The organism is Mesorhizobium sp. M1396, from assembly GCF_040317725.1.
In the GTDB taxonomy this organism is placed as follows: domain Bacteria; phylum Pseudomonadota; class Alphaproteobacteria; order Rhizobiales; family Rhizobiaceae; genus Mesorhizobium.
Genome location: NZ_JAMYLA010000003.1, coordinates 1 through 110,431, shown reverse-complemented (window position 1 = coordinate 110,431; position 110,431 = coordinate 1). Strand labels below are relative to the sequence as shown.

Annotated in this window: 119 protein-coding genes, 2 tRNA genes and 5 pseudogenes (1 of these 126 cut by a window edge); 75 read left to right on the top strand and 51 right to left on the bottom strand. The window is 61.4% G+C overall.

All coding sequences use genetic code 11. The features are described 5' to 3' along the window. From NKH02_RS03120 to NKH02_RS03105, 4 genes and pseudogenes are all read right to left on the bottom strand, one after another. Positions 1–561: pseudogene (locus NKH02_RS03120) on the bottom strand (DNA polymerase III subunit delta') (it extends 495 nt beyond the left edge of the window). Further along, a complete protein-coding gene (tmk, locus tag NKH02_RS03115; protein WP_352868486.1) occupies positions 558–1,232 on the bottom strand; it encodes a dTMP kinase in 675 nt (224 codons plus the stop codon). Before tmk ends, NKH02_RS03120 begins: the two are co-directional and overlap by 4 nt. Positions 1,233–1,373: 141 nt before the next feature. Further along, positions 1,374–2,540 (bottom strand): D-alanyl-D-alanine carboxypeptidase family protein, encoded by a 1,167-nt coding sequence (locus NKH02_RS03110; RefSeq protein WP_352876412.1) that lies wholly within the window; start codon positions 2,538–2,540, stop codon positions 1,374–1,376. A gap of 103 nt (positions 2,541–2,643) precedes the next feature. Continuing rightward, the gene (locus NKH02_RS03105; RefSeq protein ID WP_352876286.1) at positions 2,644–3,864 is read right to left on the bottom strand and encodes a septal ring lytic transglycosylase RlpA family protein; all 1,221 of its coding nucleotides are present in this window, start codon (positions 3,862–3,864) and stop codon (positions 2,644–2,646) included. Positions 3,865–4,333: 469 nt separating this feature from the next. Here NKH02_RS03105 and NKH02_RS03100 point away from each other — a divergent pair, with 469 nt between their 5' ends. After that, positions 4,334–4,540, top strand: coding sequence for a hypothetical protein (locus NKH02_RS03100; RefSeq protein ID WP_352868490.1), 207 nt, complete (start codon positions 4,334–4,336; stop codon positions 4,538–4,540). A 515-nt stretch (positions 4,541–5,055) separates the two neighbouring features. Here the strand turns inward: NKH02_RS03100 and NKH02_RS03095 are convergent. Continuing rightward, positions 5,056–5,220 carry a hypothetical protein gene (locus NKH02_RS03095; RefSeq protein WP_352868493.1) on the bottom strand — a complete coding sequence of 55 codons (165 nt, stop codon included), beginning with the start codon at positions 5,218–5,220 and terminating at the stop codon, positions 5,056–5,058. A gap of 500 nt (positions 5,221–5,720) precedes the next feature. On the opposite strand from NKH02_RS03095, the gene NKH02_RS03090 reads away from it, so the two are divergent. The 7 genes and pseudogenes from NKH02_RS03090 to NKH02_RS03060 all read left to right on the top strand — a co-directional run bounded on the left by NKH02_RS03090 (position 5,721) and on the right by NKH02_RS03060 (position 10,981). Next, positions 5,721–5,810 (top strand) — tRNA-Ser (locus NKH02_RS03090). Positions 5,811–5,911: 101 nt separating this feature from the next. Then, positions 5,912–6,229 (top strand): annotated as a pseudogene (locus NKH02_RS03085) (sterol desaturase family protein); the annotation flags it as partial. Positions 6,230–6,309: 80 nt separating this feature from the next. Continuing rightward, positions 6,310–7,008 carry a DUF2161 domain-containing phosphodiesterase gene (locus NKH02_RS03080; protein ID WP_352876283.1) on the top strand — a complete coding sequence of 233 codons (699 nt, stop codon included), beginning with the start codon at positions 6,310–6,312 and terminating at the stop codon, positions 7,006–7,008. A 56-nt stretch (positions 7,009–7,064) separates the two neighbouring features. Then, positions 7,065–7,472 (top strand): DUF930 domain-containing protein, encoded by a 408-nt coding sequence (locus tag NKH02_RS03075; RefSeq protein ID WP_352876280.1) that lies wholly within the window; start codon positions 7,065–7,067, stop codon positions 7,470–7,472. Positions 7,473–7,655: 183 nt separating this feature from the next. Then, on the top strand, positions 7,656–8,315 hold the full coding sequence (locus NKH02_RS03070; protein ID WP_352876277.1) for a TerC family protein: 660 nt from the start codon (positions 7,656–7,658) through the stop codon (positions 8,313–8,315). A 136-nt stretch (positions 8,316–8,451) separates the two neighbouring features. After that, a complete protein-coding gene (gene rimO / locus NKH02_RS03065) occupies positions 8,452–9,765 on the top strand; it encodes a 30S ribosomal protein S12 methylthiotransferase RimO (RefSeq protein WP_352876274.1) in 1,314 nt (437 codons plus the stop codon). A gap of 109 nt (positions 9,766–9,874) precedes the next feature. Further along, on the top strand, positions 9,875–10,981 hold the full coding sequence (locus NKH02_RS03060) for an acyltransferase family protein (RefSeq protein WP_352876271.1): 1,107 nt from the start codon (positions 9,875–9,877) through the stop codon (positions 10,979–10,981). 47 nt (positions 10,982–11,028) lie between these two features. On the opposite strand, the gene NKH02_RS03055 is transcribed toward NKH02_RS03060, so the two are convergent. From NKH02_RS03055 to NKH02_RS03020, 8 genes are all read right to left on the bottom strand, one after another. Then, complete coding sequence (locus tag NKH02_RS03055; protein ID WP_352876269.1) at positions 11,029–12,096, bottom strand: BMP family ABC transporter substrate-binding protein; 1,068 nt, start codon at positions 12,094–12,096, stop codon at positions 11,029–11,031. Positions 12,097–12,146: 50 nt separating this feature from the next. Beyond that, entirely contained in the window at positions 12,147–13,067 is a 921-nt protein-coding gene (locus tag NKH02_RS03050) for an ABC transporter permease (protein ID WP_352876265.1), read from the bottom strand. Continuing rightward, the gene (locus NKH02_RS03045) at positions 13,067–14,197 is read right to left on the bottom strand and encodes an ABC transporter permease (protein WP_352876262.1); all 1,131 of its coding nucleotides are present in this window, start codon (positions 14,195–14,197) and stop codon (positions 13,067–13,069) included. Before NKH02_RS03045 ends, NKH02_RS03050 begins: the two co-directional genes overlap by 1 nt. Further along, entirely contained in the window at positions 14,194–15,771 is a 1,578-nt protein-coding gene (locus tag NKH02_RS03040) for an ABC transporter ATP-binding protein (protein WP_352876259.1), read from the bottom strand. Before NKH02_RS03040 ends, NKH02_RS03045 begins: the two co-directional genes overlap by 4 nt. Before the next feature lie 178 nt (positions 15,772–15,949). Then, positions 15,950–16,927, bottom strand: a complete 978-nt coding sequence (locus NKH02_RS03035; RefSeq protein WP_352876257.1) for a quinone oxidoreductase family protein — start codon at positions 16,925–16,927, stop codon at positions 15,950–15,952. A gap of 22 nt (positions 16,928–16,949) precedes the next feature. Continuing rightward, positions 16,950–17,768, bottom strand: a complete 819-nt coding sequence (gene pcsA, locus NKH02_RS03030; RefSeq protein ID WP_352876254.1) for a phosphatidylcholine synthase — start codon at positions 17,766–17,768, stop codon at positions 16,950–16,952. Next, on the bottom strand, positions 17,765–18,379 hold the full coding sequence (locus NKH02_RS03025; RefSeq protein WP_352876252.1) for a DUF1326 domain-containing protein: 615 nt from the start codon (positions 18,377–18,379) through the stop codon (positions 17,765–17,767). Before NKH02_RS03025 ends, pcsA begins: the two co-directional genes overlap by 4 nt. A 14-nt stretch (positions 18,380–18,393) precedes the next feature. After that, positions 18,394–19,290 carry a DUF2182 domain-containing protein gene (locus NKH02_RS03020; protein ID WP_352876249.1) on the bottom strand — a complete coding sequence of 299 codons (897 nt, stop codon included), beginning with the start codon at positions 19,288–19,290 and terminating at the stop codon, positions 18,394–18,396. Positions 19,291–19,401: 111 nt separating this feature from the next. Here NKH02_RS03020 and NKH02_RS03015 point away from each other — a divergent pair, with 111 nt between their 5' ends. Together NKH02_RS03015 and hspQ are read left to right on the top strand one after the other, a co-directional pair. Then, positions 19,402–20,610, top strand: a complete 1,209-nt coding sequence (locus NKH02_RS03015) for a UbiH/UbiF family hydroxylase (RefSeq protein WP_352876411.1) — start codon at positions 19,402–19,404, stop codon at positions 20,608–20,610. Positions 20,611–20,773: 163 nt separating this feature from the next. Next, positions 20,774–21,097: a heat shock protein HspQ gene (gene hspQ / locus NKH02_RS03010; RefSeq protein WP_056587784.1), complete on the top strand. Its 324-nt coding sequence runs from the start codon at positions 20,774–20,776 to the stop codon at positions 21,095–21,097. Between the two features lie 83 nt (positions 21,098–21,180). On the opposite strand, the gene NKH02_RS03005 is transcribed toward hspQ, so the two are convergent. After that, positions 21,181–21,810 (bottom strand): invasion associated locus B family protein, encoded by a 630-nt coding sequence (locus tag NKH02_RS03005; protein WP_352868532.1) that lies wholly within the window; start codon positions 21,808–21,810, stop codon positions 21,181–21,183. A 232-nt stretch (positions 21,811–22,042) separates the two neighbouring features. Here NKH02_RS03005 and NKH02_RS03000 point away from each other — a divergent pair, with 232 nt between their 5' ends. Together NKH02_RS03000 and NKH02_RS02995 are read left to right on the top strand one after the other, a co-directional pair. Next, a complete protein-coding gene (locus NKH02_RS03000; protein ID WP_352876247.1) occupies positions 22,043–23,863 on the top strand; it encodes an extracellular solute-binding protein in 1,821 nt (606 codons plus the stop codon). Between the two features lie 17 nt (positions 23,864–23,880). Continuing rightward, positions 23,881–24,564 carry a DsbA family oxidoreductase gene (locus NKH02_RS02995; RefSeq protein WP_352876244.1) on the top strand — a complete coding sequence of 228 codons (684 nt, stop codon included), beginning with the start codon at positions 23,881–23,883 and terminating at the stop codon, positions 24,562–24,564. 37 nt (positions 24,565–24,601) lie between these two features. Here the strand turns inward: NKH02_RS02995 and NKH02_RS02990 are convergent, their stop codons facing one another. Then, positions 24,602–25,048, bottom strand: a complete 447-nt coding sequence (locus NKH02_RS02990; protein WP_352876241.1) for a hypothetical protein — start codon at positions 25,046–25,048, stop codon at positions 24,602–24,604. Between the two features lie 598 nt (positions 25,049–25,646). Here NKH02_RS02990 and NKH02_RS02985 point away from each other — a divergent pair. Continuing rightward, complete coding sequence (locus NKH02_RS02985; protein WP_352868541.1) at positions 25,647–27,533, top strand: ABC transporter ATP-binding protein/permease; 1,887 nt, start codon at positions 25,647–25,649, stop codon at positions 27,531–27,533. Positions 27,534–27,586: 53 nt separating this feature from the next. After that, positions 27,587–27,808, top strand: a pseudogene (locus NKH02_RS02980) (magnesium transporter); the annotation flags it as partial. A 240-nt stretch (positions 27,809–28,048) separates the two neighbouring features. Here the strand turns inward: NKH02_RS02980 and gor are convergent. From gor to rpiA, 3 genes are all read right to left on the bottom strand, one after another. Beyond that, a complete protein-coding gene (gene gor / locus NKH02_RS02975) occupies positions 28,049–29,440 on the bottom strand; it encodes a glutathione-disulfide reductase (RefSeq protein ID WP_352868543.1) in 1,392 nt (463 codons plus the stop codon). A gap of 114 nt (positions 29,441–29,554) precedes the next feature. Continuing rightward, a complete protein-coding gene (locus NKH02_RS02970; protein ID WP_352868545.1) occupies positions 29,555–30,118 on the bottom strand; it encodes a DUF2059 domain-containing protein in 564 nt (187 codons plus the stop codon). After that, a complete protein-coding gene (gene rpiA / locus NKH02_RS02965) occupies positions 30,105–30,836 on the bottom strand; it encodes a ribose-5-phosphate isomerase RpiA (RefSeq protein WP_352876239.1) in 732 nt (243 codons plus the stop codon). The genes NKH02_RS02970 and rpiA overlap by 14 nt, the downstream gene beginning before the upstream one ends. 385 nt (positions 30,837–31,221) lie before the next feature. On the opposite strand from rpiA, the gene NKH02_RS02960 reads away from it, so the two are divergent. Then, a complete protein-coding gene (locus NKH02_RS02960; RefSeq protein ID WP_352876236.1) occupies positions 31,222–31,905 on the top strand; it encodes a phosphoglycolate phosphatase in 684 nt (227 codons plus the stop codon). Positions 31,906–32,275: 370 nt separating this feature from the next. Further along, positions 32,276–32,350: transfer RNA gene (locus NKH02_RS02955), tRNA-Val, on the top strand. Positions 32,351–32,622: 272 nt separating this feature from the next. On the opposite strand, the gene NKH02_RS02950 is transcribed toward NKH02_RS02955, so the two are convergent. Beyond that, positions 32,623–32,976 carry a hypothetical protein gene (locus tag NKH02_RS02950; protein WP_352876234.1) on the bottom strand — a complete coding sequence of 118 codons (354 nt, stop codon included), beginning with the start codon at positions 32,974–32,976 and terminating at the stop codon, positions 32,623–32,625. Positions 32,977–33,333: 357 nt separating this feature from the next. On the opposite strand from NKH02_RS02950, the gene NKH02_RS02945 reads away from it, so the two are divergent. The 6 genes from NKH02_RS02945 (at position 33,334) to NKH02_RS02920 (ending at position 36,928) form a co-directional block, all read left to right on the top strand. Then, positions 33,334–33,627, top strand: coding sequence for a type II toxin-antitoxin system RelE/ParE family toxin (locus NKH02_RS02945; RefSeq protein WP_352442436.1), 294 nt, complete (start codon positions 33,334–33,336; stop codon positions 33,625–33,627). Continuing rightward, the gene (locus tag NKH02_RS02940; protein WP_352876232.1) at positions 33,624–34,232 is read left to right on the top strand and encodes an addiction module antidote protein; all 609 of its coding nucleotides are present in this window, start codon (positions 33,624–33,626) and stop codon (positions 34,230–34,232) included. The genes NKH02_RS02945 and NKH02_RS02940 overlap by 4 nt, the downstream gene beginning before the upstream one ends. A gap of 286 nt (positions 34,233–34,518) precedes the next feature. Then, positions 34,519–34,752, top strand: a complete 234-nt coding sequence (locus NKH02_RS02935; protein ID WP_352873050.1) for a GcrA family cell cycle regulator — start codon at positions 34,519–34,521, stop codon at positions 34,750–34,752. A 124-nt stretch (positions 34,753–34,876) separates the two neighbouring features. Beyond that, positions 34,877–35,134 (top strand): PepSY domain-containing protein, encoded by a 258-nt coding sequence (locus tag NKH02_RS02930; RefSeq protein WP_352873051.1) that lies wholly within the window; start codon positions 34,877–34,879, stop codon positions 35,132–35,134. Between the two features lie 333 nt (positions 35,135–35,467). Next, a protein-coding gene (locus NKH02_RS02925; protein WP_352876229.1) for an IS630 family transposase occupies positions 35,468–36,414 on the top strand; the annotation gives its coding sequence in 2 pieces (ribosomal slippage) (positions 35,468–35,806 and positions 35,809–36,414; 945 coding nt in all). A 31-nt stretch (positions 36,415–36,445) separates the two neighbouring features. Then, a complete protein-coding gene (locus NKH02_RS02920; protein ID WP_352876227.1) occupies positions 36,446–36,928 on the top strand; it encodes a hypothetical protein in 483 nt (160 codons plus the stop codon). A 63-nt stretch (positions 36,929–36,991) separates the two neighbouring features. Here the strand turns inward: NKH02_RS02920 and NKH02_RS02915 are convergent, their stop codons facing one another. Continuing rightward, positions 36,992–38,872: a L,D-transpeptidase family protein gene (locus tag NKH02_RS02915; protein WP_352876224.1), complete on the bottom strand. Its 1,881-nt coding sequence runs from the start codon at positions 38,870–38,872 to the stop codon at positions 36,992–36,994. A 262-nt stretch (positions 38,873–39,134) separates the two neighbouring features. On the opposite strand from NKH02_RS02915, the gene NKH02_RS02910 reads away from it, so the two are divergent. After that, positions 39,135–39,530, top strand: a complete 396-nt coding sequence (locus NKH02_RS02910; RefSeq protein ID WP_352876222.1) for a rhodanese-like domain-containing protein — start codon at positions 39,135–39,137, stop codon at positions 39,528–39,530. Between the two features lie 13 nt (positions 39,531–39,543). Here NKH02_RS02910 and NKH02_RS02905 read toward each other — a convergent pair whose 3' ends face one another. Then, positions 39,544–40,452, bottom strand: a complete 909-nt coding sequence (locus NKH02_RS02905; protein ID WP_352876219.1) for an alpha/beta hydrolase — start codon at positions 40,450–40,452, stop codon at positions 39,544–39,546. Positions 40,453–40,499: 47 nt separating this feature from the next. On the opposite strand from NKH02_RS02905, the gene NKH02_RS02900 reads away from it, so the two are divergent. Next, a complete protein-coding gene (locus NKH02_RS02900) occupies positions 40,500–40,952 on the top strand; it encodes a MarR family winged helix-turn-helix transcriptional regulator (protein WP_352876217.1) in 453 nt (150 codons plus the stop codon). Between the two features lie 19 nt (positions 40,953–40,971). On the opposite strand, the gene NKH02_RS02895 is transcribed toward NKH02_RS02900, so the two are convergent. Further along, a complete protein-coding gene (locus NKH02_RS02895; RefSeq protein ID WP_352876214.1) occupies positions 40,972–41,583 on the bottom strand; it encodes a pyridoxamine 5'-phosphate oxidase family protein in 612 nt (203 codons plus the stop codon). Positions 41,584–41,655: 72 nt separating this feature from the next. Next, on the bottom strand, positions 41,656–42,009 hold the full coding sequence (locus tag NKH02_RS02890; protein ID WP_352873064.1) for a gamma-butyrobetaine hydroxylase family protein: 354 nt from the start codon (positions 42,007–42,009) through the stop codon (positions 41,656–41,658). A gap of 200 nt (positions 42,010–42,209) precedes the next feature. Here NKH02_RS02890 and moaA point away from each other — a divergent pair, with 200 nt between their 5' ends. The 12 genes and pseudogenes from moaA to NKH02_RS02830 all read left to right on the top strand — a co-directional run bounded on the left by moaA (position 42,210) and on the right by NKH02_RS02830 (position 51,284). Next, positions 42,210–43,205, top strand: coding sequence for a GTP 3',8-cyclase MoaA (gene moaA / locus NKH02_RS02885; RefSeq protein WP_352876212.1), 996 nt, complete (start codon positions 42,210–42,212; stop codon positions 43,203–43,205). Between the two features lie 57 nt (positions 43,206–43,262). Further along, positions 43,263–43,736, top strand: coding sequence for a hypothetical protein (locus tag NKH02_RS02880; protein ID WP_352873067.1), 474 nt, complete (start codon positions 43,263–43,265; stop codon positions 43,734–43,736). A 152-nt stretch (positions 43,737–43,888) separates the two neighbouring features. Further along, entirely contained in the window at positions 43,889–44,248 is a 360-nt protein-coding gene (locus NKH02_RS02875; protein WP_352876210.1) for a hypothetical protein, read from the top strand. 121 nt (positions 44,249–44,369) lie between these two features. Continuing rightward, positions 44,370–45,290: pseudogene (locus NKH02_RS02870) on the top strand (DMT family transporter). 56 nt (positions 45,291–45,346) lie between these two features. After that, positions 45,347–45,964, top strand: a pseudogene (gene mobA, locus NKH02_RS02865) (molybdenum cofactor guanylyltransferase MobA); the annotation flags it as partial. Between the two features lie 9 nt (positions 45,965–45,973). After that, the gene (gene mobB, locus NKH02_RS02860) at positions 45,974–46,483 is read left to right on the top strand and encodes a molybdopterin-guanine dinucleotide biosynthesis protein B (protein ID WP_352873092.1); all 510 of its coding nucleotides are present in this window, start codon (positions 45,974–45,976) and stop codon (positions 46,481–46,483) included. 157 nt (positions 46,484–46,640) lie between these two features. Continuing rightward, positions 46,641–47,426, top strand: a complete 786-nt coding sequence (locus tag NKH02_RS02855; protein ID WP_023759175.1) for an ABC transporter substrate-binding protein — start codon at positions 46,641–46,643, stop codon at positions 47,424–47,426. A gap of 80 nt (positions 47,427–47,506) precedes the next feature. Further along, positions 47,507–48,226, top strand: a complete 720-nt coding sequence (locus NKH02_RS02850; RefSeq protein WP_352873070.1) for an ABC transporter permease — start codon at positions 47,507–47,509, stop codon at positions 48,224–48,226. Further along, positions 48,223–49,044, top strand: a complete 822-nt coding sequence (locus NKH02_RS02845) for an ABC transporter permease (protein ID WP_352876208.1) — start codon at positions 48,223–48,225, stop codon at positions 49,042–49,044. The genes NKH02_RS02850 and NKH02_RS02845 overlap by 4 nt, the downstream gene beginning before the upstream one ends. A gap of 112 nt (positions 49,045–49,156) precedes the next feature. Next, positions 49,157–50,026, top strand: coding sequence for an NAD(P)-dependent oxidoreductase (locus NKH02_RS02840; protein WP_352876207.1), 870 nt, complete (start codon positions 49,157–49,159; stop codon positions 50,024–50,026). A gap of 12 nt (positions 50,027–50,038) precedes the next feature. Continuing rightward, the gene (locus NKH02_RS02835; protein ID WP_352876409.1) at positions 50,039–50,743 is read left to right on the top strand and encodes a DNA alkylation repair protein; all 705 of its coding nucleotides are present in this window, start codon (positions 50,039–50,041) and stop codon (positions 50,741–50,743) included. Beyond that, positions 50,703–51,284: a GNAT family N-acetyltransferase gene (locus NKH02_RS02830; protein ID WP_352876204.1), complete on the top strand. Its 582-nt coding sequence runs from the start codon at positions 50,703–50,705 to the stop codon at positions 51,282–51,284. Before NKH02_RS02835 ends, NKH02_RS02830 begins: the two co-directional genes overlap by 41 nt. Before the next feature lie 39 nt (positions 51,285–51,323). Here the strand turns inward: NKH02_RS02830 and NKH02_RS02825 are convergent, their stop codons facing one another. Further along, complete coding sequence (locus tag NKH02_RS02825; protein WP_352876202.1) at positions 51,324–52,676, bottom strand: DUF7986 domain-containing protein; 1,353 nt, start codon at positions 52,674–52,676, stop codon at positions 51,324–51,326. Positions 52,677–52,986: 310 nt separating this feature from the next. Here NKH02_RS02825 and NKH02_RS02820 point away from each other — a divergent pair, with 310 nt between their 5' ends. Continuing rightward, positions 52,987–53,553, top strand: a complete 567-nt coding sequence (locus tag NKH02_RS02820) for a DUF3299 domain-containing protein (RefSeq protein ID WP_352876200.1) — start codon at positions 52,987–52,989, stop codon at positions 53,551–53,553. A gap of 27 nt (positions 53,554–53,580) precedes the next feature. Here the strand turns inward: NKH02_RS02820 and NKH02_RS02815 are convergent, their stop codons facing one another. The 4 genes from NKH02_RS02815 to NKH02_RS02800 form a co-directional block, all read right to left on the bottom strand. After that, positions 53,581–54,072 (bottom strand): Lrp/AsnC family transcriptional regulator, encoded by a 492-nt coding sequence (locus NKH02_RS02815; protein WP_006205209.1) that lies wholly within the window; start codon positions 54,070–54,072, stop codon positions 53,581–53,583. A 205-nt stretch (positions 54,073–54,277) separates the two neighbouring features. Continuing rightward, on the bottom strand, positions 54,278–54,958 hold the full coding sequence (locus NKH02_RS02810) for a uracil-DNA glycosylase family protein (protein ID WP_352876197.1): 681 nt from the start codon (positions 54,956–54,958) through the stop codon (positions 54,278–54,280). After that, positions 54,898–55,509, bottom strand: a complete 612-nt coding sequence (locus NKH02_RS02805) for a glutathione S-transferase (protein WP_352876196.1) — start codon at positions 55,507–55,509, stop codon at positions 54,898–54,900. Before NKH02_RS02805 ends, NKH02_RS02810 begins: the two co-directional genes overlap by 61 nt. A 44-nt stretch (positions 55,510–55,553) precedes the next feature. After that, positions 55,554–56,174, bottom strand: a complete 621-nt coding sequence (locus NKH02_RS02800; protein WP_352876193.1) for a thermonuclease family protein — start codon at positions 56,172–56,174, stop codon at positions 55,554–55,556. Between the two features lie 74 nt (positions 56,175–56,248). Between NKH02_RS02800 and NKH02_RS02795 the strand changes: the two genes are divergently transcribed. Further along, positions 56,249–57,772, top strand: coding sequence for a sensor histidine kinase (locus NKH02_RS02795; protein ID WP_352873081.1), 1,524 nt, complete (start codon positions 56,249–56,251; stop codon positions 57,770–57,772). Between the two features lie 34 nt (positions 57,773–57,806). Here the strand turns inward: NKH02_RS02795 and NKH02_RS02790 are convergent, their stop codons facing one another. Then, a complete protein-coding gene (locus NKH02_RS02790) occupies positions 57,807–58,805 on the bottom strand; it encodes a nicotinate-nucleotide--dimethylbenzimidazole phosphoribosyltransferase (RefSeq protein WP_352876407.1) in 999 nt (332 codons plus the stop codon). 196 nt (positions 58,806–59,001) lie between these two features. On the opposite strand from NKH02_RS02790, the gene NKH02_RS02785 reads away from it, so the two are divergent. Together NKH02_RS02785 and NKH02_RS02780 are read left to right on the top strand one after the other, a co-directional pair. Next, positions 59,002–59,235, top strand: coding sequence for a DUF1289 domain-containing protein (locus NKH02_RS02785; protein ID WP_352876191.1), 234 nt, complete (start codon positions 59,002–59,004; stop codon positions 59,233–59,235). Positions 59,236–59,242: 7 nt separating this feature from the next. After that, a complete protein-coding gene (locus NKH02_RS02780; RefSeq protein ID WP_352876188.1) occupies positions 59,243–59,947 on the top strand; it encodes a TIGR02281 family clan AA aspartic protease in 705 nt (234 codons plus the stop codon). Positions 59,948–59,963: 16 nt separating this feature from the next. Here NKH02_RS02780 and dusA read toward each other — a convergent pair whose 3' ends face one another. Together dusA and NKH02_RS02770 are read right to left on the bottom strand one after the other, a co-directional pair. Next, positions 59,964–60,962 carry a tRNA dihydrouridine(20/20a) synthase DusA gene (gene dusA, locus NKH02_RS02775; RefSeq protein ID WP_352876186.1) on the bottom strand — a complete coding sequence of 333 codons (999 nt, stop codon included), beginning with the start codon at positions 60,960–60,962 and terminating at the stop codon, positions 59,964–59,966. A gap of 47 nt (positions 60,963–61,009) precedes the next feature. Next, entirely contained in the window at positions 61,010–61,213 is a 204-nt protein-coding gene (locus NKH02_RS02770) for a hypothetical protein (RefSeq protein WP_352876183.1), read from the bottom strand. Between the two features lie 103 nt (positions 61,214–61,316). On the opposite strand from NKH02_RS02770, the gene NKH02_RS02765 reads away from it, so the two are divergent. The 8 genes from NKH02_RS02765 to hemN (NKH02_RS02730) all read left to right on the top strand — a co-directional run bounded on the left by NKH02_RS02765 (position 61,317) and on the right by hemN (NKH02_RS02730) (position 71,117). After that, positions 61,317–62,057: an ATP-binding cassette domain-containing protein gene (locus NKH02_RS02765; protein ID WP_352876180.1), complete on the top strand. Its 741-nt coding sequence runs from the start codon at positions 61,317–61,319 to the stop codon at positions 62,055–62,057. A gap of 55 nt (positions 62,058–62,112) precedes the next feature. Continuing rightward, on the top strand, positions 62,113–63,174 hold the full coding sequence (locus NKH02_RS02760) for an ABC transporter permease (protein ID WP_352873088.1): 1,062 nt from the start codon (positions 62,113–62,115) through the stop codon (positions 63,172–63,174). Between the two features lie 56 nt (positions 63,175–63,230). Continuing rightward, complete coding sequence (locus tag NKH02_RS02755) at positions 63,231–64,235, top strand: sugar-binding protein (protein ID WP_352876178.1); 1,005 nt, start codon at positions 63,231–63,233, stop codon at positions 64,233–64,235. 93 nt (positions 64,236–64,328) lie between these two features. Beyond that, positions 64,329–65,078: an SDR family NAD(P)-dependent oxidoreductase gene (locus tag NKH02_RS02750; RefSeq protein ID WP_352876176.1), complete on the top strand. Its 750-nt coding sequence runs from the start codon at positions 64,329–64,331 to the stop codon at positions 65,076–65,078. Between the two features lie 1,482 nt (positions 65,079–66,560). After that, positions 66,561–67,529 carry a GAF domain-containing protein gene (locus tag NKH02_RS02745; RefSeq protein WP_352876173.1) on the top strand — a complete coding sequence of 323 codons (969 nt, stop codon included), beginning with the start codon at positions 66,561–66,563 and terminating at the stop codon, positions 67,527–67,529. 146 nt (positions 67,530–67,675) lie between these two features. After that, positions 67,676–69,193: an aldehyde dehydrogenase gene (gene adh / locus NKH02_RS02740; RefSeq protein ID WP_352876170.1), complete on the top strand. Its 1,518-nt coding sequence runs from the start codon at positions 67,676–67,678 to the stop codon at positions 69,191–69,193. A gap of 67 nt (positions 69,194–69,260) precedes the next feature. Further along, a complete protein-coding gene (locus NKH02_RS02735; RefSeq protein WP_352876167.1) occupies positions 69,261–69,605 on the top strand; it encodes a DUF779 domain-containing protein in 345 nt (114 codons plus the stop codon). 159 nt (positions 69,606–69,764) lie between these two features. After that, positions 69,765–71,117 (top strand): oxygen-independent coproporphyrinogen III oxidase, encoded by a 1,353-nt coding sequence (hemN, locus tag NKH02_RS02730; protein WP_352876164.1) that lies wholly within the window; start codon positions 69,765–69,767, stop codon positions 71,115–71,117. A gap of 73 nt (positions 71,118–71,190) precedes the next feature. Here hemN (NKH02_RS02730) and NKH02_RS02725 read toward each other — a convergent pair whose 3' ends face one another. The 6 genes from NKH02_RS02725 to NKH02_RS02700 all read right to left on the bottom strand — a co-directional run bounded on the left by NKH02_RS02725 (position 71,191) and on the right by NKH02_RS02700 (position 76,781). Beyond that, entirely contained in the window at positions 71,191–73,092 is a 1,902-nt protein-coding gene (locus NKH02_RS02725) for a nitric oxide reductase activation protein NorD (RefSeq protein WP_352876161.1), read from the bottom strand. 9 nt (positions 73,093–73,101) lie between these two features. After that, a complete protein-coding gene (locus tag NKH02_RS02720; RefSeq protein ID WP_352876158.1) occupies positions 73,102–73,911 on the bottom strand; it encodes a CbbQ/NirQ/NorQ/GpvN family protein in 810 nt (269 codons plus the stop codon). A 73-nt stretch (positions 73,912–73,984) separates the two neighbouring features. After that, positions 73,985–75,331 carry a cbb3-type cytochrome c oxidase subunit I gene (locus NKH02_RS02715; protein WP_352876155.1) on the bottom strand — a complete coding sequence of 449 codons (1,347 nt, stop codon included), beginning with the start codon at positions 75,329–75,331 and terminating at the stop codon, positions 73,985–73,987. A 19-nt stretch (positions 75,332–75,350) separates the two neighbouring features. After that, entirely contained in the window at positions 75,351–75,803 is a 453-nt protein-coding gene (locus NKH02_RS02710) for a c-type cytochrome (protein ID WP_352876153.1), read from the bottom strand. 145 nt (positions 75,804–75,948) lie between these two features. Then, positions 75,949–76,221: a cytochrome C oxidase subunit IV family protein gene (locus tag NKH02_RS02705; RefSeq protein WP_352876150.1), complete on the bottom strand. Its 273-nt coding sequence runs from the start codon at positions 76,219–76,221 to the stop codon at positions 75,949–75,951. Positions 76,222–76,226: 5 nt separating this feature from the next. After that, a complete protein-coding gene (locus NKH02_RS02700) occupies positions 76,227–76,781 on the bottom strand; it encodes a cytochrome c oxidase subunit 3 (RefSeq protein WP_352876147.1) in 555 nt (184 codons plus the stop codon). Positions 76,782–76,888: 107 nt separating this feature from the next. Between NKH02_RS02700 and NKH02_RS02695 the strand changes: the two genes are divergently transcribed. From NKH02_RS02695 to NKH02_RS02675, 5 genes are all read left to right on the top strand, one after another. Then, complete coding sequence (locus NKH02_RS02695; protein WP_352876145.1) at positions 76,889–77,044, top strand: hypothetical protein; 156 nt, start codon at positions 76,889–76,891, stop codon at positions 77,042–77,044. A gap of 1,352 nt (positions 77,045–78,396) precedes the next feature. Beyond that, positions 78,397–78,942, top strand: coding sequence for an iron transporter (locus tag NKH02_RS02690; protein WP_352876142.1), 546 nt, complete (start codon positions 78,397–78,399; stop codon positions 78,940–78,942). A gap of 104 nt (positions 78,943–79,046) precedes the next feature. Then, entirely contained in the window at positions 79,047–79,406 is a 360-nt protein-coding gene (locus NKH02_RS02685) for a cupredoxin domain-containing protein (protein ID WP_352876139.1), read from the top strand. Then, the gene (locus NKH02_RS02680; RefSeq protein ID WP_352876138.1) at positions 79,403–80,251 is read left to right on the top strand and encodes an FTR1 family iron permease; all 849 of its coding nucleotides are present in this window, start codon (positions 79,403–79,405) and stop codon (positions 80,249–80,251) included. The genes NKH02_RS02685 and NKH02_RS02680 overlap by 4 nt, the downstream gene beginning before the upstream one ends. 2 nt (positions 80,252–80,253) lie before the next feature. Continuing rightward, entirely contained in the window at positions 80,254–81,663 is a 1,410-nt protein-coding gene (locus tag NKH02_RS02675) for a 4Fe-4S binding protein (RefSeq protein ID WP_352876405.1), read from the top strand. Positions 81,664–81,674: 11 nt separating this feature from the next. On the opposite strand, the gene NKH02_RS02670 is transcribed toward NKH02_RS02675, so the two are convergent. Next, positions 81,675–82,790 (bottom strand): NnrS family protein, encoded by a 1,116-nt coding sequence (locus NKH02_RS02670; protein WP_352876135.1) that lies wholly within the window; start codon positions 82,788–82,790, stop codon positions 81,675–81,677. Between the two features lie 89 nt (positions 82,791–82,879). Between NKH02_RS02670 and NKH02_RS02665 the strand changes: the two genes are divergently transcribed. Next, the gene (locus NKH02_RS02665) at positions 82,880–83,536 is read left to right on the top strand and encodes a hypothetical protein (protein WP_352876133.1); all 657 of its coding nucleotides are present in this window, start codon (positions 82,880–82,882) and stop codon (positions 83,534–83,536) included. A 151-nt stretch (positions 83,537–83,687) separates the two neighbouring features. Then, positions 83,688–84,164 (top strand): cupredoxin domain-containing protein, encoded by a 477-nt coding sequence (locus tag NKH02_RS02660; protein WP_352876402.1) that lies wholly within the window; start codon positions 83,688–83,690, stop codon positions 84,162–84,164. A gap of 17 nt (positions 84,165–84,181) precedes the next feature. On the opposite strand, the gene NKH02_RS02655 is transcribed toward NKH02_RS02660, so the two are convergent. Genes NKH02_RS02655 through NKH02_RS02645 form a run of 3 tightly spaced genes read right to left on the bottom strand, consistent with a single transcriptional unit; the run spans position 84,182 to position 86,622 of the window. Continuing rightward, positions 84,182–84,475 (bottom strand): DUF2249 domain-containing protein, encoded by a 294-nt coding sequence (locus NKH02_RS02655; RefSeq protein WP_352876131.1) that lies wholly within the window; start codon positions 84,473–84,475, stop codon positions 84,182–84,184. A gap of 24 nt (positions 84,476–84,499) precedes the next feature. Next, complete coding sequence (locus tag NKH02_RS02650) at positions 84,500–85,084, bottom strand: UbiX family flavin prenyltransferase (protein ID WP_352876130.1); 585 nt, start codon at positions 85,082–85,084, stop codon at positions 84,500–84,502. Next, on the bottom strand, positions 85,081–86,622 hold the full coding sequence (locus NKH02_RS02645) for a UbiD family decarboxylase (protein ID WP_352876127.1): 1,542 nt from the start codon (positions 86,620–86,622) through the stop codon (positions 85,081–85,083). The genes NKH02_RS02650 and NKH02_RS02645 overlap by 4 nt, the downstream gene beginning before the upstream one ends. Positions 86,623–86,746: 124 nt before the next feature. On the opposite strand from NKH02_RS02645, the gene NKH02_RS02640 reads away from it, so the two are divergent. The 6 genes from NKH02_RS02640 (at position 86,747) to NKH02_RS02615 (ending at position 91,088) form a co-directional block, all read left to right on the top strand. Beyond that, positions 86,747–87,163 carry a hypothetical protein gene (locus tag NKH02_RS02640; RefSeq protein WP_352876124.1) on the top strand — a complete coding sequence of 139 codons (417 nt, stop codon included), beginning with the start codon at positions 86,747–86,749 and terminating at the stop codon, positions 87,161–87,163. Between the two features lie 50 nt (positions 87,164–87,213). Next, complete coding sequence (ubiT, locus tag NKH02_RS34500; protein ID WP_502913766.1) at positions 87,214–87,762, top strand: ubiquinone anaerobic biosynthesis accessory factor UbiT; 549 nt, start codon at positions 87,214–87,216, stop codon at positions 87,760–87,762. Positions 87,763–87,773: 11 nt separating this feature from the next. Next, the gene (gene ubiU, locus NKH02_RS02630) at positions 87,774–88,757 is read left to right on the top strand and encodes a ubiquinone anaerobic biosynthesis protein UbiU (RefSeq protein WP_352876121.1); all 984 of its coding nucleotides are present in this window, start codon (positions 87,774–87,776) and stop codon (positions 88,755–88,757) included. Between the two features lie 4 nt (positions 88,758–88,761). Next, the gene (gene ubiV / locus NKH02_RS02625; protein ID WP_352876119.1) at positions 88,762–89,661 is read left to right on the top strand and encodes a ubiquinone anaerobic biosynthesis protein UbiV; all 900 of its coding nucleotides are present in this window, start codon (positions 88,762–88,764) and stop codon (positions 89,659–89,661) included. Next, positions 89,658–90,170, top strand: a complete 513-nt coding sequence (gene mog / locus NKH02_RS02620; RefSeq protein WP_352876118.1) for a molybdopterin adenylyltransferase — start codon at positions 89,658–89,660, stop codon at positions 90,168–90,170. Before ubiV ends, mog begins: the two co-directional genes overlap by 4 nt. Positions 90,171–90,518: 348 nt before the next feature. Then, positions 90,519–91,088 (top strand): hypothetical protein, encoded by a 570-nt coding sequence (locus tag NKH02_RS02615; protein WP_352876116.1) that lies wholly within the window; start codon positions 90,519–90,521, stop codon positions 91,086–91,088. Positions 91,089–91,144: 56 nt separating this feature from the next. Here the strand turns inward: NKH02_RS02615 and NKH02_RS02610 are convergent, their stop codons facing one another. Both NKH02_RS02610 and NKH02_RS02605 read right to left on the bottom strand, forming a co-directional pair. Then, positions 91,145–92,350: an NnrS family protein gene (locus NKH02_RS02610; RefSeq protein WP_352876114.1), complete on the bottom strand. Its 1,206-nt coding sequence runs from the start codon at positions 92,348–92,350 to the stop codon at positions 91,145–91,147. A gap of 86 nt (positions 92,351–92,436) precedes the next feature. Further along, on the bottom strand, positions 92,437–92,877 hold the full coding sequence (locus NKH02_RS02605) for a pseudoazurin (protein ID WP_352873339.1): 441 nt from the start codon (positions 92,875–92,877) through the stop codon (positions 92,437–92,439). 220 nt (positions 92,878–93,097) lie between these two features. Here NKH02_RS02605 and NKH02_RS02600 point away from each other — a divergent pair, with 220 nt between their 5' ends. After that, a complete protein-coding gene (locus NKH02_RS02600) occupies positions 93,098–93,802 on the top strand; it encodes a Crp/Fnr family transcriptional regulator (protein WP_352876401.1) in 705 nt (234 codons plus the stop codon). Here the strand turns inward: NKH02_RS02600 and NKH02_RS02595 are convergent. From NKH02_RS02595 to NKH02_RS02570, 6 genes are all read right to left on the bottom strand, one after another. Next, positions 93,799–94,014 carry a DUF1858 domain-containing protein gene (locus NKH02_RS02595; protein ID WP_352876112.1) on the bottom strand — a complete coding sequence of 72 codons (216 nt, stop codon included), beginning with the start codon at positions 94,012–94,014 and terminating at the stop codon, positions 93,799–93,801. The genes NKH02_RS02600 and NKH02_RS02595 overlap by 4 nt on opposite strands. A gap of 444 nt (positions 94,015–94,458) precedes the next feature. After that, positions 94,459–94,728 (bottom strand): group III truncated hemoglobin, encoded by a 270-nt coding sequence (locus tag NKH02_RS02590; protein WP_352876111.1) that lies wholly within the window; start codon positions 94,726–94,728, stop codon positions 94,459–94,461. Then, on the bottom strand, positions 94,725–95,063 hold the full coding sequence (locus NKH02_RS02585; protein WP_352876109.1) for a metal-sulfur cluster assembly factor: 339 nt from the start codon (positions 95,061–95,063) through the stop codon (positions 94,725–94,727). Before NKH02_RS02585 ends, NKH02_RS02590 begins: the two co-directional genes overlap by 4 nt. Beyond that, complete coding sequence (locus tag NKH02_RS02580) at positions 95,060–95,599, bottom strand: DUF2249 domain-containing protein (RefSeq protein WP_352876107.1); 540 nt, start codon at positions 95,597–95,599, stop codon at positions 95,060–95,062. The genes NKH02_RS02585 and NKH02_RS02580 overlap by 4 nt, the downstream gene beginning before the upstream one ends. A gap of 20 nt (positions 95,600–95,619) precedes the next feature. Beyond that, positions 95,620–96,972, bottom strand: a complete 1,353-nt coding sequence (locus NKH02_RS02575; protein ID WP_352876104.1) for a hypothetical protein — start codon at positions 96,970–96,972, stop codon at positions 95,620–95,622. A gap of 245 nt (positions 96,973–97,217) precedes the next feature. Next, positions 97,218–97,418 (bottom strand): hypothetical protein, encoded by a 201-nt coding sequence (locus NKH02_RS02570; protein ID WP_352876103.1) that lies wholly within the window; start codon positions 97,416–97,418, stop codon positions 97,218–97,220. Positions 97,419–97,704: 286 nt separating this feature from the next. Here NKH02_RS02570 and NKH02_RS02565 point away from each other — a divergent pair, with 286 nt between their 5' ends. From NKH02_RS02565 to NKH02_RS02545, 5 genes are all read left to right on the top strand, one after another. Further along, entirely contained in the window at positions 97,705–97,836 is a 132-nt protein-coding gene (locus tag NKH02_RS02565; protein ID WP_352876101.1) for a hypothetical protein, read from the top strand. Between the two features lie 335 nt (positions 97,837–98,171). Next, complete coding sequence (gene nirK, locus NKH02_RS02560) at positions 98,172–99,275, top strand: copper-containing nitrite reductase (RefSeq protein WP_352873337.1); 1,104 nt, start codon at positions 98,172–98,174, stop codon at positions 99,273–99,275. Positions 99,276–99,346: 71 nt separating this feature from the next. Then, the gene (locus tag NKH02_RS02555; protein WP_352873335.1) at positions 99,347–100,219 is read left to right on the top strand and encodes an SUMF1/EgtB/PvdO family nonheme iron enzyme; all 873 of its coding nucleotides are present in this window, start codon (positions 99,347–99,349) and stop codon (positions 100,217–100,219) included. A 21-nt stretch (positions 100,220–100,240) separates the two neighbouring features. After that, entirely contained in the window at positions 100,241–100,690 is a 450-nt protein-coding gene (locus NKH02_RS02550; RefSeq protein ID WP_352873344.1) for a group III truncated hemoglobin, read from the top strand. A 95-nt stretch (positions 100,691–100,785) separates the two neighbouring features. Further along, positions 100,786–101,217 (top strand): potassium channel family protein, encoded by a 432-nt coding sequence (locus NKH02_RS02545; protein WP_352873333.1) that lies wholly within the window; start codon positions 100,786–100,788, stop codon positions 101,215–101,217. 13 nt (positions 101,218–101,230) lie between these two features. Here the strand turns inward: NKH02_RS02545 and hemN (NKH02_RS02540) are convergent, their stop codons facing one another. Beyond that, complete coding sequence (hemN, locus tag NKH02_RS02540; protein ID WP_352876099.1) at positions 101,231–102,604, bottom strand: oxygen-independent coproporphyrinogen III oxidase; 1,374 nt, start codon at positions 102,602–102,604, stop codon at positions 101,231–101,233. A 137-nt stretch (positions 102,605–102,741) separates the two neighbouring features. Here hemN (NKH02_RS02540) and NKH02_RS02535 point away from each other — a divergent pair, with 137 nt between their 5' ends. Next, positions 102,742–103,470, top strand: coding sequence for a Crp/Fnr family transcriptional regulator (locus NKH02_RS02535; protein ID WP_352873329.1), 729 nt, complete (start codon positions 102,742–102,744; stop codon positions 103,468–103,470). On the opposite strand, the gene NKH02_RS02530 is transcribed toward NKH02_RS02535, so the two are convergent. After that, a complete protein-coding gene (locus NKH02_RS02530) occupies positions 103,467–103,883 on the bottom strand; it encodes a hemerythrin domain-containing protein (RefSeq protein WP_352876399.1) in 417 nt (138 codons plus the stop codon). The genes NKH02_RS02535 and NKH02_RS02530 overlap by 4 nt on opposite strands. Positions 103,884–104,130: 247 nt before the next feature. On the opposite strand from NKH02_RS02530, the gene ccoN reads away from it, so the two are divergent. The 7 genes from ccoN to NKH02_RS02495 form a co-directional block, all read left to right on the top strand. After that, complete coding sequence (gene ccoN / locus NKH02_RS02525) at positions 104,131–105,741, top strand: cytochrome-c oxidase, cbb3-type subunit I (RefSeq protein ID WP_352873327.1); 1,611 nt, start codon at positions 104,131–104,133, stop codon at positions 105,739–105,741. An 11-nt stretch (positions 105,742–105,752) separates the two neighbouring features. Continuing rightward, complete coding sequence (gene ccoO, locus NKH02_RS02520) at positions 105,753–106,484, top strand: cytochrome-c oxidase, cbb3-type subunit II (protein ID WP_352876097.1); 732 nt, start codon at positions 105,753–105,755, stop codon at positions 106,482–106,484. A gap of 12 nt (positions 106,485–106,496) precedes the next feature. Continuing rightward, positions 106,497–106,646 (top strand): CcoQ/FixQ family Cbb3-type cytochrome c oxidase assembly chaperone, encoded by a 150-nt coding sequence (locus tag NKH02_RS02515; protein ID WP_023759205.1) that lies wholly within the window; start codon positions 106,497–106,499, stop codon positions 106,644–106,646. A 2-nt stretch (positions 106,647–106,648) separates the two neighbouring features. After that, entirely contained in the window at positions 106,649–107,512 is an 864-nt protein-coding gene (ccoP, locus tag NKH02_RS02510) for a cytochrome-c oxidase, cbb3-type subunit III (RefSeq protein ID WP_352876094.1), read from the top strand. A gap of 181 nt (positions 107,513–107,693) precedes the next feature. Next, on the top strand, positions 107,694–109,259 hold the full coding sequence (gene ccoG / locus NKH02_RS02505; RefSeq protein ID WP_502913770.1) for a cytochrome c oxidase accessory protein CcoG: 1,566 nt from the start codon (positions 107,694–107,696) through the stop codon (positions 109,257–109,259). Further along, positions 109,256–109,753 carry a FixH family protein gene (locus NKH02_RS02500; protein WP_352873321.1) on the top strand — a complete coding sequence of 166 codons (498 nt, stop codon included), beginning with the start codon at positions 109,256–109,258 and terminating at the stop codon, positions 109,751–109,753. Before ccoG ends, NKH02_RS02500 begins: the two co-directional genes overlap by 4 nt. Next, positions 109,750–110,431: heavy-metal-associated domain-containing protein (locus tag NKH02_RS02495; RefSeq protein WP_352876090.1), on the top strand; the 682-nt coding region annotated here is incomplete at its 3' end. The genes NKH02_RS02500 and NKH02_RS02495, both read left to right, overlap by 4 nt.

Genomic DNA, 110,431 nt, shown 5'->3' with positions numbered 1-110,431 from the left:
CGGCAACAGGCTGCCCGGAGCATGGACAACCAGGATGAACAGCGTTCGTGCCGGCGGCTCCTCAAGATTCTTCAGTAAGGCATTGGCGGCATTGGTGTTCATGTCATCGGCCGGGTCGACGATGACGACCCGGTAGCTACCGTCATGCGAGGTCAGCGACAGGAAGCGGTTGACCTTGCGGATTTCATCGACGGTGACGACGGTCTTGAAGCTCTTGGTCTTGTCGTTCAGCGGCCGGGTCAGATGCAGCACGCCAGGATGCGCCCCGGTGGCGATCTGGCGAAACAGCGACGAGGCCGGATCGGGAATGGCAAGGCTTTCCGGCGCCTGCGCGAAATCCGGGTGCTTCAAGAGATGATGCGCAAGGTGGAAGGCGAGCGTCGCCTTGCCGATGCCGACCGGTCCGGAGAAGATCAGCGCATGCGGCAGCTTTCCCGCACGGTAAGCGGCGGTGAGCATATCAGCGGCCTGCCGGTGTCCGACTAGGCGCGGCGTTTCGGATGGCTCGGGCACGCCGTCCAGCGTGTCGTGCTGCTCGGGTGCGATGCGTTCGAAGATCATGCCGGTGTCGCCTGCCTGCTGCGCGCCGGCGTTCTCGCTTCGAGCGCCGCGAACACGGCGGCGGTGACGACATTCTCGACCGCATCCGGCTCGGCGGCCGCGTCGACCACGATACAGCGCTCCGGCTCGGCCGCGGCGATCGCCAGAAATGCCTCGCGGCGAGCCTGATGGATCGCCAGCGTCTCCTTTTCGAAGCGGTCGGCGTCTGCGTCGGTACCGCGCCGCAGCGTTGCGCGCCTGAGGCCTTCCGCCGGATCGATGTCGAAGATCAGGGTCATGTCGGGCATCATGCCGTTGACGGCGACCTGCTCCAGCGCATCCATGAACGCCGGATCGATGCCACCGGTGACCCCCTGGTAGACGCGCGAGGAATCCAGGAAGCGGTCGCAAAGCACGATGGAGCCACGCTCGACCGCCGGCCGGATGACCTGCTCGACATGGTCGGAACGCGCGGCGGCGAAAAGCAGCGCTTCCATCTTCGGCCCGAACGGTTCGGCGGCGCCCGAAAGCAGCACATGCCTGACCGCTTCGGCGCCCGGCGAGCCGCCCGGTTCACGGGTAAGGAGGACATCGTATTTCTTGGCGCGCATCTTCCTGGCCAGCCGCTCGATCTGCGTCGACTTGCCTGCTCCTTCGCCGCCTTCGAAGGTGATGAAAAATCCGCGTGCCAACCGAGAGGCCTTCTTGTCCATGCCTGAATGGGATTGTAGCGCTCTAGATAGTCCGCGTTCGACGAAACGTCCATGCCGTCAATCTTTGCTTTTATGCATGTCGTTTCCCCAAAAACCGGGACTACTTTTGAGCGACATGTATTAGCGCAGCCAGCCGACCGCCAGTTCCTTGACAGCGTCGAGCGCGCGCTGCGGCAGTGTGCCGACGCTGATCGACTCGGCGGCGAAAAGCGGTGTCTCCTGGCTCAGCGTGTCGCCGATCCAGACGCGCAGCGCGCCCACCGGCTGCCCCTCCTCCACCGGTGCCGCGACCGGGCCGTTGTAGACGATCCTGGCCGTCAGCTTGTCGCGGTTGGTGATCGGCAGGAAGATGTCGATCGGGCCCTTGGCCTTCAGCGCCACCCCGGATTTCGCGCCGCCGAAAACCTGGGCTTCTCCAACCACTTCGTCCTTGGCGAAGATTTCGGTCTTCTCGAAGGAGCGAACGGACCAGTCGAGCAGCTTTCGCGCCTCCTCGGCGCGCTCCTTGTCGGAGGCCAGGCCGCTCATCGCCGCGATCACCCGCCTGCCATTATGGCTGACTGAACCGACGATGCCGAAGCCAGACGCCTCGCTCGCACCAACCGCCAGGCCATCGGCGCCGATATCCATCGCCAGCAGCGGATTGCGGTTCCTCTGTGAGATCTTGTTCCAGGTGAAATCCTTCTGGCCGTAGTAGCGATAGAAATCCGGATAGTCGCGCCACAGGTGCACGGCCAGCTGCGCCAGTTCACGCACAGTCGTCTGCTGGCCATCCGCCGGCAGGCCGGTCGAATTGACGAAAGTCGATGTCTTGAGGCCGATCTGGCGGGCGCGTTCGGTCATCTGCGCGGCAAAATTGTCCTCGGACCCGGACATGCCTTCGGCGATGACGATGCAGCCATCATTGGCCGCCTGCACGATCACGCCCTGAATCAGGTCCTCGAGCCGGATCGCCGACTTGAGCTTGGCAAACATCGTCGATGTTCCCGAAGGCGCGCCACCCTTGCGCCAGGCGTTTTCGCTGACCACGAACGTATCGTCGAGCTTCAGGCGGCCGGACTTGATGGCGTTGAACACCACTTCCATGGTCATCAGCTTGGCCAACGAAGCCGGCGGTATCGGCTTGTCGGCATCCTTCGAAAACAGCACCGTCCCGGTCTCGGCATCGATCATGAAGACCTGCGTAGCCTTGGTCTCGAACAGCTGCGCACGGGCTGGAGCCTGGGAAAACAGCAGCAGGCCAAAAACCAGAAGCCCGGCGAGAGGCTGGAGCAAGCGCAATTGCATGATGTTCGACCCATTGGCCGGCACGGCCGGCAAGCCCGCGAAAACTATCAGGCTTTTTGCGCGGCGGATCAACCGCGCAGCGGAAATCCGAACCGGCTTGCGCTCAGTTGCGCACAGCCAGCGCATCCGGCGCGCCATGCGACCATGCTGCCTGCAGCAAATCGTCCAGATTGCGTTGGCCATCGGGATAGAGATTGACCGAATACCAGTCCTGGCCATCGAGTTCCGAGCGCTGGATCTCGATCTTGCCGAATGCGGCAAGCTGAGCGGCAATGCGCTTGGCCTGCGCTGCATCCTCGAACGAGCCGGCAGCGACGTAGTCGGTAGCCGAACCTGGCGGCTGTCGCTTCCATGATTGAAGGACATCGGCCGGCGACATGCCCTCGCCACCCAGCGCGGCGAAGGCGTTGGAGGCGCGTTCCACCCGCTCGTCCGCGTAGGACAGCGAAGCCACCGCAAACGGTGATTGCCGCGGCAGGCTGATCTCCGGGCGTTCCGGCACGATCGGTCCGAAATCGGGCAGCGCCAGATCGCCAAAGGCCGGTGACCGCGCCGACATGACCGGCTGGCCGGAATCGGTCAACTGACCCGGAAACGGCACGGCGGCAGTGCCGGCAGGCAGGCTTGGCGACGGCCCGTTCATGGCCACCATGACGCCGCTCGGCAGTCCGTCCGACGGATCAGGCGCCCTGTTGCCGGGGTGGTAGGAGGCCATCAGATACTGGTCGTCATCGCCTTCGAGCGGTGCACGGCCGACATACTCGACCTTCACTTGAGCGGTGCCGATATTGGCATAATCAAGCATCTGGGCGGCGCGCTCCGACACATCGATGATGCGGCCTTCGTGATACGGGCCGCGATCGTTGACGCGAACGATGACCGAACTGCCGGTCTTGAGATTGGTGACACGGGCGTAGCTTGGCAGCGGCATGGTCGGATGCGCCGCCGTCAGGTGGGTCATGTCGTAGACTTCGCCATTGGCGGTAAGCCGGCCATGGAAGGCATCGCCATACCAGGAGGCCAGGCCGACCTTGGCGTAGCGCTTGTCTTCCTTCGGGTAATACCACTTGCCGCGGACCTGGTAGGGCTTGCCGAGCTGATCCCTGCCGCCGCCGCGTTGCATGCGCCCGTTCTGGGAGAACACACGCGGGCTTGCCTTCACGCCATATTCGGATTCGGAGAAATATTCCTTGGAGCGGGTCTTCTTGTAGACCATCGCTTTGGACTCAGGCTGCGACGCGCAAGCCGCCAGCAAGGCGGCCGACATGGCAAACAACGCGACCGTGGCAGCGCGACGAAGACGCGGGTGCGTCACAGCCTGCATTTTCCTGATGTCCCCTTCAGTCTCGACCTAAGACGCCGCGTTCAAGCATCAGAGGAGCCAAAACACTCACTCGACAAATACCGACGACGCCTTGAACCCCGGTCCTTTGTGCGCAGGAATTGTTTATCACGATATTAACCGATTGTGGCCGGAACCGGGCAAGATTGTGACGCCATCACCGTGCCGAGCACCGTGAAAGGTCACGGCCTTTGCCTCGCTGCGTACGCAGCCCACAATGTCGACATAACGAATGGCGAAGGCACCGGCGCCAGGTTGCGGAAGCCGCCCAAAGTGACCACCTCCTGGCCCGACGGCGAGGCCGGCATTATCGACGACAACAAAATGCAGTCGGTTCGGAGTTATATCGTTTTACACAATCCCTAGTTGCTAGACTCGCGCGACACGCCGGCTGTTAATTTTGCCTCAGGGCGAGGAGGGAAAAGGTACCGAACTGGGAGGATGTAGTCGCATGAATTACGATTTCGGCCTCGGCCATCTATCTGAAGACAATCAGCCTTACGAAGTCACCTCTTTCGCCAAAAAACATGGCTTAACGATACGAGCCGCGGACGCCGTTCTTTTCGCCAAAGGCCCATCTCGGACGGCCTGCGATGCCGCCGCATTGGCTTTCCTCTGTGCGGTCGCCGCACACGCCAAGAAACAATCGGCGCGCTAGCCTTCCGCGATCACGACTCGGGTCGATTCGCTGGGCCGGCGCCTTCGGGAAACTCTGCAACCCGAGTAGGTTGCCGGCCATTCTCCTCTTGCTGAAGTCGTCAAGCCGCTCCCTTCGGGGAGCCGGCTTGCGTTTATCCGCGGCCGGCGCGGTCTGGCGTTTCAGGCACGCGATATGGTCGGCATGTATGCGCCATATCGACGAGACCGCTTAAGCGAAGGCCCGCCGCCTCATTTGCGAAGCGACAGGCCCTTCCCCTACCCACAATCGTCTCAACGCAATTCCAGTGCCAAATTGATTGACCCATTACGGGTCACTAACCGCACCGGTGCTCGGGCTCCGCTTCCGCGATCACACCATAGGCTAACGCGATCACGCGGTTCACAATACAACTACAAGCGGTCGATTCCTTAGGGATGTAGCCACTCCAAAAGCCCGCCGCGGGTCGCTCTCGTGGCGGGTTTTTCATCGGCTGGGGTTTCAGGCTTCCCCTTGCATCGCCTAACGGGCCGGCCCTAACGCTTCTTCGGCTTCGGCGTAATTTCTTCAACCCGCACCTTGTCGCCGATCTCTTTGGCCATCGCCAGGGCTTTGGTCTTGTCCTTGGTGGTCAGTATGGTCCGCCAATGCGGCTTCTCGAATACGCTCACGACGTAGGTTGTCGCCGGGATATCCGTCATCCTATCCCTCCCCAGGGCCCGAGGCCCGCGCCACTTGCGGAGGCGCGGGCCGATCGGGGCGGTGCGTATCCCGATCAGCGGCGATGGGGTGAGCATCGCCTGCCGCAACCACAACAGTTAGAGATCGCTAATGTTCCGTCAAGGCGATTTGGTCCGATCGAATGTCAGCTTCCAGTCGCGATTGTGCCATGCGCGGCCCTCGCCCGTTTTCAAAGGAATTCGCTCGGGAGGCAGGAGCCGCTGGCGTGCCGCAGGACGCAGCTGCCTCGGGGCGTCTCTGCCAGGGCCGGCCAAGCCAATCCGTCGGTCACGCTGAATATTTATGCGCACATGCTGCCCAGGCGGCAGGAAGGTGCCGCAGCAGTGGTTGACGCAGCCCTCAACGCCGCACTACAGGAATGAAGCGCGAACCGTTCGGGAACGCCTTCGGTGCCCAATCAGGTGCCAACAGGTCAAAACCAGCCGACAGCGTAGCGTTTAAGTGATTGAAAAGTCACGATGGAGGAATGGCCGAGCGGTTTAAGGCACCGGTCTTGAAAACCGGCGTGGGTGCAAGCTCACCGTGGGTTCGAATCCCACTTCCTCCGCCAAAAACCGAAGAAAATTTAATAAAATCAAACAGTTTGATAGTTTCTGTCTTAGCGCCCGCTGCAGGTTGCGGAAATCATCCTGATCTCCGACATCGGCGTATATCATTTACCTCGGGCACACGCTGCTTGTTCATTCAAACGTGCGGATTCCGTTCGGCCCTTTGAAATGGCTGATCGCCAGCCCGCAGTTCCATCGCTGGCACCATGCCAACCAGCGCGAAGCCTACGACAAGAACTTCGCCGGGCAGTTGCCTTTCCTCGATGTCATGTTCGGTACCTACAATATCACCGCTGACAAGGTGCCGGAGAAGTACGGCGTCGACGATCCGATCCCCTCCACCTACTTCGGTCAGATCGCCTATCCGCTCCTGTCCCGCGGGAAGCCATTGAATCGAGCCGCGCCGAGCACCGAAGCCTGACATCGACGGGTTTCGGGCGTGCCGTAAGAGGCCGCACCCGCGGGAGGCTTTTCGCGTCGAATCGGCTAAACCTTCGAAGCATGAACGAGACCTCACTCTATGCGCCGGTGAAGCGGTTCCTCGAAAGCCTCGACTTCGTCGTCAAAGGCGAGATCGGCGGCTGCGACATCGTCGCGCTGCGCGAAGGTGAGCCGCCCGTCGTCGTCATCTGCGAACTGAAGCTGCAGTTCAATCTCGAACTGGTGCTGCAAGGTGTCGATCGCGCCGCGGCCTGCGACGAGGTTTGGTTGGCCGCGCGCATGTCGGCCCGGGGCAAGGGCCGCGAAAGCGATGCACGGTTTCGCAATCTCTGCCGCCGCCTTGGCTTCGGCCTGCTTGGCGTGACCGCGACCGACCGGGTCGAGGTGCTTCTCAGCCCGATCGCGCTGGCGCCGCGCAAGAATGCGCGCCGGCGCTCCCGCCTGGTCGACGAGCACCAGCGCCGGCGCGGCGATCCTGTTGCGGGAGGAGGATCACGCAATCCGATCATGACGGCCTATCGGCAAAGCGCCCTCGCCTGCGCCGCCGCGATGGTGGACGGACCCAGGCGGCCGCGCGATCTGAAGGCGGTGACGCCGATCGCGCCGAAAATCCTGCAGCACAATGTCTATGGATGGTTCGCGCGTGTCGACCGAGGCCTCTACGATCTCACGGATGCCGGCCGTGCGTCGCTGGTCCGTTGGCCGCAGGCATCGCACTCTGAATCCCGACACGCAATTTTGAACGCATCGACCATTTGATTGATGATGCCTGCGGGGTCCGAGGCGGTCCCCTTGGTTGATTTCTCCGACAAAATATGGTGCTTGTCCCGCCCATGAAGAAGTTCTGCATGACCGCCTTGGCGTCTGTGACACTAAGTTTTCCAGCCAGCGCAATGGACAGTGCATTGCGCGCCGGCCTGATGAAACTCGATCCCCAAACCCGCCTTGAACAGCGTTGTGACGCCGAAGTGCTCGACCGGATCACTCACGACGATCGCAAGTTCAAGGCCGATCGCGTCGTCGCCTACGCCTTCGCGACGCCAGAGATGGGCGCTGATGCAATCAAAAGCCCGGGCGCTGCGTTTCGCAGCAAGGGGCAATGGTACCGGCTGAAATTCAAGTGCCAGACGGCGCCCGACCATATGGAAGTTTTGCAGTTCCGCTACCGGATCGGCGACGAGATTCCGGAAGCCGATTGGGCAAAGTATAATCTCTACGATTGATCTTCGATCGGCCATGGTTTTGCCCTGCTGTCGATGAGCGCCGCAGGGCCTCTGATCCAGATTTGACGTAACGGCGCTTCAGTGATGTCGCCACGAGTGGTCCCTTGACGCCAAGGGACCACCAAGTTAGGGCCGTCTGGATAATCGACGAACACTCGGCAAATCAGCAAGGGCTTCCGGTCGATGGACATTTTCAGCGCTGCCAGTCTGACCGCCCTGCTCCAGGTCATCGCCATCGACCTCGTGCTTGCCGGCGACAACGCGATCGTCATCGGCCTTGCCGCTGCCGGCCTGCCGGCCGAACAACGCAAGAAGGCGATCCTCATCGGCGTGCTGGCGGCAACGGTGCTGCGCATCGGTTTTGCCGCGGTCACCGTCAAGCTGCTGGCGATCGTCGGCCTGCTGCTGGCCGGCGGCATCTTGCTGCTGTGGGTCTGCTGGAAGATGTACCGCGAGCTGCGCACGTCGCATGCCGATGAGCTGGAAGCGACCGAGGCGCTGTCGAACTCCGATCTCAACAGCGACAAAAAGGTGGCCGGCAAGGCGAAGCGCAAGACGCTCGGCCAGGCGGCCTTGCAGATCGTCGTCGCCGACGTGTCGATGTCGCTCGACAACGTGCTGGCGGTCGCGGGTGCCGCGCGCGATCATTTTCCGGTGTTGGTCATCGGCCTCGTGCTGTCGATCGCGCTGATGGGCCTCGCCGCGACTTTCATCGCAAAACTGCTGCAGCGCCACCGCTGGATCGCCTATGTCGGTCTGTTGATCATTCTCTATGTCGCGGTGGACATGGTCTATCGCGGTGCGGTGGAAGTCTGGCCGCATGTAAACGGCGCGGTCAGCTGAGGCGGCTGTCCGCCGCGTCTTCGATCCGGAAAAGCATATTCGCAGTGCGTTTTGCCGCATCGCAGGCGTGCCCATACCAATGCCGTAATAAGTGTGGTACTGGCCCGGCAATCCTGAAAAGCCCGGAAAACCTTATATGTCCGCTCCCCGCGTGAGTTTTGTCAGTCTTGGATGCCCGAAGGCCCTTGTGGATTCGGAGCGCATCATCACGCGCCTGCGCGCCGAAGGCTACGAGATCGCACGCAAGCATGACGGTGCCGACCTTGTCGTCGTCAACACCTGCGGCTTCCTCGATTCCGCCCGCGACGAGTCGCTCAATGCCATCGGCTCCGCGCTTTCGGAGAATGGCCGGGTCATTGTTACCGGCTGCCTCGGCGCCGAGCCGGATGTCATTCGCGAGAGGCACCCCAACGTGCTGGCGATAACCGGACCGCAGGCCTATGAGAGCTTGATGGCAGCCGTGCATGAGGCCGCACCGCCTTCGCACGACCCCTATATCGATCTCTTGCCGCCGCAAGGCGTCAAGCTGACGCCGCGCCACTACGCCTATCTCAAGATTTCCGAAGGCTGCAATAACCGCTGCACCTTCTGCATCATTCCCGCGCTGCGTGGCGACCTCGTCTCGCGGCCGGCGGCCGATGTGCTGCGCGAGGCCGAGAAATTGGCCAAGGCCGGCGTCAAGGAACTCCTGGTCATCTCGCAGGACACCAGCGCCTACGGCATCGACATCAAGTACCAGACCAGCATGTTCGGCGACCGCGAAGTGCGGGCGAAGTTCCTCGACCTTTCCGAGGAACTGGGCAAGCTCGGCATCTGGGTGCGCATGCACTATGTCTACCCCTACCCGCATGTCGCCGACGTCATCCCGCTGATGGCCGAGGGCAAGATCCTTCCCTATCTCGATATCCCGTTCCAGCACGCCTCCCCCCAAGTGCTGAAGAACATGCGGCGCCCGGCACATGGCGAAAAGACCCTCGAGCGCATTCGCGGCTGGCGCGAGATTTGCCCGGATCTCGCCATCCGCTCCACCTTCATCGTCGGTTTCCCCGGCGAGACGGACGACGATTTCGAGATGCTGCTCGACTGGCTCGATGAGGCCAGGATCGACCGCGCCGGCTGCTTCAAATACGAGCCGGTCCGGGGCGCCCGCTCCAACGATCTCGGTCTCGACCAGGTTCCGCAGGAGATCAAGGAGGCGCGCTGGCACCGCTTCATGCAGCGCCAGCAGAAGATTTCGGCGACGCAGCTGGCCAAGAAAGTCGGCAAGCGCTTGCCGGTGCTGATCGACGAGGCGCACGGCACATCGGCAAAGGGCCGCACCAAATACGACGCGCCCGAGATCGATGGCGCAGTCCACATCCAGTCGCGGCGCCCGCTGCGTCAAGGTGACATTGTCACCGTCAAGATCGACCGCGCCGATGCCTATGACCTCTACGGTTCGGCGGTCTGACGGGATCGGTACGCCGTCTATTTACTACATCTGGCGATAATTCAGGCCGCTTAACCCGCTCAGCCGCGATCCGCTCTATGGTTTCCGGATCGTGGATGCGGCAATCCGGATGGACATCAGACCTCCCAGGCAAGACTACATCGCGACGCTGGATCTGCTCAGGCTGGCGGCAGCACTTGCCGTTGTGTTCTTTCACTATTTCTTCCGCGGCGCGGCCGCCGAAGGCTTTCTCGCCGAGGGTTATCCGCTCGCCGCGCCGCTCGCCCTCTACGGCTATCTCGGCGTCAATCTGTTCTTTCTGATCAGCGGGTTCGTCATTGCCTGGTCGGCGGAAAATCGCAGCTGGGACCAGTTCGCGATCGCACGTTTCGTTCGCCTATATCCCGGCTTCCTGCTCTGCATGACGATCACCTTCGCGATCGTCTTTCTGGCTGGCTCACCGCTGCTTCCGGCCTCTTTCAGCCAGTATGCCGCCAATCTGTCTATGTTCGCACCGGCCTTCGGCCAACCCTTCATGGACGGCGTCTATTGGTCGATCGTGCTTGAACTGGTGTTCTACGGATGGGTGACGCTGGCCCTCCTCACCGGGCTGTTCCAGAAACGCAAGCTGAAGCTGATCTTCATCTGGCTGGCCATCTCGGCCTTGAACGAGTTCTTCATCGGCAGCGGCGTGGCAAGGCTGCTGTTCATAACCGAGTTCGGACCTTTCTTCGCCGCCGGCGTGGTGCTCCACCACATCCATGCACACGGCCGTTCACTACCGGCTTTGCTGCTGCTTGCCGCATCGTTCCTGATCTCCTGCGGCACGCTGTCCGTGACGCAGCACTGGATGCAGGGCCACTACGGCATCGCGGTTTCTTCGGCCGATCTCGTCGTCATCAATGTCGTCATGCACGCGGCCTTGATCGGCGCGGTGCTGTTGCGCAACCGCGTGAGGCCGTCGGCACTCACCCTTGCGCTGGGTGGCCTGACCTATCCGCTCTATCTCCTGCATCAGAACATCGGCTATCTCGCCATCAATGCCGCGGCACCCCTGGTCGGCAAATGGTTTGCCGCCCTCGGCTGCGTGGCGCTCATGCTGGTTGTTTCGTGGGCGATCTGGCGCAACTGCGAACGACCGGCTCAGCGGCTGCTCAGGACATGGCTCGGCCGCGCGGTTGATACTGGGCTGGCGCGATTTCGCCGCGTCTTTGCCGGGGCACAGCCCGCCGAATGAAAAAGGGCGCCGCGCGGCGCCCTCCTCACTTTGATATCTCGCGCCGCTTATTGCGGCAGCTTGTCGTCGACACCCTTCACATAAAAGTTCATGCCGAGCAGCGTGCCGTCGTCGGCGACTTCGCCGTCCTTCAGCCAGGGCGTGCCGTCCTGCTTGGCGATCGGCCCGGTGAAGGGGTTCCAGCCGTCGGCGATCTTCTTTTCGGTGGCTTCGGCCATCGCCTTCACGTCGTCGGGCATGTTGGTGAAGGGGGCGAGCTTGACCGCGCCGTCCTTGATGCCGAGCCAGACATTGTCCGGCTTCCAGGTGCCGTCGAGGGCTGCCTGGACGCGGCTGATATAGTACGGACCCCATTCGTCGGTGAGCGAGGTCAGCTGCGCGTGCGGCGCGAACTTGATCATGTCCGAGGACTGGCCGAAGCCGTGCAGCTTGCGCTCCTCGGCCACCTGCAGGGCAGCGGTCGAATCGGTGTGCTGGACGATGATGTCGGCGCCCTGGTCGAACAGCGCCTTGGCGGCATCGGCTTCCTTGCCCGGGTCGAACCACGAGTTCACCCAGACGATCTTGGCCTTGAAGTTCGGGTTGATCGACTGCGCGCCGAGCATGAAGGAATTGATGCCCATCACCACTTCGGGGATCGGAAAGGAAACGATGTAGCCGGCAACGCCCGCCTTCGATTGCTTGGCGGCGATCTGGCCGAGCACATAGCGGCCTTCATAGAAACGCGCATTGTAGATGCCGAGATTGTCACCGGTCTTGTAGCCGGTTGCGTGCTCGAACATCACCTTGGGAAATTTCTTGGCGATCTTCACTTCCGGATCCATGAAGCCGAAGGACGTGCCGAAGATGATCTTGCAGCCTTCGCGCGCCAGGCGCTCGAAAGCACGGTCGGCGTCGGGGCCTTCCGAGACGTTTTCGAGATAGGCGGTCTCGACCTTGTCGCCCAGCGCCTTCTCCACCTCGAGACGGCCCTGGTCGTGCTGGTAGGAATAGCCGAAGTCGCCGATCGGACCGGTATAGACCCAGCATGCCTTCAGCTTGTCCGCGGCCTCGGCGGTCGCCGCCAGCGATAGGGCGGCGGTCGTGGTCATCAGGGCAATAAGCAGTTTTTTCATTGTGTTACCTCTCTGAGTTAAGCCTTGGAGCTTCCCGTTTGTTTTTGTTGTCAACGATCCGGAACGAATGGCTGCCCCAAGGAAGCCGGCGTGTTCATCATCGTCAGACGCTTGTTGCGCGAGATTAGAACGAGAACCACGACGGTTGCCAGATAGGGCAGCGAAGAAAGGAACTGCGAGGGCACTGGAATGCCAAAAGCCTGTGCATGAAGCTGGCCGATCCACACCGCGCCGAAGATGTAGGCGCCGGCCAGCACCCGCCATGGCCGCCACGAGGCGAACACCACCAGCGCCAGCGCGATCCAGCCGCGGCCGGCGCTCATGTTCTCAACCCATTGCGGCGTGTAGACCAGCGACAGGTGGCCGCCGGCGAGACCGGCGCAGGCGCCACCGAAGATCACCGCGAGATAGCGGTAGCGGATGACGTGGATACCAAGCGCATGAGCGGACGTGTGGCTGTCGCCGATCGAGCGCAGCGTCAGTCCGGTCCGGGTCTTGAACAGGAACCACATGACGGCGGCGGTGAGCGCAATCGAGATGTAAAAGATCGGGTCCTGGCCGAACAGCAATCGGCCGATCACCGGGATCGAGGTCAGGCCGGGAATGTCGAGATTGGGCAGCCGTTCGCCGGGCTGACCGACGAAGCTCGTCCCTATCATGCCGGAGAGGCCAAGGCCGAGCAGCGTCAGCGACAGGCCGGTCGCCACCTGGTTGGTGGCCAGCGACAGCGTCATGACGGCAAACAGCAGCGAGAACACGGCGCCCAGGGCTATTGCCGCCAGGAGGCCGATCCAGGGTGATCCCGTGAGATGACCGACGCCAAAGCCGCCAACGGCGCCCATGATCATCATGCCTTCGACGCCCAGATTGAGCACGCCGGAGCGCTCGACCACCAGTTCGCCGATCGCCGCGATCAGCAGCGGCGTTGCCGCCGTGGCGATGGTCAGAAGGATGTTTACGGTGATGTCCATCAACGGGCTTCCTTCAGCTTTGGCGCCGATTCGAGTTTCGCGGCACCCTCCGGTTTTGTCAGCGCCAGGCCGACCAGCCGGATGCGGTAGTGGATCAGCGTGTCGCAGCCGAGCACGAAGAACAAAAGCATGCCCTGGAACACCCGCGCCACCTTGTCGGAAATGCCGAGTGCGCTCTGGACCGCTTCACCGCCGAGATAGGTCAGTGCCAGCACCAGGCCAGCGGCAACGATGCCGAGCGGGTTGAGGCGGCCGAGGAACGCCACGATGATGGCGGTGAAGCCGTAGCCGGGCGAAATGACCGGCTGCAGTTGGCCGATCGCGCCCGAGACTTCCGAGATGCCGGCAAGCCCTGCCAACGCACCCGACAGCAGGAAGGCGAAGAACACCATGCGGTTGAGGCCGAAGCCGGCGAAACGCCCTGCGCGCGGGCTTGAGCCCAGCACGCGCACCTCGAAACCCTTCAGCATGCGGCTCATCAGGATCCAAATCAGCACCGCGGCGACCAACGCGAAGACGAAACCCCAGTTCGCCCGCCCCGCGTCCGGCATCAACTCCGGCAACACGGCGGAGTCGCCGAACTGGATCGTCTGCGGAAAACCATGGCCTTGCGGATCGCGCCACGGCCCGCGCACCAGCCAGTCGAGGAAGAGCTGGGCGACATAGACCAGCATCAGGCTGGTCAGGATTTCGTTGGTGCCGAAGCGCGTTTTGAGCAGGGCCGGGATTGCCGCATAGGCCGCTCCGCCGACCATGCCGAGCAGAAGCATCAGCGGCAGCACCAATGGGCCTTCGAACCGCGGAAACAACACCGGAATGATCGAGCCGACGATGCCGCCGAGGATGAACTGTCCTTCGGCACCAATGTTCCAGACATTGGCCTTGTAGCAGACCGACAGGCCGACAGCGATCAGGATGAGGGGAGCGGCCTTGATCGCCAGTTCATGCAGCTGCCAGAGCTGGCTGACCGGCTCGATGAAATAGACGCGGAAAGCGGTCAACGGATTGACGCCGAGCAGCGCGAACATGATGGCGCCGGCGATGATCGTCAGCGCAAAGGCGATGAATGGCGACAGGGCCGAAAACAGCTGAGAGCGCTGTGGGCGTTTGACGAGTTCGAGGCGCATCATGCCGTCTCCAGCGTGTGTTCGGCGTGACCGGGTTCGGCGCCGCCCATCAGCAAGCCGACCTTCTCGAAGGTCGCTTCGGCGATCGGCAGCGGCTTGGACAGCGCGCCATTGTGCATGACCGCGATCGCATCCGATATCTCGAACAGTTCATCGAGATCCTGGCTGATCACCAGCACCGCCGATCCGCTGCGCGACAGCTCGATCAGGGCCTGGCGGATGTGGGCGGCAGCACCTGCGTCGACGCCCCAGGTCGGCTGGTTGACCACCATGACGCTTGGCCGGCGGTCGAGTTCGCGGCCGACGATGAATTTCTGCAGATTGCCGCCCGAAAGTGCCGCAGCCTCCGGATCCGGCGCGCTCTTGCGCACGTCCATTGCCTCGATGATGCGTTGGGCGGCGGCTTGGATGGCGGCGCTGTTGACCATTCCGCCGCCGCTGACAAAGGCCTTTCCGTCGGTGGCATGGCGCGACAGCAGCAGGTTCTCGGAAAGCTTCATGCGCGGCGCGGCACCGTGGCCGAGCCGCTCTTCCGGCACGAAGGCGGCGCCCAGCAGGCGGCGTCCGGTGATGGTGAGGCCGCCCGCATCCTTGCCGCGGATGCGCACCGAGGCGGCATCCTGCTGCAACACCTCGCCGGAGACGGATTCGAAGAACTCGCCCTGGCCGTTGCCGGCGACGCCGGCTATGCCGATCACCTCGCCGGCGCGGACGTTCAGGCTGATGTTCTTGAGCGGTATCGAGAACGGCGTCGCCGGCTTGCGGCTGAGGTTACGGATTTCGAGCAGCGATTGCGCCGTGGCGATGCCTTCGACCGGTGCGCGCACCACGGCCTGCACCTCATTGCCAACCATCATGCGAGCCAGCGACGAAGCGGTTTCCTCGCGCGGGTTGCAGTGGCCGACGACCTTGCCATGCCGCAGCACGGTGGCGCGGTCGCAGATGCGCTTGACCTCTTCGAGCCGGTGCGAAATGTAGAGGATGGATTTGCCTTCCGAACGCAAACGCTCCAGCGTCTCGAACAGCTTGTCGGCTTCCTGCGGCGTCAGCACCGAGGTCGGCTCGTCCAGGATGATAAGCTGCGGCGTCTGCAGCAGGCAGCGGATGATCTCGATACGCTGGCGCTCGCCCACCGACAGGTCGCCGACCAGCGATTCAGGATCGAGCGGCAGGCCATAGCTGAAGGAAAGCGCTCTCGCCTTGGCCGCGATGCTGCTGATCGGCGAGCCGTCGTCCAACGACAGCGCGATGTTTTCGGCCGCGGTCAGCGCCTCGAACAGCGAAAAATGCTGGAACACCATTCCGATGCCGAGTTTTTTCGCGACGCCGGGGCTGGAAATCCTGACCGCCTGGCCGTTCCAGAAAATCTCGCCGGAATTGGGCTCCAGCGAGCCGAACAGCATCTTGACCAGCGTCGACTTGCCAGCGCCATTTTCGCCGAGCAAAGCGTGGATTTCACCCCTGGCGATGTCGAGATCGATATGATCGCACGCCGTCAGCGTGCCGAATATCTTGGTGAGACCACGGACCTCGAGCAGGTTCGTGCCGTCCTGATTTGCACTCACAGTGCCTCCCATCTGGTTAGCCAGACATGTTCTGTGTTCCCGCAAGCATGGTAGGCGCGGCCGGCTCTTATCGGAAAGCGGCACGCGTCTTGAAAGAGCTTCAAGAATTTCAGCGGAAATTCAAGGGATAGCAAGCAAGAACGGACCAAGAGACTGTTTTGGCCGCCAGAGCAGAGTTTCCAACCAGTCTCTAAGGGATGAGAATGGTCGTCCCTGTTGTCCTGCGGCCCTCGAGGTCGGAATGCGCCCTGCCCGCGTCCTTGAGCGCGTAACGCTGGTTGATCTTGATCTTGACGGCGCCACTGAGCACAACCTCGAACAAGGCCGCGGCGGAGGCTTCGAGGTCCTCGCGCTTTGCATTGTAGACGAACAGCGTCGGCCGGGTTGCGAACAACGAGCCCTTCTGCGCCAGCAAGGATATGCTGAATGGCGGGATCGGCCCCGAGGACTGGCCGAAGCTGACGAACATGCCGAGCGGCCTCAGGCAGTCGAGTGAAGCCGGAAACGTGTCGTTGCCGACCGAATCGTAGACGACGTCGCATTTCCTACCGTCGGTGATGGCGGCGACGCCGGCGACGAAATCCTGGTCCTTGTAGTTGATGACGTGGTCGAAGCCGTGCGCCTTGGCGAGTTCGATCTTGTCGGACGAACTGGCGGTGCCGATGACGGTCGCGCCGAGATGTTTGGCCCATTGGCCGAGGATCAATCCGACACCGCCTGCCGCGGCATGGAACAGGATCGTGTCACCCGCCTTCACCTTGAACGTCCGGCGCAGCAGATACTCGGCGGTCATGCCTTTCAGCATCATCGCGGCGGCCTGTTCGTCGCTGATGCCATCCGGCACCTTGACGACGCGGCTGGCGTCGATGACGCGCTCTTGCGCGTAGGCTCCCGTCGTCACGGCATAGGCGATGCGATCGCCAGGCTTCAGCCACTCGACGCCCTCGCCGACCTCCAGCACGACGCCGGCGGCTTCGCCGCCAGGGACAAGCGGGAACCCGCCGGGCGGCGGATAAAGGCCCGAGCGATGATAGACATCGATGAAATTAAGGCCGATCGCCGTGTGCCGGATCAGGATCTGCCCTGCTCCCGGCTGGCCGGGATCGGCGTCCTCATAGGTCAGGACTTCAGGGCCACCATGGGCGTGGATGCGGATCGCTTTGGACATAGGCTAGGCTTCCTCCGGCTGATCAGGTCTTCTTGGCACCGAGATTGGGAAAGAACTGCATGATGCCACCAATGCTAGCGAGGTAAAGCCCCGTGATGGTGATGCCGATCTTGGTGAAGGTGCTGACTTGTTCTCCCAGCACGCCGATCTGATCGTAGAAGGCGGCGAGTGCCGCCTGTGCAAGGGCAAGTGCGCCAAAAGCGCACCACAAAAGGGTCATCGCAAGATTGATACGCCGCAACCGCACCACCCGCACCGGATGGATGAAGTTGATCGGGACGAATGTCAGAATGCCGGCCACCACCACCACAGCGAACGAAACCCATTGTCCGGGCTCGATCACGAACAGCGTGAACACCACCATGTTCCAGACCACGGGGAATCCCTTGAAGAAATTCTCCTTCGTCTTCATGCCGGTGTCGGCATAATAGATGGCGCTGGAGACGACGATGATCGCCGCCGACAGGAATGACAGGCCCTCGCCCATGAAGCCGCGCTGGTAAAGCGCGAAGGCGGGGATCAGGACGTAGGTTACGTAGTCGATGATGTTGTCGAGCAGTTCGCCCGACCATGTCGGCAGGATCTCCTTCACCTCGAGCTTTCGCGCGATCGGCCCATCGATGCCGTCGACGAACAGCGCCAGCCCGAGCCACCAGAACATCGCCGTCCAGCGCTGTTCGCTTGCCGCCACCAGCGACAGGAAGGCCAGGAACGAGCCCGACGCGGTCAGCAGATGGACGGAGAACGCCCTCGCCTGCGGCCAGGTGACTTTCTTCTTCGGCCGCGGAATCCGGTCCGTGATCTTTTTGGCGGCTTTCCGGGCGGTTGTGTTCTTGCTCACGGGCCCCGCCAATCCAGTTTGCAGATCTCGGCCGAACGGCCGGCAAAATTCCAGTTGCGGCCGAAAGCCCGCATCTTGCTCTTGTCTGACCTGGCGACGATGATCTCGGGCGCGATCCAGTATTCCGAATTGCTGATCACCGTATCCTTATCACGATCCTTGCCGGGGATGGGTGTCACCGCCCCGTCGATGATCTTGGGTATCTGGAAGATACGTGTCCTGTCACGCGTCTCATAGGTGATCGGCACTTGCTCGACGCCGAGGAATTTGCCGACGAGGATTGAGAGCAGCGATGTGGTTCCGCCTGCCTTGCCGGTGAAGATCTTCGTCAGCGCCTTGGCCGCGTAGACCGAGGCTCGCTTGTCGACGAACAGCCCGGCGGTCCAGTTGCCGCGGCTCATGTACCCGGGGATTTCCATGATCAGCCCGAGATTGAGGCCGGACAGATCGACGTCGCCGAAATGGCCGGCGTCGATGCGGAACCCAGCCCAGGTCTGGCAATAGCCTTCGGTCGGCGGATGATTGCCGAGCGACAGCACGCAAGGACAAAAAACCGTGCAATTGCAGGAGAGTACGAGCTCTCCTTTCATTGCCCAGCTCTGATCTGCCATCGATTTTCCCCCACTCATAGCGAGACTACTAGCAGCGCGGCTGCCCAGACAAGCAGTATCGCACCGGCCAGCCGGGTTGGAACCCTGCTCGCCGTTTGTTTTTCGATCAGGGTGAACAGCCCGATCAACGCCATCCAGAAGATGTTCATGACGCCGACGGCGAACATCACCATCATCAGCGCCCAGCAGCAGCCGAGGCACCACAGGCCTTGCGCGACCCCAAGCCGGAAGATGCGGACCGGCCTTGCGCTCCAGTTCGCGAAAAGGATCGAAAACGGGTTCTTGCACTTTGTCAGACAGGCTTCCTTCAAGCCGCTGAACTGGTAGAGGCCGGCAATCAGAAGCGCCAGCGCGCCGGCAATGCCGACGACCGGGTCGAGCATCCCACCGGGCGAGCCGAATGCGTGGGCGGCCAAGGTCATTGCGGCAAACGTCACCGAGGCGCCGAGCCAGACGCTGAGGTAGCCGGCGACCAGCACCAGCGGATGGACGGCCGGCTCGCCCTTGATGCGCGCCGTATCGGCGATCTCGCAGTAAGTGCGGATCATCGGCGCGGCTGAAGGCAGCATCGTCGCGATCGCCATCAGGAACCACATCGAAACGAGCGCACCGGCCTGCAGTCCGAGGCTTGCGTCCAGCGGCGCCGGCGACAGGCAGAGCGTGAAGAACCGTTCCAGGAGATCGGGCAGCGGCGGTTGCGGCAGCTTGCGCAGGATCGCGTCGCCGGGAGTACTGACGCCTGCGGTCCGCCCTTCGGCGGCACGGATTGCCATCGCGGCAAGGGATAGCCAGGCAAGCAGGATACAAGCGCCGACGACGACGTTTACCGTCAGGCGAGGATTGCGCGCGATGGTGGCCATGGCGCGGCCGGCGCGATCGAGATGGCTGAAGTCGTCCTGCTGGCCGGTCATGTCACCCGAATGGGCCGAATCGCCGCGTTGATCAAGCGGCGTGATCTGCCCTATATGCTCATCGACGGGACGGCCGAGTGGCCGCCTCGCATTGCAAACCGGAAGCCGATCTTGGAGCATGAGCAAACCGCGCGGATACTGGTTGCTGGCACGGGGCCGGCAGGACTGATCGCGGCGCTCGGTTTTGCCGCTGCCGGTTTCCCGGTGACGCTGGTCGGGCCGGAGGCCTCTGCCCCCGATGGCCGCACGACGGCCCTGATGAACCCTGCCTTGAAAGTGCTTGAGCGGCTGGGCGTGCTCGATGGCATCAAGCCCGAGGCGGCGCCGCTGAAAGTCATGCGCATCGTCGACGCAACCAGCCGGTTGATCCGCAGTCCGGTCGTCACCTTCCGCGCCAGCGAGATCGACGAGGACCAGTTCGGCCTGAACCTGCCCAACAGTGTCCTCAATCCGGCACTCGCCAACGCCGTTGCCATGCGTGACGGCATCGAATGGCGACGGTCCATGGTGGCGAACTGGCATCTTGATGCCCAGCACGCCCGAGCCGTCCTGGCCGACGGCAGCACGGTGGACGCATCGCTGGCGGTCGCAGCAGACGGACGCTTGTCGCCGGCGCGCCAGGCCGCCGGCATCTCGACCTCGGCTCGCTCCTATCCGCAGGCAGCCCTTGTCCTCAATTTCCGCCACAGCCGCGACCACGCCTTCACCTCGACGGAATTCCACACCGAGACCGGTCCGTTCACGCAGGTCCCGCTGCCCGGCGATCGCTCGAGTCTGGTCTGGGTGGTGAAACCCGAGACAGCGACCGAACTCGCGGCTTTGGACGATGCAACGCTTTCGATGCGGATCGAACAGCAGATGCAGTCGATGCTGGGCCGGGTGACGGTCGAGCCGGGCCGGCAGATCTACCCGCTTTCGGCTGTGACGCCGCTGCGTTTTGCGCGAAACCGGATGGCGTTGGTCGGCGAAGCCGCCCACGTGTTTCCCCCGATCGGCGCGCAAGGCCTCAATCTCGGCATCAGGGATGTCGACGATCTGATTGGAATCGCTTGTGAAAATCGTAACGATCCGGGAGCCGCCAAGGCCTTGGCAGCTTACGATTTCAAGCGCCGGCCCGATATTGTGGCGCGCAGCAGCGCGGTCAATCTGCTCAACATGTCGCTGCTTTCCGACATGCTGCCGGCCCAGATGGCCCGTGTGGCCGGGCTCGGCGTGCTCGGTGGCTTCGCGCCGCTTCGTGCTTTTTTCATGCGTGAAGGACTTCGTCCCGGCAGCGGCATCGCGGCGCTGGCCGGCGGCCTGCGAAGGCCGGCGCGCTGACAGCTTCCGACAATCCGCGTTATCGACGGTCATCGACTTCGCCGCATGCGGCAAACCCTTTGCGTCGCGTCCTGCGTAGCTTCGGGGCGCGCTCAAACGCTTCGGGATTGAATTGAGGCGCGGTCTGCGCCAAATAAAGCCAAGGAATTCAGTGGTGAGTACGATGAAAACAGCCAAATTCGCAATCGGACAGGTGGTTCGCCACCGGCTGTTTCCATTCAGGGGGATTATTTTCGACGTCGATCCGCAATTCGCCAACACCGACGAATGGTACGAAGCCATCCCCGCCGACGTGCGGCCGCGCAAGGATCAGCCGTTCTACCATCTGCTCGCCGAGAATTCGGAGACCGAGTACATCGCCTATGTCTCCGAGCAGAATCTGCTCGAGGATCAGTCGGGGGAGCCGGTCCGGCATCCGCAGATCAAGGAGATGTTCGACAAAAAGCCGGATGGGGGCTACCAGCCGAAACGGCAGTCCAGGCACTGACCGATCGAGCGACGGTCACAAAAAAAGCGGGGCATGACCCTGGGCATGACCCCGCTTTTTGTTGATCCGACGATATCGGCCGATCAGTTGGCGGTCTTCGCCTTATCCTGCTCTTCCTTGAGCTTCTTGGCGAAATCCTGGTTGTTCTTGGCGACGAAATCCTGAAGCTTCTTCTGCCGGTCCTCGATATCCGACTGCTGCAGCGCCGGGCCGTCATAGGCGCCGCTGAAGCCCTGCAGGGCGATCTTGATCGGATTGGGCTGATTCTGGAAATTGACCGAGGTGAGCGTGATCGCCTGGCCTTTCTTGAACGCGGCGACGAGCTGATCGGTCAGCGGCACTTCCGCCACGCAACGATCCGGAAAGCAGATGACATAGTCGAGCTTCTGCGCCTTGCCGGTATCGATCTGCAGGCCGATGCCGGGAGGCACCAGACGACCGGTCGGGACCGTCACCTGGAACACCTTGCGGTTTATCTTGCCCTTCAGCTCGATCAGGCTGACGCCGGTGACCAGCTGGCCGTTGCCGGCGGTGGTGATGTTCTGGACATTGCAGATGTCGACGTCTTCCTGCTTGGTGCAGGCCTTGAACCAGCCTTGCGGAATCTGCTGTTGCTGCTGTGCGGAAGCAGCGGGAAGTCCTGCGCCCAGAAAGCCGATCACGCCAGCGGCCATGACCGACAGGCGGTACGCGTTGCTGTTCAGGCTCGTCATGTCGTGCACTTCCTCTCAAATGATCCCGGGACCGGCTTCTTCGTGCCGTGTGGTCCAGCTACCTGTTGCCGAAATGAGGCAACAGAATGACTTCGGAGGGCGTGTTACACTGCAAGCGGTGTCGAATCCAGCCCGATGTCAGCAATTGTTGAAAGCACGATTGGCCGGCGCGCAGCGACGTCATGCTAGGGTGCGCACCGAATCATCAAGCCGACCCATTAAGGAGACGGTCATGGGCCGCGTTCTTGTTTGGCTGATCACAGCGACATCGTTTCTCGCACTTTCGCATCAGCCGGCCGCATCCGAGCCGAAGCACGCGATCGCCATGCAGGGCGAACCGGCGCTGCCGCCCGACTACACGCATTTCAACTACGTCAATCCCGACGCGCCGAAGGGTGGCTCGATCACGTATTGTGTCGTCGGCAGTTTTGACAATCTCAACCCTTTCATCCTCAAAAGCCTGCGCACGACGGCGCGCGGCATGATGGACACGATCTTCGGCAATCTGGTCTTCGAGCCGTTGATGCAGCGCAATGCCGACGAGGCTTTCACGCTCTACGGGCTGCTGGCCGATAGCGCCGACATGGACCAGGAGCGCAAAAGTATCGAGTTCCACCTCAACCCGAAGGCCAAATGGTCCGATGGTGAGCCGGTGACGCCCGAGGACGTGCTGTTCAGCTATGACGTCTTTACGGAGAAAGGCCGACCGCCCTACAGCGACCGCATGGCCAGGGTCGCAAAGCTCGAAAAGACCGGCGACCACGGCGTCCGTTTCACCTTCAACGACAAGGCCGATCGCGAATTCCCGCTGATCATCGCGCTGACGCCGATCATCCCGAAGCACGCCTTCGACAAGGAAACCTTCGACAAGACGACGCTGAAGCCAGTGATCGGCAGTGGTCCCTATACGATCGCGCAGGTACAGCCCGGCCAGCGCATCGTCTTCAAGCGCAACCGGGATTATTGGGGCAAGGATGTCCCGGCCAAGCGCGGTTTCGACAATTACGACCAGATCACCATAGAGTATTTCCTCAACGCCAACGCCAAGCTCGAAGCGTTCAAGAAAGGGCTTTGCGCCATCGACGACGATGGCGATCCGGTAAAGCGCGAGCGCGATCTCGATTTTCCCGCGTTCCACAAGGGCGACGTGGTCGCCGAAACCTTCGACACCGGCATTCCGCCCGTGGTGACCGGTTTCCTGTTCAACACGAGGCTGCGGAAATTCGCCAACCCGGTCGTGCGGCGCGCGCTCGGCATGCTCTACGACTTCGAATGGGCCAACAAGAACCTGTTCGGCGGCAAATACACGCGCACGATGAGTTACTGGCAGAATTCGGAGCTTTCCGCGCTCGGCCATCCGGCCGACGACAGGGAGAAGGCGCTTCTGGCGCCCTACCCCGGCCGCGTGCCGGCCGATGTCATGGACGGCTCTTACCGCCCACCGGTGACCGACGGATCCGGCCAGGACCGCCGGGTGCTTAAGGCGGCCTTCGGTCTCTTGAAAAGCGCCGGTTATCACGTTCAGGACGGGACAATGCTCGATGCCGACGGAAAACCTTTCGGTTTCGAGATCCTGACCGCCTCGCAGGACGAGGAGCGCCTTGCCGGCATCTACCAGCGCACGCTGGAGAAGATTGGCATCAATGTCACCATTCGCAGCCTCGATGGCGATCAGATCCAGTCGCGCAAACAGCGCTTCGATTTCGAGGTCCTGGTCGGATCGAGCGGCTTCAACAACTCGCTGTCGCCCGGCATCGAACAGACCGGGCGTTGGAGCTCGGCCGCTGCCAGGACGGAAGGCTCCTTCAATCTTGCCGGCGTCGCCGATCCGGCGGTGGACGCGACAATCGAGGCGATGCTGCGCGCCCGCTCGAAGGAGGATTATGTCGCCGCCGTTCGCGTTCTCGACCGGCTCCTGATCTCCGGCAACTACATGGTGCCGATGCAGCACAACACGCAGCAATGGATCGCCTACTGGAACTACCTGGAACATCCGCGAAAGACGCCCATATTTGGGTATCAACTGCCGACCTGGTGGCGCAAGCCGAACTGAAAAGTCAGGAGAACGAGATGAGCGAACCGAACGCCATCACCGTCGATGTGGTGTCCGACGTCGTCTGCCCATGGTGCTTCATCGGTCAGAAGCGGCTCGACAAGGCAGTCGCCGCCGTCGGCGGCGATGTCGACGTGAATATTCGCTGGCGGCCGTTCCAGCTCGATCCGACCATTCCGCCGCAAGGCAAGGATCGCCACGAATACATGCTGGCCAAATTCGGCAGCGACGACCGTATCCGCGACATTCATGCCCGCATCGAGCCGCTCGGCGAAGCCGAAGGCATCTCCTTCGCCTTCGACGCCATCAAGGTGGCGCCGAACACATTGGATGCGCACCGCCTGATCCGCTGGGCCGGTGCCGCCGGCGAGGCTGTGCAGAACAGGCTTGTACGCCGGCTGTTCCAGCTGAATTTCGAGGAAGGCGCCAACATCGGCGACCATGCCGTGTTGACCGAAGCCGCGCGTGAGGCTGGCATGGACGCGTCCGTTGTTGCCGCGCTTTTGCCAACCGAGGCCGATGTCGAGGCGGTTCGCACGGAGATCGCCACCGCGTCGCGCATGGGCATATCTGGCGTGCCGTGTTTTCTGCTCGAAGACAAATACGCGGTCATGGGCGCGCAGGATGCCGATACCCTGGCCGATGCCATTCGTCAGGTGGCGGCTGCCAAGGCGCGTGGCGAATTGGAAAAGGTCGGCTGAGGCGCGCCGCCCTCTCCTTTCCCGACAAGAGCAAGTCTTACTTCACCGTCACCTTGGCCTTGCTGATAAAAAAGCCATGGCCGTTCGTGGCCGTGCAGGTCAGTCCCTTGGCTGACGATTGGCACGAGAACGGCCCCGCGCTCCAGCTGTTGCCGTAGCCAAGCTTGGTGACAACGCCGCAGCAACCCTGCTCGCCCGGGTTCTTGATCAGCGTGGCCGGCCCGTGCGGACCGAGGATGATGGTGACATAGCTCGGCTCGACTCGCGAGCAGCTCAGTTCCGGGCCGCCATCCTGCGGCTGATAGGTGCTGGTGCCGCCTTTCGCCGTGTAGATGCAGCCGATGTTGCCGGACGGCGTGTTGAACTCGATCTGGCCTTCGGCGCTTGCCGGGATGCTCTGCGAGGCGGCATGAGCCAAAGGTAGCCAGGCAAAAAGAGGCAGCCAGGCCAAGAGGGACAGGATTGCGGCCGCGCGTGCAAGCATTGGAACTTCCTTGTCGGAGAACGGGGCATGCATGAGTGTCGACAATGCCCGGCAAGGTTCAATCCCGAACGGAGGAATTGTCAAACGCAGGTCCAGCTGACTCGACAAGACGGATCGCGCCTCTCAGACGATTCCGGTCACTTCCTGCCTCCGGCAGGGACGATGACCGCATGCCCGGCGAGATCACCAGCGGCAAATTTTCGGGTGCTCGGGTCAGCCCGCGGTGAGAAAATCGATCGCTCCGTATGATTTCGAGTTCACAAAACCGTGTGAATGGCTTCCCTAGGGGAAGCTGCGCCAATGGCATGACTCTGTAGATCAAGCATTTGAAATTAATAACGATATCCTGATTTTTGCCGGCCGGTGCCGCCATATTTCCGCATGTAATCTGTTGCCTCATGGCAACGGCTGGCGAGGCAATCTGGTCGGCCGGGTTTTAAATTAATGGAAAATGATCAATTGGTGTTACCATCCGTAACAAAAGAAAAAAGGTTTGGGCGGGATCGTGATTCGGGTCGGTAGACCATCGCAAGAGTCAGTACCGGAAAAAACACCTCGCGATGCCGCAGGGCAATCGCTTCTGACGCCGGTATCGTCGATGCGCAGCTTCTGGGGCCTGATGCGGGCCTACTGGGTCTCGGACCGCTGGAAGGAAGCCTGGACCCTGACGCTGGTGATCGCGCTGCTCACGGCGCTGTCCAGCAAGGCCGGTGTCTGGTTTGCAGAAGCCTCCGGCGAGCTGGTCAACTCGATCGCCTTCTTCCACGACGCCGCCAACACCACGCCGCTTCGCTCGCTGCTGGTCAATGCCGGCATCCTGGTGTTGCTGGTCGTGCTCAAGGATGCGGGTTTCACCGGCATACGCAGCCTCGTCTCAGCGACGTTGCATCGCAAATGGCGCGGCTGGCTGGACAGCCGCTTCAACGAAGCGCTGCTCGACACCAATCATACGCATTTCCACGCCCAGCATGGTTCGTCCGGCAATGCCGCTCCCGACAACATCGATCAGCGCGTCCAGGAATCGATCAAGGACATGACCGGCGGCGCCATTGGCCTTGCCATGGGCGTCCTGGGTGTTGCCACATCGCTTTATTTCGTCGGCCAGAAATTGCTTGAAAACTCGGCGGAGGTGAAAGGGCTGGAATTCCTCGGCAGCTACGGCAGCGCGGTTCTGGCCTTCCTGGCGGTCGCCACCTACGTGCCGCTTAACACTTGGATCGCGGTCAAACTGGGTCGTCTGCTGGAACGGCTCAATGTCAGGATGCAGCAATCCGAAGGCAGCTATCGTGGCGAGCTGACCACTTTCCTGCGTCGCAGCTTTCATGTCGCGGCCTCGCAAGGCGAGGATGTGCAGAAGACGATGCACAGTCGACTTTATGTCGACATCGACCGCACTTGGGCGCGGCTGAATATCGTCAACACAGGCTACAATTCGTTCGAGCTGATCTACAATTTCATTGGTGCCCGCATTGTCGCCTATGGACCTGGCCTGGTGCCGTTCATCCACAACGGTTTCGATCTCAAGGGCTACATAACCGGCTCCGAGCTGGTCAATTCGCTGATCAGTCAATGCTCCTGGTTCATCCACGTAATGCCGAACATCGCCACGTTGCGCGCCAACAGCCAGCGTGTCACCGAGCTGGCGAATGCGATCGAGAACGTCCAGCATCCGCAGGAGTTCTACAGCCAGACCGGTCGCTCCGACTTCAACTATGCCAGCCAGAACCCGGTGTTCGGCCTTACCATCCAGAAACTCGAACTGGCGCATCAGGGCGAGGATGCGACGCCCTTCCTCAGCGCCGCCAATTTGCGCTTCCGGCGCGGCGAATGGACGTTCCTGAAAGGCGAATCCGGTTGCGGCAAGACCTCGCTGATCAAGGCGATCAACGGCCTGTGGCCCTACGGCCGCGGCACCATCGTCTTCCCGGAAGGCGTCAAGAGTTTCTTTGCCGCCCAGGAGGTCAAGTTACAGCCGGTGTCGCTGAAACAGCTGGTCTGCCTGCCCGGCTCGGAGCACGACCATGGTGATGCGCAGGTCGCGTCGGCGCTGCACAAGGCCGGCCTTGGCGACTTTATCGAGCACATGACCGACGAAAGCCGCGAAGGCAAAAGCTGGGATCAGGTCCTGTCGGGCGGCCAGAAACAGAAGCTGGTGGTGGCCCGCATCGTGCTGCAGCAGCCGGGGCTGCTGTTCCTCGACGAAGCCACCGGCGCGCTCGACCCCGATGGCAAGGTTGCATTCCACCAGGCCATCAAGGACAACTGCCCCGATGTCACGGTGATCAGCGTCATGCACGAGGCGGTGGCGCCGCGGTCGATGACCGGCAGCGAATTCTATCACAGCATCGTCGCCATCGCCGACGGCGTCGCCACCAAGAAGCCGCTGGTTCCGACCCTGCCCGTCGAACTCACCACCATTCTCGCGCAGCCGAGGCCAGTCGAGGACAAATGGCTGCGTTTCTCGCGCCGGCTGAAGCAGAAGTAACGACGCTGCGACCCGCAGCCGGCCGTGATTTGCCGCTGCCGTCGATCACAGATGGCCCGCATTGGCCGCTGATCGCCACCATGGTCGGCACGGCACTGGTCGGTATCGTCACCTTCGGCTCGCTGTCGGGATCGATGCTGCCGTTCGCCTTGAAGCGCATCGGCTTCGATCCGGCCAGCGCATCGGCTCCGTTCGTCGCCACGCTGGTCGATGTCACCGGGCTGGTGATCTATTTCTCGGTGGCGCTGGTGATCCTGCGCGGCACGCTGCTGTAGCAGCCAGTGTTGGACAACGACAATCGCACAAGGATTGTTGCGGAGAGGACCCCCACCCTAACCCTCCCCACAAGGGGGAGGGAACGCTGCCGCGCTCTCTTGAAGCTGAGACGCAAGCGACATGCCAAGGATCGGCACCTACGGAAGTCTCCCTCCCCCTTGTGGGGAGGGTTAGGGGTGGGGGTATTCGTAGGGCGCCAGCATGGCGTTCCTAAATGCGACTGCTGCGGGTTTTGCCCGTCAATCCACCCGCTCGCCGTCCTTCACGCGATAGGTCGGCTTGTACATGGTGACCAGTTCTTCCGCCGCTGTCGGGTGCACCGCCATCGTGCGGTCGAAATCATCCTTGGTCAGGCCGGCCTTCAGCGGGATGGCGAGAAGCTGCGCCATCTCGCCGGCATCCGGCCCCAATATGTGGGCGCCGAGCACTTTCTTCGACGCGCCATCGACCACCAGCTTCATCAGCATCTTCTCGTCGCGTCCGGACAGCGTGTGCCGCATCGGCCGGAACGTGGCGCGGTAGATTTCGATGTCGGGGAAGCGTTTGACGGCATCGTCCTCCGACAGGCCGACGGTGCCGATCTCCGGCTGCGAAAAGACCGCCGTGGCGATCGTCTCATGGTCGGGCGCGGTCGGATTTCCCTTGAAGGCGGTCTCGATGAAACACATCGCCTCGTGGATCGCCACCGGCGTCAGTTGTACGCGGTTGGTGACGTCGCCGATCGCCCAGATGTTGTCGATGTTGGTGCGCGAGTATTTGTCTACGGCGATCGCGCCGGTCTTGGTCATCTCCATGCCGATGCCTTCCAGGCCCATATTCTCGGTGTTGGGGACGCGGCCGATGGCCAGCATCACCTGGTCGACCGTCAGCACCTTGCCGCTGATGAGAACTGCGTCGAGCCGGCCGTCCGGCCGCTTGCGCACCAATTCGGACACGGAATGGCAGAGGATTTTTATCCCCTTCTTTTCCATCGTCTCGTGCAGCATGCGCCGCAGGTCCATGTCGAAACGGCTGAGGATCTCCTTGCCGCGATAGACCAGCGTGGTGTCGACGCCGAGACCGTGGAAGATGTTGGCGAACTCGACGGCGATGTAGCCGCCGCCCTCGATCATGATCGCCTTGGGCAGCTCCTTGAGGTCGAAGGCCTCATTGGAAAAGATGCAATGTTCGTGGCCGGGCAGCGCCGGATGCGGCGCCGGTCGGCCGCCGGTCGCGATCAGGATCTGGTCGGCGGTGACGGTGCGATCCTCGCCGAGAAGATGCACAACATGCGGATCGACTATCATGGCGCGCGAGTGAAAGGCGTCACCGCCGGCGCCCTCGACGTTTCTCTGGTAGATCGCCTCCAGCCGGCTGATCTCGCGATCCTTGTTGGCGACCAGCGTCTGCCAGTCGAAACTGGCTTCCGGCACCGTCCAGCCATAGCCGGCCGCGTCGGCGAAATGCTCCGGAAATTGCGAGGCATAGACGTAGAGCTTTTTCGGCACGCAGCCCCTGATAACGCAGGTGCCGCCATAGCGGTATTCCTCGGCGATGCCGACGCGCTTGCCGAGTGCGGCCGCCACGCGCGCCGCCCGCACCCCGCCGGAGCCGCCGCCGATGACGAAAAGATCGTAGTCATAACCGGCCATGACGGCTCCTTGAGCTTCAGAAAATTGAGAGACAGGTAGGCTGCAAAGCGTCAAAAGAAAAGCCCGGACAAGCCGGGCTTCGGGATGGCCGCAAGGCCGTTTTGAAATGCGGGATCAGTTGTTGTCCGCGGGCGCGGCGCCATCCGCCGGGGCGGCTGGCGCTGCCGGTGCCTTTGCCTTGGCGGCGGCGGCCAGCGTTTCGCCGACCTGCTGCGCGAGATCGCGGCCGAGGCCGTTCTGCCAGATGTCGGCGGCCTTGACCAGGTCGCGGGTCACCGTCGGGCCGCTGTCGAGCAGCTTCTTGCCCGAATCGGAATTGTAGAAGGCGGCGATATCGGTCAGTTCCTTTTCGGAGAACACTTTTGCGTAGGCGAGCGCTGCTTCCTTCTCGAGGTCGGCGCGGCGCGAAGCCAGCGCCAGCGCCTTCTCGCTGATGGTCTTGCCGATCAGCTCCTGCATGTCCGGGTTCTTCTGGATGAGCTGCGACTCGAGCGCGGCTGCCGCCTGCGGCAGGATGTTGTCGAACGGGTCGGTCGCGTGGATCGCCGCCACCGCCGCGCGGGCGGCCTTCAGGTGCGATTCCGTGACATCCTGGGAAAACGCCGGCGAAGAGAAGGCGAAAACGGCGGCGGCGGCCAGAAGGACGGAAAGGCTGCGAACCCGGTTATGCAACGTCATGATCGGTAGAACTCCCTGGTTTTCGGGCGGCATGGACAGTTTCGATACCGTCGCCGCCGGCGATGATGGCCGCTGACGCCAGCCCGATGAAAAGACCGTGCTCGACCACGCCCGGAATGGCGTGGAGAGCATTCGAAAGCGCTCTTGTATCCGGAATGCGGCCAAAAGATGCATCGAGGATAAAATGGCCGCCGTCTGTAACAAAAGCCTGCCCCCCCGTCATCCTCAATGTGACCGGTCCGGAAAGGCCGAGCTTTTCAGCCGCCGCGCCAATCGCGATTTCGGTTGCGCGCAGCCCGAACGGGTTGACTTCGATCGGCAGGGGAAAACGGCCGAGCGTGGCGACCATCTTCGACCGGTCCGCGATGACGATCATGCGCTGGGACGCCGCGGCGACGATCTTCTCGCGCAGCAGTGCACCACCGCCACCCTTGATCAGTGTCAGCTCCGGGTCGACCTCGTCGGCGCCATCGATGGTGAGATCGAGCTCGGGCGTTTCCTCCAGCGTCGACAGCGGCACGCCGAGTTCGCGGCAGAGCAACGCGGTGCGCTCCGAAGTCGGCACGCCGATGACGGTCATGCCGGTGGCGACCTTGTCGGCAAGCAGCCGCACGAACTCTTCGGCCGTGGTGCCGGTGCCGATGCCGAGCCGCATGCCGTCCGTGACATGGGCAAGTGCCGCCCGTGCGGCTTCGACCTTCAATTGCCTTGCATCCATGCCGCTTGCTGCCCCGAAACCTGACGTTTCGGGCTCGTAGCATCTTTGCCGGTCTGGTCAAAGCCCCTGGCCGCTGCGTCCCCCGGTGACGCGCGGCATCCCATCGATGTTGTGAATGCGCGGCCAACGGGCGACGCACGGGTGACACGCAATAGGAATTATTTCCTCTGTCTCGTTGACCCGGTGACGGCAGGCGTGCTACATATTTGCCCATGGTGCTGATTTGCGCCGACAACCCGCCGCCGTGGCGGGTTTTCCATTTCTGGCGCGCCTCGTATGCCCAGCCCGATGGGGCTGCCTGAACGAGCTGGCCCGGGTGACCTTGCCTTGACGCGCCGCAGCCGCTATCGCCTGCCCATTGCACAAACTTGGCCCAGGACAGACCATGACCCGCCCGATCATCGTGTTCGACCTCGACGGTACGCTGATCGATACGGCGCCGGACCTGCTCGACAGCCTGAACCACAGCCTTGCCGCCAGCGATATCGCGGCGGTCGACGAAGCCGGCTTCAGGCGCTTTGTCGGTCACGGCGGCCGGGTGATGATCGAACGCGCTCATGCTGCCCATCAGCGATCGCTTGCTGTCGAGGAGCACGACCGGCTGCTGAAACTCTTCCTCGACCACTACACGATCAACATCCCCGGCAAGTCGCGCCCCTATCCCGGTGTCGTCGAGGCGATCGCGCGCTTCGAGAACGCCGGCTATCTCCTGGCCATCTGCACCAACAAATACGAGGCCAACTCGCTGGCGCTGATCGAGGCGCTCGGCCTGACCAGGCATTTCGCGGCGATCGCCGGACAGGACACGTTCGCCTTCCGCAAGCCCGACCCGCGTCATTTGATCGAGACCATCAAGCTCGCCGGCGGCGACCCGCATCGCGCGCTGATGGTCGGCGATTCGCAAACCGATATCGACACCGCAAAAGCAGCCGGCATTCCGGTGGTGGCGGTCGATTTCGGCTACACCGACCGCCATGTGCGCGAATTCGAGCCCTCGGCGGTGATCTCGCATTTCGACGCGCTGACGCTTGATCTGGCGCAGAGGCTGATTGCCGCCGCCGGACAGTGAGGGGGGAAGCGGCCAAGGCAATCGCAAAGGGGCAAAGGCGTGCGCCCTACGAATACCCCCACCCCTAACCCCTCCCCACAAGGGGGAGGGAGATCCCGTCGGCGCTGATCTCAGCAAAATTGCCGACGTTTTGACCGCAAAGATGAAGAGCGCGCGGCAGCTTCCCTCCCCCTTGTGGGGAGGGTTAGGGCGGGGGTCCTTCTTCGCAAGAATCCATACGCAATTGCCCTCGGGGAAGCGACCGGCGTCGTGTCGGAGACAGGGCCGAGGGGGCCATAAATCGATCCTCACCGGAATGCCCGACACTCGCCTTGACTTCCCGCACCTGCCTCCCTTATATCGCGGCTCGCTTGGCCTTTAGGCAACGAGCGGGCGATTAGCTCAGCGGGAGAGCACACCCTTCACACGGGTGGGGTCGCAGGTTCAATCCCTGCATCGCCCACCAAAATCCGTACGGCAGTCGATTTGCGGCCGCAGTGAACGCTGCCTCATTGATCAGGTTATCTTCCTCAAATACCGCTCTAATTCAGATTTGGGGATTAACGTGCGGGCCCCCGGATTTGCTCGCACGCAGTTTGCCTTCGCCAAACAATGTTCATCAGTTTGGCCCAGGCCTTCCGATCAAGATATCGATAACATAACGGCGTGCCCGACCCGCTTGTCGCCATGGTGACAAAGTCGGCGATGTCTGGTTGGAGATGCGCGGTCGAGCCGCGATCAGCGCTTCATCGAGTGCAGGATGGCCTGCATGTGCTCTTCCAGGTCGAGTTCACCCCGAGCCTCGGCGGTCAACAGGTAATCGGCCTTGGCCCGGCGGTCGCCTCGGCTGATCGCAGGATAGGAGCAGATGGCCAGCAATGCTTCCTGTTCGATCCGGTCTGCCCTCTTGCGTTCGTGGCTGCTACTGCCCGCTTGATGAACAACCCTGAGAAGCCCGACATAGGTGGCTTCATGGGCTCCGATCAGCGCCCGCAATTCGGGTGAGACACCTTCCCCTTCAGCAAACGACGGTTCAATGACCGAGGCCACGGCGGTGAACGCAAGAAGTGTACGGCGGGTGACTTCGGGCATGCCTCATATCCCTGCTGTCTGATCATGCAGGCACACCATAGCACCGGCGCAACGGTTCGGAGAGATGCTCTGGGACGCGACCACACTGTCTGCTGACAAAAGTTGTATCCGCTCCCGCGGCTCGCCCTCCTAGAACTGGCCGGTTGAGGGCCCTGAAAGCCAACGGTCGCGCACGGATGCGGGACCCCACATGACGGCCCCCAAGGGCCAACCGATAACCCGGGGGCACCCGCCGGACTCTTCAACCGCCGTCTGCGGTGCCGGCGCAGTGGCTGCGGCTAAGCAAGGCACTTGCAGGTAACCCTTGCGCGTTTTCTAGCGTGCCTATATTGTGGCCTATAGGCGACAGGGCAATGAATGGAAATCCGCCAGACCAAGGTCTATGCCAAATGGTATGGTGACTTGCCAAATGCCGCGCGCGGTCGCATCGACGCCCGCATTTTTCGTGTCCAGCATACCGGCCATTTTGGCGATGCGAAGCCGGTGGGCGAGAGCGTTAGTGAAATGCGCGTCGATCACGGGCCAGGCTATCGCATCTACTTCGCCTGCCACGGCGATGCTGTGGTGCTGTTGCTGTGCGGTGGCGACAAGGGCAGTCAAAGGCGCGATATCGCAAGGGCGAAGAAACTCGCGCAGGAGTATTTTGAATGACAGTTGAAACGACAGCTTGGGATGTCAGCAAGAACCTCGATAACGAGGAAACCATTGCGCATTTCCTCGACGAGATTTTCGCCGATGGCGATCCCGCGCTGATGGCGGCGGCACTCGGCGAGATCGCCCGTGCGCGCGGTATGACGCAGATCGCCAAGGCTGCCGGGCTATCCCGCGAAAGCCTCTACCGGGCACTCGACAGCAAGGGCCGTCCCGAATTTGCGACTGTTATCAAGGTGGTTCACGCGATGGGTCTGCGCTTGAGCATCGAGGCCGTCGAGCCGCCTGCATCGGAGACCGGATCACGCTGGTCGACTGCGGACTCCGCTTCTGTGCGTTCCAAGGTTTACCACAAGCGGGACGTGGCGGGTGCCGCCGCAAAAAAACATACTGCCGCCAAAGCAATGCCGCGTGCTTTTGCCAACCCGGCAAGGCCTGTGGCCGCCTCTGTTCTCACTGCCCGCGCTGCGAAGCCTGCCATTGCAAAGGCTCCAGCCGCCAAAGCAGCGACGAAGTTGAAAGCTCCGAAAGCTGCCGCCAAAGCGGCGACGAAGCTCGGCGCGGCCAGAAGCGGCAGCCGACCAATCGCGAAGCGCAAGGCCTGAAGGGGGGCCCCACAAGCCACCCCTCACCCCGCCTGCCAATTAACCCGGGGGCGGAGCGATCTGTGGACGACAACATCGCCCGCCGGATGCCTTCGTGCACCCCAGCGGCAAGTGTGGCCTTAAGTCGCAACAATTGGCTTCCGAAAGCAGGGCCACGGGCTTCATTCACGCTGCGACCAACACCATATGGTGATCCACAGCCCTCCAAAACGAGAGAAGCTCGCCCTGACGCGGTCGCACCGCGGCCGTCAGCGGGCAATGGCTATGAACTAGGAACCTGAAAATCATGCCTGAAAATATCAGACCAACTTCGAGAGACGTCCCACTCATTCAACTGGGCGTCTATCAGTGCCGCTTCCCGGTGAGCGAAGACCGGTCAGTACCCGGCGGTTATCGTTTTTGTGCTGGGCCAACTTCGCCGGATCGCGTCTATTGCGATCACCACCACGGCATCGTGACCGCCGTCGACCCTCGTCGAACCCGTTCAGGTCTCCACCCCGCTCAACGACGCGCCGCGTAAGTTAGGCGGGCGGCAGCCCCTCGAACAGGTACCAAGCCGGTCGGCTGAGATGGCCCGGCATGCCACCCGCGGAACAAACCGGCATGGCAGCGAGTTTCTGTCCCAGGAAAGTTGAGGGAAAACCATGTCCAGATTGCTCCTGGCGACCAGCGTCGCCGTTCTTCTCGCCGGCGGGCCGGCCTTTGCCGCGGACGATGCTCCGCTGCCGCCGTCCAATGCCAAGAAACTGTCTGACATTCTCGCCAAGGTCGAGAAGCGCGACGGCTTTCTCTATGTGAAGGAGGTCGACTGGGATAGCGGCGCCTACACCGTCACCTACTACACGTCGGACAAGGCCAAGGTTGAGATCAATTATGATCCCGTGACGGGCGAGCCAAAATAAGGGTCGTCGTCGGAGGCCGTTCGGACGCGAATCATTGGCCACTCCCAGCCGTTGCCATCGGTCTTTCCGGGCGCTGGCGCCGCCCCTCACCTGCCTGCCGGCATCCTCTCCCCGTATAGCGACGGGGAGAGGGACGCTCGCCGCCGATTTCGCCAATCGTCAGCGCTGTAGAAAGGCTCCGGCGCCGCGGCCATCCTCTTTCCCTTGCGCCAGTCTAGCTTTGATGGCTGACTGTCGTGCTAGAGCGGAATGAATTGAGGCTGAATCGGCGGGGATTCCCTTGGGCTTGCAAATCTGATTCAACCTGCTGGCTGGGTCAGGAGGCCAGTATGGATGGGCAAGCCTTATTCGATGGATCTTCGCGAACGGGTTGTTGCGTCAGTTGAGCAGGGTGGCCTGTCGCGGCGGCAGGCGGCAGTACGCTTTGAGGTTGGGATCAGCACCGTCATCAGATGGGTAAGCCGCTTGCGCGAGACGAGCAGTCTTGCGCCCGGCAAGATGGGTGGGCACAGACCGAAGAAGATTGCCGGAGAGCATCGGGAGTGGCTGCTGCTGCGCTGCCGGGCCGCGGACTTCACGCTGCGCGGTCTTGTGGCCGAACTTGGCGATCGCGGCCTGAAGGTCGATTACCGCTCGGTGTGGGAGTTCGTCCACGCCGAGAAGCTCAGTCACAAAAAAAGACGCTGATCGCGGCCGAGCAGGATCGCCCGGATGTGGCACGCCGGCGGGCACAATGGGCAAAGTATCAGGATCGCATCGATGCTTCTCGTCTGGTGTTCATCGACGAGACCTGGACCAAAACCAACATGGCGCCGCTCAGGGGATGGGCGCCGCGCGGCGAGAGGATCAAAGCCAAGGTGCCGCATGGCCATTGGAAGACCATGACCTTCCTAGCGGCGCTGCGCCACGACCGTGTCGAAGCACCATGGCTGATCGACGGACCGATCAACGGCGAGCGCTTCCAGCTCTATGTCGATGAGGTTCTTGTCCCAACCCTCAAGCCCGGCGACATCGTCATCATGGACAATCTCGGCTCGCACAAGGGTAAGGCCGTGCGCCGCGCCATCCGCTCGGCCGGCGCCAGGCTGTTCTTGCTGCCCAAATACTCGCCCGACCTGAACCCCATCGAGAAGCTCTTCGCCAAGCTCAAGCATTGGCTGCGCAAGGCTGCAAGGCGAACAGTTGAGACCGTCTGTGACGCCATCGGCCAAATCCTCGGCACCGTCACTTCAACCGAATGCAGAAATTACTTCACAGAGGCCGGCTATGCCCCAACCTAAATTCATCCCGCTCTAGGCGCCGCATTGGGGGATGGGCATGGCGACCGCGAAACACGTGATGAAGCGCATATTGATGATGCTGGCCGGCTATTTCGTGTCGGTTCTGGTCGGCCTGATCGCCATCGCGGCGATCTATGCCGTGCTCAGTTCCTTGCCCAACTCGCCCGGCTATTTCGACTTCATGGGCGTCTCGCCGATCGCGGTCCTGCTGGTCCCGCCACTCGGCATGTTCGTCTATTTCCTGACGATTGTCGTGACCGCGCTGCAGACGCTGATCTTCGCGCTGATCGCCGAGTTCTTCTCGCTGCGCAATGTGCTGCTGCACATGCTCTTCGGCGCCGCCGCCGCGGTTGGCGGTTTCGCCCTGACCTGGCCGAGTGCGCCGGAGGACATGGACCCGGAGCGCTGGGTCGACATCGGCATCATCGCCGCCGCCGGCCTTGTCGCCGGGTTGCTCTATTGGTTGATCGCCGGGCGGGACGCCGGCTTCCGGCGGCCGCTGTCAGAGCGCTAATGCATGTCGCCCAAAAGTGGGCAGCGGTTTTGGGACAACGACATGCATAAAGAAATTTTTCATTCAACTCGTCGGTGAGCGCACTGCCTCAGTGACGTCCAGGGCCTGCTTCAGCCGCGAGTCGCGGTCGTAGACGTCGCCGAAATATTCGACCTTGCCGGACAGATCAGGCCAGGCGGTGAAATAGGCGACATAGACCGGAATCGTGCGTGTCACGTTCTCGGTCGCGTGGCCGTGCTTCAGCTTCTCGGCGATATAGTCGACCGAGGTACCGAGCACCGCCGCCGCCATGCCGCGTGGATCCTGCAGCCGCACGCAGCCATGGCTGAGCGCGCGCATGTCACGCTCAAAGAAGGATTTCTGCGGCGTGTCGTGCATGTAGATCGCGTGCTTGTTGGGGAACAGGATCTTCAGTTCGCCCAGCGCATTGGCCTCGCTCGGCTGCTGGCGCACGCTGTAGGGGATGTTCGAGCCATAGGCGCCCCAGTCGACCGCCGACGAAGGAATACGCTTGCCGCGCGAATCCGTCACCTCGTAGCCGGCCCGGTCGAGATAGCCGGGATCGTTGCGCAGCCTGGGCAGCATTTCGTTGACGATGATCGACTGCGGCACGCCCCAATAGGGATGGAAATCGACCTGCTTGATCTGGTCGTAGAAGAAGGCGGTCTGGTTGGTGGTCCGGCCGACGACGACACGCGTCTTCAGCTTTTCCTCGCCATTGTCGATATAGCTCGCGGTGAAGGCCGGTTGGTTGATGAAGACCCGCGGGCTGCCGAGATCGGAAGGCAGCCAGCGCAGTTCCTCCAGCGCCACTTCCACCTTCAGCAGCTTGTCGGCCTTGGAAGTTCCGGCCAGCGACGCAACGGTGCGCGGACCGATGACGCCATCGCCCTTCATGCCTGCCTTTTGCTGCACGGCCTTGATGATCGGAATGAGTTCCGGGTCGTAGACTTCGCTGGTCGCCAGCCTGGACAGGATCTCGCCATAGGCGCCGCCCATCTCGTCATCGAGATTGCGCGCGATCAAGGTCAGAAGCTTCGGCAGTTCGGGGCTGGTTTCGCCCGGCTTCAGCAACAGCTTGGGGTCGACGACGATTTCGTTTTCCGCACTTGCCTGCAGCGATTCCAGTTCGACGCGCAACGCCTGGTATTCCGCGTTCTGCGGATGCCGCGACTCGAGATAGGTGCGCACCTCCTGGGTATGCGCCAGCGTTTTCAGCACGCCTTGCAAGTCGAGCGGCTTGGCCGGGAAATCGTAGTAGCCTGTCATGCGGTTGGGCTCGACGCGGCCGTTCTGGGCGTCGTGGGCATAGCGCAGCACGCGCGCCGACAGCGCCATCTCGAAACGGACGAGTTCTTTCAGCTGCGCATTGGGGTCGGCCGTCGATGCACCGGCGGCGGGCACTTCGACCGTGTAGTCGGCGGGCGTGAGACCATAGCTTGAAGCCTCGCCAAGAACGCGCACCGCATCCTGAGCACGGCTGTTGAGGCTGGTTCCCGTCACCCAGATGAAATCCGGATTGGCCGAGTAGTAGGCGATCAGCGCCTTGGCGATGTCGGGCTCGGCATAGAGTTCGTAATCACCCAAGCCGGCAATGGCCTCACGAAACGCAGCAACGGTCACCGACGGCACGAAAGCCGCATCCTGCGGCACCGCCGGCTCTGGCGTCGCCGCCAGCGCCGAGAAGTCGACGCGAACCAGACGATCGGCCTTGTAGGTGTAATAGGACGGGCCGCTGATTCTCACGCTGCCACCGCCGCCCGGCGCTTTCGGCTTGTTCTTCGGTGGCGGGGGCGGAAACTCGCCTTGCGGCGCGTGCTTGACGCCGCCGCCGAAAAGCATGTCGAACAGCCCCTGCGCGCCTGCTTGCGGCGCACCGAAAGCGAGCGTTGCCGTGATCGCCATCAGCGGCATCACGGCCGCCTTGTTTCCGAGGAATTTCATGGATCACCCGCTCCCGGCCGCAGCCGGTTCCCGTTCCGCACGCTAGATCGTCCCGCTCACCGCATGGCGGATGTAAGGCGCGACTATACTGATTCATACCGATTTCGTTAAGCTTTCATAAATTTTGGAACGTCTGTTGCAGAACGGTTTCACAACATCGTGACGGCTGGAGCGAGGGTGCTTGCGCTCCGGCACCGATGCGGCGTGACAAACGCCGGCCGGTGTGCTCGAAATTCGCCAGCAAGCCGGGAGGGATGAAAGCGTGAAAAAGGGTTATCGCGAACTGCTGGACGAGGCGAACGCCGAGATCGAGGTGGTTTCTCCTGAGGAAGCAGCCGGGCTGCTCGACGAGGAAGACACAATCTTCGTCGATCTGCGCGACCCTCGCGAGGTGGAACGCGACGGCCGGATTCCCGGCGCCAAACATGTCACGCGCGGCATGCTGGAATTCTGGATCGATCCCGAAAGCCCGTACCACAAGCCGTTCTTCGCCTCGGGAAAGAGCTTCGTCTTCTTCTGCGCCGGCGGCTGGCGTTCGGCGCTGGCCACCAAGACAGCGCAGGACATGGGGCTTGCGCCGGTCAAGCACATCCTTGGCGGCTACACCGCCTGGAAGGCGGCCGGACTGCCGGTCGAACCCGGCGAGAAGAAGAAATAATTTCGATCGACGCTCAGTGCAGCAGCGTCGGCTCGCGATGCGTCACGAAGCCGACCGCGCGTTCGACCACACCCTTGTCCGCAAGGATACGGCGGTGGCCGAGCCCGTCGGCCCAGTAGAGCCGCACATGGCCGCCTGCGCCGGCGTAGCGCCTTGCATGATCGGCCGAAACTTCGCGGTCGTCCTGCGCATGGATGACCAGGGTCGGCACCGGCGCCTGGGCGAGCTGGCGGTCGCCGGTGAATTCGTGCAGCGGCCGGCCGGAAAGATGCTCGACCCGGTCCGCCATGGCGGCTTGCGAGCGCGGGCCGACATTGAGCATGCGGCTGAAGTCGGCAAAGATCGCCGGCAGAGAGCTTGGCGCCGCAATCAGCACTAGGCGTCCGGCCGCCAGCGGCGGGATGTTCTTGACCGAGCCGGCGATGGCATTGGCGGCGACCGCGCCGCCGAAAGAATGACCGACCGCCGCCACGAAGGGGCCGAACCATTCGCCGGCAACCCGCACCGCATCGACGGCATTGACCATGTTCAGCCGCCTGCCCTGCGACTGGCCGTGGCCGGGCAGATCGAGCGAAACGACCCTATGGCCGGCGGCGCGATAGCCTTCGATCAACGCGCGCATATATTCGGTGCGCGAGCGCCAGCCATGGACGACAAGCACCGTGCCGGCGGCCGCCCTGCCCGGCTCCGGCCGGAACTCGTGCGCCATGACGCAGCCGGTCGCGGTCTTCAGCCGGTGATGACGCGCCTCGGTCATGAACTCGGCAGCGCGGTCGATGGCGCGCCGTTCACCGTCGCTGAGCGCCTTGACGTTCGGCGTGCGACAGAACAATTCGAACGCCGCGCGTCCGGTGAGCCGCGGCGCGACACGCTCGGCCGCACCGAACACGCCCCGGATGACCTTCAGCCCGAATGATGCCATAGTGAGAATCCATCCATACGTTCAAGCATGAACATAATAGTTCAAAGATGAACAATAAACAAGAGCTACCTTGGGACAACCCGCGTTTTCGCAACTGGGTCGCGGTGGCGCGCGCCTGTCATGTGCTTGAACGCACGCTGGCGGTGAAGCTGGGGCCGCTCGACCTGAAGCCGGCGCAGCTCGACGTGCTGATGAACCTCTATCGTCACCCCGGCATGTCGCAGCACGACCTTGCCCGCAAGCTGCTCGTCGGCCGCTCCAACATCACCATGCTTTTGCCGCAGTTGGAGGCGCGCGGCCTGTTGCGCCGCGAAGGCGACGACAAGGACAAGCGCATCCTGCGGCTCGCGCTCACCGAGGCCGGCGAGGCGCTGCTGATGCAGGCGCTGAAAGTGCATATGGCGCTGATCGAGAAGGCGATGAGCCAGTCGACAGCGGAACAGTGCGACATGATCGGCGATCAGATGCGCAAGATCTATGAGGTGCTGAAGGAGGCGTAGCGGCTCCTTCAGCCCAGACTTACCACATCGTCTTCTTCGCCCGCTCAGGCCATTCCTTGTCGTAGGTCTCGCCGTCGATGTTCTTGCGGCTGGTGATTTCCAGGATCTGTCCGGGCGTCGGCAACGACTTCGGGTCGACATGCCTCGCCGGATTCCAGAGCTCGGAGCGGACGATGGCACGGGCGCATTGGAAGTAGACCGAATCGATGTCGACGACGGTTACCGATCGCGCCGCCCTGCCTTCGACCGTGAATGACGCGCATAGCGTTGTATCCGTGGTGATATGAGCGCGACCATTGACGCGCAGCGTCGTGCCCGATCCCGGCACCAGGAACAGCAGGCCGACGCGCGGGTCGCGGATGATGTTTCGAAGCGAATCGGCACGGTTGTTGCCGCGACGGTCCGGCATCATCAGGGTTTTCGGATCGCGGATGCGCACGAAGCCGGCGAGATCGCCGCGCGGCGAACAGTCCAGACCCTCCGGGCCACTGGTCGCCAGCGCGACAAAGGGCGAGGCTTCGATGAAGGCGGCATATTCCGGGATGACGTGGTCGAGTTCCTTGACCAGCGAGGCCTCGCCTGGAACGCCATAGAGCGCCTCGAGCTGCTCGACCGTGGTGATGACGGACATCTTTTTCGTCTCCAAACCTTCGCTGGCGCTACCCCACTTCGATGACGCTTTGACGACAATGGCGGCGCCAGCCTAGCGGTCCCGGCTCAAGCCCTTTTCCGCAAGCTCGGCGAGATAGGCGTTCCAGCGCGCATCCTTCTCGTGGCCGAGCGTGTGCAGGTAATTCCAGGTGAAGATGCCGGTGTCGTGGAAATCGTCGAAGGTGATACGCACGGCATAGTTGCCGACCGGCTCGATCTTCAGGATAGCGACATTGCGCTTGCCGGGAACCGTCACCCGCTGTTCGGGCGAATGGCCCTGCACCTCGGCCGATGGCGAGGCGACGCGCAGCAGCTCCGCCGGCAGTTCGAAGGGCTGGTGATCGGGAAAGGTGACGGACAGCAGTTTGCGGTCCTTCGAGACCCGGAGTTCCTTCGGCGCGGTCATGCTGTTCGATCCCGTGTCATTCACCCCTTCCCTACGCCGCTTCGTCAAACGGGAAAAGGTCTGATAAAGCCGACCGACATGCTATGTCGGCGCAGGGATGTTGCCAAAGATCTACAGCCGCTATCTTGAATGAACGGCTGGATCGTATCACATAGCGGTATATAACGACGCCGTTCACGGCCACGGGAAGCGTTTGAAGCATGGACATGATCGACCCTTTCGGTCGCACGATCAGCTATCTCCGGGTGTCGGTCACCGACCGCTGCGATTTTCGCTGCACCTATTGCATGGCCGAGGACATGGCCTTCCTGCCGAAGAAGGACCTGCTGTCGCTGGAAGAACTCGACCGGCTCTGCGGTGTCTTCATCGAAAAGGGCGTCAGGAAATTGCGCCTCACCGGCGGTGAGCCGCTGGTGCGCAAGAACATCATGCATCTGGTGCGCCAGCTGTCGCGGCATCTCGAAAGCGGCGCGCTGGAAGAACTGACGTTGACCACCAACGGCTCGCAACTGTCGCGCTTTGCCGCCGAACTCGCCGATTGCGGCGTCAAGCGCATCAACGTCTCGCTCGATACGCTCGATCCCGACAAGTTCCACAAGATCACCCGCTGGGGTCATCTCGACAAGGTAATGCAAGGCATCGATGCCGCGCAGGCGGCCGGGTTGAAGGTCAAGCTCAACGCGGTGGCGCTGAAGGATTTCAACGACGCCGAGCTGCCCGGGATGATGCGCTGGGCGCATGGCCGCGGCATGGATTTGACGGTCATCGAGACCATGCCGATGGGCGAGATCGATGCCGACCGCACGGACCAGTATTTGCCGCTGTCGCTGCTGCGCGCGTCGCTGGAACGCCAGTTCACGCTGACCGACATCCCCTTCAAGACCGGCGGCCCGGCCCGCTATGTCCATGTCGCCGAGACCGGCGGACGCCTTGGCTTCATCACGCCGATGACGCATAATTTCTGCGAGAGCTGCAACCGCGTCCGGCTGACCTGCACCGGCACGCTGTACATGTGCCTCGGCCAGGAAGACGCCGCCGACCTGCGCGCGCCCTTGCGGGCCTCCGAAGGCAACGAACTGGTCGCCGAGGCCATCGACGAAGCGATCGGCCGCAAGCCGAAAGGCCACGACTTCATCATCGACCGCCGCACCAGCCGCCCATCGGTGTCGCGGCATATGAGTGTGACGGGCGGCTGATTCTTTACTGAATTCGTGCAAGATTGCCTTCCTGGTCATTTGGCTTGGAGGCGAGACATGCGGCGACGTTCTTCATCCCTGGCGTTTGTCACAGCAATTGCAGCGACCAGTGCGGTCGCCGCGCCGTTCACCTATGTGAACGAGCGCTTCGGCACCGTCTGCACGTTCCCCGATGAGATCTTCACCGATCGCCAGCCCGAGCCGGATAATGGCGACGGACAGGAATGGCTGAGTGCCGATGGCGCCAGCCTGATCTGCTCGGGCATCCTCAACATCGACGACGATACGCCGAAGGGTTTTGTGGCAGCCGAGAAGGCCAGCGACGAAGCCGGCTACATGGTCACCTACAGCAAGTCCGGCAAGGATTGGGCGGTGTTGTCTGGGTTGAAGGGCGGAAAGATCTTTTACGAGCGGCGCCTGTTCGGCAGGGATGGCGTCATCCGCACGGTCCGGATCGACTACCCGCCAGCCCTCAAGTCGAAATACGACCCGCTTGTCGGCGCCATCGCCGGCAGTCTCAAGGAGCCATGAGAGTTTGGGGGACCATGAGCGTTTCGGGACCGTGAGCATTTCGGCCACACCGCGAACAAATCCTTATCCGCGAATGCTCCGCTGATTTACCGTTGGTCCGTTCCGGCCTAGCCTTCCGCTTGGGACGGTTTCATCCAACGGGGGAATACATCATGCGCAAACTCGTTCTTTCTCTTGCACTGCTTGGCCTCGCTTCCGTGCCAGCGGCCGCCCAGTCGATCGGCGGAACCTATACGGTCGCCGGCACCAACTTCGACGGCTCCGCCTATGGCGGCGAGGCAACCATCGCGCTGACCAGCGGAACGACCTGCACGATCCACTGGGAGACGGGCGGCTCATCTTCCGACGGCATCTGCATGCGCAACGATGACGCCTTCTCCGCCGGCTATGTCATGGACAAGGATATCGGCCTCGTCGTCTACAAGGTGATAGACGACGGCTCGCTGCACGGCCTATGGACGATCGCCGGCAAGGAAGGCAATGGCACCGAGGTGCTGACGCCGAAAAAGTAGGTTCCGCCGCCATCGCAGGCGATCTCCTGGGCCACAAACAGGGCTGTGGCCCAGCCCTTTGCTGTTGCTGTTTCATGCCCGGCTGTTACAGGCTTGCCGCAAAGCAGAACCGGTAGTCGTCTTGCCCCTGTCTCCAAATCTTCGCGGCGCGTTGTTCATGATGGTGGCGATGGCCGGCTTCACGCTCAACGACGCCATCACCAAATACTCGTCGCAATCGATGAACATGGCGCAAGTCATGCTGATCCGTGGAGCTTTCGCTTCGCTTTTCGTCGGCCTCCTCGCCTGGCAGCGCGGCGCGCTCGCTCGCCCGGGCTCGATGCTGCAGCCGCTGGTGGCCATGCGCGTGATCGGCGAGGCCGGCGCAACGGTGAGTTTTCTCGTCGCCCTCGCCCATTTGCCGATCGCCAATGTTTCGGCGGTGCTGCAGGCGCTGCCGCTGGCGGTGACGATGGGGGCGGCACTTGTCTTCGGCGAGGCTGTCGGCTGGCGGCGCTGGCTGGCGATCGCCATCGGATTTGCCGGCGTGCTGATCATCGTGCGGCCTGGCTTCGAAGGGTTCAGCATCTACTCGCTGTCGGCGCTGGCCAGCGTCGCTTGTTGTGCGGTGCGCGATCTCAGCACCAAGCGCATTCCCAAGGCTATTCCGACCCTCCTGGTTTCGACCGCCACCGCGCTTGCCATGACCATGGTCGGCGCGGCGCTCTTGTCGCCGATGGGCGGCTGGACACCGATGACGGGCAACAGCACGGCTTTGTTGGCCTTGGCCGCGGTGCTGGTGCTCATCGGCTACCAGTTCATCATCATGGCGATGCGCTCGGGCGACATCTCCTTCATCGCGCCGTTCCGCTACACGGCCCTGATCTGATCGATCCTGCTTGGCCTGTTCATTTTCGCCGATATTCCCGATCTGCCGATGATCGTCGGTGCCACGATCATCATCGGCTCCGGCCTCTATGCGCTTTACCGCGAGCGAGTGGTCGGCCGGCGAAAGATCGTCGCCGAAAGCACCGGACCGTCGATGGTTCCGGACGGGATCTAGCCTGTTCATTTGAAGGTTCTTGCGATTCCCAGCGGCTGGCGTACAGGCTCCATGGCATGAAACGAGATGTTGCGGGGATCATTCTGGCCGGCGGTCAGTCGAGACGGATGGGCGGTGGCGACAAGACCCTGTTGCCGCTCGGCAGCGGCCGCGTGCTCGACCAGGTCGTTTCGCGCTTTGGCCCGCAGATCGGCCCTCTCGCGCTTAGCGCCAACGGCGATCCGGCGCGGTTCTCGCGCTTTGGACTGCCGGTGCTTGCCGACACGGTGACCGGCTTTGCCGGGCCGCTTGCCGGAATCCTCACCGGCCTCGAATGGGCCGTTGCCAACACGGCTTGCGAGGCGATCGTCACAGCCGCCGGCGACACGCCCTTCCTGCCGCTGGATCTTGTCGAGCGACTGGCGGTCGCCACCGATCAAAATCCAGGTTCGATTGCTGTCGCTTGCTCGGGCGGCAAGCGGCACCCGACCTTCGCGCTCTGGCCTACAGACTGTCGCGACGGCCTGCGGCAGTTTCTCGTCGATGAGGACAACAGGCGGGTTTCGGCTTTCATCGACCGGCACGGTTTTGTCGAAGTGGAATTCCCGCTTCTTCCATCGGCGGGCCACCCGGTCGACCCCTTTTTCAACATCAACCAGCCTGATGATCTTGTCGCTGCCGAAGGTCTGTTGCAGCATGAAATCATGAACAGACGTGTCTTCGGCATCACCGGTTGGAAAAACTCCGGCAAGACGACATTGACCGAAAAGCTGGTCACCGAACTTGTCCGGCGCGGCTGGAAAGTATCGACGGTGAAACACGCTCACCACGATTTCGACATCGACAAGCCGGGTGCCGACAGCTACCGCCATAGGCAGGCCGGCGCCACGGAAGTCGCGATTGTGTCGGGAACCCGCTGGGCGCTGATGCACGAACTGCGCGGTGAGGATGAGCCGACGCTGGAGGTGATTCTATCACGGCTCGCGCCTTGCGACCTGGTGCTGGTCGAGGGCTACAAGCGCGAGGCCCACCGCAAGATCGAAACCCGCCGGCTGGACGCGAAAGACCGCACGCCGCTTTCGGCAAGTGATCCCAATATCGTCGCCGTCGCCGCCGATTTCGCGGCTGAAGGCGGTTCCCTGCCGGTGTTCGATCTCGACGATACAAAGTCGATAGCCGACTTCATCGAGCGCACCACGGGGCTCGCTGGCTGAGCGCTGACGCAGCGGCGGAATAGCCTTCTCCATCTTTGTGGTTTTGCAGTTGCTTTTTTCTTGGAAAGAATGGGAGTATCGCGCCAGCGGGCGGCCAAAAGCACCGCCCCACAGAGCCGTTTGGAACGACGGCCGGGACCACAAAGAGAGGATTATCATGCGTATAGCACTGCGTATCGCGCTCGCCGCTTCGGCCGCGCTGTTGACGCTCGGCGTAGCCCAGGCCCAGGAAAAGACCCTGAGGATCGGCACCGAAGGCGCCTACCCGCCATTCAACAACCTCACCGCCGATGGCCAGCTCGTCGGCTTCGACATCGACATCGCAAAGGCGCTTTGTGATGAAATGAAGGTCAAGTGCACCTTCGTCGCCCAGGATTGGGACGGCATCATTCCCGCCCTTCAGGCCGGCAAGTTCGATGCCATCGTCGCCTCGATGTCGATCACCCCAGAGCGGCTGGAGAAGGTCGACTTCTCGCACAAATACTACAACACGCCGTCAGCGCTCGCCGTGCCGAAGGACAGCACGCTGAAAGGCGTGACCAAGGAAGATCTCGCCGGCAAGACCATCGGCGTGGCCACCACCACCACGCATTTCAACTATGCCTCGAAAACCTACACCGACAGCACCGTCAAGGGCTATCCGAGCAGCCCCGAGGAGCAGGCAGATCTTGCCAATGGTCGTCTCGACGCCATCGAGGACGATATCGTCGTTCTGCAGCAGTGGCTGGATTCGCCCGATGGCGCCTGCTGCAAGATCCTCGGCCAGCCGTCGCCGCAACCAGTCGAGATCTTCGGGCCAGGCGCCGGCATTGCCGTGCGCAAGGGCGAGACCGACCTGGTCAACAAGCTCAACACGGCCATCGACGCCATCCGCGCCAATGGAAAATACAAGGAAATCAACGACAAGTACTTCAAGTTCGACGTCTACGGCGCCGAGTCCTGATAAATTAGGGTGAGGACGGCGGGGAACTCTCCGCCGTCTTTCTATTCGTCTCGGGAACGCCGTGGAGATAAGACCTGTCGATGCCAGCCCAGAGCATATGGACACTTCTCAGTTGGGGACCCGATGGCTGGCTTGACGATATCGCCTATGGCGCACTGATTACCGTTGCGCTTGCGCTTGCCACGCTGCCCATCGGATTGACGATCGGCTTTTTCATTGCACTCGCCAAGCAGTCCGAAGAGCCTTCGCTGCGCCTTGCCGCCAATATCTACACCACGGTGTTTCGCGGCCTGCCGGAGTTGGTAACGCTTTTCCTGTTCTTCTTCGGCATGCCGATACTGCTGCAGCATCTCGTCAGGTATTTCTGGCCGGACGCCACCATCGACGTCAACAGCTTCGTCGCCGGCATGATCGTGCTCGCGCTGATCTTCTCGTCCTATGCCAGCGAGGTTTTCCTTTCGGCCTTCCGCGCCATACCGAAGGGCCAGTACGAGGGGGGCTACGCCATCGGGCTTTCCAACTGGCTGACCATGCGCAAGGTGATCGTGCCGCAGCTGCTGCGCATCGCGTTTCCCGGACTGGAGAATTGCTGGCTCAGCCTGCTCAAGGACACGTCCCTGGTATCGGTCGTCGGCCTCGCCGAGACGCTGCGCAATGCCAGCATTGCCGCCCGCGTCACCAAGCACGCTTTTCTGTTCTTCGGCGTGGCCTCCCTGGTCTTTCTTGGCCTTGCCGTCGTGTCGTCCTTCGCCACCGGCGCAATTCTGCGCTCGCTTGGCCGGCGGGAGGCGCAGCGATGAGCGCCACAGCCGCCATGGTCGAACGGCCGCCGCCCCAGGCGCGGGGTTGGCCGCGCAGGCGTATCGCCGGTTATGCGCTGGTCTGCCTGTGGATTCTATTCGGCGCAGGCATCGTCAGCTATCTGGTCGTTGCCTGGAACGCCGATTTCTTCGCCAAATATGCGCCGGCCTATTTGCAAGGGCTTGGGGTAACGCTCTCGCTGGTTTCCATATCGATGGTGCTCGGCGCGATACTTTCGGTGCCTGTCGCTTATGGGCGCATGTCCAGCAACCGGATCCTGTCCGGCCTCGCCTATTGCTATGTCTATTTCTTCCGCGGCACGCCGCTGCTGGTTCAGACCTACCTAGTCTACTATGGATTGGGCTCGTTCAGGGTCGAACTCCAGTCGGTCGGCCTCTGGGACTTTTTCAAGGACGCGTTCAATTGCGGCGTCTTTGCCTTTGCGCTCAACACCGCCGCCTACCAGGCCGAGATTCTACGCGGCGCCATCGAGAGCGTGCCTCGCGGGCAATGGGAAGGGGCAGCATCGCTCGGCCTGCACAAACTGCAGACATTGCGCAAGATCATCCTGCCGCAAGCCTTGATCGTCGCCTTGCGGCCCTATGGCAATGAACTGATCCTGATGGTCAAGGCGTCCGCCATCGTCGCCATCATCACGGTCTATGATCTGATGGGCAACGCAAAGCTCGCCTTCGCCAACTCGTTCGACATTCAGGCCTATATCTGGGTCGCTCTCGTCTATCTTGTGATGGTCGAGGTCCTGCGCCATGGCGTTGAATGGATCGAGCGCCGGATCACCGTTCACCTGAAACGCTGACCATTTTCAAATTGGCTGCACCAGTCGATCTGGTCACACGCGTCTTGACGAATTGAGCGCAGAGCCTAGAGCTTTCGCGGCAAATTCCGTTTCCATTCTGAAGGGCAAGCTCATGGCATCTGTGGCATTTCTCGGTCTTGGCGTGATGGGCTATCCGATGGCCGGGCACTTGAGGAACAAGGGTGGCCACGACGTCACGGTCTACAACCGCACCAAGGCCAAGGCAGAGCAGTGGGTCGGCCAGCATGGCGGCAGCCTCGCGGCGACGCCGGCGCAAGCAGCCGAGGGCAAGGATTTTGTCTTCTCCTGCGTTGGCAATGACGACGATTTGCGCTCGGTGACGACGGGTCCCGAAGGCGCCTTCACATCGATGAAGAAGGGTTCGGTCTTCATCGACAACACCACGGCCTCGGCCGAGGTCGCACGCGAGCTGGCGGCGGAGGCGCAAGCGCGCGGCTTTTCGTTCCTTGATGCACCGGTCTCCGGCGGCCAGGCCGGCGCCGAGAATGGCGTGCTGACCGTCATGGTCGGTGGTGAGCAGGATGCTTTCGACAGGACCAGGCCTGTCATCGACGCTTTTGCCCGCATGGTTGGCCTGATGGGGTCGGCCGGTGCTGGTCAGCTCACCAAGATGATCAACCAGATCACCATCGCCGGCCTCGTGCAGGGGCTGGCCGAAGGCATCCATTTCGGCAAGAAGGCCGGGCTCGACATCGAGAAGGTGATCGAGGTCATCTCCAAGGGCGCGGCCGGTTCCTGGCAGATGGAGAACCGCCACAAGACGATGAATGCCGGCAAGTATGATTTCGGCTTCGCCGTCGATTGGATGCGCAAGGACCTTGGCATCTGCCTGGCGGAAGCCGACCGCAACGGTGCCAAATTGCCGGTGACCGCGCTTGTCGATCAGTTTTACAAGGACGTGCAGGCAATGGGCGGTAAGCGCTGGGATACGTCCTCGCTGCTGGCGCGGCTGGAAAAATAGGCTTTTATGGCGATGCCCCTGCCCGATCCAGACTGGACCGCGGATGAGATCGTCGCCCACCTCAGGGCAATCGGCACCGCGGAGAATCGAGCCGGCTTGGCGCGGTTCGGCATCAACATCGCGACGGCGCTCGGCGTCGGCAATTCGGACCTGCGGCCGCTCGCCCGCAAGCTGAAGCGCAACAACGAACGGGGTCTGATGCTGTGGGACACCGGTATTCGCGAGGCGCGGCTTGTGGCGGCGTTCACCGGCGAGCCGAAAAAGATCACCATCGAACAGTGCCGCCGCTGGGCTGGCGACTTCGATTCTTGGGAGGTCGTCGACACTGTCTCGGACCTGTTCGCTGATACGCCGTTCTGGCGCCAGCTGATTGAAGAGTTCGCCCATGACGAGCGCGAATTCGTCCGTCGGACCGCCTTCGCCATGCTGGCATGGGCAGCGGTGCATTTGAAGAAGGAACCGGACGAGACGTTCCTGTCCTATCTGCCGCTGATCGAGGCCCATGCAAGTGATCCTCGCAACTTCGTCAGGAAGGCGGTCAACTGGGCGCTGCGGCAAATCGGCAAGCGATCGGTGAGCTTGCATGCTCCTGCTCTTGCCGTGGCGCGGAAGCTTGCCATGTCAACCGACAAGACCGCGCGCTGGATCGGCAAGGATGCTGTGAAGGAACTATCGGATGCCAGGACGATCGAGCGCCTCGCCGCCAGGAAGAGCTGAAGGACGCAAAATCAGCTTCACGGAAGTGACGCGCTCGACACGCGCCGATTTCGAAAACCTGTTCGAACAGCCGGGCGCGCCGAAATATTGCTGGTGCATGGCCTGGCGCCATCTGCCCAGCCGCGAGCATGTCCAGAACGACAAGAAGAAACGGGCCATGATGGCGCTTGTCGGTGCCGGCACGCCGGTCGGCATTCTCGCCCATATTGACGGCAAGACCGTCGGTTGGTGCTCGGTCGCGCCACGCCAGACCTATCGCAGGCTTTCCCGGCAGCAAGACGATAGCGAGACGGATATCTGGTCGATCGTCTGCTTTTACGTGCCAAGGGCTATGCGCGGCGGCGGGCTGGCTGCCGCACTGCTCGACGCGGCCATAGATCACGCCTTTGCCAAGGGTGCCAGCACGATCGAGGCTTATCCGGTCGATCAGGCGTCGCCGAGCTACAGCTTCATGGGCTTTCGCGACATGTTTGCGGCGCGCGGTTTCAACGAGACCGGGATGGCCGGATCTCGCAGACATGTAATGCGGCTCAAGCGTTGACGCTGGAATGAGATGCGTTCGAATTGAAAGCGCATCGGGCTATCGACGCAGGTCGTGAACGCCGAGTTCTTTCCAAACCCATTCGAAATTGTAGGTGGCCATGGGATCGGTTGGGTCCGGCTGCTTGACGGTTTGGTTTTCCATGTATTTGAGCCACTCGACGACCTTCTGGCGACCAGCGGCGGTTTTGACGGCCTGACGCGGTGTTTTATTTCCCAGCATTGCGACCGGCAGGTCCAGCGTTTCAAGATAGTGCCGATCCAAGAACTCATGAACGCCTTGTTTGATGACTTCGGGCGGCAGACTCGATTGCTTTTCGGTATGATTGCCCGGCCGCGCGGCCGTCATCTGCTCGACAGTACGGATATCGGTAAGAGGCGTCTGGACAAGATCGCCAAGGGCCTGCCGGATCAGGGCCGTCCCCTTTGTTGCTCGCGCAGCGGAATTGGTGGACAGTTTCAGGAAAGGACCCGTCAGCTCGACATTGCCCAACACGCTCAAACCGTCGTCCATCGTGGCGTCGAGAGTAGCTGCGTTCCCCCTCTTTGGGTTGTCCCTGTTTCCCGGCGTCTCTTCCAGCCAGTTCCAGAATTTCACATTTTCCTGCCACATCCCCGGAATGCTGTTCAACCGGGCAGCGATATCCCGCTGTATCGCCCCGGATGCCAGGGGAAAACAGACATCGTGGAAAACGATGTCGTCGCCATGATTGTTTCGCAGCAATGGCCTGGTCATTGCCCTGTTGAGGGTGTCGTACAACCAGGACAGAGTGAACATGGACGCTGCCGCCTGCAGCTCTTCATTCTTCAAGGCAGGTAGTTTTTTTGCATTTTTTTTGCCGAACGTGCCCCGCAGCACATCGAACAGCGTCTCCGTGGCTTGCGGGGTGAACGGCAAAACGCCGCCCGCAAGAACGTTCTTCCCCATGACAGGTACGACCCGCGCAGCAATCCTGTCCCACTGTTTCAACGTCTTCGTGGCTGTGCCCTCGCTAACTGTGATGGGTTCACCTCCGCGGATAAGGTCACGCGCCGCAAGAGATTGTCCAGGCACGACGTTGCTTACTTCGTATAGGCTCATGACGGAGGTCCGTAACGCCATCATATAAGCCTTGGATCGGGCGTTTTGCTTCCAGCCTCGACGCTTGACATAGTCATCGACCATGTTGCCGGGTTCACCCTCGAAGTCTTGGGTCAGAAAGTCCTCGAAGGCGCAGCCCCAAACGGTCATTGCCCAGACCTCGCCGAGGATTTCGGTGAGGTCTTCGAAATCCATGTCGCAGGCATCGAGGACGGGGCCGAGATGATCGTCAAGCACCTCTTCGAAACATCCGCGCCATTCCACACGGGTAAGGAATTTCATCAGCCCTTTGAGATCATCGCTGGTTGGCATGGTACTTCTCCATGTTCTGGCGAGGTCGTGGACGAACGTATGCGGCCGGCTATGGCCGCTCTATTTTTTGCTCCGCTGTCGCGACCGGGCAAGGCACTTTCGGCGCTTTCCCAAGCATTTATTCGTGTCATGCTCCCCGCGAGGTCGCTGCGAGACCCCGATAGCGCACCACCCTCACAGCGGCGCTCGAATTGCGCGCAAGAGCGAAAGTGTGGATTGAGGTACAGTGCGATCCGGCATCTGCAAAAATGCTCTCGAATCACGACGGTTTGACTCGATCCGGGCAGCAGGTTGGCGAAGAATGGAGCCCATGAACAATCGCTTGAAATCAGGTGTGATCCTGGCTGCCGCATTTGGCGTTTCCATCGGCCAGGCCTCGGCCGAGACCGCGCATATATTCTGGAAGGATCTGCGCCCGGCTGCGCAAGCAGCCGCCGAAAATGTCGGGCTGCCGATGATCGCGGCAAAATTGCCGGACCACGGCGAGACGCTGTCCCTCGATCTGCAGGACAAAAGCATTCAGTTGGCCGGCTATGCATTGCCCGTCGATCGCGACGGCGACCTTGTCTATCAGTTCCTGCTGGTGCCGTGGACGGGTGCCTGCAGCCACATGCCGACGCCGCCGCCCAACCAGATCGTATTGGTCACGCCTGCTCGCCCCTACAAGATGTCGGAAGCTTATCAGCCGGTCGCGGTCACCGGTGCGCTGAAGCCGGAGATGGAGAAGAGCCAGCTGTTCATTCTCGACGGCGTCAGCGTCGTCCAGTCGGGCTACAGCGTCCGCAAGGCAGAGGTCGTCGCTGCCGACAGCGTGTCGGACACCGTCACGCTGCCAGTAAATTCGCCCTGGAGTTTCCTCAACAAAAAGAAAGATTAAGCGGGAGAACCTTGCGCAAGGGTCAGCTCAGGCGGCGTTGGCGCCCGACTCCTTGTCCAGCACCATGTAGTCAAGCGGGATTTCGGTGGTGTACTTGATCTGCTCCATGGCGAAGGACGACGACACGTCACGGATTTCGATCTTGGCGATCAGCCGCTTGTAGAACGCATCATAGGCGGCGATGTCCGGCACCACGACGCGCAGGAGATAGTCGACGTCGCCGCTCATGCGGTAGAACTCGACCACCTCGGGAAACTCCTGGATGACTTCCGAGAAGCGCCTCAGCCACTCATGACTATGCGAATTGGTGCGGATCGACACGAAGACGGTGACGCGCACATTGACCTTTTCATGGTCGAGAATGGCGACACGCCGCTTGATGACGCCCTCTTCCTCGAGCTTCTGGATGCGCCGCCAGCAAGGCGTCGTCGACAGCCCGACTTTCTTGGCGACATCGGCGACCGCGAGTGTCGCGTCCTCCTGCAACAGGCGGAGAATTTTTCTATCGAGGCGATCCATCGAGTGCTCCCTGGTGCATGTCGCCCAAAAGTGCGTAGCGGTTTTGGGATAACGACATGCGTAAAACAAAAATTCAAAGCGCGTCGCGTGCCCTCGGGCGCGACGCGCTTGGGAATAGATTGGCTATATTCCCCCCTATTTCGACCTTTCACAAGAAAGAAATTCTGCCAATAGGGCGAAAAACGAGTGATTTCTTGCCGAAAGGTCAACCAAGGCGATAGTGGATTTCCGACCGCAGGAAAGGCAGCAAATCCATTTCAAACCAGGGATTCTTCTTTAGCCAGCCGGTGTTGCGCCATGACGGATGCGGCAGCGGCAGCACTTTCGGGCCGATGGAATTCTCCCAGAGGGCCCGCCAGTCCATCACCGTTTGCGTCAACGAGGGCCGGCGCTCGGCACCCATGTGCCAAGACTGTGCATAGATGCCGATCGTCAGCACCAAGTCGATCCGTGGCATCAGAGCCATCAAGGGCGCGCGCCAGGCCGGCGCGCATTCACGCCTCGGCGGCAGGTCTCCGCCCTTGGCATCCTGGCCGGGAAAGCAGAAACCCATCGGCACGATGGCGAACTTTTCGATGTCGTAGAATTCGTCGCTTGTCACGCCCAGCCAACTGCGCAAGCGGTCGCCGGAGGCATCGGTGAACGGCATGCCCGACAGATGCACCTTGGTCCCCGGCGCCTGGCTGGCGATCAGGATACGGGCGCTGGACGAGGGTCGCAGCACCGGCCGAGGTTCGTGCGGCAACGGCTTGCCGACTGGGTTTTCCACGCAGATGCGGCAAGCGCGAATCTGGGCGGTGAGGCAGTCGAGTTCGACAGTCATTTTCAGGCCGATGCGCTCGGACGGCTGGAGACGGCCTGGTGCCAGCGCAGCACATTGGTGCATTCATCCGGTACCCTGATGCGTGCCGGCTTCATGAAATCGACGGCGATAAGCCCGGTGATGTCGGCGATCGAATAGCTGTCACCGGCGATGAATTCTCGATTGCCCAACTCAACGTCCAACAATTTAAGGAACTGCACGGCCTTCGGCTTGTTGGCCTCGCCCCATTCGGGGATCTGCGGGATTTCCCATTCCTTCATGGCCGGATGGATGTGGCGAAACGCCTGCGCGACGCAGCTGAGCAGATTGAACTCCATCCGTCGCTGCCACATCTCGACCTGCGCCTTGCCGAGTGCGCCACGACCGAATAGGGCTGGCTCGGGATGCAGTTCCTCGAAATAGCGGCAGATGGCGACGGATTCGGTGATGATGGTGCCGTCGTCGAGCTCCAGCACCGGCAGGCGTTGCAAAGGGTTGCGAGAGCTGATCGCCTGTTGTCTGTGCTCGAGAGCACCCATGTCGACGGCTACCTGCGGAACCATAATGCCTTTCTCGGTCAGGAAAACGCGGACCCGTCGTGGATTGGGCGCCCGGCCACCGTCGAAGAGCTTCATCTCCATCCTCCCATTTCGTTCGCGGTCCAGTTACAGGATGCGGATCACCAGAAGCGAAAAATCTCGCGCGCGGCGTCGCCGATTGACGCCAGCGTACCATGTTTCCTCTCGACGACTTCGCCGTGATGGCTGTCGCGCCAGTCCTGCGGCTGGTCGAACGTTCCCGCCCAGATGCCTGCCTTTCCTGCGCGCGCGATGGCTTCCTCGCTCTCGAAGTCGCCATAGGCAACCGCCCAGCCCGCTTCCACCTGCGCCCGGTTGAGGTCCTTGCCGCCGGCGGTGCAGTTGCCGAGCAGCCGGCCATAGCGGTCACGCTGCCAGCCGGTACAGGAGACTGGCTTGCCGGCGATCAGGCGCACCAGCGACTGGCGCGCAAGCGTGCCGCAGGGATAGTCGGCGCCGTTCCTGCGGCAGGTCTGCGTATATTCCGGAGCGTCGATGCCGCGCATGCGGATGCGCTCGGCACCAAGCGTGATCGAATCGCCGTCATTGATGATAGCCGCACCTTCCGTCTTGCGGGTTTCCACGCGGTCGAGGCGGGCCGCCAGCAGGATCAGCAGCCCGAGAATGATGGCGGTAAGCCCGTAATCCAACAGCCGGCGCCACAGGCTTCGGGGTCGCGCAAAGTATGGTCGGCGCCGCCTTGGCGACCACGGACGGCTCATATGGCAAACGGTTGGTTAATCATTCGAACGTAGCTTAACACTTGGAAACCGCTGCTCGCATAATTGAAGTTTTGATGCCCTTGCAACGCTCGAACACAGCGGACAAGTTCATTGTGGACCGCAGGAAACCTCATCGCAACAGCGATGTGGCACGCGCGGTACGCAAGACGCGTGACCGTCTTTCGCAGCAGGCCGGCAATCCCGATTTCGATCGCGAACTTCTGAAACTCCACGCCCGGGCGATGACCAGCGGCGCAATCGCCGTCCCGCTTCTCGTTCTGGTGATCGCGGCGGGTGGCCGGCTGGCCGGCGTCGGCAACGAGATCGGCCTCTGGGCGCTGTTCACGCTGACCTGCTACACCATCGTCGCCTTCATGGCGCGGCGCATCGAGCGTACTGAAGCTTCCGAGCTCAACCCTTTGCAAACACGACGAGAATTCCTGATTGGCCATTTCTTGTGCGGTCTAGGCTGGGCATGGTTCGTCTGGCTTGGCTGCAACGTCTGCGAGGTCGACCCGCTCCACATCGTCAAGGCCGTGGTGCTGCTGTTCGCCATGGCGGCGACCGCGGTGATGACCTCGTCCCTGCGCGGAGCGCTGTTGGCGACGTTTGCCGTTCCGGTGGCGCTCTACGCCTATGGCGGCGTCAAGCTGTGGATGCCGATTGAGGTGATCATGGCCGGGCTGCTGGTCGTGTCGCTGCCCTTCTTCGCCTATGTCGCCCGTCACCTCAACCGCTCGTCCCTCATGATGCTGTCGTTCCGCTCCGAAAAGGATGCGTTGGTCGCCGAACTGGAGACAGCGAAATCGATGTCGGACGAGGCGCGACGCCGGGCGGAAGACGCCAATCTGGCGAAATCGCGGTTCCTTGCTTCGATGAGCCACGAACTGCGCACACCGCTCAATGCCATTCTCGGTTTTTCCGAGGTGATGTCGAACGAGGTGCTGGGACCGATGAGCAACCCCACCTATCGTGACTACGCCCACGACGTGCACGAATCCGGCCAGCATCTGCTCGACCTGATCAATGAGATCCTCGACCTGTCGCGCATCGAGGCTGGCCGCTACCAGCTCAATGAAGAGCCCTTGATGCTGCTCGGTATCGTCGAGGATTGCTGCCACATGATGGAGCTGAGGGCGCGCAATAAGGATATACGCGTCATCCAGGATTTCGAGCATGAATTGCCACGCTTGTTCGCCGATGAGCGGGCGGTGCGGCAGATCACGCTCAACCTACTGTCGAATGCCATCAAGTTCACCGCCACCGGTGGCGAAATTCGTGTCCGCGTCGGCTGGACGGCGGGCGGCGGGCAGTACATTTCGATCAAGGACAATGGGCCCGGCATACCGGAAGACGAGATTCCGATTGTGCTTTCCGCCTTCGGCCAAGGCTCGATCGCCATCAAGAGCGCCGAGCAAGGAACCGGCCTTGGCCTGCCGATCGTGCAAGGGCTGCTCGCCATGCATGGCGGCGAGTTCGAACTTCATTCCAAGCTGCGCGAAGGGACAGAGGCGATCGCCATATTCCCGCTGAGCCGGGTAATGGAGGAATTGCCGGCGCTGCCGACCGCGACGGTAGCAGCAGCTCGGCGGCGATAAGTCGAAAGCTGTCGAGATGCAATGTGCCGGTTTCTTAGCTGCGCACCGCAGCCGCCATGCCCGAGCTGGTCAGCGCGGCGGCCTTGACCAGACCCGCGGCAAGGGCGGCCCCTGCCCCTTCGCCATGGCTGATGCCAAAATCAAGCAACGGGCGCAGGCCGAGGCGTTGAGCAGCCCGGGCGTGTGCGGGCTCTGGCGACAGACTGGCCAGCAGGCAATGGTCGAGCGCGGCGGAATTGGCGGCTTGCAGCACCGCCGCGGCGGCCGTCGCCGCGAGCCCGTCGAGCAGCACCGGGATCTTCTGCATGCGCGCGGCAAGGATGGCGCCGGCAATCGCCGCGAACTCACGACCGCCGACCCGGCGCAGCACCTCGAGCGGGTCGCCGAGGTGGCCGGCGTGAAAGGCCAGCGCCGCATCGACCACGTCTGCCTTGCGTGCCTGCATCGTCGCATCGGCGCCCGACCCCGGGCCGACCCAGTTGACGCCCTTGCCCCCGAACAGCGCCGCAAACAGAGCAGCAGCGACCGTGGAGTTGCCGACGCCGAGATCGCCTAGGCAAAGCAGATCGGTACCGCCGGCGATCGCTTCCATGCCGAAGGCCATGGTGGCGGCGCAGCCGCGCTCGTCGAGCGCGGCATGACAGGTGATGTCGGCGGTCGGAATGTGCAGGGCAAGATCGAAGACCTTCAGCCCGAGATCGTTGGCAATGCAGATCTGATTGATCGCAGCACCTCCGGCCGCGCAAAGTTCGACCGCGTTGGCGGTCGCCGCCACCGGGCGCGGCGAAATGCCGTGGCGTGTGGCGCCATGGTTGCCGGCAAAGACCGCCATCAGCGGTCTTGTCACGGCTGGCGGAGTTCGCCCGCTCCAGGCCGCCAGCCACGCGGCGATGTCCTCGATGCGGCCGAGCGAATTGCCTGATTTGTCGGCCTTGGCGAACAGCGTGCGCACGCGGGCCTCGGCTGTCGTGTCGGCCGCCGGCAGATTGGCCAGCAGGTTGCGGAAATCGTCGAAAGGCAGCGCGCTGGTCATCTCGTTGGCGATCATTCCCTGGAGTAGGTGAGCGGCATAGCCGCCTTGCGTCGTCGGCACAACCTCCTGGATCATGGTCCTGAAATTGCCGCAAAGCTGGCCGCGAAGGGCGCAATCGCGAGGGCTTGCATTGGCTCCGCGGTTGCACCATGTGGAGATGGAGCGAGGATTCCGGACGGAACCTCAAGAGAAAGTCATGACGGCCATCGAATCCCCGTGCATCCTGGTCTGTTCGATCGACATGAAAACCGGCTTTTGTTTCGGGTGCGGTCGCACGCGTGAGGAAATCGGCGCCTGGATCGGGATGACGCCGGAAACGCGCCGCAGCGTCATGGCCGAATTGCCGGCCCGGCTGGAAACGATCGAGCGCCGGCCGCGCCGGGAAACGCGCCGCAACCGGATGGCGCGCGAGCGCGACGCGCTTTCGTGAGGTGCTAATGAGCCGGCTGTTCTGGATCCTGATGGCTGCGATCGGGGTGGGAGCAGTCCTGCTCATGCTCAACGATTCCGCCGGCAGCACGCTCGGTGTCGAGAATTACGATTTCAGCCGGCTGATCTGGCTCGGCGCCTTTGGCGCCCTGATCGGCGCCGGCCTGCTTCGCTCGGGCCGGCCATTGGGCGCCATGGCCCGCAACCTCAGCGCCTGGGCGGCCATCGTGCTCGCGCTGATCGCCGGCTATCAATACCGCTATGAACTGCAGGATGTCGCCAGCCGCGTGACGGCAGGCCTGGTTCCCGGCAGCCCGCTGGCGCTCGGCGTCGAAGACGGTCACGCCACGGTGACGCTCGACAAGGCGGACAACGGCCATTTCGAAGCGCGTATCCTGATCAATGGCAACCCGGTTCGAGCCATTGTCGATACCGGCGCGACCAGCACCGTCCTGACGTCCGAAGACGCGCAGGCCGCCGGATTCAATCCAGCGGCGCTCCACTACACCATTTCGGTTTCGACCGCCAACGGCGTGGCACGCGCGGCGGCCGTGAAAACCGATCAGATTGCGATCGGCGGCATCATGCGCAGGGACATGCCGGTGATGATCGCCGCACCCGGTATGCTCAGCCAAAGCCTGCTTGGCATGAATTTCATCGGCTCGCTGTCGGGCTTCGATGTGCGCGGCGACCGCATGATCCTCAGGGATTGAGCTCCGGCTCCCAGACTCAGGCCGCTTCGGCCGCCACTCCACTGAGTTCGACCGCCGCGAAAGCCGTCTTCAGCACATCTTGTCCGGCGCCGGGCCGGGTCGCGTCGGTGGACAGGATCTGGCGGTAGCGGCGCGCACCGGGCAGTCCGTGGAACAGCCCGACCATATGGCGGGTGACGTGGCCAAGCCGCCCGCCCTGCTCGATATGACGTGCCGCATAGTCCGCCATGATATCGATCAGCGCCGCGAAATCGAACGCCCCGGGCTTGGCGCCGTAGAAGGCGGCATCGACGTCGGCCAGAATGCCGGGCGTGTGGTAGGCGGCGCGGCCAAGCATGGCGCCGTCGACATGATCGAGATGCTCCCGCGCCTCTTCGATCGATTGAATGCCGCCATTGATGCCGATGAATTCGTTGCGTTTTCTGGCCTTCAGCCGATAGACGCGGCCATAGTCGAGCGGCGGGATGTCACGGTTTTCCTTGGGACTCAGCCCTTCCAGCCACGCCTTGCGCGCATGCACCCACAGCGCGTCGGCGCCGGCATCGAAAACACCATCCGCCAGCGCATCGAGGGCCGGCTCCGGATCCTGCTCGTCGACGCCGATGCGGCATTTGACGGTGACGGGAATTGTCACCGCCGCTTTCATAGCCGCGACACAGGCGGCGACGAGGTCGGGCGCCTTCATCAGGCAGGCGCCGAACGTACCCGACTGAACACGGTCCGACGGACAGCCGACATTGAGATTGATCTCGTCATAGCCAAAGGCCTCGCCGATGCGCGCCGCTTCGACAAGCTTGCGTGGATCCGAACCGCCGAGCTGCAGGGCAACCGGGTGTTCCGTCTCATCGAAGCCGAGAAGTCGCTCACGCGCACCATGGATGACGGCGTCGGCCACCACCATCTCGGTGTAGAGCAGCGCATGGCTCGTCAACTGGCGATGGAAGAACCGGCAATGCCGGTCAGTCCAATCCATCATGGGTGCCACGGCCACTCTATGCTCTTGATTTATCGCCATTTTTTCTTAAACATCAAATCGTTATAACCTGCCGAGTGCACACGAATTTACGCCAGAATACGACCCTTTTCGCAGCGTCCCGTATAGCGCGCCTGAAAATCTTCGGCGAACTCATCGACCTTCATATCGACGACATGTGCGATGTAGGCAAGTCCCCTCGCCGCTCCAAGGCCGCAGCCCTCGATATGCTCCAAAGACATCTGGGGAAGTGCAACATCGCGGCCCTTCGTGCAGCAGAGGGAGATTGCCATCCGATAACGCCGATCTAATAATCATTGTGTTGAATGCGTTTCGCTGATTAGCTGCCTTGCATTAACACCGGACAAAATTGGCAATTGTCCGGGGAGGACCGCGATGCCGGTGCTTGAGGTTCGTCACGTTTCCAAGAATTTTGGAGCCATCCAGGCCCTGACGGACGTCAGCTTCCAGGTGGAGCGGGGTGAAGTCGTGGGTCTGATGGGGGACAACGGCGCCGGCAAGTCAACGATAGTCAAGACAGTGGCCGGGAATTTTCCGCCGAACGACGGCGAAATTGTCGTGGACGGCGAGATTTGTCACTTCCATAAACCCGTTCAGGCCCGTGCCAAGGGAATTGAAGTCGTCTATCAGGACCTGGCGCTCGCGGATAATCTGACGGCCGCGCAAAATGTCTTTCTTGGCCGCGAACTGAAGAAGGGCTTCTGGCCGATCAGGGTGCTCGACAAACAGGCGATGATCGACCGGTCGGCAGCGCTGTTCAGGGAACTCAAATCGGAAACCCGGCCGCGCGACCTCGTCAGGAAGATGTCGGGTGGGCAGCGCCAGGCGGTAGCCATCGCGCGGACCCGGCTTTCAAACGCCAAGCTGGTGTTGATGGACGAACCGACCGCCGCCATCTCGGTGCGCCAGGTGGCAGAGGTGCTCGAATTGATCCGGCGCCTCAAAGCGCAAGGTGTCGGCGTCATGTTGATCAGCCACCGCATGCCTGATGTTTTCGCCGTTGCAGATCGTATCATTGTGCTCAGGCGAGGTTCGAAGGTTGCCGACAAGGATGCCGGCAATACGTCGCCCGAGGAGATCACCGGACTGATAACGGGGGCCATTCGTGGCGAATAGTGCTCGGGAGTCGGTTAGTGTTAGGAGGTCGGCCCCGGAAATCGGCCGACCGGCCATGTCGGACTTTGTCCCGACCAAGGAAAAGACGGCGCTTCAACATGTATTTTCAAGTCAGCCGTTCTGGGTGACGATCGCGCTCATTGCCCTCGTCACCTTGATGACGATCATGGAGCCGAGCTTCGGCACCTCCGAAAACGCCGCCAACGTCACGCGCAACTTCGCACCTTTCGGCATCATGGCGCTCGGCATGACGGTGGTGATCATCACCGGCGGCATCGATCTGTCGGTTGGCTCGATCATGGGCCTGGTGGTCATCGTCGCTGGCCTTTTCCTGACCTGGCACTATCCCTGGTACATTGCATTCGCCGTCGGCCTTTTCTCCGGTATGGCGTGCGGCGCGGTCAACGGATTCTTCGTCGCCTATGTCGGAATGCCGTCCTTTGTCGTCACCCTCGGCATGCTATCCGCGGCGCGTTCGCTGGCGGTCGTATTCTCCGCCAACCAGATGCTCTACCAATTCGGGCCCGATGCTCCGATCGTAAAGGCGATCGGCCAGGCGAGATGGCCGCTGCATGGACCGCAGGATTGGGCACCGCACTGGATACCAGAACTGTCATCGCAGTTCTGGACCATGGTGATTCTGGCCCTGATCGTCGGTTTCGTCTTCAATTTCACCGCCTGGGCCCGACATCTCTTCGCCATCGGCGGCAATGAGGAGGCGGCGCGGCTCACCGGCGTGCCGGTCGACTGGATCAAATTCGAGGCCTATGTCTTCTCGGCCTTCACCGCTTCGGTCGCCTCACTCCTGCTCCTCGGCTACAACGGCTCGGCCATCAATGCCATGGGCCAGGGGTACGAGTTGCGCGTGATTGCCGCGACGGTCATCGGCGGAGCCAGCCTTATGGGCGGAGCCGGCACGGCCTTCGGCGCGATCATCGGTTCAGCGTTCCTCGAAGTGATCAGGAATGCGCTGCTGATGGCCGGCATCGATTCAAATTGGCAAGGCGCCTTCGTCGGCGGCTTCATCGTTCTCGCGGTTCTTTTGGGCATGCAAACCGGCGGCAAATCGATTCTCGCCGCTTGGCTGGCAGCCTTGATGCCCAAAAAAAGCCGCTAGAAAACCCCCGCCGGCGGGAGGCCTACGGGGCATTTCAGCTAGGAGGAGAACGTCAAATGAAAAAAAGTCTGCTGATGGCGACCGTGGCGCTTGGCGCAATGGTGCTCGCCGTGTCCGGTGCCCAGGCGAAATATACCTTCGCCCTGGTACCGAAGAACATGAACAATCCTTTCTTCGACCAAGCACGCGACGGCTGCAAGAAGGCCGAAGCCGAATCGAAGGGCGCCTTGGAATGCATGTATATTGGCCCCGGCGAGCATGGCGGCGGCGACGAGCAGGTGCAGATCGTGCAGGATCTCGTGGCCAAGAAGGTGGACGGCATTGCCGTGTCGCCATCGAACGCCGCGGCGATGGCGGTTGCGCTGCAGGCCGCAAAGGAAGCCGGCATCCCGGTCCTCACCTGGGACTCCGACCTGCTGCCCGAAAACAAGGATCTTCGCGTCGCTTATATCGGCACCCACAATTATGAGATCGGCGTGAACCTTGCCAAGCTTGCCATGCAGGTCAAGCCTAAAGGCGGCACGATCTGCATCCAGTCGGGCGGCGCGGCGGCGGCCAACCATAATGAACGCATGCAGGGCATTCGCGATACGCTTTCGGGCACCAAATCGGCGGCCTCGCCCGGGGACCGGCTGACGGGCCAGAATGGCTGGACCGAAATCGAAGGCTGTCCGCTCTACACCAACGATGATTTCCCGCTTTCGGTGCAGCAGTTTGAGGACATCATGGCGAAAAATCCGAACCTCGACGCATTCATCCCAACGGGTGGCTTCCCGCAGTTCATTCCTGATGCCAACCGCGCCGCAGTCGCACCGTACAAGGACAAGATTGCCTCGAAAGCGCTGGCCCTTGTCGTCGCCGACACGCTTCCCGTGCAGATCGACCAGATGAAGGAAGGGCTTTCGCTTGGCCAGGTCGGCCAACGGCCGTTCGAAATGGGCTACAAGACTATGATGGCACTGAAGGACATGAAGGACGGCAAGGCGCCCCCGGCTGACCCGACCTACACAGGCCTCGACGTCTGCACGCCGCAGACGGCCGATACCTGCGTCGCCAAATAGTGCGTTCGGGCGGGAGGAAACTCCCGCCCTTTCATTGGAGCGAGGTGCGGTTAGACTGCTGCATTGTCATCTTATCTTGCTCCAGGGGTTTCAATGTCGGAAATGTTCTCGCTCAAGGGCCGGGTCGCATTGGTGACGGGTGCTTCGCGTGGCCTCGGCTTTGCCATGGCCAAGGCGCTTGCGGAAAACGGCGCAACGGTAATTGTCAATGCGCGCGACATGGACACCCTCTCCGCGGCGGCTGAAAAAATCGGAGCCGAAGCCCTGCCGTTCGATGTCGCGGACGCGGTGACCTCAAGGGCGGCCCTTGAAGGGATCGTCGAACGCCACGGCCGCCTCGATATCCTGATCAACAACGCCGGCATCCAGCATCGCAGCCCGTTGGTTGAATGGAAGGACGAGGACTTCGACCGCGTGATCGCGGTCAATCTTTCGGCCTGCTTCCGAATGATGCGCGAGGCGGTGCGCCTGATGCTGCCGAACAAATTCGGGCGCATCATAAACACTGGATCGGTTGCAGCGATCCTTGGCCGCCCCACCATTCACGCCTATGTGGCGGCAAAGGCGGGGTTGCATGGACTGACACGCTCGACTGCCGCCGAGATGGGCCGTCACGGCATCACCATCAACGCGATCGCTCCCGGCTATTTCGCCACCGAGCTCAACACCGAGCTCATCAACGACGAGGCCTTTACCAAATGGGTCGAGGCACGAACCCCTACTGGCCGCTGGGCTCAACCTGAGGAACTCAGCGGAGCGGTGGTGTTTCTCGCGTCCAACGCTGCCGCCTACGTCAACGGACATGTTTTGGTGGTCGACGGGGGTCTATCGGTCTCCCTCTGACCTGCGAACTGCCTTTGGCAGAATGATAGTCCAAGTAACAAATGGTTGATTTCATTGTGAAAGCATTGGGGCCGGACGCACCCGAACCCAAATGCACTTCGACCCGTTGTATTGCGCCACGGACCGCAGCGGAGGGCAGCTTTCAGGCACGGCCGATCGCAATCTGAACGTCGCGACGCAGGCCCACACCAGACATTCAGCAGCTGCCCTTCCGCGCGCCGGTCGTATTATCCCTTCCACATCGTCGATCGGAGAACAGTCTGCATATGCGCGCGAGGTCGAGCTCGCCGCGCCCCTCGTTCTTTAAAAGATATCGGGCCTTGGCCAGGCGATCCCTTTTCCCAACCGCAGCATAGCTGCAGATGGCGAGCAGCGCCCTCTCCTCCTCCCGACTGGCTTTGGCGGAGTCGCTTCTGCCACCGCCTATTTCGCGCAAGTCTTCGCCGAAGGACGAGTATGCTGTCTTGTGCACGTCAATCAGCATTCGCAATTTATTGGACGGTCCTGGATCTTGGCCCGGCGGCTCTGTGCCGACTGCAGTTCCCGCAACCGTCGAGGCGACGACTGCGCTGCCGGAGTGGATGAGCAAGGCGCGGCGGTTGATCCTAGACGTGGCGAACTCTCCATTTGCTTTGAGGGGCTATCGAAACGGTGACGTAACACCATCAGACCGTAACTCGCCGGTTTGCGCATTCGTGTCAGGATGGAAGGTCCCGTGTCAGCCGACAGCCACTGCGGCTGGGCGATGCGCAGCGCCCACATCGCGGACCGGATGCCGCCCGACAAGCCGCGATAGAAGCTTGGATCGGTGGCAGGCTTGTCGCGGCCTGGCGCTTCCCTTGAGGTTGTGACGCCTATGCATCCGAGTGCGGCGGGAGCACAAGCCGACAAGCCTGCGCTCGGCCGCCAGCCCAGCCGGTCTATCGGCGAGCCCGATCGCGCACAAGAGCCGGAAAGGCCGTTCATTGTCGACTGAGGTGATGACCTGACCACGTCATCGAGCGCCTGGCCGATATGGGCAAGATCATCATGAGCAAAGCGTATTCGGCATCGCTCGATAGGACTAGGCGATTGCTGTTGGATAGCGAGATCACGCTGTCCTGCCCAGATGAATACTCGCAAGCTTTTGGTCCTTCGCCGGTGCGTCTTGGTCCGCGGAACCGAGAAAACCCACCTCATGTCACCTTCTGGCGCATCGCGCGAAACTTTGCTCTCCATCAATGAATGCCAATCTGGTTTGAGTAGGCTGTCAGGACGTCAACCGAGCGGTTCGGTTCGACAGAGATGTTGGACATTCCCTCCGAGGACAACCATCGGTTCGGCCAAACATCGCGACCACGTTTGCCTTTCTAGTTCTTCCGACGAATTGACAATGTGAGGATCGAAAGCGGAAAACCAGGCGCGATCACAGCGTTGCCCCTGTCTTGAGGGAGACCGGGGCCAGAGACCGAAAGGAAAAAGTTGAGGGTCGGGAGGATAAGCATGGGCGAGGATCTATCCGGTCATCATGCCGACCGCATTCAGGCGGCGATCGCGTCGGACACGGCTGCGAAGTCCGCGCTGGTTGCCTCCTGGCGACGGTCTTCCAGCTTACATCGGCTCAATCCGACCGATTGCAGCCCCCCACGCTATTTGACAGAGGCGGAATTGGGAGAGGCACGGCAACGCATCGAGCCGCTCGTCCGGGCTGCTCAATCAAGCCTGGACCGGCTCTATCTTGCGGTGGGCGGCGTTGGATGCTGCGTCCTGCTCGCCGATCGCGACGGCGTGCCGGTCGAACGGCGCGGCGCGCCCGTGGATGACGAGACGTTTCATTCCTGGGGTCTGTGGACTGGCTCCGTCTGGAACGAGGAAAGCCAGGGCACCAATGGTATCGGTACCTGCCTGGTTGAACAGCGCGCGCTGACGATCCACCGCGACCAGCATTTTCATACGCGCAACACCGGGCTGAGTTGCACCACCGCTCCGATCCACGATCACCAAGGCGAGCTCGCGGCCGCGCTTGACGTGTCCTCCTGCCGGGCCGACCTCACCGAAGCCTTCGCCAATCTTATTTCGATGGCCGTGGTCGACGCGGCGCGTCGGATCGAGGCGGAGACCTTCAAGATGGCATTCCCCAAGGCGCGAATTCTGCTGGCGCCGGTGCCCGACAAGGGTTCCGGCGCGCTGATCGCCGTTGACGCGCACGGCCTCGTGGTCGGCGCGACACGTTCGGCTCGCCTGGCGCTTGGAATTACGCAACGGTGTTTCGACAAGCCGATGCCCGCGGCCGATCTGCTCGGCTGGGCCGAGAACGGCCCCGAAATCCTCGCCGAGGCGGAGCGTGGCGTCCTGCAGCGGGCGCTGGCGCGGGCAGACGGAAATGTCTCGGCCGCGGCCCAGGCGCTCGGCATCAGCCGCGCGACGCTTCACCGCAAGCTCAACCGCCTGGACGTCCACAGGTCTCACTGACCATTCGAATCCCCGCATGAGTGTCGCAATTCTGCGACACATCCCGTCCGCCCACTGTCCTCGGCGCAGTGACAATAGCGACGGGAGGTCGCAAGTCTCTTTCCGAAGCGTCGCAACCCGCGACGTCTGCTTTGGGAGGAAGACACATGAACAAGGTTGAATTTTCACGCCCGGTAAAGGCGCCCTTCGACAAGCGCTACGGCAATTTCATCGGCGGCAAATGGGCCGAGCCGCACGCCGGTCGCTACTTCGAGAACTTCTCGCCGGTGAACGGTCAGCTGCTGTGCGAGGTGGCGCGTTCGGATGCCCACGATATCGAGGCGGCCCTGGATGCGGCCCATGCCGCCAAGGACGCCTGGGGGCGCACCAGCGTGGCAGAGCGCTCGCTTATCCTCAACCGCATCGCCGACCGTATGGAGGAAAACCTCGATCTCCTCGCATGCGCCGAAACATGGGACAACGGCAAGCCGATCCGCGAAACGACTGCCGCCGATCTGCCGCTCGCCATTGACCATTTCCGCTATTTCGCCGGCGCCGTGCGCGGACAGGAAGGCAGCCTTTCACAGATCGACGACGACACCGTCGCCTATCATTTCCATGAGCCGCTCGGCGTGGTCGGCCAGATCATCCCCTGGAACTTCCCGCTGCTGATGGCATGCTGGAAGCTTGCTCCTGCACTTGCCGCCGGAAACTGCGTGGTACTGAAGCCTGCCGAGCAGACGCCGGCAGCCATCTTGCTGTGGGCCGATCTTATCGGCGATCTCCTGCCGCCGGGCGTGCTCAACATCGTCAACGGCTTCGGCCTCGAGGCTGGCAAGCCGCTCGCGTCCTCGCCGCGCATCGCCAAGATCGCCTTTACCGGCGAGACCACGACGGGCCGGCTGATCATGCAATATGCCAGCCAGAACCTGATCCCTGTCACGCTGGAACTGGGTGGGAAGTCGCCCAACATCTTCTTCAAGGACGTTGTCGCCGAAGATGACGACTTCTTCGACAAGGCGATCGAAGGCTTCGTCATGTTCGCGCTGAACCAGGGCGAAGTCTGTACCTGCCCAAGCCGCGCTCTCATCCATAAATCGATCTACGATACCTTCATGGAGCGTGCCCTCAAGCGCGTCGAGGCGATCGTGCAGGGCGATCCGCTCGATCCCGCAACGATGATCGGTGCCCAGGCCTCGTCCGAGCAGTTGGAAAAGATCCTGTCCTACATCGACATCGGCCGCCAGGAAGGCGCCGAGCTGCTGACCGGCGGCGAGCGCAATGTTCTGCCTGGTGATCTGGCCGGCGGCTACTACGTCAAGCCGACGGTGTTCAAGGGTCACAACAAGATGCGCATCTTCCAGGAAGAGATTTTCGGGCCGGTGGTTTCGGTAACGACCTTCAAGGACGACGACGAAGCGCTGGCAATCGCCAACGACACGCTCTACGGCCTCGGCGCCGGTGTCTGGACCCGTGACAGCAACCGCGCGTACCGCTTCGGCCGCGCGATCCAGGCCGGCCGCGTCTGGACCAACTGCTACCACGCCTATCCCGCGCATGCGGCCTTTGGCGGCTACAAGCAGTCCGGCATCGGCCGCGAGACGCACAAGATGATGCTCGATCACTACCAGCAGACCAAGAACATGCTGGTTAGCTACAGCCCGAAGAAGCTCGGCTTCTTCTGATCGCCGCTTTGACTCACTGGCGCGGCTCCGTGAGGGGCCGCGCCAAAGGCTGGAAATCGGAATCACCATGCGAGCGAAGGTCACAGCGACACCGGCAGCCCTTGAACTGATCGCCGAGATTGTTGCCGAGCACGGTCCGGTGCTGTTTCATCAATCCGGCGGCTGCTGTGACGGCTCTTCGCCCATGTGCTATCCGCGTGGCGGGTTCATCGTCGGCGACCAGGATGTGCTGCTCGGCCATATCGGCGACATGCCCTTCTATATAGGCGCTTCGCAATTCGAGGCCTGGAAGCATACCGATCTCATCATCGACGTTGTGCCTGGCCGCGGCGGCATGTTCTCGCTCGACAATGGACGCGAGAAGCGCTTCCTGACGCGGTCGACCATCTGCGTTATCCAGATGGCGACATGATGCTGTGATTGTCGGACGATCGGATTTTTGCCGGGCGCGAAGCCCGCCTTTTTCGGTCAGTTCGGGTTTGCGCAAAATTCGTGCGGATTGGCATAGAGCAAAGAGACGCGACCTCATTGCGGCTAGGAGTGGCCAAGCATCAATTGGCAGGAGAGCTCCGTGCAACCTTCAATTCTGGATAAATATGGCGAGGCGCGCCTGCCGCGCTATACAAGCTACCCGACGGCGCCGCGGTTCTCGTCGGCGGTAGGCGGCGACGCATATGGAAACTGGCTGGGGAACCTGCCAGCCAGCGATCCCGTATCGCTATACCTGCACATCCCGTTCTGCCGGTCGATGTGCTGGTACTGCGGTTGCCATACGACGATAACCCGGAAGGACCGCCCGATCCTCGACTACCTCGGCGTGGTAGGCGAAGAAATCAGCCTGGTTGGCGCGCGAGTTCCCAACCGCCTGCCGGTGGCCGAAGTACATTTCGGCGGCGGCACGCCAACTATAATTTCCCCTACGGAGTTCCATGCGCTGATGGCCCTTATGCGTCGGCATTTCGCATTTTCAGACCTGACGGGGATCGCCGTGGAGATCGACCCGCGCGGGCTTACGGCCGAAATGGCCGACGCGCTGGGCGTCGCTGGTGTCAGCCGGGCCAGCCTCGGCGTCCAGAGCTTCGATCCCGTGGTGCAGAAGGCGATCAACCGGATCCAGAGCGAGAAGCAGACTGCCGAGGCCGCCGACCGTCTTCGCGCCGCCGGTGTTGGTGGCATCAATTTCGATCTGATCTATGGCCTTCCGCACCAGACGGTGCAGTCTTGCGTCGACACTGCCAATGCGGCAATCGCCATGCTCCCGGATCGCCTTGCCGTGTTCGGCTACGCGCACATCCCGACGTTCAAGAAACACCAGAGGATGATCGACGAAAACGCCCTGCCCGATGCTGCGGCGCGCAACGACCAGGCCAAAGCGATTGCCGAGACGCTGGTCGCCGCGGGCTACAGGCAGATCGGCCTCGACCACTTCGCACTGCCTGGAGACGACCTCGTCGAGGCGCGGGAAGCGGGCCGGCTGAGACGCAACTTCCAAGGCTACACCACGGATAATTGCGATACGTTGATAGGTTTCGGCGCTTCGGCTATCGGCCGCATGAAAAACGGCTATGTACAGAACGAGGTGGCGTCGGGCCCCTATGCCCAGCAGATCGCCGGCGGGCGCCTGGCAACGGTCAAGGGTTATCGTCTGACCGAAGAGGACAGGGTACGGGCCGAGATCATCGAGCGTCTGATGTGCGATTTCAGCGCCGACATTCCGGCGATCTGCAAGGCGCACGGCTTCGAGCCCTCGCGGCTTCTCGACGGCAATGACAAGTTGACAGAACTCGAGGCCGACGGCGTGCTCGACGTTGCCGACGGCATGGTGCGCGTCAGCCAGGACCATCGCTTCGTCATCCGAGCGGTGGCCGCCGCCTTCGACGCCTATCTTGATCAGTCGAACCGCACACACAGCAAGGCGGCATAGTCGGCCGGACCGAATGGGTCCAAGAAGGTCCGATTGTAGCAGGTGGGTCTTTCGAGCATCGCGGCCACCAGCTCTAACCGGCAAGGCAGCGATAGATGGCGGGAAGCGCCGCCGGCAACTTTGCAATGTTGCCGACAACCGCGTAGCCGTTCTGCCCGAACAGCGCCGGCACGTAGGACCGGGCTTCCCTGTCAACGGTCACGCCGAAGACCCCAAGGCCACTGCCGCGCGCCTCGACGACGGCGCGGCGGCTGTCTTCCAGTGCGAACCGGCCTTCATAATGATCGATGTCGTTGGGCTTTCCATCAGTGAGCACGAGCAGCAGCTTCTTGTGATTGGGCTGCCTCGCCAGTTCCGCGCTTGCATGCCGCACTGCTGCTCCGATACGCGTGTAGTACCCCGGCTTCAATGCCGCGATTCGAGCCTCCACCAGCGAGCTCATTGGCTCATCGAAGGCCTTCACCGCTTCAATGCGTACCCAATCGCGCCGCCGTGACGTGAACGTCAGGATCGAGTGGTTGTCGCCGCAGGCGGCCAGCCCGTTCGCCAGAACCAGGAGCGCCTCCTTCTCGACGTCGAGAACCCGGCGATCGTCGAACCATGCATCCGTCGACAACGAGACGTCGACGAGGATGGTTACAGCGAGGTCGTGCGTTTGCGGTCGGCTCATCAGGTGGATGCGGTCGCTGCCCTGTCCGCCTGCGGCCAGATCGCCGCGAGCACGCACGACAGCGTCGAGATCGAGATCGGCACCGTCGAGTTGGGCGCGCAGCATCTCGCGGCGCGGCCTCAGCACCTCGAATTGGCGCCGTACGCGGCGTATCAAACGCCTCGTCTCCGCATTCAGCGCCTCGGTGGAACCAAATCTGGAGGCCGGCCCGGCCAGCACCCGACAATGGTCCGGAAGATAAGTGCCCGAGCGGAAATCCCATTCCGGATAGGTTCGTTCCGCCGTCAGCAGCGTGCGGTCCAGCGCCTCCGGCGGCAGGTCGAGGTCAAAGAGGAAGCGCGAGGCTGGTCTGCCCTTGCGCTCGCCCAGCGTGATGTCGTCGAGATCTTCCGCGGCCTTGGAATCGTGATCATCGCTGTCATCGGCAGGACGGTCGACGTTGACCATCTCCGCCATGGCGAGGATCTTTTCAAAACGGTTGAGGATGAAGGGACTTCGCTCCTCCTTGCGGTCGTCCTGGTTCTCGCGAACGGCAAGCTGGCGCTCCATCCCCGCGCCCGCTACGTCGCTACCGCCGCCCACAGGATCGTCGTCGCCGCGTCGCGGAGCCGTCTCAGGTCGCAACAAGGCGTCGGGCCACAATGGGATGGGGAGCATGGGCAGGTAGCCGGCTGGGGCGCGATGCGGAAAGATGGCCGACTGCATTTCGTCGCATTCCAGGGCGCCCTTGTGAAGAAGGCCCGTAATCCGGCTCTCGACTAGCGCCTCGACTGAAGGAAGCGGGCCACGACGCCGTGCCGCCAGCATTTCGGCGGCAAGTCTCCGGTAACGTCGCCGCAGTCCCGGAAAGTTCACCAGCACGCGAGCCACCGTTTCTTCGGCGCGTGCGAGCGCGGCAAGATCGCGTTGCAGCGGGTCGTGCTCGGCGACCGGATCCAACCGCATCACCGCCAGGTAGGCGGCCAGCCAGATGTACATATCGCGGTTGAGATCTTTGTCGGGAAACAGGTCGATCGACCCCGGCAGCATCAGCGACGCGCTATCGCGCGCAGGCTGGGAGAGTTTTTCCTCGCCGAGCCCGATGCGTTGCCGCCAACCGAGCCGATGGCCGGAGGTCTTGCCGCGCATTGCGGCGATCTGAACCGCGCCATCGCCACCGAAGGCGCGGAAACAGACCGCGAGAACCGACTGCATGTCTGCCAGACTTGCTGCATGGTCAGGGTGACGGGGCCATGTGTGCGCTCGGCCGATGAGGCGGTGCCACATCCGGCCGACCGTCTCTTCAAACTCAAGAAAATCAAGCATGGTCGCGCTTTAGCGGATGAGGGAATCGGCGAGTTCGATCAGAGCCGTCTTCACATCCGGCTCATCTGTCAGCGGCTCGATTATCGCAGCGAGCACGGCCTCACGCACCGGCACACCGGCATCTACGAGGGTTGCGCAATAGACGAGCAAGCGGGTCGATGCGCCCTCCTCCAGATCGTGGCCGTTGAGGGCACGAATCCGTTGCGCCAGTTCGACCAGGGGCGCGACCTTCGCTTCGGCGAGTCCGCTTTCGGCGGAAACGACGGCGATCTCTTCGGCCTTGGGCAGGAAGTCGAATTCGATGGCGATAAACCGCTGGCGGGTGCTCGGTTTCAGACTCTTCAGCAGGTTCTGGTAGCCGGGATTGTAGGAAACGACGAGCATGAAGGTGGTCGGCGCGGCCAATTGCTCTCCAGTGCGCTCCAGAGGTAGGATTCGGCGATCGTCGGTGAGCGGATGCAACACCACGGTGACGTCCTTACGTGCTTCGACTATTTCGTCGAGGTAGCAGATGCCACCTTGGCGCACCGCACGTGTAAGCGGCCCATCGACCCAAACCGTGTCACCACCCATCAACAGATAACGGCCGGTGAGATCGGCTGCCGCCAGGTCGTCGTGGCAGGACACTGTCGAAAGCGGCAGGCCGAGTTTCGCGGCCATGTGGCTGACGAAACGTGTCTTGCCGCAGCCGGTGGGGCCTTTGAGAAGCAGCGGCAGCCGACGCGTCCAGGCATGTTCGAACAGGCTGCATTCGTTGCCCGACGGGCGGTAGTAGGCCTTGTCCGGAACGGGGCGAATATTCGGCAACGCAATGGTCATGGCAGAATTCCATAAGGGAGGGCATAGCTGTCGGGTGCATGGTCCCGGACGGTCCGGGGCCATGCACTTGTCGTCACTCGGCGGGCTGCAGGATGCGCGCCGGCTTCTCGCTGCGCTCGCGGCCGGGCACCAGCACGGCCCAGGTGAATATCAGCGCGGAGATGACCACGAAGACGCCGGAGCCAAGGCGGACCCAATAAAAGGGCGCGAGTTGGTCCTGAACATCCATATAGCTCTCGCCCAGCACGCGCTGGAGATGCACCTGGATGATGCCCGCGAACGTCAGAGCGAAGGTCATGACCGACATGGCCGTGACCATCATCCAGAAGCTGACGATCGAGAGCCATTGATTGTAAGGCGCGCGACCTCGGATCTCGGGAATGGCGTAAGCCATCATCGCCAGGTTGAGCATCACATAGGCGCCGAAGAAAGCGAGATGCCCGTGAGCGGCCGTCACCTGCGTGCCATGAGTGTAGTAGTTCACCCAGGACAGCGTGTGCAGGAAGCCCCAAACGCCGGCGCCGAAGAACGCCATGACGGAGCAGCCAATCGACCAAAGGAGCGCCGCCTTGTTGGGGTGATTGCGTCCCGCCTTCCAGGTCATGTGGAAAGTGAAAACCACCATCGAGAAGAAGGGAGCCACCTCGAGCGTCGAGAACAGTGAGCCGATCCACTGCCAATAGCCGGGCGCGCCGATCCAGTAATAGTGGTGGCCGGTGCCAAGGATGCCGGAAAACAATGCCAGGCCGACGATGATGTAGAGCCACTTCTCGACCACCTCGCGATCGATGCCGTTGAGCTTGATCATCAGGAAGGCCAGAATCGATGCCAGGATCAGTTCCCATACGCCTTCGACCCACAGATGGATGACATACCACCAGTACATCTTGTCGAGGGCGAGGTTGGAAGGGTTGTAGAAGGAGAACAGGAAGAAGATCGCCAGCGCCCAGAGGCCGAACAGCAGGATGTTTGTGATCGTGGTTTTGCGGCCCTTGAGTGCTGTCATAGTGATGTTGAACAGGAACATCAGCACGACCAGGACGATACCCACCTTGATGGCGAAGGGCTGTTCGAGAAACTCGCGGCCCTCGTGGATCCTGAACATGTAGCCGACGACGGTTATCCCCGCCGCAATGAAGAAGGTCCAGAACTGAACGATGGCCAACCTGGGGCCGAACAGTTCGGTTTCGGTCTCCTCGGGCAGCAGGTAGTAGGTCGCACCCATGAAGCCCATCAGCAGCCATATGATCAAAGCGTTCGTGTGAATCATCCTGATGACGTTGAACGGCAAGATCACGGATAGCGTGTTGGGCATGATATAGACCGTGCCTGCCAGCACGCCGAAGGCGAGTTGCGCCAGGAACAGGACCAGCGCACCGTAGAAATAGGTCATCGCGACCTTTTGCGTCTTATATTTCATCTCTCTCTCCTAAGGCGCCTCAGCCAGCATCGTTCGGCGGCCACTTCTGCGTCTTGATGTGGCTTGTCCACTCAAGGAAGTCGGCCAGGTCGTTCAGCTCCTGGTCCGTCAAATTGAACTGCGGCATCTGGCGCCGCCCCTCGATCCCCGAGGGCTGGGCGGCCATCCAGGCCTTGAATGTTTCACGGGCACCCGTGGGATCGGTCTCGCCGCCGAAGCGCTTCCACACATTGCCGAGTTCAGGTGCGAAATAAGCCCCCTCGCCCAGGATCGTGTGGCAGTTGATGCAAGAATTCTTCTCCCAGATGTGCTTGCCGCGCGCCACGGATGTCGTCAGCTTCGATTCATCCGTCGAAGTCGTGCGCATGTAGTAGTGACTATGGGCCGTGAGCCCTATGAAGATTGCGAAGAAGAAAATCGATCCGCCGTAAAAGACGTTTCGAGCTCCCGTTTTTGTGAGGCGTTCGGCCATCAGCCGATCCTTTCCAGACAGAGTCCCGCGAGCGCGGAATGGATCCATCCCCGCGCAACGGCCGCCGTTCCACAGTTGCCGCGCCGTATGTGAGCCTTCTATGAGTTTGGCAGAGGCGTTCTTTGCGATTTGGCAAACAAACGGCTCAGCCCGCGGCAGCCGCGGCGAGGATGGCCTTCGCAGCCGCGGCAAGGGCAAGGGCCATGCACCAGCCGATAAGGGCGCGACGCATCCTTATGTCTTGCCGCATGCGCATGAAATCCAGGATCACGAAGCGGGCCTTGAACATGGCGAAACACAAGACGAGCGCGAGCCCGGCGGTATTGCCTGCGAAGCGCACTGCCAGGACGCTTGCGCAGGTGAGCGAAACAAGCATCAGCCAGGCCCGCACGAGCTGCTTGCGGGCGCCCTCGGACATGCCGGTCACGCCAGGTAGACGAGCGGGAACATGACGATCCAGATCAGATCGAACACGTGCCAGAGCGTGGTGATGAGAAGCACGTTCGGCCGGTCCGCTCGCCAGCTGACCAGGAGCAACACCATCGCGCCGAAGAGCACGTGCAACAGGTGGAATCCGGTGAGGAGGAAATACAGTTCGAAGAAGGAGCCGTAGCCCTCCTCACCGGCGCGGCCGATTTCCCCGCTATATTCGAACAGCTTGACAGCAACGAACAGGAAGCCGAGCAGAGCCGCGAAAATGAGCGCGCGCCGCACCTCGTTTCGTGACGCACTTGGTCGTGCCGCGCGTGCCGCCTGCCAGCCGCTCGTGAGGAGAACCGCCGTGTTCAATGCCGCAATCGCAGGATCGAGATGCTGTCGCGCCATGGCGAACTTGTCCGCTTGAACAATGCCGGCGACCATGAAGGCGACGAGCAGGCTTCCGAATGCGGCAAGCTCGCTCCACGCCAGTATCCAGAGTAAGAGATCGCCGGCGCCGGGAGCCTCTTCGTCCTGCGCGGACGAAACCATCATGTCCATGCCGCCTCTTAGGCACAGGCTCGCGGGGCTTCTTTGCGCTTGCGCAAGGTAGCGCGCATGAAAATCGGCAGGATCGCGCTGAAAGCTGTCAACCCATGGAGTCGGCGATGAGCAGCGCTCAGATTGGTCTTTCTGTCACCACTCCGATCATCGTCGGCTTCGCGCTGCTGCTCTATCGGATCGGCGTTCTCCAGCGCACGGGAGCGGCGTCCGCGGTGATCGCCTCGATCGCGATCGCGGCATTGCTCTTCTTCAACCAGTAAAGATTGCTTCCAACGCCGGCGTGATCGTCGACTCCTGAATATCCTCGCATCGCCCGTCTCGAAGAAGACGTGGTCCGCCAGGTATCAGCTCAGATTTTCGGTGAAATTGCTGGAGAAGCCGCCACTACCAAGATGGCTCATGCTAAAATCAAAATCCTTAGGCCCCCAATCAGATCGACAATGGCCGCCCAGCCGCCAGTGGCCACGCCAGCAGCGACGACTCCCAGAATGGGTCCAAGCCAATTTCGCGCCAACTGGTGTTCCATCTTGGTTATGCAGGACACCGTATGTCCTGCGCTTCGATCAACGCAGCGACGTTTTGGTTATCCAGAAAAGATCTTCTCCGTCTGGCAATCATCCGCTCCCGTATCCGATTAAAGATGCGGGTGGACCTGCCAGGTCATGCAAGCTCCAGTTCGTTCTCACTTATCGGCACGCAACAGTGGAGCAGACGTTCCACCGACCTTGAGTGATCCGACATAAGTTCGGCGAGTTCGATCTCTCGTGCGCGTCCGAACTCGGCATAACCCGAGAGTGCTTCTCGCGCGCGTTGTCGAGCCTGAGCAACTCGGGCATTCGGGTCCATGGTCAAACGGTCACAATTCATGATGCGCATCGGCTTGCCGCCGCATGCGCGTTCGACCCCATACCGACGGAATCGATTTCGATGGCCCAGCACCCTGACTGGCAACGGTTGCGGCGAACTGATCAATCACCCTCGCCTGATGTCGGAGGATTCGGCCGTCACTGGCGCCGGTCGAGACGGATACGGCAAGGAAATCTCGTAAGGTCAGTCGAGGCGAAATCCCGAAGCGCCAAATATGAGGTGGCGACCCGTAATCAGGGGAACTTTAAGCACAGGCCCCTCCTCATTCCATCCCTGAATCGGTGAGCCCGCGACATATGAATGACTCTTCAGCGTGCCTTGCCAGATCGTCGGGAAATCAACGCCCCTACTTCGTCTCAGATTGCATTCCCTGACAAGCCTGGAGACAATATCGGCCAAAGGGCGACCTCTTCGATAAACTGATGATTTTGAAAGAACTCATGATCTCAGGCGCCCGCATTGATTCAAATCAATATGGCTCGGACATTTCGCTCACTGGTGTCGCCAGACTCGAATCTCCTACGGTCGCTGCATAGCCGATCGACGGGATCGACCGATCAATCGCAAACCGCGGCAATATCTTAGCGTCGGACATATTCGGCATCAAAAACGCGAGTCTTTGCGGTAGCGCAAAGAACCCTTTCATTCGCGGAATAAGCAGACAAATAGGTTCATGTTTTCGGCTTGTCGATCCGGGACAAGCTGGGCCAACCTCATCCTCGCCGTCGTCAGCAAAGGAACTCGCATGTCCCGTCAGTTGATTTTGTTTTCATCCTTCGCCGCTCTGCTGGCAGGCGCTTCAGGAGTTTGCGCGATGGAATATCCCATCGGTCAACCCAAGCTGTTGAATGGCATGGAAATTGGGGCTGTCTACCTCCAGCCGATCGAGATGGAGCCAGCCCACGTCATGAGGCCCGCGGCTGATTCCGACATTCATATCGAGGCCGATATCCATGCAACTCGCAACAACGCCAATGGCTTTGCCGAAGGCGATTGGATCCCCAATCTCAAAATCGAATATTTGCTGACCAAGCTCGACGACAATCAGCAAACTAGCGGTGTCTTCATGCCCATGGTCGCTAGCGATGGTCCGCATTACGGCGACAACGTGAAGCTGATGGGACCGGGCAAATACAATCTACGCTATTCGATTATTTCGGCAGGATCCGAAGCGTCCTCGCATTTCGGAAGACATGTCGACAAGGAAACGGGCGTTGGAGCTTGGCCCGACACGTTTCGTCTCGAATACGAATTCATTTACGCTGGCGTAGGCAAGAAGGGTGGCTACTAGACCGGGTTGGCTGGCCCATCCGCATGGCGCGGGTTCATTCCGTATAGCCGCTAGCCGTTTCCTTGAACGCAACGCGGTGTGGCAAAACCAGGGACACAGGCAAGATGACCCTTTTCCAGTACCCGAAGCTGGTCGCCATCGCGGCCTGCCTTCTGTCGACCGTGCATACCGCGGTGGCCGATGAAGATCCGATCTTTGCCATCGAGTTCAGAGATGGTGAAATTACGCCACGATCCCTTGAGGTGCCGGCCAACGCGCGTTTCAAATTGGAGCTTCGCAATACCGGATCGAGTCCTGTCGAGTTTGAAAGCGTCGAGCTGCGCAAGGAAAAGGTGCTGGGCCCTGGTGTGACGTCCTCCATCGTTATCCGGCGCCTTGATCCGGGCGAATATCAATTCTTCGATGATTTTCATCCGGACATGCCGCCCGCGACGCTCGTCGCCAGGGACTTGGCGATCCGATGACCGCTCGGTTCGGACAGATCGCTTTCGTGGTTTGGCGCGAGAGCACGGAGGCACTTCTGGTCGTCGCCATCCTGCACGGATGGCTGGCGCACCATGCCGGCGCGAGAGTCGCCACCGGTCGGTACTTCCTTTGGGCCGGCGTCGCGGCGGGCATAGGCGGTGCGGCATTTCTTGCCGCGGTTATCCTGTCCTTGGCAAACCTGTTCGAGGGCGATCGCGAAGACTATTTTCAGATCGCCATGGCCGGTTTGGCGGCCTTGCTCATTTTGCAGATGGTCATCTGGATGCACAGGCAAGGCCGCGGGATGAGGAAGGAGCTTGAACGCGATGCGGAGCGTGCCCTGACCGGCGGCAATTGGTTAGGTCTCTTTTCCTTGGCCGCGCTCGCTGTCATGCGAGAAGGCAGTGAAACGGTGATTTTCCTTTACGGTATCCTGGCGTCTGGCAGCGAGACGCACCGGACCGAAAGCATCGCCGCCGTGGCAACGGGTTTTGCTTTTGCCGCAACCTTCTACTGGCTAATTCAAGTGGCCGCCAGGCGCTTCCCCTGGTCCGTATTCTTCGGTGTTACGGAAGTGTTTCTGTTGGGGCTGGCCGCGTCACTGCTGATGACCGCACTTGACCGTGCCATTGGGCTGGGACTGATCTCGCCACTGTCCGAGCCCTTGTGGGACACGTCCTGGCTTCTGGACGACACCGGCAGGTTGGGCAGCTTCATTGCCGCGATGACCGGCTATCGCGCCCGTCCGGAGTTGATGCCGATCCTGGTCTACTCGCTCTATTGGATCGCCGCCGCTGCACTGCTGCGACCAGCCAGACAAGGTGCCGCGGAACCGACCTCATGACGATGCACGTCATACCGCAACGGCACGTTCGCTCGGTTCCGCCCGGCGACATCTGGCAAAGACTGGGACGTTGGCTTCAACGCCATCAGGGATCGATCCGGGCCGTGCAGTGGATAGTCGTGCTTGTCTACGGCATTCTGCTCGTCGTGCCGGTCTTCCTGCCCCTTCCGGACCACTTTGCCTATCTGTGGACCAACTTCACGCGTTTCGCGCAGTTCGTCTTCTGGGGTATCTGGTGGCCGCTCGTGCTCTTGAGCACCGCGCTGGTTGGGCGGATGTGGTGCGGGATCCTCTGTCCCGAAGGAGCGATAACCGAATTTGTCAGCGGCCATGGACGTGGCCGGGCGATCCCACGCTGGCTGATGTGGCCCGGCTGGCCCGCAGTGGCTTTCGGCTGCACCACGCTTTATGGTCAGATGACGAGCGTTTACCAGTATCCCGCCCCGACGCTGCTGATCCTCGGCGGCTCGACGGTCGCGGCCGCCGTGGTCGGCTATTTCTACGGGCGCAACAAGCGTGTGTGGTGCCGCTATCTCTGTCCAGTCAGTGGCGTCTTTGGACTGCTGGCCAAGCTGGCTCCGCTGCATTTCCGTGTCGATGCGCCGCTCTGGCAACAGTCCCAGCTCTCCGGCGCAAAGCCCGGCGCCGTCAACTGCGCGCCGCTCGTGCCGTTCAAAACCATGCGCGGCGCAAGCGATTGTCACATGTGTGGGCGCTGCAGCGGTTTTCGCGGAGCAATCCGTCTCGCACGTCGTTCGCCGAACCATGAGATCGTTCATGTCGCCGGGAACGTTGCCAAACCCTGGGAAACGATACTGATCGTGTTCGGCCTCATGGGTCTGGCCGTTGGCGCATTTCAATGGTCAGTCAGTCCTTGGTTCGTCCCTGCGAAGCAATGGATGGCGGAACGGCTGGTCGAAAGCGGGGTGGTCTGGCCGCTCGAAGCAACAGCGCCTTGGTGGGTGCTCACCAACTATCCTCAGAGGAACGATGTGATGACGCTTCTCGACGGAACACTGCTCATCGCCTATGTGCTTGCGACTGCTGTCGCCTGCGGCATGTTGACGATATCCATGCTGGCCCTTGCCACACGCAGCCTTGGGTCCTGGCAAATGGCGAGATTCCATCATCTCGCTCAGGCGCTGATACCCTTGGCCGGCGCGGGCGTCCTTCTAGGCTTGTCAACACTCACTGTCCGCCAACTCCGTTCGGACGGCATCGAACTTCCATGGGTCAGCCTGCCGCGGGCCACGATGCTTGGGCTGGCGACTTTTTGGTCGGGGATTTTGTGCTGGCAAATAACGGGACTCTACAACAGAGAAATTGGCCGGCGGGCGCTCGTGGTGTTCCTCGTCGGGCTGGCCATGTTGGTCGCGGATGCCGGCTGGTTTCTGCTCTTTTGGGTTTGGTAGGCGGCATCATCTCAAATGCGCGGTATGAGCATTCTACGGAAAGCCACCAGAAACAGACCGAACGCTACAACCCACAACGTGCCTGAAAGCATCGTTAAAGACGCGCCGGAGCCAGGCAGCAATTCGACAAGAAGGCGAGTCAGGCAGCACATCGTCATCGCGACGAACGCGCCGGTCACCGGAACCGAGATCGCAAAGGGGCGGCGGCTGTGCTTGCGGATCATGCTTGCCATGATGGCGAGAACCATCGTGCCGATGGCGCCGATCGTCCAGGCATGAACGGCAGCCGCCTGCCCCAGGCTCGCTGGCGCGAAAATGTGGATCGCCAGAAGTCCGAAACCGGCGATGATCCAGCCATATCCTATGTGAAGGGCAAGAACTGTCGACGAGGCCGCGCTTCGCCAGCCATTCCATTGGGTGACTCGCATCGCCTGCAGGCACGCGGCAAGCGCACTGGCAAGGCCGGTGAGTTGTGTCTGCGGCGCAACAACCCACAAACCAAGGGCGCATGCCGCGACAGCCGCTGCCGCGTACTCCAAAACCGCGGAACGGTTGACGGAGATCCGACCGCCCGCGGTCTCGACATAGGCCACCGTCAATGCCGGGACGACGCGTCCTCCGATGATCATGACGAGGCCGATGATCGAAGCCAAGGCCAGGCGCAGAGCGAGTTCTACTTGGTAGGACGCCGCGGCAAGTATGTTGCCACCACAAAAGGCAAGCAGCAGAAACAATATCTTCAGGTTGCGGCGGTCGCGGCTGGTGATCACCCGTCCCGCCGCGATCAAGAGGACCGTCAGCACCAAAAGCGCCGAGAGGGCAAGCCCGGCCGAATGCGACAGGAACAGGAAAATCCCACGGCTGCACAGCCATAGAGCAACCAGCAAACGCGTGGTGAGTGGCGACATCGCACGTCGGTCTGTCCATCGAGGCAGCGCCGTCAACAGAAAGCCAGTCAAAATGGCTGGAACCATCCCGAACAGAAGCACGTCGCGATGCCAGTCACCGGGAGATATCCCGGTCGGGCCGATGGCCGGTATTCCGAGCGCAGACGGCAGCCAGACCACCGCGCCTACAATCGCGTCCAGCCCCGCGATAAGAAAAAATGGTCGGAACGGCGCCGACATCTGCCTCTGCTTTGCGTCGAAAGCGAGCACACTCCCGTCGGTAGTCATGCAACGATTCCTCTACGGGGGATGAGTGACACGACATCCTCGTGCCGCTTCGCAACTCGCAAGATCGGCGGTCGAAAAAAGCCGATCCGAAGGCAATACTGTCGATGATCGATCTCCGTGTTTGCTCCTGCGCAAACAGGCTGCAAAATGGTCGATTACAGTCAAAAACAATTTTCGGGACCGGGTCGGCCAACTGGAAAGGCGCGCTGCGTCTGTTCGCGCCGCGAAACGTTTGCCCTCGCCCTGCGCTGACGGCTGAACCGGACGTCGGCAGATTTGATTGGCCGCGCGATAGGAGCAAAGAAGATATGAAGCAGAACGTTCCATTAAGTAGCATTGACGGCGGCACCCGGGGTTTTGCCGACGTGGCCGTTGTCGGTCGATTGGCAAATTTGATCAAGAATGCCCGGCTCGACTGTGAGTGCCGTTCGAGACTCGACGAGACGCTGGCGCGATTTGCGGCTCTGGAAGTCCGGCGCATCGCGCGCGAACATCTTGCCATCGCCCGTGGCCAACGCGAGCGCATCAAATCGATCCTTTTCTTCCTGCAGGATCTCGATGAAATGGGCGCGGCCGAACGGGATCGCAGCGTCTACGTGGATCTCGCGCTCCTGTTTGACGATATCGCGAGCACTGCAAAGGAAGGTGCCTTCTCGATGCGGCAACTCAGTTTGTCGGCGGTGCCGACCGGGCCATAGGTGATCAACCGCAAGAGCTGGCGAGGGCTGGAGGCGCCCCTACGGATCCTGTTCCGGCGATCGTCGACCGCGGTCCGAAGAGAGCCCGCTGCCACCTCCGATATGAGTGAAACTCAACATTTCGCAAAGGAGAAATCGCGTGAAGAAATGCATGATGCCAACAGTCGCCATGGTCCTCTTCGCCGCCCCGGCGCTTGCGACGGGAATGCATTCCGGCACTCATGACGGCCATGAAATGATGATTATCGGTCAGCCGGGCATGGCGGCCAAAGTAGACCGTACCATCGCGATCGGCATGGTCGAGAACGAAGATGGATCGATGGCGTTCGATCCGGTTTCAGTCACTGTGAAAAAGGGCGAGACGGTGCGTCTGGCCTTCACCAATGAAGGCGAATACGACCATGAATTTGTCATGGATACGCATAAGCGGGTGATGAAGCATAAAATGGCGATGGAGAGCATGCCCGAGATGCGACACGTTGATCAGAATGCGATCCGCATCGGTCCCCAAGGAAAAGGCGAGATCGTCTGGACCTTTACCAGTCCCGGCCAGTTCGACTTCGCCTGCCTGATACCGGGTCATTACGAGCTTGGAATGAAGGGGGCACTCACGGTCACTGCCAACTGAATCTTGGGATAACCAGATCAGATCGACGTATGCTGCCTCATTTCGTCGCGTTCGACATTACGCGCCGATTCAGGTCTTCCTATCTCGATCCGCCATTCTGGTGGCCCCTGTCTACGGCACACCCAAATGTGTTCGCCAGCAAAGAACGCCTCGAACTGACGCCTGAGTTTATCAGGGTCGAAATCGAGAACGACCACGAATGTCTGACCGGGTTTGAGCCCGTCGAACATCGCCAAGACGGCGGACTGCTTTCTTTCCGGAGGAAGTCTCCGCACGTCATATGTTGCATCGTTCGACGTCTGTAGGTTCATTGCAATCCTTGCCCGTCGAGCAAATCACGCGACGGCGACGTTCTGTTCGCCCCACCGCGTCAGCTTGTTGCCTGGGTCGATACCCGCCCAGCCAACCAGCCGGGCAGCCATCTCGACTACCATCTCCTCGATCGAGGCCAGCTTGACGTAGAATGGTGGTACTGGCGGTGCGATCACCGCGCCCATCCGCGCCAGCCTCAGCATCGCGTCGAGGTGCCCTTCATGGAGCGGCGCCTCGCGCGGCACGATGACCAGGCGGCGCTTTTCCTTCAGGACGACATCGGCGGCCCTCGTAACAAGGTTGTCTCCCAGACCGTGCGCCATCGCCGCCAAGCTTCGCATCGAACAGGGAACGACGATCATGCCGTCGGTCCTGAAGGACCCGCTGGCAATGGGCGCGGCCAGGTCCTGATAGGAATATGCATGGTTGGCGAGAGAAGTGAGTTGGCTAAGACCGTCGGTGCCGAGCTCGTGAGAAATGGTCAATCTCGCGCCCTTGGAAATAACGAGATGCGTCTCCACTCCGGCCCTGACCAGCTGGCGTACGGTTTCCAGCGCCAGCACGGAGCCGGACGCACCTGTGACACCGACTATCAGACGTTTGGTCATCTTTGCCCCTGCATGATCGTTTGCGAAAAGATCTCGTCCCATCGGTGCGATACTTGCTCCTCGATTTGAGCTGACATCTTCAGCTCCTTGCCCCATGGGCGAGAGGTCTCTGATCCAATTTTGCGCGTTGCATCGAAGCCGACCTTGCCTCCCAACCCTTCGAGCGGCGATGCGAAATCAAGCTGGTCGATTGGGGTCCGGTCTACCTGCATGAGGTCGCGTGAGACATCCATGCGAGTGGCGACTGCCCACATCACGTCTGGCCACGATCGAATGTCGACGTCGTCGTCCACTACGATGACCATCTTTGTCATCGAGAACTGCGGCAACAGGGACCAAAAGCCCATCATCACGCGCCTGGCCTGTCCGGCATACTTCTTGGCGATCGAGATGACCGCAATCCTGTAGGAACAGGCTTCCGGCGGAAGCCACACGTCGACGATTTCCGGTATTTGTTGGCGCAGGATCGGCTTGTAGACATCGAGCAGGGCCTCGCCGAGGACCGAGGGCTCGTCGGGCGCGCGCCCGGTGAACGTGGTCAGGTAATTTGCCCCGTCACGAACGCGAACGCGCTTGAGGTTGAATACGGGGTATCGTTCTGGCGCGTTATAATATCCGGTGTGGTCGCCGAAGGGTCCCTCCAGCGCTGTCTCCGTTGGAGAGACGACACCTTCAAGCACGATTTCCGCACTGGCGGGCACGTGAAGCATAATGCTCTTGCATGGCGCCAACCCGACACGGCGGTTGTTGATCATCCCGGACAGTGCCAGCTCCGATACACCTTCAGGCGCCGGCATCACCGAGGCGATCAGCGTGGCGGGATCCGCCCCGATGACGACCGCCACCGGCATCTCCAGGCCTCGCGCTTGCCACATGCGATGGTGGGCGGCGCCACCTCGCATCGGCAACCATCGTATGATCGCGCGGTCACGGGCAAGCACCTGCATCCGATATATGCCCAGATTGTATGTGCTCGGATCGTCCTCTCCAGGGGGGCGTGTGATTACCATTGGCCATGTGATGAGAGGGCCGGCGTCTCCTGGCCAACAAGTCTGAATCGGGAGGAGCGAAAAATCCGGATCGGCGTCCCGCCACTCTCTGGGCGGGGAGACGATCTTCGACCGCGCCACGAGTGCACCACGCGCCGCGGGCAGCATCTGTCGGGCCTGACGAAGGTTCTGTGGGGCCTGAGGCGATCTCATCCATGCCAGGAGCGCGCCGAGGGTTTCTAGACCGTGAAAGTCGGTGCCAAGTCCCCAGGCTACACGTTCCCGGGTGCCGAAAAGATTCGCGACGACCGGAAAGGCCGACTTAACGCCGCGGTCGTCGATGAGCGTGGTCAGGCGCAGCGCCGGGCCTTTCGCGGCGATCACCCGCCTATGGATCTCGGTCAGTTCGAGTCGTGTCGAAACAGGCGCCCCGACGTCCTGTAGTTGTCCATTCCGATCCAGGTACGAAAGGAATGAGCCGAGGTCCGAAAACGACGGGAGGCAGCGGTGATGCATGGCGAAATCCGGCTCGACCGGATCGTCGGGCAAGCAATTTTGCCATGAGCGCTGACGAGAAACTTTGCGCTAGCGCAAAGAGCGAACGATCCGCCCCCGCTATTTTCCTTCTCACATCATTTCCAAGGAAGGCGATCGAGGCAAAGGGGGACTTCACATGGGAGCCAATCTCATCGGCGAAACTGTCGGAGCTTGGCGGTCCGTAATTTCCCTTCTTGCGGACCGTCGGCGGAGCAGGGCAGCGAAGAGAGAATTTTGGGCAATGGGTTGGGATGAATGCACGGGCATTCTGAATGACATCCGTCTGTCGCGAAGTGAATTCGACGATGCTATGCGCTTGCCATACGCCTCGGAAGACTTGCTTTCTTCGGCGATGCGTTCAGTCGGCGTCGACCCGGACAATTTTCAATCGCGGCAAGCGCACTGTTTCATGTCATGCACCTGCATCACCTGCCCCCATCGCCGCCAGTGTCATGGTCATCTGGCCGCCTTCGATTTCGAAAGCCACTATCAGGATTTCTGTCCGAACAGCCAGAATTTCGCAGATCTGCTCAGGGACGGACGCAACTGGTAACCCGCTGCAAAATTCGCTTGAACTTCCTCCATATGGACAGGGTGCACTGAATGGTGACGGAAAACACGGAACCGAGATTGGCGGCGGTTGTTCGCCATCTTTTCCCGGCCTTCGCCGGCTTGCCACTTGGGCCGCTGCTCACGCTGTCCTTGCGCTCTTTGGCCGGGCGACAGCCTCGATTGTTCGACCGCTTGGGCGAACATCGAACAGCTTGCTATTTCATCGACCCAATCGACCTCGCCTTCGCATTTGCCGTCGTGCCGGATGGAGAGCGGTCCATCGTCCGCGTCGTGAGGAAAAATGAGGCTGCGGCGTCAAGCGTCCTGATCAGGGGGCCTATCCTGACACTGTTGAGCGTGCTCGACGGCACGCTTGATGGCGACGCACTTTTCTTCAGCCGGATCATCTCGATCAGCGGCCGCACAGAAGCGGTGCTCGCGCTGAGGAACACGATCGAGGACGCCGAGCTTCGCCCGGCGGATCTGCTCGGCTTGCGCGGCGCGCTGGCTCGTCTCGCAGATACGGGAATTCTCGGTGCGCTCAGTGTCATGCGCCAAATGGCCGACCGCAACTCCAGACGCAAAGCACCAGAGGCATGACAAGTGGTCGCATGGAACTTGTCTGCCCGGCCGGAACGCCCGCTACGTTGAGGGCAGCCGTTCAGGCAGGAGCGGACGCCGTCTACTGCGGATTTCGCGACGAAACGAACGCCCGGAATTTTCCCGGCCTCAATTTCTCCGCAGCCGAACTGGCGGAGGGCGTTCGCTACGCACATGACCACGGCAGCAAGGTTATGGTGGCCATCAACACCTTCGCGCGAGTCAATGATGTCGACCTTTGGAAGAAGGCAGCCGATACGGCGGCCGAATGTGGCGCGAATGCCATCATCGCCGCCGACATTGCCGTCCTCGATCACGTCGCGAAAAACCATGGGCCAACGCGACTTCATCTTTCCGTCCAGGCTGCGGCGGCAACGCCCGAGGCAATCGGATTCTATGCGAGCAGGTTCGGCGTTCGCCGCGTCGTGCTGCCGCGGGTGCTTTCGGTCCAGGAAATTACCGCACTCAATCGTCTGATCGACGTGGAAACGGAAGCATTCGTGTTCGGCGGTCTTTGCGTGATGATCGAAGGCCGTTGCTATCTCTCTTCGTACGCGACGGGAAAATCGCCCAATCTCAACGGCGTCTGTTCGCCACCGGAAATGGTAACCTACGATGATGAAGCCAACAGCACGGTCGCACGACTTTCGGGCTTCACGATCGACCGCTATGAGCCCGGCGAACCAGTGGGCTACCCCACCTTGTGCAAGGGCAGGTTCACCGCGAGCGGCAAGACTTCCTATTTGTTCGAGGATCCTGTCAGCCTGAATGCTGGCGGGATGATCGCAGGCTTGAAAGCGGCCGGCGTGACTGCCTTGAAGATCGAAGGCCGTCAGCGCGGCAGAGGCTACGTTACAGAAGTCGTGCGCGCTTTCAGGAAGGCCGTGGACGCCGTCGAGCAAGGTGGCGATGCGATCGAGATCGATCGGATACTTGCAGGCCAGTCGGAAGGCGCCCGGCAGACGGCAGGAGCTTACAACAAGAAATGGAGATAGGCTCGTGTCTGGAATCGCGTTGACGCTTGGACCGGTCTTCTTTCATTGGTCGCCGGATCGCCTCTCGGATTTCTACCGCAGGATAGCAGACGAGGCTCCGATCGACCGGGTTCACGTCGGCGAGGTCGTCTGTGGCAAGAGAATGCCGTTTTCCGATCCTGCATGGCCTGAGATCATTGAACGCCTTGAGCGTGCCGGAAAGCAAGTCGTGCTGTCCACACTGGCAGCCCCGGCGACTGTTCGCGAACGCCGAAGCGTCGAAGATCTCTGCACCGACGAACGGCTGGTCGAAGTCAACGATGTCACGGCCCTGCCGTCACGCTCAGGCAAGCCGTTCGTGACCGGTCCTTTCCTGAACGTCTACAACGAGGCATCAGCGCAATATCTGATCGAACTCGGCGCCCAAACGATATGTCCGCCTGTGGAATTGTCGCTTGCCGCGGTCGGTGGGATGGCCGGCGCGTGTCCCGGCGCGGAGTTCGAGGTCTTCGTCTTCGGCCGGCTGCCGCTTGCACTGTCGGGCCGATGTTACCACGCCCGCATTCATGGCCTGCACAAGGATTCCTGCCAGTTCACCTGCGAAAAAGACCCGGATGGCCTGGCAGTCGAAACCCTCGACGACCAGCCTTTCCTGGCGGTCAATGGCGTGCAAACTCTCTCTAACCAGATGCAGGCCTTCTGCCCCGCACCCACCGATCTCACCTCGAAAGGCGTCGGCCGCATCCGCCTGTCTCCCCACACTTGCGACATGGTCGAGGTGGCGAAGACCTACAAATCGCTTCTAGACGGGATCGAGGATCCCAAGGGTGCTCGCTTTGTCCTCTCTTGCCTTGATCTGCCCGGGTCGCTGGTCGACGGATACTTCCATGGCAAGCCGGGAAGGCGGACTTTGACGGAAAAATGACCCAGATCGCAATCGTGACCGTATCGGACCGTGCAAGCCGCGGCGACTACGAAGATCTTAGCGGGCCAGCCATCGAAAGTTGGCTTCGCCAGGTGGTAAAGTCGCCGTGCACCTTCATCCGTCGCAGCGTGCCCGACGGACTGGAGAGCGTCCGCGACGTGCTTATCGACCTGTGCGACCAGCGCGGCGTTGATCTGATCCTGACAACCGGCGGGACCGGCCCCTCCCCGAGAGATCTGACCCCAGAGGCCATGCAGCAGGTCATCACCAAGGAGCTTCTCGGTTTCGGCGAGCTCATGCGACAGACGAGCTTGCGGCAAGTCCGGACAGCCATCCTGTCGCGCCAGACCGCAGGCGTGCGCGGCCGTTCGCTGATTGTAAATTTGCCGGGAAAGCCGGCCTCGATCGAGGTGTGTCTAAACGCGGTCTTTCCTGCGGTGCCCTATTGTCTGGAACTGATCGGTGCCGAGCCGATCGTAGCCGATTCCGCTGCCATGATGACCTTGTAAACGGTCAAGCGGACGGTTCGGTCGCCACCCAGGATCAGCTCGCGCGGTGCCCGCCAGAAAATCTGTCAGCTCCCCGCGGCATGGTGGGCGCGCATCAGGGTCTAGTGCGCCTAAGCAGATTCCAGCCGATGGTCGGCATCCGCCTGCCGAAAGGTACACGGAACTGGAAGCGCGAATGCGCGCTGGCGGCCAGGCCAGACTGGCCGAGGTCTTCGAGCGCCTTGTCAACGAAGAAGCAGGCACATCGAAAACGTCATTCGCTGGTCCCGGCAATCCAGTGGCGAGGTTCCGGATCCCAGCCCGTTGCGATGGGCGCCGAAAGGCGCCTTCGACGACGAGAATGCGGCCGTGGCATCTTCGGAATTTATCGACGCTTACCATTCGTTCGCGATGGCAGTCGGAAACGAAGAGCGCGCCTTTGCTTTTTGGTCGGACGTGGCCGCGAACGCGACCTTAACGGAAGTCCAATCCACCGCCGAGCAGATGGCGAGGGGGAAACTGGAGCACGCCCGTATTCCGCGAGTTGAACGCCGGCGTGCATTCCTTTCCAATCGTGAGTCGGGAGCAGCGCCTGCCGGCTCCCGGGATTTTGCGGCGATGGAGGAACAGATCGCGACCCGTCTCGACGCGTATGCTCGGTTTCGAAGGGAAGATGACAGGCCAGTGTTTTGCGATCTGGCGGCGGAGGCGCGAAATCTTGCACAACAGCTCATTGCCTCTCCGCTCGGAACAACCAACTCGATCGGAAGCCGGCCGCCTGGTTCCCTGGATGCATTCTGCGAATTCGCGGCCGAGTCTTACGTCAATACGGGCGACACCCTCGCCTCGCAGGCCGACCGCGACCGAGCACAAATCCTTGCAACGAGCGCGATCAGGCGCCTGGCTACTTTGAGGTACATCGAGGAGCGGCAGGCTTGATGATCTCGCCATTGTGGCGGAGCCCGCATGCGGCTGGTCGTACCAGCAGCCAGGCGTCAAACGGGCGCTTTGGTCGGTTGTCGCGCCCGCAATTTTGGTCGAACGAGCATGCTGCCAAACAGGATCGCAAAGCCAAGAAAAGCTGCCACCCATAGGGCGGCCGATATGTGAAGGAGCATCGCTTCCCCAGGTGCGAACGCCGCACAAAGGCGAAAAACGGCGGCAAGTACGATCACGACAAAGATCGTGCATATCCCGATGCTAGCCCGCAATTCGCGGCCTGTATGTCCAAGCGTGGCGCGGGTCATGACGGCGAGCGTCATGCAGGCCACCGCTCCCACGCCAAAGGCGTGAATGCCTGCGACCGGTGGGATCGTCTCGGGAAGGATGATTGCCAGGCCGGCGAGAAGAAAGCCGAGTGGCACAAAGGCGAACGCAACGTGCAGGATCAGCACCAGCGGATCACGCAACGTGCGATAGCCAGCCCAGCGTGTGATCCGGATAGTGTTGAGGACTGCCCCGGCAATCAGCATTGCGCACGTCCAGGCGCTCCCGGGAAAAACAGCCCATGCCATTAATGCGGTCCCGGAAAGAGCGATCGTCACGACGTCGAAACGGCTGAATGGGGCGGGCAGGCGTCCTGGATTTTCGCGCGCCAACCAATTGCGGGTGAAACTGGGAACAATCCGTCCGCCTATGATCATGATGAGAACGACTGCGGCAGCGAGCCCGAGCCGGCGGCTTATATCCGAGACGCCTCCGTAGTGCGCTTCGGCATGAAACATCACGTTGGCTGCCAGAAGCACGGCAACAGGCAGCAGCACCTTGAGGTTTCGCCAGTTTCGACCCGCGATGATTTCGGTCGCGGCGGCGGTGGCGACAGCCAGGAGGAAGGCGCAGTCGATCGCGGCTCCGACGAGCCAGCCGGTCTCGACCGAAAGGAATACGGCGAAGCGACCCGCAAGCCACAAAAGGACGAGTGCCAGAAGGGGCAGGCCTTGCACCGGCAGCCGTCCGGTCCAGTTCGGAATGGCGGTCAGCAGGAACCCGGTCACGACCGCCGCAAGATAGCCAAACAGCATCTCGTGGACATGCCAATCGATTGGCTGGAAGACGCTGAAGGTTTCGAGGCGGCCGTAAAACAAGGGCAGCCACAACAGGATAGCCGCTCCAGCATAGAGCGAGCCGAGAAGAAAGAACGGCCGGAAACCGTAAGACAGAACCGCCGGATAGGCGCCCGGCCGCGTGCGTGGAATTGCCATGGCGTGCATTTCAAAGATGGAAACCCCGGGCAGGTTGTGTCTGCCGCAAGGTTCCCGTGATTTTCAAAGCGAGATATTCTCGGCCTTCAATTGCCTGCTGGAACTTGAGCCAGCAAGGCCTCGAACACCTTCTTCGCCTTGCCCGGCTGCTTGACGGTTGTGGCCTGTTCGAGGTTGACCGGTTTGCCGACGACGATCAGGGCCACCATACCCATCCCGTAGTGAGGCGTGCATTTCACGCCGTAGAGGCCCTCTTTGTCGAGCTTGACCGTGATCTGTTCGCCGGCCTTGCCCTTGAAGGGCTCGACACCATCCGGGAGCATGCCCTTGATGCTTTCAGCATCGTGGCCCTTGTCGGTCGGCACGAAGGTGACGGTGTCGCCAGGTGCTGCCTGGACGAAGTCGGGCTGGAAGACCATAACGCCTTTCTCGCCCTTGTTGAGCATCTGGACCTGGTGATCGGCCGCCTGGGCGGCCCCGGCCAATACTGTCGCCGCGAGCGCGGCGACGATGGTTGCGTATCTCATGATCTTGCCTTTCGGTCCGATTATTGTCGACGGTGTTCACCGCTGCGGTTCTTTTAGGCCGGCTCCGGTGTTGGGACTTTGACGCAGCGCAAACTCGATTTGAGAATCGAAGAGAAGAGGCCGCGGCAACTGCCACTTGCCGCGCGTTGGTCGCCCATGACATTGTGTGGCCGGAAAACACGGACTGATCACAGTCAAAACTCGGAAGGGGGAAATGCAGTTGAGTCGCCTGGATCGCTCGCTGATTGCCGGGCTGTCTGCCTTTCAGGGCATAGCCCCGACGGATCTTGACTTCATGATCGGCCAAGCCCGGTCGTTGCGGATTGCCAAGGACCAGCCGGTGTTCGAGCAGGAGCAGGAAGCGCACGCTTTTTTCTTGCTGCTCGATGGACACGTCCGTGTCGTGAAAACAACAGCCGATGGGCAAGAGATAACCGTGCGGTACATTAGCCCCGGCGAACTAATGGGCATCGCCCACGCGATAGGCCTCACCACTTATCCGGCCAGTGCAATCTGCGCCGTCGATTGCGTCGTGCTTGCCTGGCCAGGCCATTTCTGGTCGAAATTCGCCGATGCTTTCCCGAGTTTTGGCGCCAGCACCTACAAGACCGTGGGGAGCAGGCTGCAAGACGCCCACACACGTGTCATCGAGATGTCCACCGAACAGGTCGATCAACGCGTCGCCCATGCCTTGCTCAAGCTGGTTAAGCAGACAGGCAGGAAGACCGAGGAAGGTATCCTGATCGATTTCCCAATTTCACGCCAGGATATCGCCGAGATGACAGGAACGACGCTCCATACGGTGAGCCGGCTGCTCTCGTCGTGGGAGGAAAAGGGTCTGGTCAAAAGCGGGCGCCAGAAGGTGACCGTTGTCGAGCCGCACCGCCTGCTCGTACTCGCCGAAGGGCGCACGGACAAAAACTAATTCGCGTCTTTTCGATCGATCGCGGCCTGGAGCTCGCTGCGCAGCAGTTCCTCTCTCAGGCCGTGCTCGTGTGCTGCGTCGGATATTGTGTGGAACGAGGCAATCGGGCAGCCGACGCAAAGCATGCCGAGTTGGAGAATGACCCTGTTGGTCGCTGGCCAGCCTCGCATAATTGCGTCCATTGTTGCGTCGTCATTGAACCGCGGTTTCATGCCAGTTGTCCCAGCTTGGAAGTAAACACATTGCCGCCGCGGTGCGTGTTGCTCGTTGCGCTTGGACAAAGAGGCACCGTTCTCATCTCGCCTTGCGCAATGGTCGCGCATCATGCCGACGGAGCATCTCAGGATGCCCAAGAGATAACCGCTGCCTGAGCGTGTTTGCGTCGCGGCGACCTTGTTGAAGGCGTCCCGGACAGGTTCAGGATGGATACTGAAGTGCGAGGAGGACCAGTCTCGGTCAGAGGCTGTCCTCGCGGATCGGCTCGATGTCAACGGTGTTCTCGCCTCGATTGAAAGCGAGAGCAAGGCGAAAGCTGTGAGCGATGCGCAAAGCCCGCGCCACAAACAGCGCTGCAACTTCCGGCGGGCAATCACGTTCCACCGTGGTTCGAAACAATGTCAGCCACCGCCGAAAATGCGTTTCGCCAAGGCTTGGTATCAATAGGTGCGGCGGCAGGGGCCGGCCCTCGTAGCGGGAGGCCTCAGCAGAGTCGCGGACCAGAAGTCGCACATCTTTGCCAAATGACGCGGCCATGCCTCCGGTTGGATTGCCGCATTGAAGATGGGCCCGAGCAGCTGATCGCGACGGATTTCTTCGTAGAAGCCGTGGACGACCCCGCGGATCATGGCCTCGTCGAGAACGTCCGGCAGCGGAGTGCCGTCGACGATAATTGTTCTCTTGCTTGTGCTTGACTGCTTCTTGTTCATGCATCGCTCCCTGTATCGATCAGACCGAGCCGGCGCCTGGCCTCGGCATTCATCATCTCGGGCTTCCATGGCGGTTCATAGGTGAGCTGGACGTCAACACCTTGGATTCCAGGCACTATCCTGACGGCCGACTGCACGGCCTCCCTAAGATATCCCGCGGCCGGGCATGCGCGGGTCGTTGTGGTCATTTCAACGCGCGCCACCCCGTCATGTGCCACTGATATCTGGTAGATCAATCCGAGATCGACAACATTTTCTCCAAGTTCGGGATCAATGACCATGCGCAGCGATGCGCGCGCTCCAGCCGTAAGAGGCCCATCTAGCTTGTCGATCATGGTATCGTCCGTGCCTGTCCACCGGAGCGGATAACGACGCGATAGTGCCCTTCCGGTTCGCAAGCACTGCGCCAGCGGTGGCCCCGGACCTTCAGCTCGTCGAACAGAAACACGGGTTCGCGCGGCACCAGAACGGCAATGGTTTGGTCGGGCGCCAAGCATTCTACACCGCGCAGCGCCCTGACCATCGGTTCGGGCGGATCGAGATCGCGAGTGTCGAGTTCTATGACTGGCTCCGGCCACTCGTCGTCCGTATCAGCGGACGCTGTCGAGGATTCTGCGTGGCCGGCCGGCTCCTCGGGTGCGTCGGCAGGGGTGAAGATCACCTCCCAGTCGCCATTTCCGATGTCGCGGACCGAAGGCGCGAATCCCTGCGCACCGAGCACGTGGAACAGGGGAACCGGCTTGAAGGAAGCGAGCAAGCGCAGGCTTTGGCCGGGGGCAAGTGCAACTACGGCTTCCATAATGGCGCTGAAAGGCTCTCCACCTTCGCGAAGAATTGGTCGAACATCGAGATCGTAGTGGGGGCAACTCATTTGAATCTCCTCTATGTGGCTCAGCGCCGGGACGGCAGGAAAAGACGCGGGCGTGAAGTTCCCTCGGGCAGGCGCAAGGCGGCAGCGACATTGATAAGGCGGCGCGCCAGAACGAGTTCCACGACGATTGCGGCGGTAGCCATCAGCGTCACAGCTGCCGCTATGCGGAATTGAACAGGCGCCTGGACCAGAAGTGTGCCGGTCCCAGCGAGTACGCCTGCGAAATAGAGTGCGAACCACCATCTGGCGCGGCTGTCGACGACAAGATCCTGGACGCGCGGCGTCGGTTTCCTGCCCATCACCGGTCCGTAGCATTCGAGCCATGTCAGGAATGGCACGATCTTATAGAGCTGGGAGAGTCCCAATCCCGTCAGCCAGCCGAAGGCAACGAGATAGACGAGCGCGCCCACATGTTGTGCAAGCGTTCCGGTTGCCAGCAGCGTGAGGAGAAGCAGAGCCGAAAGGTAGAGTGATGCAAATGCCCCGATTGCCGACCTGCTGTTCAACTCGATCGCGCGGCGCTTGCGGTTGCGGTAAAGGAAAACGAGATCGATGCCGTAGAAAGCAATCGCAAAGAGACCCAACAAGGCGGCGAGACCGATAGTCAAGGTGTCTCCCCGGGAAGGCCCTCCCCAAAGCGCCGCCAGGGCGAGCAGGAGCAAGGCCGTCGCTCCGCTCCACCAGACGATGTGGCCCGTCATGCGTTCGCCGTCAGGCGAAAGCATGAACATCGGCAGCAAGCGATAGCTGACACCGATCGCCGTGAAGCTGAGCCAGCCGCCCAAGCCCACCGCCACATGAATGGGAAGAGCCAGGGGCCGGACATCGATGACTGCCCATTCTGGTATCTCGCCAGAAAGGGCAAACGCAAACGAAGCCCCCAAAGCGGCCGTGCTCGCGATGCAAGCAAGGCCTCCGGCCACGAAACGCGAAGGCAATGGCAAACTGGACGGCCGGAGGCTCCACAACGTGGCGGCGAGCATCCAAATTGCGAGCGCAAACCCAGCCGGCAGGAGGAGCCCGCCAAGCACAAGAAAGGGAAGACCGGTATCGATTGCGCCCGAAAGCTCGAGGAACCCGGCGAGCAGGCAGAAGAGACCGACAAGCAGGAATATCAATGATGGCAAAGCCAAATGATCGTGGCAAAGGGGCTGGGCGACGAGCACCGGAACGAACTGGAATAGCGCTCCAACCATCAGGAGGCTGAGCCAGCCGATTGTGATCATGTGAACGATCACAAGACTTTCGGGTGCTTCCGCGGCAACGGTCGGAAAACCATAGCCGGCCGTCATCAATGCCTGTGCCACGACCAGGAAAAATAATGCGGCGGCAAAATACGCCATCGACCAACGAGATAGCGCCGAGCCCATCATAGCCGGTCAGTGCGATCGCTGCAGGAGCACTCACAGAGCGCCAGCACCTCGGAACCGGAAGGCATGAGGAGGCTCCCCGTGCTCAATTCAGCGAAAAGGGCAAACCGACGCGACCTGCCAACGCCTACGTCGATACGTGCTTCGTGCCGAGTGGTCGGCGCCTTCGGAATGCTGGATTCAAAATTACGCATTGAGCGTCCTGACCCTGAGATGGCTGGCCGCGGGGCTCGTTTCTTGCCGTGGGCCTACACGAAGGCCATGACGATTATCCCGCCGACGACAATCAGAACGAGCCCAGCAATGAACATGGGCAGCAATGTACTGTCTGCTTTTGCGCCGCGTACTGCTTCAGTGCTGAATATAAGGCTTGGCCACTCTTCGATCACTTCCCGCCCCTCAGTCGCGAATTTCGTTTTCGTGTCACTTGGCTTGGATCTCATGTTCACGAACGCTCCCCTTTCCGGTCAGTACCCCACGGACTTTTCCAGCAGCTTGATGCTTGGCGTGGGCAGTTCAAGGTCTGTATGCTGGCATGCTCAGCGCCGCCGGCAGCATCAATCGCTGCGCCCAAACAAGCCTCGCGTCGGCATCTTATGTTCTGTCTCTCAACCGTTGCCGATGGAGCGAAACTATCTGACCTGAGGAGTGGGTTCTTTGCGCTCGCGCAAATTGGTCGCTGCGATGGGTGCGTCGCTGGCCAGGCCAGTCCAAGCGTGAGCGTAACGCCCATGCATGGACGGCGAGAATAATGACCACGGCGATTACGCCGAAGCCAAGGACGATTTCTGCCACGGCGCCATTGCGAAGTTGCTGAATGCTCGCCCGCTCGTCCGCTTGTCTGGGATTCTGAGCATCAAGGCGTAGCGGTTCGCGACCGCAAGTCCACAGTCACGGGACCAACCCGATTTTTCATCGCCAGGGGATGTCATAAGTCGAAGAGAGGCTAACCGTCATGCCGGCGGCGGGAGACTGGTTTCAATCCTCCGCAACCCCTCCAAACGGTCGCAGTTACGCAACAATCAACAGGGCAAGCGGCAAACTCGCCACTCGGCCGGGCGCCTCTCTCCAACGATGCCACGTGCAAAACGGCCCATATCGGCCTGTCCTTCGCTGGATTCGGATTTGCGCCAACGCAAAGACGGGCCACGCAATCAGGCTATTTTAGCGCCATCAAATGGGTGAAGCCAAAGGAGACGGAAATGCTCACCAGACGCGAAGCTTTGTTAGGATCTGTCCTTACCGCTGCCGCGGTTGCAACGATTGGCGCAATGCCGGTAGTGGCAAACGCAAAGGAAGTTGCGGGGTTGCCGCGTGAAAAGGTGACGTTGGCCGCGCCGCCATTCGTCCACGCCCACGATCAGGTCGCCAAGAGCGGCCCGAAGGTCGTTGAATTCACGATGACGATCGAGGAGAAGCCGATGGTCATCGACGCCGACGGCACGCAACTCAACGCGATGACCTACAACGGTTCGATCCCCGGCCCTTTGATGGTTGTCCATGAAGGCGACTATCTCGAGCTCACGCTGATCAACCCCGACACGAATACGCTCGCCCACAACATCGATTTCCACGCCGCGACTGGCGCGCTGGGTGGCGGCGGACTGACGCTGGTCAATCCCGGCGAGCAGGTCACGCTGCGCTTCAAGGCTACCCGGTCGGGAACCTTCGTCTACCACTGCGCGCCTGGCGGAGCGATGATCCCGTGGCACGTCGTGTCCGGTATGAGCGGGGCTGTGATGGTGCTGCCGCGCGACGGCCTCAAGGACGACAAGGGCAAGCCGATCAGCTACGACCACATCTACTATGTTGGCGAGAACGACTTCTACATCCCGCGCGACGAGCAGGGGAAATTCAAGAAGTACGACTCGGCCGGCGACAACTACGACGACACCGTCAAGGTCATGCGCGGGCTGATCCCGACCCATGTCGTGTTCAACGGCAAGGCAGGATCGCTGACAGGCGCGAACGCCATGAAGGCCAAGGTCGGCGAAACCGTTCTGATCGTCCATTCCCAGGCTAATCGCGATACCCGACCGCATCTGATCGGCGGTCATGGCGACTATGTCTGGGAACAGGGCAAATTCGCCAACCCGCCGGCCAAGGATCTGGAAACCTGGTTCATCCGTGGCGGGTCGGCAGGTTCGGCACTCTACACCTTCTTGCAGCCGGGCATCTATGCCTATGTGAACCACAATCTGATCGAGGCGGTCGAACTCGGAGCGACCGCGCACTTCACGGTCGAAGGAACCTGGGACGACGATCTGATGACGCAGGTCGAAGCGCCCAAGGCAATTGCCTCGTAGACGGGAGATCCGAGCCTCGGTGCAACCCTTCGGCAAAGACGAAGGGGCGCACTCGCGGCGGGCTTGATGCCATGTCCTTCGATCCTGTCTTCACCTTCGGAGCAATTGGGGCCGCAGCGCTGATCGGGCTAGGCCTGTCCCAAGCGCTCGACAGCGGTTCTCCGGAGTCTCCTCGGCCACTCGGCGCAAGCGAACTGGTTGTTCTTGCGACCGGGTCGTTTGACCATCCGCAACCGGGTGAATTCCTGAGGGAGAGCCATCCGGTCGCGGCACCGGTCGTCAGGGAAACCATCGATACGCCACTGGAAATCATGAAATATCAGGTAAGCGTGTCGGACTACGGCCGCTGTGTGGCTGATGGCGTCTGCAAACTTGCCGACTCACGCAAGATCGGCAACGTTCCCGTTACCGGCGTGAGTCACATGGATGCCGAAGCGTATGCGACCTGGCTGTCAGCCCGCACGGGCGAGACATGGCGGCTGCCGACGGACGTCGAGTGGGCCTATGCCGCCGGCGAACGATTCCGGGGCGACATAGAGAGTGATGAAAGCGACCCGAACAACCCGGCGCTGCGTTGGCTCGCTCAATACCGCACCGAAACGGCGCTTGGGCGCAAGCCGGATCCTGAACCAAGGGGCCAGGGGGGCTTTGGTATCAACTCCAAGGGAGTGGCGGATGTTGCGGGCAATATCTGGGAATGGACCTCGACGTGCTACGTCCATGCAACCATGGCCAGCGACGGCGTGGGCGTTGCGAGTTCGATCGACAATTGCGGAGTGCACGCGGTGGAGGGCTTCCACCGCACCTACATGTCGAACTTCATTCGCGACGGCAAGAGCGGCGGTTGCGCGGTCGGCACCCCGCCCGACAATCTGGGTTTCCGGCTGGTCCGCGATCGGCCCAGTCTTGTGCGGGCCACGCTTCGGCGCCTGGGATTTTCCTGACAACATGAACAAGAGTGCATGATGACGTTGAAATCAGATTTGGCCGATAGCGCACGCCCCGTCGCGGAACAGCCTCTGGACCACACCGGCGTTGACCGGGCATCTATCGCAAAGCTGGTCCGCGAATTTTATGCCAAGGTCAGGAGCGACGAGCGGCTCGGGTCGATTTTCGCACGCGAGATCACCGGCGATTGGGAGCCACATCTCGAGAAAATGACGGACTTCTGGTGTTCGGTCATCTTGAAGAGCGGCAACTATCACGGACGACCGGTGCCGGCGCACCTCAAGCTCAAGGATGTCACGGAGGCCGACTTCGAGATCTGGCAGGCCCTGTTCGGTCAAACGGCAGCCGAACTCTTCGCCCCGGAAACGGCGGCGGTGTTCGTCGACCGCGCCGAACGGATAGCGACAAGCTTGAAACTCGCGATGTTCTTTCGCCTCACTCCCCTCACGACAGGCGGCAGCCAATAGGCTGGCTTTGGCGAAACAAGGCCGGCGCCTCGAAGGCCAGCGACAGATTTGATTTTGCGCAAGGAAAGTGTCCTCGGAATTCCTAATTTCGTTGCATGGCTCTCAATCTCTTCATTGGCACGATCGTCATAAGCCTGACGGTCCTGGTTCACACGTTTGGTCTGATCGCCGTTACGCACGCGATGGGATACTTGGTCGCGCGGTTTCGTATGCACGGACGCCGCAGCCGTATCGTCGCTATGATCAGCGTGGTGATGGGGCTCTTTGCCGTCATGACCGTGGAGGTCTGGCTCTGGGCAGGCCTATACAGGTTGCTTGATATCTTCGCCGACTTCGAAACCGCGCTCTATTTTTCGACCATTACCTTTTCGACCGTCGGCTATGGCGACATCGTGCCCGCTCACGCGTGGCGTGTCCTGGCGGCGCTCGAGGGCGTGAACGGGTTCTTGCTTATCGGCTGGTCGACCGCCTATCTGATCGCGGCAGGCACCCGCATCGGCCCGTTCAAGGCCGGGGAGCATTTCTGACCCGAGCCGATGCTCAAACCGCTGCCGAATGCTTGGCTTTGCCGGTTTCGAAATACTTATCGAACTTCGCCGCGATGCTTCTGACAAAGGGGCGACTTTCCGCCGGCACGACGAAACTGTCGCCATCAAGTTCAAGCAACCTTTTGGGTTCCCGTAGGGCGGTGGAACTTGCCTTGAGCAGCAGGCTTTGGCCGGCTTCGCCAAAGCGCTCCACCAGTTCGACCGCCGAGAAGGCGAAGTCACACATCAGCCGCTCGATGATCCAGCCGCGAACGCGGTCGTCGTCGGAAAGAGCGATACCGCGGACAGCCGCCAGCCCACCATTGGCAACAAGGCGTCCATATTCGCTGGTCGAAGGCATGTTCTGTACATAGCCCTGCCGAAACTGGCTGATGGACGATGGGCCCAGCCCGATCAATGTTTCGCAGCGATCCTCCGTGTAACCCTGGAAGTTCCGGCGCAGGGTCCCCGTGCGGGCCGCGAGCGCCAGGGCATCGCCCGGTTTGGCGAAATGGTCGAGGCCGATTGCTTCGTATCCCTGGTCCACGATCGCCCGCGCCGCCAGTTGCGATTGAGCAAACCGCTCCGTGGGACCGGGCAGCCACGCCTCATCGATCATCGTTTGGTGCTTCTTGAACCAGGGCACATGCGCGTAGCCGAAGAGCGCCATCCTGTCTGGTTCCAAAGTCAGCGCCTGCGCCACGGTGGAACAGACGCTTTCACTGGTCTGATGCGGCAAGCCGTAAAGCAGGTCCAGATTTACCGATTCGACGCCGCGCGAACGAACGCCGTCGACGACCGCCTTGGTCTGCAAGAAGCTTTGCTCGCGGTTGATCGCTTTCTGCACTTTCGGATCGAAATCCTGCACGCCAAGGCTCGCTCGCGTCATGCCTATTTCGACGAGCGCATCGAGGCGCGCTTCGTCCATGTCGTTGGGTTCTATCTCAACGCTGATTCTTGCATCCGGAAGAAAGTCAAAGCAGTCTCGCAAGACAGTTCCCAGTGCCACCATATCGTCGGGTCTCAGCATGGTTGGCGAGCCGCCGCCGAAGTGGGCGGCGCGGACACGGCCCTTGCCGCTGACAAGACGGGCTACCGTCGCGATCTCCGCGTGCAGCGAGCGAAGATAAGCAGCCACCGGCTGGTAGTGACGGGTCTGTTTGGTATGGCACGCGCAGAACCAGCACAGCTTGTCGCAATAGGGAATATGCAGGTACAACGATATCTCGTCATTGCCCTCGATCGCATCCATCCAGCTGCGAACCACTACGGCATCGATCCCCGCATGAAAGTGCGGCGACGTCGGATAGCTCGTATAGCGCGGAACGTTTTCGCCCGCCGCGACGGTCGGATTTGCTTGTATGTCGTTGGCAGCTGTAGTCTGCATGAGCGGCAATCTAGAAATAGCGAAGTGCCTAAACCTTGATTTCAATCAAGGCGGCCTGCCACAAGGACAAACTGACGCAACATTTTCTCGCGGCAGCGGTGGTATCTTGCCGGCACGCTGATCTCGAGCCCATGAAAATGACCATTAGACAGGACGTTCACAGTGCCGGCATTCCAGTGCTTTGCCAGTCGTGCGAGGCACGGCATCGCGGTGTTTGTGGTGCGCTCGACCCGGACCAACTGGTCGGACTGGCCAAGGCCTCGTCGAAGCAAGAGGTTGGGCCCGGTGCGGAGCTGGTGGGTGACGCTGAAACCGTCGACAGCTTTTCAAACGTCCTGTCCGGTGTGGTAAAGCTGACCAAGAGCCTTTCGGACGGGCGCCAGCAGATCGTGGGCCTCCAGTTCGCGCCCGATTTTCTGGGGCGGCCTTTCAAGGTCGAAAGCGCCATCAACGCCGAAGCGGCAACAGCCGTGTCCCTGTGCTCATTTCCGAAGTCCGCTATCGAACGGATGATGAAGGAATCACCGGAGCTCGAGCATCGCCTGCTCAGGCAGACCCTGAACGAACTCGACGAGGCGCGTGATTGGATGGTCACCTTGGGACGCAAGAGTGCCTCGGAAAAGGTGGCCAGCTTTCTGCTGATGATCGCCAGAAACATTGACCCAACTCTTGATCCAGACACCAACGCGACGAGCTTCGATCTGCCGCTCACGCGTGCCGACATCGCCGATTTCCTCGGCTTGACAATCGAGACGGTCAGCCGCCAGCTGACCAGGCTGCGAACGGACGGGGTCATCCGGATCGAGAACAACCGGCATGTGGAAGTCGAAAGCCTTGGCCGGCTTGAGCGCCGCTCCGGCGCCTAGCTCGCGTCTCCGATCCCGATCATCGGCAGGACATGTTCGCGTTCAAATGCGATGTGCCGGCGCAAGTTCTCGAACAGGCCGCGCAACATGAAACCGATGGCCTCGGGGTTCTCGACTGTCTCGCCATGACCGATGGCCAGCAGAATTTCGGTCACCTCATCGGCAAAGCATTCATCTTCTACATGTTCGGCCCGCAGTCGCCGGGTTGAGGCAAGGTTCGCATTGCTGCCGACCACGGCCTCCTCGTAGGCGGGGAAGATGACCGTTTCTTCGTATCGATGAATGTCGCGCAGCAGAGGAACGATCGCGTTGGCCGTGCCGAGGCATTTCAGGCGATCGACGCTGGGCAAGGCATCTGCAATTCTCTCCAAAGCATCGCAGAGTTGCAGCTTTTCCCTGTGCGCACGCTTCATCACCGCGGCCGGGACCACGTCTCCGGATCGATCAGCTGGTTCGGGATTTCCATCGCCTGCTTCGAACAGCGACGATTCCTGCCCATTCTTCCGGGTCAACGGCGACCTCCAGTCATTTGCGGACCGACGCTGCCCAATCCGAAAGCACTGGGCTTTGACATGGATCAAGGCGGCGACAACGCGACTGCTGAATTGGTGTCAAGCGGATTGGCGTCCGCGCGTCGGAATCGGAGGTCGGGGACAGGTCATGAAGTTCGGCACGCAAATCTTCGCTTTGGGCCTGTTCACATTTGGGGCTCTTGTGGCAGCCGGGTTCGGTGTGGACGAGCCATTCCGGCAGCATATGTGGGTGCTGTTCTTTGTGCTGCTCGGCTTTGTCGCCATCCTCATCCGCAACACGAATTTCAAAGTGGCTGCTCCGATCGACCCGTCCGCCTACATGGATGGGCCAATCCGCTATGGCGCCATCGCCACCATGTTCTGGGGCGTCGTTGGTATGCTGGTCGGCGTCGTCATTGCGCTGCAGCTTGCCTATCCCGATCTCAACATTCAGCCCTGGTTCAACTTCGGTCGTCTGCGGCCATTGCATACGTCGGGCGTCGTCTTCGCCTTCGGCGGCAATGCGCTGCTCTGCACGTCCCTGTATGTCGTCCAGCGCACCTGCCGCGCCCGGCTATTCGGGGGCGATCTCGGTTGGTTCGTGTTTTGGGGCTACCAGCTCTTCATCGTTATGGCCGCGACCGGCTACCTGCTCGGCATTACCGAGAGCCGCGAATACGCCGAGCCCGAATGGTATGTGGATATCTGGCTGACCATCGTCTGGGTCGCCTATCTCATCCTGTTCCTCGGCACGATCCTGAAACGCAAGGAGCCGCACATCTACGTCGCCAACTGGTTTTACCTCTCCTTCATCGTCACCATCGCGATGCTGCACGTGGTCAACAACCTGTCGATGCCGGCCTCATTCCTGGGTTCCAAGAGCTACTCGGCCTTTTCCGGGGTCCAGGACGCCCTGACGCAATGGTGGTACGGGCACAACGCCGTTGGCTTCTTCCTGACTGCCGGCTTCCTCGGCATGATGTATTATTTCGTACCCAAGCAGGCAAACAGGCCGGTCTATTCCTATCGCCTGTCGATCGTCCATTTCTGGGCAATTATCTTTCTCTACATCTGGGCCGGGCCGCATCACCTGCACTACACCGCCCTACCCGATTGGGCGCAGACGCTCGGCATGGTGTTTTCGATCATGCTGTGGATGCCGTCATGGGGTGGCATGATCAACGGCCTGATGACGCTGTCGGGCGCCTGGGACAAGCTCCGCACCGATCCGATTATTCGCATGATGGTGATGGCCATCGCCTTCTACGGCATGTCGACCTTCGAAGGTCCGATGATGTCGATCAAGGCGGTCAACTCGCTGTCGCATTATACCGACTGGACCATCGGGCACGTCCATTCGGGCGCACTCGGCTGGGTTGGCATGATTTCGTTCGGCGCGCTCTACTACATGGTGCCGAAGCTCTGGAACCGTCACCGTCTCTATTCGCTGCGGCTGGTCACCTGGCACTTCTGGCTGGCGACGCTCGGGATCGTCGTCTACGCCTCGGTCATGTGGGTGTCCGGCATCATGCAGGGCCTGATGTGGCGCGAATACGACGAGCAGGGCTTCCTGGTCTACTCCTTCGCCGAAACGGTCGCCGCCATGCACCCCTACTATGTGATGCGCGCAATCGGTGGAGCCATGTACCTCTCCGGCGCCCTGATCATGGCCTGGAACATCGCCATGACCATCCTTGGATACCAGCGCGAGGAAGAGCCGATGCCCGGCTCCGTTCCCGCCCTTCAGCCTGCCGAATAAGGAGCCAGAAAATGGGCTTGATGGACAAACACGCGCTGATCGAGAAGAACGCCACGCTTCTTCTCGTAGGTTCACTTCTCGTCGTCACCGTGGGTGGCATCGTCGAGATCGCACCTCTCTTCTACCTCGACAATACGATCGAGAAGGTCGAAGGCATGCGGCCCTACTCGCCGCTCGAGCTCGTCGGGCGCAACATCTATGTGCGTGAGGGATGCTATCTCTGCCATAGCCAGATGATCCGACCGTTCCGTGATGAGGTCGAGCGCTACGGGCATTACAGCTTGGCGGCCGAGTCGATGTATGACCATCCCTTCCAGTGGGGATCGAAGCGTACCGGCCCGGACCTCGCCCGGGTTGGCGACCGCTATTCCAATCTATGGCATGTCGAGCACCTCACTGATCCTCGTTCGGTGGTGCCTGAATCGATCATGCCGAGCTACGCGTTCCTGAAGGACACACCGATCGAGGCGAAGGACTTCTCAACGCACCTGGTCGCCAACCGGCGTGTCGGCGTCCCCTACGGCGATGACATGATCGCACACGCGAACGCCGATCTGTTGGCGCAGGCTGATCCCAACGCCGACACATCCGGCCTCGAAGCCCGCTACCCCAAAGCCAAGATCGGCGACTTCGACGGAAACCCGCGACAGGTCACCGAAATGGATGCCCTCGTCGCCTATCTCCAGATGCTTGGCACGCTGGTCGATTTCAAGAACTACGACGAAGCCGCCGGCTACCGCTGAGGACTTCTATCCATGGATTACAATTTGATGCGGGAGTTCGCTGACAGCTGGGGTCTGGTCGCCATGGCTCTGTTCTTTGTCGGTGCGATCGCCTTTGCCCTACGCCCCGGCAGCCGCAAGCTCGCCGACGAAGCTGCCCGGATTCCCCTTGAGGACGAGTGATCATGAGCGACGAGCACATCGATGAAATCTCTGGTGTTTCAACCACCGGCCACGAATGGGATGGTATCCGCGAGTTGAACAACCCGCTTCCGCGCTGGTGGGTCATCACGTTCTACATCACCATTGTCTGGGCGATCGGATACACCATCGCCTATCCGGCATGGCCTTTGCTGCATTCGGCAACAAAGGGCGTGCTCGGCTATTCGAGCCGTAACGAAGTCAAGAACGAGCTGTCGGTGGCTGAAGCGGCGAAGGGAAAATATGTCGCGGCGATCGAGTCGAAGAGTGTTTCGGAGATCGCGGCGGACGATACCTTACGCGAATTCGCAGTCGCTGCCGGCAGTGCCGCGTTCAAAGTCAATTGTGTGCAGTGCCATGGCTCCGGCGCCCAGGGCTCCAAGGGCTTCCCCAACCTTAATGACGACGACTGGCTGTGGGGCGGCAGGGCGGATCAGATCCAGCAGACGGTCACGCATGGCATCCGCTTCGCTTCCGATCCGGATACGCGCCTTTCGGAAATGCCAGCCTTTGGCGACATCATCACCGCCGACCAGATCAAACAGGTCAGCGCCTACGTGGCCAGCCTGTCCGAGACCGTCAGCGATCAAACGTTGGTGGTGCCCGGCGCCAAGGTCTTCGCCGAAAGTTGCGTCGCCTGTCATGGCGACAATGCAAAAGGCAACAAGGAGCTCGGCGGCCCCGATCTGACCGATGCCATCTGGCTCTATGGGTCCGGCGAGGCAGCCATCGCCGCCCAGGTCCGCGCGCCGAAACAAGGCGTGATGCCGGCCTGGGGCGGGCGCCTGGGCGAGACCAAAGTCAAGGAGCTGGCGGTCTACGTGCATTCGCTTGGCGGCGGAGAATAGGAAGCGGGGCCTATTCTCTTCCCTTCACCGCCCAAGCGACGAGGCCCGGCTCAGCCGGGCCTCGATTTGCGTTCCGGCACCCCGATTTGACTTGCATCAACGCGCCTGGCCCTGCCCTGCGGCAAGACTTTCCCGCGCTGGCGGCTCAGGCATGGGCAAATTGCGGCTCGCACGAGTGGAGATGCATGTGCTGGACAATACGCAGGTAGAAAGGCTTGAAGCCGAGGCGGTCAACTCCGCCAAGGTGCGCCAGCCAATGTATGCCGCGCGCAAGAAGATATTCCCAAAGCGGGCCTCGGGCAGCTTTCGCCAATTCAAATGGCTGGTGATGGCGGTCACGCTTGGTATCTATTATCTGACGCCGTGGCTGCGGTGGAACCGTGGCCCGTTTGCCCCTGACCAGGCAGTGCTGCTCGATGTCGCCAACAGACGCTTCTACTTCTTCTTCATCGAGATATGGCCGCAGGAATTCTACTATGTGGCCGGCCTTCTGGTCATGGCTGGGGTCGGTCTTTTCCTGATCACGTCGACTGTCGGTCGTGCCTGGTGCGGCTACACATGCCCACAGACCGTGTGGGTCGATCTGTTCCTGGTCGTCGAGCGGGCCATCGAGGGTGATCGGAATGCGCGCATCAAGCTCGATGCCGCCTCCTGGAGCGCTCGCAAGCTCGCACTGCGGGTATCGAAACACGCCATCTGGCTGATCATAGGTACGGCGACCGGCGGTGCCTGGATCTTCTATTTCGCCGATGCGCCGACCTTGCTCGGCGAACTTTTCACCGGCACCGCGGCGCCTGTCGCCTATATCACCGTCGCCGTGCTGACGGCGACGACCTATACGTTCGGCGGTCTGATGCGCGAACAGGTCTGCACCTATATGTGCCCTTGGCCGCGCATCCAGGCAGCCATGCTCGACGAAAGTTCGCTCACCGTCACCTACAATGACTGGCGCGGCGAACCGCGCACGCGTCATGCCAAGAAGGTCCAGGCCGCGGGGCAGCCAGTCGGCGATTGCGTCGACTGCAATGCCTGCGTCGCCGTCTGCCCGATGGGGATCGACATTCGCGATGGCCAGCAGCTCGAATGCATCACCTGCGCGCTCTGCATCGACGCCTGCGACGGCGTCATGGACAAGCTCGGCAAGGAGCGCGGGTTGATCTCCTACGCGACCCTCTCCGACTACAACGCCAACATGATGCTGGCGACCGCGGGCGGCTCCGGTTCAGTCAATCCGTCGCTGGTCAGAACGGATGACGGCGTGTTCTCGGACAGGGTGGCTCATTTCCACATTCGCAAGATCTTTCGCCCGCGCACATACGTGTACATGGCTATGTGGTCGTTGATCGGCCTGGGCCTGCTCTATTCGCTGCTGACGCGCGACCGGCTCGAGATCAATGTCTTGCACGACCGCAACCCGCAATTCGTGACGCTGTCCGACGGCTCCATCCGCAATGGCTACACCGTCAAGCTGCTGAACATGATCCCCGAACCAAGAACGATCATCGTCACCCTTGGGGGTTTGCCAGGCGCAGAGATGAGCATCGTCGGTGTCGACCTCCCCGCCGGTCGCTCTTTTGCGATCCAGGTCGAACCCGACCGGCTGAAGATGTTGAAGGTTTTCGTGCGCCTGCCTGCTGATCAGATCCATGGCGAAGCGCAGACCTTCACATTTCGGGTCGAGGACAAAGCGAGTTTCGAGTCGAACGAATACACCGCCACATTCAACGCACAGGAGATCGCCAGATGAGCGCCACCACGCGAAAATCCCGCGAATTCACCGGCAGGCACATGTTGGCCATCATCCTTGCCTTTTTCGGCGTGGTCATCGCGGTCAATCTGACGATGGCGACGCTTGCCAACATAAGCTGGACCGGCCTTGTCGTCGAAAACACCTATGTCGCCAGCCAGCAATTCAACAGGAAGGCCGAGGAAGGGCGCGCGCAGGCAGCCCTCGGCTGGACCGGCAAGCTGACCATGGCATGGGGCGAAATCCGCTACAGCCTCACCGACGCCTCCGGCACGCCGGTTCCCTTGCACGGCGTCAAGGTGCTGTTTCGCCATCCCGCTTACGAGAAAGAGGATGAGTCCATCCAGCTCGCCCTCGCCTCGGGTCAGGAATTCGCCGCCCAGCATATGCCGAAGGACGGTGTCTGGATCGTCGAAATCGACGCCGATGCCGGTCTGGCAAGACCATATCGCGACGTGCGCAGGATCATGATTTCCCATGGAGCGCTGAAATGAGCTGCTGCGCGCCGGGCGCCGAAATGGCGCTGGATTTGGTCAGCGCCACCTCGGTCCTGCCATCCAGCCAGGAAATCAGGCTGGCGAGCCGATCGCTTGGCGATGATCTTCGTCAGACCGACCTTTCCGTACCGACTGTTCACTGCGGCGCCTGCATCCAGACCATCGAGACGGCGTTGGGAAAACTCGATCACGTCGAGGCCGTTCGCGTCAACCTGTCAACGAAGCGGGTATCGGTCCGGTGGCGAGGGGACGAGGTTCCACCGTTCGTCACAGTGCTGGAGGGGCTAGGTTATCAGGCTCACCTGTTCGAAGCCGAGATCGATGCAAAGGACAAGACGCTCTCGGATCTCATCCGCGCCGTCGCGGTTGCGGGCTTTGCGGCGGGTAACATCATGCTGCTTTCGGTCTCGGTCTGGTCCGGTGCCGAAGGCGCGACACGCGACCTGTTCCACTGGGTCTCGGCACTGATCGCCATCCCCGCGCTAGCCTTCGCCGGCGGCATCTTCTTCCGCTCGGCCTGGAATGCGTTGCGCCACGGCCGCATGAACATGGACGTGCCTATCGCGGTCGGCGTGTCGCTTGCCTACGCAATGAGCCTTTACGAGACGATCACCCATGGCGACCACGCCTATTTCGACGCGTCGGTGTCGCTGCTGTTCTTCCTGTTGATCGGCC

Bases quoted from the DNA above. Each gene is read 5' to 3' on its own strand.
- NKH02_RS03110 (WP_352876412.1), bottom strand. From the start codon at position 2,540: ATGCAATTGCGCTTGCTCCAGCCTCTCGCCGGGCTTCTGGTTTTTGGC.
- NKH02_RS03105 (WP_352876286.1), bottom strand. From the start codon at position 3,864: ATGCAGGCTGTGACGCACCCGCGTCTTCGTCGCGCTGCCACGGTCGCG.
- NKH02_RS03100 (WP_352868490.1), top strand. From the start codon at position 4,334: ATGAATTACGATTTCGGCCTCGGCCATCTATCTGAAGACAATCAGCCT.
- NKH02_RS03095 (WP_352868493.1), bottom strand. From the start codon at position 5,220: ATGACGGATATCCCGGCGACAACCTACGTCGTGAGCGTATTCGAGAAG.
- NKH02_RS03080 (WP_352876283.1), top strand. From the start codon at position 6,310: ATGAACGAGACCTCACTCTATGCGCCGGTGAAGCGGTTCCTCGAAAGC.
- NKH02_RS03075 (WP_352876280.1), top strand. From the start codon at position 7,065: ATGGTGCTTGTCCCGCCCATGAAGAAGTTCTGCATGACCGCCTTGGCG.
- NKH02_RS03070 (WP_352876277.1), top strand. From the start codon at position 7,656: ATGGACATTTTCAGCGCTGCCAGTCTGACCGCCCTGCTCCAGGTCATC.
- rimO (WP_352876274.1), top strand. From the start codon at position 8,452: ATGTCCGCTCCCCGCGTGAGTTTTGTCAGTCTTGGATGCCCGAAGGCC.
- NKH02_RS03060 (WP_352876271.1), top strand. From the start codon at position 9,875: ATGGACATCAGACCTCCCAGGCAAGACTACATCGCGACGCTGGATCTG.
- NKH02_RS03055 (WP_352876269.1), bottom strand. From the start codon at position 12,096: ATGAAAAAACTGCTTATTGCCCTGATGACCACGACCGCCGCCCTATCG.
- NKH02_RS03050 (WP_352876265.1), bottom strand. From the start codon at position 13,067: ATGGACATCACCGTAAACATCCTTCTGACCATCGCCACGGCGGCAACG.
- NKH02_RS03045 (WP_352876262.1), bottom strand. From the start codon at position 14,197: ATGATGCGCCTCGAACTCGTCAAACGCCCACAGCGCTCTCAGCTGTTT.
- NKH02_RS03040 (WP_352876259.1), bottom strand. From the start codon at position 15,771: ATGGGAGGCACTGTGAGTGCAAATCAGGACGGCACGAACCTGCTCGAG.
- NKH02_RS03035 (WP_352876257.1), bottom strand. From the start codon at position 16,927: ATGTCCAAAGCGATCCGCATCCACGCCCATGGTGGCCCTGAAGTCCTG.
- NKH02_RS03025 (WP_352876252.1), bottom strand. From the start codon at position 18,379: ATGGCAGATCAGAGCTGGGCAATGAAAGGAGAGCTCGTACTCTCCTGC.
- NKH02_RS03020 (WP_352876249.1), bottom strand. From the start codon at position 19,290: ATGACCGGCCAGCAGGACGACTTCAGCCATCTCGATCGCGCCGGCCGC.
- hspQ (WP_056587784.1), top strand. From the start codon at position 20,774: ATGAAAACAGCCAAATTCGCAATCGGACAGGTGGTTCGCCACCGGCTG.
- NKH02_RS03005 (WP_352868532.1), bottom strand. From the start codon at position 21,810: ATGACGAGCCTGAACAGCAACGCGTACCGCCTGTCGGTCATGGCCGCT.
- NKH02_RS03000 (WP_352876247.1), top strand. From the start codon at position 22,043: ATGGGCCGCGTTCTTGTTTGGCTGATCACAGCGACATCGTTTCTCGCA.
- NKH02_RS02995 (WP_352876244.1), top strand. From the start codon at position 23,881: ATGAGCGAACCGAACGCCATCACCGTCGATGTGGTGTCCGACGTCGTC.
- NKH02_RS02990 (WP_352876241.1), bottom strand. From the start codon at position 25,048: ATGCTTGCACGCGCGGCCGCAATCCTGTCCCTCTTGGCCTGGCTGCCT.
- NKH02_RS02985 (WP_352868541.1), top strand. From the start codon at position 25,647: ATGCGCAGCTTCTGGGGCCTGATGCGGGCCTACTGGGTCTCGGACCGC.
- gor (WP_352868543.1), bottom strand. From the start codon at position 29,440: ATGGCCGGTTATGACTACGATCTTTTCGTCATCGGCGGCGGCTCCGGC.
- NKH02_RS02970 (WP_352868545.1), bottom strand. From the start codon at position 30,118: ATGACGTTGCATAACCGGGTTCGCAGCCTTTCCGTCCTTCTGGCCGCC.
- rpiA (WP_352876239.1), bottom strand. From the start codon at position 30,836: ATGGATGCAAGGCAATTGAAGGTCGAAGCCGCACGGGCGGCACTTGCC.
- NKH02_RS02960 (WP_352876236.1), top strand. From the start codon at position 31,222: ATGACCCGCCCGATCATCGTGTTCGACCTCGACGGTACGCTGATCGAT.
- NKH02_RS02950 (WP_352876234.1), bottom strand. From the start codon at position 32,976: ATGCCCGAAGTCACCCGCCGTACACTTCTTGCGTTCACCGCCGTGGCC.
- NKH02_RS02945 (WP_352442436.1), top strand. From the start codon at position 33,334: ATGGAAATCCGCCAGACCAAGGTCTATGCCAAATGGTATGGTGACTTG.
- NKH02_RS02940 (WP_352876232.1), top strand. From the start codon at position 33,624: ATGACAGTTGAAACGACAGCTTGGGATGTCAGCAAGAACCTCGATAAC.
- NKH02_RS02935 (WP_352873050.1), top strand. From the start codon at position 34,519: ATGCCTGAAAATATCAGACCAACTTCGAGAGACGTCCCACTCATTCAA.
- NKH02_RS02930 (WP_352873051.1), top strand. From the start codon at position 34,877: ATGTCCAGATTGCTCCTGGCGACCAGCGTCGCCGTTCTTCTCGCCGGC.
- NKH02_RS02920 (WP_352876227.1), top strand. From the start codon at position 36,446: ATGGGCATGGCGACCGCGAAACACGTGATGAAGCGCATATTGATGATG.
- NKH02_RS02915 (WP_352876224.1), bottom strand. From the start codon at position 38,872: ATGAAATTCCTCGGAAACAAGGCGGCCGTGATGCCGCTGATGGCGATC.
- NKH02_RS02905 (WP_352876219.1), bottom strand. From the start codon at position 40,452: ATGGCATCATTCGGGCTGAAGGTCATCCGGGGCGTGTTCGGTGCGGCC.
- NKH02_RS02900 (WP_352876217.1), top strand. From the start codon at position 40,500: ATGAACAATAAACAAGAGCTACCTTGGGACAACCCGCGTTTTCGCAAC.
- NKH02_RS02895 (WP_352876214.1), bottom strand. From the start codon at position 41,583: ATGTCCGTCATCACCACGGTCGAGCAGCTCGAGGCGCTCTATGGCGTT.
- NKH02_RS02890 (WP_352873064.1), bottom strand. From the start codon at position 42,009: ATGACCGCGCCGAAGGAACTCCGGGTCTCGAAGGACCGCAAACTGCTG.
- moaA (WP_352876212.1), top strand. From the start codon at position 42,210: ATGGACATGATCGACCCTTTCGGTCGCACGATCAGCTATCTCCGGGTG.
- NKH02_RS02880 (WP_352873067.1), top strand. From the start codon at position 43,263: ATGCGGCGACGTTCTTCATCCCTGGCGTTTGTCACAGCAATTGCAGCG.
- NKH02_RS02875 (WP_352876210.1), top strand. From the start codon at position 43,889: ATGCGCAAACTCGTTCTTTCTCTTGCACTGCTTGGCCTCGCTTCCGTG.
- mobB (WP_352873092.1), top strand. From the start codon at position 45,974: ATGAACAGACGTGTCTTCGGCATCACCGGTTGGAAAAACTCCGGCAAG.
- NKH02_RS02855 (WP_023759175.1), top strand. From the start codon at position 46,641: ATGCGTATAGCACTGCGTATCGCGCTCGCCGCTTCGGCCGCGCTGTTG.
- NKH02_RS02850 (WP_352873070.1), top strand. From the start codon at position 47,507: ATGCCAGCCCAGAGCATATGGACACTTCTCAGTTGGGGACCCGATGGC.
- NKH02_RS02845 (WP_352876208.1), top strand. From the start codon at position 48,223: ATGAGCGCCACAGCCGCCATGGTCGAACGGCCGCCGCCCCAGGCGCGG.
- NKH02_RS02840 (WP_352876207.1), top strand. From the start codon at position 49,157: ATGGCATCTGTGGCATTTCTCGGTCTTGGCGTGATGGGCTATCCGATG.
- NKH02_RS02835 (WP_352876409.1), top strand. From the start codon at position 50,039: ATGCCCCTGCCCGATCCAGACTGGACCGCGGATGAGATCGTCGCCCAC.
- NKH02_RS02830 (WP_352876204.1), top strand. From the start codon at position 50,703: ATGCCAGGACGATCGAGCGCCTCGCCGCCAGGAAGAGCTGAAGGACGC.
- NKH02_RS02825 (WP_352876202.1), bottom strand. From the start codon at position 52,676: ATGCCAACCAGCGATGATCTCAAAGGGCTGATGAAATTCCTTACCCGT.
- NKH02_RS02820 (WP_352876200.1), top strand. From the start codon at position 52,987: ATGAACAATCGCTTGAAATCAGGTGTGATCCTGGCTGCCGCATTTGGC.
- NKH02_RS02815 (WP_006205209.1), bottom strand. From the start codon at position 54,072: ATGGATCGCCTCGATAGAAAAATTCTCCGCCTGTTGCAGGAGGACGCG.
- NKH02_RS02810 (WP_352876197.1), bottom strand. From the start codon at position 54,958: ATGCACCAATGTGCTGCGCTGGCACCAGGCCGTCTCCAGCCGTCCGAG.
- NKH02_RS02805 (WP_352876196.1), bottom strand. From the start codon at position 55,509: ATGAAGCTCTTCGACGGTGGCCGGGCGCCCAATCCACGACGGGTCCGC.
- NKH02_RS02800 (WP_352876193.1), bottom strand. From the start codon at position 56,174: ATGAGCCGTCCGTGGTCGCCAAGGCGGCGCCGACCATACTTTGCGCGA.
- NKH02_RS02795 (WP_352873081.1), top strand. From the start codon at position 56,249: ATGCCCTTGCAACGCTCGAACACAGCGGACAAGTTCATTGTGGACCGC.
- NKH02_RS02790 (WP_352876407.1), bottom strand. From the start codon at position 58,805: ATGACCAGCGCGCTGCCTTTCGACGATTTCCGCAACCTGCTGGCCAAT.
- NKH02_RS02785 (WP_352876191.1), top strand. From the start codon at position 59,002: ATGACGGCCATCGAATCCCCGTGCATCCTGGTCTGTTCGATCGACATG.
- NKH02_RS02780 (WP_352876188.1), top strand. From the start codon at position 59,243: ATGAGCCGGCTGTTCTGGATCCTGATGGCTGCGATCGGGGTGGGAGCA.
- dusA (WP_352876186.1), bottom strand. From the start codon at position 60,962: ATGGCGATAAATCAAGAGCATAGAGTGGCCGTGGCACCCATGATGGAT.
- NKH02_RS02770 (WP_352876183.1), bottom strand. From the start codon at position 61,213: ATGGCAATCTCCCTCTGCTGCACGAAGGGCCGCGATGTTGCACTTCCC.
- NKH02_RS02765 (WP_352876180.1), top strand. From the start codon at position 61,317: ATGCCGGTGCTTGAGGTTCGTCACGTTTCCAAGAATTTTGGAGCCATC.
- NKH02_RS02760 (WP_352873088.1), top strand. From the start codon at position 62,113: ATGTCGGACTTTGTCCCGACCAAGGAAAAGACGGCGCTTCAACATGTA.
- NKH02_RS02755 (WP_352876178.1), top strand. From the start codon at position 63,231: ATGAAAAAAAGTCTGCTGATGGCGACCGTGGCGCTTGGCGCAATGGTG.
- NKH02_RS02750 (WP_352876176.1), top strand. From the start codon at position 64,329: ATGTCGGAAATGTTCTCGCTCAAGGGCCGGGTCGCATTGGTGACGGGT.
- NKH02_RS02745 (WP_352876173.1), top strand. From the start codon at position 66,561: ATGGGCGAGGATCTATCCGGTCATCATGCCGACCGCATTCAGGCGGCG.
- adh (WP_352876170.1), top strand. From the start codon at position 67,676: ATGAACAAGGTTGAATTTTCACGCCCGGTAAAGGCGCCCTTCGACAAG.
- NKH02_RS02735 (WP_352876167.1), top strand. From the start codon at position 69,261: ATGCGAGCGAAGGTCACAGCGACACCGGCAGCCCTTGAACTGATCGCC.
- NKH02_RS02725 (WP_352876161.1), bottom strand. From the start codon at position 73,092: ATGCTTGATTTTCTTGAGTTTGAAGAGACGGTCGGCCGGATGTGGCAC.
- NKH02_RS02720 (WP_352876158.1), bottom strand. From the start codon at position 73,911: ATGACCATTGCGTTGCCGAATATTCGCCCCGTTCCGGACAAGGCCTAC.
- NKH02_RS02715 (WP_352876155.1), bottom strand. From the start codon at position 75,331: ATGAAATATAAGACGCAAAAGGTCGCGATGACCTATTTCTACGGTGCG.
- NKH02_RS02710 (WP_352876153.1), bottom strand. From the start codon at position 75,803: ATGGCCGAACGCCTCACAAAAACGGGAGCTCGAAACGTCTTTTACGGC.
- NKH02_RS02705 (WP_352876150.1), bottom strand. From the start codon at position 76,221: ATGTCCGAGGGCGCCCGCAAGCAGCTCGTGCGGGCCTGGCTGATGCTT.
- NKH02_RS02700 (WP_352876147.1), bottom strand. From the start codon at position 76,781: ATGGACATGATGGTTTCGTCCGCGCAGGACGAAGAGGCTCCCGGCGCC.
- NKH02_RS02695 (WP_352876145.1), top strand. From the start codon at position 76,889: ATGAGCAGCGCTCAGATTGGTCTTTCTGTCACCACTCCGATCATCGTC.
- NKH02_RS02690 (WP_352876142.1), top strand. From the start codon at position 78,397: ATGTCCCGTCAGTTGATTTTGTTTTCATCCTTCGCCGCTCTGCTGGCA.
- NKH02_RS02685 (WP_352876139.1), top strand. From the start codon at position 79,047: ATGACCCTTTTCCAGTACCCGAAGCTGGTCGCCATCGCGGCCTGCCTT.
- NKH02_RS02680 (WP_352876138.1), top strand. From the start codon at position 79,403: ATGACCGCTCGGTTCGGACAGATCGCTTTCGTGGTTTGGCGCGAGAGC.
- NKH02_RS02675 (WP_352876405.1), top strand. From the start codon at position 80,254: ATGCACGTCATACCGCAACGGCACGTTCGCTCGGTTCCGCCCGGCGAC.
- NKH02_RS02670 (WP_352876135.1), bottom strand. From the start codon at position 82,790: ATGTCGGCGCCGTTCCGACCATTTTTTCTTATCGCGGGGCTGGACGCG.
- NKH02_RS02660 (WP_352876402.1), top strand. From the start codon at position 83,688: ATGATGCCAACAGTCGCCATGGTCCTCTTCGCCGCCCCGGCGCTTGCG.
- NKH02_RS02655 (WP_352876131.1), bottom strand. From the start codon at position 84,475: ATGAACCTACAGACGTCGAACGATGCAACATATGACGTGCGGAGACTT.
- NKH02_RS02650 (WP_352876130.1), bottom strand. From the start codon at position 85,084: ATGACCAAACGTCTGATAGTCGGTGTCACAGGTGCGTCCGGCTCCGTG.
- NKH02_RS02640 (WP_352876124.1), top strand. From the start codon at position 86,747: ATGGGAGCCAATCTCATCGGCGAAACTGTCGGAGCTTGGCGGTCCGTA.
- ubiT (WP_502913766.1), top strand. From the start codon at position 87,214: ATGGTGACGGAAAACACGGAACCGAGATTGGCGGCGGTTGTTCGCCAT.
- ubiU (WP_352876121.1), top strand. From the start codon at position 87,774: ATGGAACTTGTCTGCCCGGCCGGAACGCCCGCTACGTTGAGGGCAGCC.
- mog (WP_352876118.1), top strand. From the start codon at position 89,658: ATGACCCAGATCGCAATCGTGACCGTATCGGACCGTGCAAGCCGCGGC.
- NKH02_RS02610 (WP_352876114.1), bottom strand. From the start codon at position 92,350: ATGGCAATTCCACGCACGCGGCCGGGCGCCTATCCGGCGGTTCTGTCT.
- NKH02_RS02605 (WP_352873339.1), bottom strand. From the start codon at position 92,877: ATGAGATACGCAACCATCGTCGCCGCGCTCGCGGCGACAGTATTGGCC.
- NKH02_RS02595 (WP_352876112.1), bottom strand. From the start codon at position 94,014: ATGAAACCGCGGTTCAATGACGACGCAACAATGGACGCAATTATGCGA.
- NKH02_RS02590 (WP_352876111.1), bottom strand. From the start codon at position 94,728: ATGAACAAGAAGCAGTCAAGCACAAGCAAGAGAACAATTATCGTCGAC.
- NKH02_RS02585 (WP_352876109.1), bottom strand. From the start codon at position 95,063: ATGATCGACAAGCTAGATGGGCCTCTTACGGCTGGAGCGCGCGCATCG.
- NKH02_RS02580 (WP_352876107.1), bottom strand. From the start codon at position 95,599: ATGAGTTGCCCCCACTACGATCTCGATGTTCGACCAATTCTTCGCGAA.
- NKH02_RS02575 (WP_352876104.1), bottom strand. From the start codon at position 96,972: ATGATGGGCTCGGCGCTATCTCGTTGGTCGATGGCGTATTTTGCCGCC.
- NKH02_RS02565 (WP_352876101.1), top strand. From the start codon at position 97,705: ATGGACGGCGAGAATAATGACCACGGCGATTACGCCGAAGCCAAGGAC.
- nirK (WP_352873337.1), top strand. From the start codon at position 98,172: ATGCTCACCAGACGCGAAGCTTTGTTAGGATCTGTCCTTACCGCTGCC.
- NKH02_RS02555 (WP_352873335.1), top strand. From the start codon at position 99,347: ATGTCCTTCGATCCTGTCTTCACCTTCGGAGCAATTGGGGCCGCAGCG.
- NKH02_RS02550 (WP_352873344.1), top strand. From the start codon at position 100,241: ATGACGTTGAAATCAGATTTGGCCGATAGCGCACGCCCCGTCGCGGAA.
- NKH02_RS02545 (WP_352873333.1), top strand. From the start codon at position 100,786: ATGGCTCTCAATCTCTTCATTGGCACGATCGTCATAAGCCTGACGGTC.
- hemN (WP_352876099.1), bottom strand. From the start codon at position 102,604: ATGCAGACTACAGCTGCCAACGACATACAAGCAAATCCGACCGTCGCG.
- NKH02_RS02535 (WP_352873329.1), top strand. From the start codon at position 102,742: ATGACCATTAGACAGGACGTTCACAGTGCCGGCATTCCAGTGCTTTGC.
- NKH02_RS02530 (WP_352876399.1), bottom strand. From the start codon at position 103,883: ATGAAGCGTGCGCACAGGGAAAAGCTGCAACTCTGCGATGCTTTGGAG.
- ccoN (WP_352873327.1), top strand. From the start codon at position 104,131: ATGAAGTTCGGCACGCAAATCTTCGCTTTGGGCCTGTTCACATTTGGG.
- ccoO (WP_352876097.1), top strand. From the start codon at position 105,753: ATGGGCTTGATGGACAAACACGCGCTGATCGAGAAGAACGCCACGCTT.
- NKH02_RS02515 (WP_023759205.1), top strand. From the start codon at position 106,497: ATGGATTACAATTTGATGCGGGAGTTCGCTGACAGCTGGGGTCTGGTC.
- ccoP (WP_352876094.1), top strand. From the start codon at position 106,649: ATGAGCGACGAGCACATCGATGAAATCTCTGGTGTTTCAACCACCGGC.
- ccoG (WP_502913770.1), top strand. From the start codon at position 107,694: ATGCATGTGCTGGACAATACGCAGGTAGAAAGGCTTGAAGCCGAGGCG.
- NKH02_RS02500 (WP_352873321.1), top strand. From the start codon at position 109,256: ATGAGCGCCACCACGCGAAAATCCCGCGAATTCACCGGCAGGCACATG.